114 protein-coding genes and 1 pseudogene (1 of these 115 only partly in view) are annotated in these 114,372 nt (G+C 62.4%); 89 read left to right on the forward strand and 26 right to left on the reverse strand.

Annotated features, from left to right (window positions below; translation table 11 throughout):
* Positions 1-176: 176 nt before the first annotated feature.
* From IEG05_RS00005 to IEG05_RS23610, 3 genes are read left to right on the forward strand one after another with little or no spacing between them, the layout of a single operon-like run.
* The gene (locus IEG05_RS00005; protein ID WP_336509754.1) at positions 177-1,100 is read left to right on the forward strand and encodes a DNA-methyltransferase; all 924 of its coding nucleotides are present in this window, start codon (positions 177-179) and stop codon (positions 1,098-1,100) included.
* Positions 1,087-2,379 (forward strand): DNA modification methylase, encoded by a 1,293-nt coding sequence (locus IEG05_RS00010; RefSeq protein WP_191121377.1) that lies wholly within the window; start codon positions 1,087-1,089, stop codon positions 2,377-2,379. The genes IEG05_RS00005 and IEG05_RS00010 overlap by 14 nt, the downstream gene beginning before the upstream one ends.
* A complete protein-coding gene (locus IEG05_RS23610; RefSeq protein ID WP_473774366.1) occupies positions 2,376-2,678 on the forward strand; it encodes a DUF7220 family protein in 303 nt (100 codons plus the stop codon). The genes IEG05_RS00010 and IEG05_RS23610 overlap by 4 nt, the downstream gene beginning before the upstream one ends.
* Here the strand turns inward: IEG05_RS23610 and IEG05_RS00015 are convergent.
* The 6 genes from IEG05_RS00015 to IEG05_RS00040 all read right to left on the reverse strand — a co-directional run bounded on the left by IEG05_RS00015 (position 2,584) and on the right by IEG05_RS00040 (position 4,728).
* Positions 2,584-2,844 (reverse strand): hypothetical protein, encoded by a 261-nt coding sequence (locus tag IEG05_RS00015; RefSeq protein ID WP_191121378.1) that lies wholly within the window; start codon positions 2,842-2,844, stop codon positions 2,584-2,586. The genes IEG05_RS23610 and IEG05_RS00015 overlap by 95 nt on opposite strands.
* Before the next feature lie 3 nt (positions 2,845-2,847).
* On the reverse strand, positions 2,848-3,216 hold the full coding sequence (locus IEG05_RS00020; RefSeq protein WP_191121379.1) for a hypothetical protein: 369 nt from the start codon (positions 3,214-3,216) through the stop codon (positions 2,848-2,850).
* Between the two features lie 105 nt (positions 3,217-3,321).
* Complete coding sequence (locus tag IEG05_RS00025) at positions 3,322-3,591, reverse strand: hypothetical protein (protein WP_191121380.1); 270 nt, start codon at positions 3,589-3,591, stop codon at positions 3,322-3,324.
* Between the two features lie 69 nt (positions 3,592-3,660).
* The gene (locus IEG05_RS00030) at positions 3,661-3,858 is read right to left on the reverse strand and encodes a hypothetical protein (protein ID WP_191121381.1); all 198 of its coding nucleotides are present in this window, start codon (positions 3,856-3,858) and stop codon (positions 3,661-3,663) included.
* Positions 3,855-4,460, reverse strand: coding sequence for a DUF3489 domain-containing protein (locus tag IEG05_RS00035; protein ID WP_191121382.1), 606 nt, complete (start codon positions 4,458-4,460; stop codon positions 3,855-3,857). The genes IEG05_RS00030 and IEG05_RS00035 overlap by 4 nt, the downstream gene beginning before the upstream one ends.
* A gap of 28 nt (positions 4,461-4,488) precedes the next feature.
* Positions 4,489-4,728, reverse strand: a complete 240-nt coding sequence (locus IEG05_RS00040; protein ID WP_191121383.1) for a DUF6900 domain-containing protein — start codon at positions 4,726-4,728, stop codon at positions 4,489-4,491.
* Between the two features lie 101 nt (positions 4,729-4,829).
* Between IEG05_RS00040 and IEG05_RS00045 the strand changes: the two genes are divergently transcribed.
* From IEG05_RS00045 to IEG05_RS00085, 9 genes are read left to right on the forward strand one after another with little or no spacing between them, the layout of a single operon-like run.
* Entirely contained in the window at positions 4,830-6,686 is a 1,857-nt protein-coding gene (locus IEG05_RS00045; protein ID WP_336509755.1) for a phage terminase large subunit family protein, read from the forward strand.
* 35 nt (positions 6,687-6,721) lie between these two features.
* Complete coding sequence (locus IEG05_RS00050) at positions 6,722-6,934, forward strand: phage head-tail joining protein (RefSeq protein WP_191121384.1); 213 nt, start codon at positions 6,722-6,724, stop codon at positions 6,932-6,934.
* A complete protein-coding gene (locus IEG05_RS00055; RefSeq protein WP_224742606.1) occupies positions 6,934-8,352 on the forward strand; it encodes a phage portal protein in 1,419 nt (472 codons plus the stop codon). The genes IEG05_RS00050 and IEG05_RS00055 overlap by 1 nt, the downstream gene beginning before the upstream one ends.
* Positions 8,353-8,361: 9 nt before the next feature.
* Positions 8,362-9,678, forward strand: a complete 1,317-nt coding sequence (locus IEG05_RS00060) for a S49 family peptidase (RefSeq protein WP_191121385.1) — start codon at positions 8,362-8,364, stop codon at positions 9,676-9,678.
* Positions 9,675-10,067, forward strand: coding sequence for a head decoration protein (locus IEG05_RS00065; protein WP_191121386.1), 393 nt, complete (start codon positions 9,675-9,677; stop codon positions 10,065-10,067). The genes IEG05_RS00060 and IEG05_RS00065 overlap by 4 nt, the downstream gene beginning before the upstream one ends.
* 23 nt (positions 10,068-10,090) lie before the next feature.
* Positions 10,091-11,119, forward strand: a complete 1,029-nt coding sequence (locus IEG05_RS00070; RefSeq protein WP_191121387.1) for a major capsid protein — start codon at positions 10,091-10,093, stop codon at positions 11,117-11,119.
* 5 nt (positions 11,120-11,124) lie between these two features.
* The gene (locus IEG05_RS00075; protein WP_191121388.1) at positions 11,125-11,454 is read left to right on the forward strand and encodes a head-tail joining protein; all 330 of its coding nucleotides are present in this window, start codon (positions 11,125-11,127) and stop codon (positions 11,452-11,454) included.
* Positions 11,451-12,005, forward strand: coding sequence for a hypothetical protein (locus tag IEG05_RS00080; protein ID WP_191121389.1), 555 nt, complete (start codon positions 11,451-11,453; stop codon positions 12,003-12,005). Before IEG05_RS00075 ends, IEG05_RS00080 begins: the two co-directional genes overlap by 4 nt.
* Entirely contained in the window at positions 12,002-12,664 is a 663-nt protein-coding gene (locus tag IEG05_RS00085; RefSeq protein WP_191121390.1) for a phage baseplate assembly protein V, read from the forward strand. The genes IEG05_RS00080 and IEG05_RS00085 overlap by 4 nt, the downstream gene beginning before the upstream one ends.
* A gap of 30 nt (positions 12,665-12,694) precedes the next feature.
* Here the strand turns inward: IEG05_RS00085 and IEG05_RS00090 are convergent, their stop codons facing one another.
* The gene (locus IEG05_RS00090) at positions 12,695-13,108 is read right to left on the reverse strand and encodes a helix-turn-helix domain-containing protein (protein WP_191121391.1); all 414 of its coding nucleotides are present in this window, start codon (positions 13,106-13,108) and stop codon (positions 12,695-12,697) included.
* A complete protein-coding gene (locus tag IEG05_RS00095; protein WP_191121392.1) occupies positions 13,105-13,392 on the reverse strand; it encodes a type II toxin-antitoxin system HigB family toxin in 288 nt (95 codons plus the stop codon). Before IEG05_RS00095 ends, IEG05_RS00090 begins: the two co-directional genes overlap by 4 nt.
* Before the next feature lie 58 nt (positions 13,393-13,450).
* On the opposite strand from IEG05_RS00095, the gene IEG05_RS00100 reads away from it, so the two are divergent.
* The 21 genes from IEG05_RS00100 (at position 13,451) to IEG05_RS00200 (ending at position 33,662) form a co-directional block, all read left to right on the forward strand.
* On the forward strand, positions 13,451-13,786 hold the full coding sequence (locus tag IEG05_RS00100) for a GPW/gp25 family protein (protein WP_191121393.1): 336 nt from the start codon (positions 13,451-13,453) through the stop codon (positions 13,784-13,786).
* Entirely contained in the window at positions 13,787-14,629 is an 843-nt protein-coding gene (locus IEG05_RS00105; protein WP_191121394.1) for a baseplate assembly protein, read from the forward strand.
* A gap of 27 nt (positions 14,630-14,656) precedes the next feature.
* Positions 14,657-16,231 (forward strand): phage tail protein, encoded by a 1,575-nt coding sequence (locus IEG05_RS00110; RefSeq protein ID WP_191121395.1) that lies wholly within the window; start codon positions 14,657-14,659, stop codon positions 16,229-16,231.
* 63 nt (positions 16,232-16,294) lie between these two features.
* Complete coding sequence (locus IEG05_RS00115; RefSeq protein WP_191121396.1) at positions 16,295-16,999, forward strand: hypothetical protein; 705 nt, start codon at positions 16,295-16,297, stop codon at positions 16,997-16,999.
* Positions 17,000-17,014: 15 nt separating this feature from the next.
* Positions 17,015-20,176, forward strand: a complete 3,162-nt coding sequence (locus IEG05_RS00120) for a DUF4815 domain-containing protein (protein ID WP_191121397.1) — start codon at positions 17,015-17,017, stop codon at positions 20,174-20,176.
* 12 nt (positions 20,177-20,188) lie between these two features.
* The gene (locus IEG05_RS00125; protein WP_191121398.1) at positions 20,189-20,479 is read left to right on the forward strand and encodes a hypothetical protein; all 291 of its coding nucleotides are present in this window, start codon (positions 20,189-20,191) and stop codon (positions 20,477-20,479) included.
* A gap of 13 nt (positions 20,480-20,492) precedes the next feature.
* Positions 20,493-22,496, forward strand: a complete 2,004-nt coding sequence (locus IEG05_RS00130; protein WP_191121399.1) for a beta propeller repeat protein — start codon at positions 20,493-20,495, stop codon at positions 22,494-22,496.
* On the forward strand, positions 22,496-23,137 hold the full coding sequence (locus IEG05_RS00135) for a DUF4376 domain-containing protein (RefSeq protein ID WP_191121400.1): 642 nt from the start codon (positions 22,496-22,498) through the stop codon (positions 23,135-23,137). The genes IEG05_RS00130 and IEG05_RS00135 overlap by 1 nt, the downstream gene beginning before the upstream one ends.
* Complete coding sequence (locus IEG05_RS00140) at positions 23,134-23,454, forward strand: hypothetical protein (RefSeq protein ID WP_224742608.1); 321 nt, start codon at positions 23,134-23,136, stop codon at positions 23,452-23,454. Before IEG05_RS00135 ends, IEG05_RS00140 begins: the two co-directional genes overlap by 4 nt.
* Before the next feature lie 69 nt (positions 23,455-23,523).
* Positions 23,524-24,714, forward strand: a complete 1,191-nt coding sequence (locus tag IEG05_RS00145; RefSeq protein ID WP_191121401.1) for a phage tail sheath protein — start codon at positions 23,524-23,526, stop codon at positions 24,712-24,714.
* A complete protein-coding gene (locus IEG05_RS00150) occupies positions 24,714-25,226 on the forward strand; it encodes a phage major tail tube protein (protein ID WP_145770244.1) in 513 nt (170 codons plus the stop codon). Before IEG05_RS00145 ends, IEG05_RS00150 begins: the two co-directional genes overlap by 1 nt.
* Before the next feature lie 22 nt (positions 25,227-25,248).
* Positions 25,249-25,497 carry a phage tail assembly protein gene (locus IEG05_RS00155; protein WP_191121402.1) on the forward strand — a complete coding sequence of 83 codons (249 nt, stop codon included), beginning with the start codon at positions 25,249-25,251 and terminating at the stop codon, positions 25,495-25,497.
* A 151-nt stretch (positions 25,498-25,648) separates the two neighbouring features.
* Complete coding sequence (locus tag IEG05_RS00160) at positions 25,649-28,453, forward strand: phage tail tape measure protein (protein WP_191121403.1); 2,805 nt, start codon at positions 25,649-25,651, stop codon at positions 28,451-28,453.
* Between the two features lie 28 nt (positions 28,454-28,481).
* Positions 28,482-28,880: a phage tail protein gene (locus tag IEG05_RS00165; RefSeq protein ID WP_191121404.1), complete on the forward strand. Its 399-nt coding sequence runs from the start codon at positions 28,482-28,484 to the stop codon at positions 28,878-28,880.
* Positions 28,877-29,095, forward strand: coding sequence for a tail protein X (locus tag IEG05_RS00170; protein WP_191121405.1), 219 nt, complete (start codon positions 28,877-28,879; stop codon positions 29,093-29,095). Before IEG05_RS00165 ends, IEG05_RS00170 begins: the two co-directional genes overlap by 4 nt.
* 10 nt (positions 29,096-29,105) lie before the next feature.
* Positions 29,106-30,179 carry a phage late control D family protein gene (locus IEG05_RS00175; protein ID WP_191121406.1) on the forward strand — a complete coding sequence of 358 codons (1,074 nt, stop codon included), beginning with the start codon at positions 29,106-29,108 and terminating at the stop codon, positions 30,177-30,179.
* Between the two features lie 13 nt (positions 30,180-30,192).
* Positions 30,193-30,513: a phage holin family protein gene (locus IEG05_RS00180; RefSeq protein WP_191121407.1), complete on the forward strand. Its 321-nt coding sequence runs from the start codon at positions 30,193-30,195 to the stop codon at positions 30,511-30,513.
* Positions 30,510-31,028, forward strand: coding sequence for a glycoside hydrolase family 108 protein (locus IEG05_RS00185; protein WP_191121408.1), 519 nt, complete (start codon positions 30,510-30,512; stop codon positions 31,026-31,028). The genes IEG05_RS00180 and IEG05_RS00185 overlap by 4 nt, the downstream gene beginning before the upstream one ends.
* Positions 31,025-31,453, forward strand: a complete 429-nt coding sequence (locus tag IEG05_RS00190; RefSeq protein WP_191121409.1) for a holin family protein — start codon at positions 31,025-31,027, stop codon at positions 31,451-31,453. Before IEG05_RS00185 ends, IEG05_RS00190 begins: the two co-directional genes overlap by 4 nt.
* Before the next feature lie 191 nt (positions 31,454-31,644).
* Positions 31,645-32,886 (forward strand): ATP-binding protein, encoded by a 1,242-nt coding sequence (locus tag IEG05_RS00195; protein WP_191121410.1) that lies wholly within the window; start codon positions 31,645-31,647, stop codon positions 32,884-32,886.
* 35 nt (positions 32,887-32,921) lie between these two features.
* Entirely contained in the window at positions 32,922-33,662 is a 741-nt protein-coding gene (locus tag IEG05_RS00200) for a hypothetical protein (protein ID WP_191121411.1), read from the forward strand.
* A 79-nt stretch (positions 33,663-33,741) separates the two neighbouring features.
* Here IEG05_RS00200 and IEG05_RS00205 read toward each other — a convergent pair whose 3' ends face one another.
* Entirely contained in the window at positions 33,742-34,968 is a 1,227-nt protein-coding gene (locus IEG05_RS00205; RefSeq protein WP_191121412.1) for a site-specific integrase, read from the reverse strand.
* 124 nt (positions 34,969-35,092) lie between these two features.
* Between IEG05_RS00205 and IEG05_RS00210 the strand changes: the two genes are divergently transcribed.
* From IEG05_RS00210 to IEG05_RS23455, 4 genes are all read left to right on the forward strand, one after another.
* Positions 35,093-35,347, forward strand: a complete 255-nt coding sequence (locus IEG05_RS00210) for a helix-turn-helix domain-containing protein (protein ID WP_191121413.1) — start codon at positions 35,093-35,095, stop codon at positions 35,345-35,347.
* A 44-nt stretch (positions 35,348-35,391) separates the two neighbouring features.
* Entirely contained in the window at positions 35,392-36,594 is a 1,203-nt protein-coding gene (locus tag IEG05_RS00215; protein WP_191121414.1) for a trypsin-like serine protease, read from the forward strand.
* Between the two features lie 330 nt (positions 36,595-36,924).
* Complete coding sequence (locus IEG05_RS00220) at positions 36,925-39,573, forward strand: beta strand repeat-containing protein (protein ID WP_191121415.1); 2,649 nt, start codon at positions 36,925-36,927, stop codon at positions 39,571-39,573.
* Positions 39,574-39,785: 212 nt separating this feature from the next.
* Positions 39,786-39,911 carry a hypothetical protein gene (locus IEG05_RS23455; RefSeq protein WP_263481081.1) on the forward strand — a complete coding sequence of 42 codons (126 nt, stop codon included), beginning with the start codon at positions 39,786-39,788 and terminating at the stop codon, positions 39,909-39,911.
* A 223-nt stretch (positions 39,912-40,134) separates the two neighbouring features.
* On the opposite strand, the gene IEG05_RS00225 is transcribed toward IEG05_RS23455, so the two are convergent.
* Positions 40,135-41,217, reverse strand: coding sequence for an integrase core domain-containing protein (locus tag IEG05_RS00225; protein WP_191121416.1), 1,083 nt, complete (start codon positions 41,215-41,217; stop codon positions 40,135-40,137).
* 98 nt (positions 41,218-41,315) lie between these two features.
* Here IEG05_RS00225 and IEG05_RS00230 point away from each other — a divergent pair, with 98 nt between their 5' ends.
* The 10 genes from IEG05_RS00230 to IEG05_RS00275 all read left to right on the forward strand — a co-directional run bounded on the left by IEG05_RS00230 (position 41,316) and on the right by IEG05_RS00275 (position 48,539).
* Positions 41,316-42,281 (forward strand): restriction endonuclease, encoded by a 966-nt coding sequence (locus tag IEG05_RS00230; protein WP_191121417.1) that lies wholly within the window; start codon positions 41,316-41,318, stop codon positions 42,279-42,281.
* A gap of 132 nt (positions 42,282-42,413) precedes the next feature.
* Positions 42,414-43,154, forward strand: coding sequence for an HNH endonuclease (locus tag IEG05_RS00235; RefSeq protein WP_191121418.1), 741 nt, complete (start codon positions 42,414-42,416; stop codon positions 43,152-43,154).
* A 34-nt stretch (positions 43,155-43,188) separates the two neighbouring features.
* Entirely contained in the window at positions 43,189-44,037 is an 849-nt protein-coding gene (locus tag IEG05_RS00240; RefSeq protein ID WP_191121419.1) for a hypothetical protein, read from the forward strand.
* A gap of 116 nt (positions 44,038-44,153) precedes the next feature.
* Positions 44,154-44,372: a helix-turn-helix transcriptional regulator gene (locus IEG05_RS00245; protein WP_191121420.1), complete on the forward strand. Its 219-nt coding sequence runs from the start codon at positions 44,154-44,156 to the stop codon at positions 44,370-44,372.
* A complete protein-coding gene (locus IEG05_RS00250) occupies positions 44,372-44,677 on the forward strand; it encodes a hypothetical protein (RefSeq protein ID WP_191121421.1) in 306 nt (101 codons plus the stop codon). The genes IEG05_RS00245 and IEG05_RS00250 overlap by 1 nt, the downstream gene beginning before the upstream one ends.
* 2 nt (positions 44,678-44,679) lie before the next feature.
* On the forward strand, positions 44,680-44,832 hold the full coding sequence (locus tag IEG05_RS00255; RefSeq protein WP_191121422.1) for a hypothetical protein: 153 nt from the start codon (positions 44,680-44,682) through the stop codon (positions 44,830-44,832).
* Positions 44,829-45,068, forward strand: coding sequence for a hypothetical protein (locus IEG05_RS00260; protein WP_191121423.1), 240 nt, complete (start codon positions 44,829-44,831; stop codon positions 45,066-45,068). The genes IEG05_RS00255 and IEG05_RS00260 overlap by 4 nt, the downstream gene beginning before the upstream one ends.
* The gene (locus IEG05_RS00265) at positions 45,068-46,057 is read left to right on the forward strand and encodes a toprim domain-containing protein (protein WP_224742609.1); all 990 of its coding nucleotides are present in this window, start codon (positions 45,068-45,070) and stop codon (positions 46,055-46,057) included. The genes IEG05_RS00260 and IEG05_RS00265 overlap by 1 nt, the downstream gene beginning before the upstream one ends.
* Positions 46,054-47,739, forward strand: coding sequence for a DUF3987 domain-containing protein (locus IEG05_RS00270; protein WP_191121424.1), 1,686 nt, complete (start codon positions 46,054-46,056; stop codon positions 47,737-47,739). The genes IEG05_RS00265 and IEG05_RS00270 overlap by 4 nt, the downstream gene beginning before the upstream one ends.
* Positions 47,736-48,539 carry a hypothetical protein gene (locus tag IEG05_RS00275; RefSeq protein WP_191121425.1) on the forward strand — a complete coding sequence of 268 codons (804 nt, stop codon included), beginning with the start codon at positions 47,736-47,738 and terminating at the stop codon, positions 48,537-48,539. Before IEG05_RS00270 ends, IEG05_RS00275 begins: the two co-directional genes overlap by 4 nt.
* Positions 48,540-48,683: 144 nt before the next feature.
* Here the strand turns inward: IEG05_RS00275 and IEG05_RS00280 are convergent, their stop codons facing one another.
* A complete protein-coding gene (locus IEG05_RS00280) occupies positions 48,684-49,076 on the reverse strand; it encodes a hypothetical protein (RefSeq protein WP_191121426.1) in 393 nt (130 codons plus the stop codon).
* Between the two features lie 306 nt (positions 49,077-49,382).
* Between IEG05_RS00280 and IEG05_RS00285 the strand changes: the two genes are divergently transcribed.
* The 5 genes from IEG05_RS00285 (at position 49,383) to IEG05_RS00305 (ending at position 52,742) form a co-directional block, all read left to right on the forward strand.
* Complete coding sequence (locus tag IEG05_RS00285) at positions 49,383-49,697, forward strand: hypothetical protein (protein ID WP_224742611.1); 315 nt, start codon at positions 49,383-49,385, stop codon at positions 49,695-49,697.
* A gap of 83 nt (positions 49,698-49,780) precedes the next feature.
* Positions 49,781-50,368, forward strand: coding sequence for a hypothetical protein (locus IEG05_RS00290; RefSeq protein WP_191121427.1), 588 nt, complete (start codon positions 49,781-49,783; stop codon positions 50,366-50,368).
* A gap of 111 nt (positions 50,369-50,479) precedes the next feature.
* Entirely contained in the window at positions 50,480-50,764 is a 285-nt protein-coding gene (locus tag IEG05_RS00295) for a type II toxin-antitoxin system HigB family toxin (protein WP_042919453.1), read from the forward strand.
* Positions 50,761-51,177, forward strand: a complete 417-nt coding sequence (locus IEG05_RS00300; RefSeq protein WP_224742613.1) for a helix-turn-helix domain-containing protein — start codon at positions 50,761-50,763, stop codon at positions 51,175-51,177. Before IEG05_RS00295 ends, IEG05_RS00300 begins: the two co-directional genes overlap by 4 nt.
* Positions 51,178-51,758: 581 nt before the next feature.
* The gene (locus IEG05_RS00305) at positions 51,759-52,742 is read left to right on the forward strand and encodes an Rpn family recombination-promoting nuclease/putative transposase (protein ID WP_042919452.1); all 984 of its coding nucleotides are present in this window, start codon (positions 51,759-51,761) and stop codon (positions 52,740-52,742) included.
* A gap of 167 nt (positions 52,743-52,909) precedes the next feature.
* Here the strand turns inward: IEG05_RS00305 and IEG05_RS00310 are convergent, their stop codons facing one another.
* Positions 52,910-54,037, reverse strand: a complete 1,128-nt coding sequence (locus IEG05_RS00310; RefSeq protein ID WP_191121428.1) for a tyrosine-type recombinase/integrase — start codon at positions 54,035-54,037, stop codon at positions 52,910-52,912.
* A gap of 42 nt (positions 54,038-54,079) precedes the next feature.
* Here IEG05_RS00310 and IEG05_RS00315 point away from each other — a divergent pair, with 42 nt between their 5' ends.
* The 17 genes from IEG05_RS00315 (at position 54,080) to IEG05_RS00390 (ending at position 75,541) form a co-directional block, all read left to right on the forward strand.
* A complete protein-coding gene (locus IEG05_RS00315; RefSeq protein WP_191121429.1) occupies positions 54,080-54,421 on the forward strand; it encodes a helix-turn-helix domain-containing protein in 342 nt (113 codons plus the stop codon).
* A 167-nt stretch (positions 54,422-54,588) separates the two neighbouring features.
* Entirely contained in the window at positions 54,589-58,011 is a 3,423-nt protein-coding gene (locus IEG05_RS00320) for a beta strand repeat-containing protein (RefSeq protein ID WP_191121430.1), read from the forward strand.
* A gap of 143 nt (positions 58,012-58,154) precedes the next feature.
* A complete protein-coding gene (locus IEG05_RS00325; protein WP_042919450.1) occupies positions 58,155-59,690 on the forward strand; it encodes a class I SAM-dependent methyltransferase in 1,536 nt (511 codons plus the stop codon).
* An 84-nt stretch (positions 59,691-59,774) separates the two neighbouring features.
* Positions 59,775-61,892, forward strand: coding sequence for a hypothetical protein (locus IEG05_RS00330; protein ID WP_042919449.1), 2,118 nt, complete (start codon positions 59,775-59,777; stop codon positions 61,890-61,892).
* A 7-nt stretch (positions 61,893-61,899) separates the two neighbouring features.
* Positions 61,900-62,406 (forward strand): DUF6165 family protein, encoded by a 507-nt coding sequence (locus IEG05_RS00335; RefSeq protein ID WP_224742614.1) that lies wholly within the window; start codon positions 61,900-61,902, stop codon positions 62,404-62,406.
* A 65-nt stretch (positions 62,407-62,471) separates the two neighbouring features.
* Positions 62,472-62,945: a hypothetical protein gene (locus IEG05_RS00340; protein WP_224742615.1), complete on the forward strand. Its 474-nt coding sequence runs from the start codon at positions 62,472-62,474 to the stop codon at positions 62,943-62,945.
* Between the two features lie 308 nt (positions 62,946-63,253).
* Positions 63,254-63,502, forward strand: coding sequence for a hypothetical protein (locus IEG05_RS00345; protein ID WP_191121431.1), 249 nt, complete (start codon positions 63,254-63,256; stop codon positions 63,500-63,502).
* A gap of 169 nt (positions 63,503-63,671) precedes the next feature.
* Positions 63,672-63,938, forward strand: a complete 267-nt coding sequence (locus tag IEG05_RS00350; RefSeq protein ID WP_191121432.1) for a hypothetical protein — start codon at positions 63,672-63,674, stop codon at positions 63,936-63,938.
* A 351-nt stretch (positions 63,939-64,289) separates the two neighbouring features.
* Positions 64,290-64,445, forward strand: coding sequence for a hypothetical protein (locus IEG05_RS00355; protein WP_191121433.1), 156 nt, complete (start codon positions 64,290-64,292; stop codon positions 64,443-64,445).
* Between the two features lie 228 nt (positions 64,446-64,673).
* Positions 64,674-65,198 (forward strand): adenylyl-sulfate kinase, encoded by a 525-nt coding sequence (gene cysC / locus IEG05_RS00360; protein ID WP_191121434.1) that lies wholly within the window; start codon positions 64,674-64,676, stop codon positions 65,196-65,198.
* Positions 65,195-66,430, forward strand: a complete 1,236-nt coding sequence (locus IEG05_RS00365) for a TIGR03032 family protein (RefSeq protein ID WP_191121435.1) — start codon at positions 65,195-65,197, stop codon at positions 66,428-66,430. Before cysC ends, IEG05_RS00365 begins: the two co-directional genes overlap by 4 nt.
* A 32-nt stretch (positions 66,431-66,462) precedes the next feature.
* Entirely contained in the window at positions 66,463-67,908 is a 1,446-nt protein-coding gene (locus IEG05_RS00370; protein ID WP_191121436.1) for a DUF4347 domain-containing protein, read from the forward strand.
* Positions 67,909-67,989: 81 nt separating this feature from the next.
* Positions 67,990-72,426, forward strand: a complete 4,437-nt coding sequence (locus tag IEG05_RS00375; RefSeq protein WP_191121437.1) for a DUF4214 domain-containing protein — start codon at positions 67,990-67,992, stop codon at positions 72,424-72,426.
* A gap of 205 nt (positions 72,427-72,631) precedes the next feature.
* Positions 72,632-73,981 (forward strand): DUF4214 domain-containing protein, encoded by a 1,350-nt coding sequence (locus IEG05_RS00380; RefSeq protein ID WP_191121438.1) that lies wholly within the window; start codon positions 72,632-72,634, stop codon positions 73,979-73,981.
* 221 nt (positions 73,982-74,202) lie between these two features.
* Complete coding sequence (locus IEG05_RS23160) at positions 74,203-74,385, forward strand: hypothetical protein (RefSeq protein WP_224742616.1); 183 nt, start codon at positions 74,203-74,205, stop codon at positions 74,383-74,385.
* A 4-nt stretch (positions 74,386-74,389) separates the two neighbouring features.
* Complete coding sequence (locus tag IEG05_RS00385) at positions 74,390-74,884, forward strand: hypothetical protein (RefSeq protein WP_224742617.1); 495 nt, start codon at positions 74,390-74,392, stop codon at positions 74,882-74,884.
* A gap of 150 nt (positions 74,885-75,034) precedes the next feature.
* Positions 75,035-75,541, forward strand: a complete 507-nt coding sequence (locus IEG05_RS00390) for a hypothetical protein (RefSeq protein WP_042919447.1) — start codon at positions 75,035-75,037, stop codon at positions 75,539-75,541.
* A gap of 148 nt (positions 75,542-75,689) precedes the next feature.
* Here IEG05_RS00390 and IEG05_RS00395 read toward each other — a convergent pair.
* Positions 75,690-76,008: pseudogene (locus IEG05_RS00395) on the reverse strand (transposase); the annotation flags it as partial.
* A gap of 72 nt (positions 76,009-76,080) precedes the next feature.
* Here IEG05_RS00395 and IEG05_RS00400 point away from each other — a divergent pair.
* Positions 76,081-76,317, forward strand: coding sequence for a hypothetical protein (locus IEG05_RS00400; RefSeq protein ID WP_191121562.1), 237 nt, complete (start codon positions 76,081-76,083; stop codon positions 76,315-76,317).
* Positions 76,314-77,522, forward strand: a complete 1,209-nt coding sequence (locus tag IEG05_RS23165; RefSeq protein ID WP_224742618.1) for a DUF6447 family protein — start codon at positions 76,314-76,316, stop codon at positions 77,520-77,522. The genes IEG05_RS00400 and IEG05_RS23165 overlap by 4 nt, the downstream gene beginning before the upstream one ends.
* A 768-nt stretch (positions 77,523-78,290) precedes the next feature.
* Here IEG05_RS23165 and IEG05_RS00410 read toward each other — a convergent pair.
* From IEG05_RS00410 to IEG05_RS00420, 3 genes are all read right to left on the reverse strand, one after another.
* Positions 78,291-79,067, reverse strand: coding sequence for a SapC family protein (locus tag IEG05_RS00410; RefSeq protein WP_191121439.1), 777 nt, complete (start codon positions 79,065-79,067; stop codon positions 78,291-78,293).
* Positions 79,068-79,608: 541 nt separating this feature from the next.
* Entirely contained in the window at positions 79,609-80,781 is a 1,173-nt protein-coding gene (locus IEG05_RS00415) for a glycosyltransferase family 4 protein (protein ID WP_042921072.1), read from the reverse strand.
* Between the two features lie 272 nt (positions 80,782-81,053).
* Positions 81,054-82,013: a GDP-mannose 4,6-dehydratase gene (locus IEG05_RS00420; protein WP_042921074.1), complete on the reverse strand. Its 960-nt coding sequence runs from the start codon at positions 82,011-82,013 to the stop codon at positions 81,054-81,056.
* 418 nt (positions 82,014-82,431) lie between these two features.
* Here IEG05_RS00420 and IEG05_RS00425 point away from each other — a divergent pair, with 418 nt between their 5' ends.
* Entirely contained in the window at positions 82,432-83,850 is a 1,419-nt protein-coding gene (locus IEG05_RS00425; protein ID WP_191121440.1) for a mannose-1-phosphate guanylyltransferase/mannose-6-phosphate isomerase, read from the forward strand.
* Positions 83,851-83,916: 66 nt separating this feature from the next.
* Here the strand turns inward: IEG05_RS00425 and IEG05_RS00430 are convergent, their stop codons facing one another.
* Positions 83,917-84,231: a hypothetical protein gene (locus IEG05_RS00430; protein WP_042921066.1), complete on the reverse strand. Its 315-nt coding sequence runs from the start codon at positions 84,229-84,231 to the stop codon at positions 83,917-83,919.
* A gap of 246 nt (positions 84,232-84,477) precedes the next feature.
* On the opposite strand from IEG05_RS00430, the gene IEG05_RS00435 reads away from it, so the two are divergent.
* The 3 genes from IEG05_RS00435 to IEG05_RS00445 all read left to right on the forward strand — a co-directional run bounded on the left by IEG05_RS00435 (position 84,478) and on the right by IEG05_RS00445 (position 88,534).
* The gene (locus tag IEG05_RS00435; RefSeq protein ID WP_080583086.1) at positions 84,478-85,443 is read left to right on the forward strand and encodes an NAD-dependent epimerase/dehydratase family protein; all 966 of its coding nucleotides are present in this window, start codon (positions 84,478-84,480) and stop codon (positions 85,441-85,443) included.
* Positions 85,440-86,471 carry an MraY family glycosyltransferase gene (locus tag IEG05_RS00440; RefSeq protein ID WP_191121441.1) on the forward strand — a complete coding sequence of 344 codons (1,032 nt, stop codon included), beginning with the start codon at positions 85,440-85,442 and terminating at the stop codon, positions 86,469-86,471. Before IEG05_RS00435 ends, IEG05_RS00440 begins: the two co-directional genes overlap by 4 nt.
* 74 nt (positions 86,472-86,545) lie before the next feature.
* Positions 86,546-88,534, forward strand: a complete 1,989-nt coding sequence (locus IEG05_RS00445; RefSeq protein ID WP_014818921.1) for a polysaccharide biosynthesis protein — start codon at positions 86,546-86,548, stop codon at positions 88,532-88,534.
* A gap of 7 nt (positions 88,535-88,541) precedes the next feature.
* On the opposite strand, the gene IEG05_RS00450 is transcribed toward IEG05_RS00445, so the two are convergent.
* On the reverse strand, positions 88,542-89,279 hold the full coding sequence (locus tag IEG05_RS00450; RefSeq protein WP_023444888.1) for an RsiV family protein: 738 nt from the start codon (positions 89,277-89,279) through the stop codon (positions 88,542-88,544).
* A 216-nt stretch (positions 89,280-89,495) separates the two neighbouring features.
* Here IEG05_RS00450 and IEG05_RS00455 point away from each other — a divergent pair, with 216 nt between their 5' ends.
* The 10 genes from IEG05_RS00455 to IEG05_RS00500 all read left to right on the forward strand — a co-directional run bounded on the left by IEG05_RS00455 (position 89,496) and on the right by IEG05_RS00500 (position 99,336).
* Complete coding sequence (locus IEG05_RS00455) at positions 89,496-90,113, forward strand: NUDIX domain-containing protein (protein WP_191121442.1); 618 nt, start codon at positions 89,496-89,498, stop codon at positions 90,111-90,113.
* Positions 90,110-90,556 carry a DUF1249 domain-containing protein gene (locus tag IEG05_RS00460; RefSeq protein ID WP_191121443.1) on the forward strand — a complete coding sequence of 149 codons (447 nt, stop codon included), beginning with the start codon at positions 90,110-90,112 and terminating at the stop codon, positions 90,554-90,556. The genes IEG05_RS00455 and IEG05_RS00460 overlap by 4 nt, the downstream gene beginning before the upstream one ends.
* 152 nt (positions 90,557-90,708) lie before the next feature.
* Positions 90,709-91,521, forward strand: coding sequence for a 3',5'-cyclic-AMP phosphodiesterase (cpdA, locus tag IEG05_RS00465; RefSeq protein ID WP_191121444.1), 813 nt, complete (start codon positions 90,709-90,711; stop codon positions 91,519-91,521).
* A 137-nt stretch (positions 91,522-91,658) separates the two neighbouring features.
* Entirely contained in the window at positions 91,659-92,264 is a 606-nt protein-coding gene (locus tag IEG05_RS00470; RefSeq protein ID WP_191121445.1) for a YqiA/YcfP family alpha/beta fold hydrolase, read from the forward strand.
* A 152-nt stretch (positions 92,265-92,416) separates the two neighbouring features.
* A complete protein-coding gene (gene parE, locus IEG05_RS00475; RefSeq protein WP_191121446.1) occupies positions 92,417-94,303 on the forward strand; it encodes a DNA topoisomerase IV subunit B in 1,887 nt (628 codons plus the stop codon).
* On the forward strand, positions 94,300-95,283 hold the full coding sequence (locus IEG05_RS00480; protein WP_191121447.1) for an esterase-like activity of phytase family protein: 984 nt from the start codon (positions 94,300-94,302) through the stop codon (positions 95,281-95,283). The genes parE and IEG05_RS00480 overlap by 4 nt, the downstream gene beginning before the upstream one ends.
* Positions 95,280-95,813 carry a TIGR02281 family clan AA aspartic protease gene (locus IEG05_RS00485; RefSeq protein ID WP_191121448.1) on the forward strand — a complete coding sequence of 178 codons (534 nt, stop codon included), beginning with the start codon at positions 95,280-95,282 and terminating at the stop codon, positions 95,811-95,813. Before IEG05_RS00480 ends, IEG05_RS00485 begins: the two co-directional genes overlap by 4 nt.
* On the forward strand, positions 95,810-96,193 hold the full coding sequence (locus IEG05_RS00490; RefSeq protein WP_191121449.1) for a bleomycin resistance protein: 384 nt from the start codon (positions 95,810-95,812) through the stop codon (positions 96,191-96,193). Before IEG05_RS00485 ends, IEG05_RS00490 begins: the two co-directional genes overlap by 4 nt.
* Positions 96,193-98,445, forward strand: coding sequence for a DNA topoisomerase IV subunit A (gene parC, locus IEG05_RS00495; RefSeq protein WP_045667037.1), 2,253 nt, complete (start codon positions 96,193-96,195; stop codon positions 98,443-98,445). Before IEG05_RS00490 ends, parC begins: the two co-directional genes overlap by 1 nt.
* A gap of 183 nt (positions 98,446-98,628) precedes the next feature.
* Positions 98,629-99,336 carry a PqiC family protein gene (locus IEG05_RS00500; RefSeq protein WP_023444897.1) on the forward strand — a complete coding sequence of 236 codons (708 nt, stop codon included), beginning with the start codon at positions 98,629-98,631 and terminating at the stop codon, positions 99,334-99,336.
* Positions 99,337-99,485: 149 nt separating this feature from the next.
* On the opposite strand, the gene IEG05_RS00505 is transcribed toward IEG05_RS00500, so the two are convergent.
* A complete protein-coding gene (locus tag IEG05_RS00505) occupies positions 99,486-101,015 on the reverse strand; it encodes an AhpA/YtjB family protein (protein ID WP_125860053.1) in 1,530 nt (509 codons plus the stop codon).
* A 202-nt stretch (positions 101,016-101,217) separates the two neighbouring features.
* On the opposite strand from IEG05_RS00505, the gene serB reads away from it, so the two are divergent.
* Positions 101,218-102,432, forward strand: a complete 1,215-nt coding sequence (gene serB, locus IEG05_RS00510) for a phosphoserine phosphatase SerB (RefSeq protein ID WP_023444899.1) — start codon at positions 101,218-101,220, stop codon at positions 102,430-102,432.
* Between the two features lie 85 nt (positions 102,433-102,517).
* Here serB and IEG05_RS00515 read toward each other — a convergent pair whose 3' ends face one another.
* The 6 genes from IEG05_RS00515 to IEG05_RS00540 form a co-directional block, all read right to left on the reverse strand.
* Complete coding sequence (locus IEG05_RS00515; protein WP_041015879.1) at positions 102,518-103,591, reverse strand: NAD(P)-dependent alcohol dehydrogenase; 1,074 nt, start codon at positions 103,589-103,591, stop codon at positions 102,518-102,520.
* A gap of 136 nt (positions 103,592-103,727) precedes the next feature.
* Positions 103,728-105,794 (reverse strand): GGDEF/EAL domain-containing response regulator, encoded by a 2,067-nt coding sequence (locus tag IEG05_RS00520; protein WP_044316002.1) that lies wholly within the window; start codon positions 105,792-105,794, stop codon positions 103,728-103,730.
* A 61-nt stretch (positions 105,795-105,855) separates the two neighbouring features.
* On the reverse strand, positions 105,856-107,694 hold the full coding sequence (locus IEG05_RS00525) for a molecular chaperone (RefSeq protein ID WP_191121450.1): 1,839 nt from the start codon (positions 107,692-107,694) through the stop codon (positions 105,856-105,858).
* Positions 107,695-107,835: 141 nt separating this feature from the next.
* On the reverse strand, positions 107,836-108,729 hold the full coding sequence (gene asd, locus IEG05_RS00530) for an archaetidylserine decarboxylase (protein WP_191121451.1): 894 nt from the start codon (positions 108,727-108,729) through the stop codon (positions 107,836-107,838).
* A gap of 11 nt (positions 108,730-108,740) precedes the next feature.
* Entirely contained in the window at positions 108,741-109,556 is an 816-nt protein-coding gene (locus IEG05_RS00535; RefSeq protein WP_191121452.1) for a rhodanese-like domain-containing protein, read from the reverse strand.
* Between the two features lie 47 nt (positions 109,557-109,603).
* Positions 109,604-111,118, reverse strand: coding sequence for an HDOD domain-containing protein (locus IEG05_RS00540; protein WP_191121453.1), 1,515 nt, complete (start codon positions 111,116-111,118; stop codon positions 109,604-109,606).
* A 167-nt stretch (positions 111,119-111,285) separates the two neighbouring features.
* On the opposite strand from IEG05_RS00540, the gene motA reads away from it, so the two are divergent.
* Both motA and motB read left to right on the forward strand, forming a co-directional pair.
* Positions 111,286-112,137 (forward strand): flagellar motor stator protein MotA, encoded by an 852-nt coding sequence (gene motA / locus IEG05_RS00545; RefSeq protein ID WP_102832191.1) that lies wholly within the window; start codon positions 111,286-111,288, stop codon positions 112,135-112,137.
* 9 nt (positions 112,138-112,146) lie between these two features.
* Positions 112,147-113,148, forward strand: a complete 1,002-nt coding sequence (motB, locus tag IEG05_RS00550; RefSeq protein WP_191121454.1) for a flagellar motor protein MotB — start codon at positions 112,147-112,149, stop codon at positions 113,146-113,148.
* Between the two features lie 8 nt (positions 113,149-113,156).
* On the opposite strand, the gene rsgA is transcribed toward motB, so the two are convergent.
* A complete protein-coding gene (gene rsgA / locus IEG05_RS00555; protein ID WP_014818941.1) occupies positions 113,157-114,188 on the reverse strand; it encodes a small ribosomal subunit biogenesis GTPase RsgA in 1,032 nt (343 codons plus the stop codon).
* A 123-nt stretch (positions 114,189-114,311) separates the two neighbouring features.
* On the opposite strand from rsgA, the gene IEG05_RS00560 reads away from it, so the two are divergent.
* Positions 114,312-114,372: the 5' portion of a class I SAM-dependent methyltransferase gene (locus IEG05_RS00560; RefSeq protein WP_191121455.1), read on the forward strand. Its footprint extends 746 nt past the window's final position; the window shows 61 of its 807 coding nt (coding positions 1-61); the start codon lies at positions 114,312-114,314; the stop codon falls past the right edge of the window.

The following is a 114,372-nucleotide window of genomic DNA, read 5'->3' on the forward strand; positions in this document are numbered from 1 at the left end:
TGCCCGTCGGTTGATCGAGCTGTTGGGGTAAATCCCGCTTTCCATTTCCAAGCATCAAAAACACCAACGCCCCGAACCAGTCGGGGCGTTGGATTTTTCTGGCGTCAGTGCGTTTTCACACGCTCTGAATTGGCGGATTTACCGAAGACGCCGACGAGGACATCCCATATGCGCCGGTGACTCCGGTCAGCCAACCGGGCGACATCTGGCAACTGGGTGCCCACCGCCTGATCTGCGGTGACTCGACCGACCTGGCCGTGGTCGCTGCGCTGATGGCCGGCGACCAGGCGGGCCTGTGCTTCACCAGCCCGCCCTACGGCCAGCAGCGCAACTACACGCAAGGCATCGCCGACTGGGATGCGCTGATGCGCGGCGTCTTCGCCCACCTGCCGATGGCAACTGATGGCCAAGTGCTGGTGAATCTGGGCCTGATCCACCGCGACAACGAAGTGATCCCGTACTGGGATGGCTGGATTGCCTGGATGCGCACGCAAGGCTGGCGCCGCTTTGGCTGGTACATCTGGGACCAGGGGCCAGGGATGCCCGGTGACTGGGCCGGGCGTCTGGCGCCGAGTTTCGAGTTTGTCTTCCACTTCAACCGCGAAAGCCGCAAACCCAACAAGATCGTGCCGTGCAAGCACGCCGGACAGGAATCGCACGTGCGCGCCGATGGCAGTTCCACGGCGATGCGCGGCAAGGATGGCGAGGTCGGGGGCTGGACCCATGCCGGGCAGCCCACGCAGGAGTACCGCATCCCGGACAGCGTGATCCGGATGATGCGCCACAAGGGCAAGATCGGTCAGGGCATCGACCATCCGGCGGTGTTTCCGGTGGCCCTGCCCGAGCACATCTTGCTCGCGTACTCGGACACGAGTGACGTCGTCTTCGAGCCCTTCGGCGGCTCTGGCACCACGATCCTGGCCGCGCAAAGAACTGGCCGTCAGGCCCGCGCCATCGAACTGGCCCCGTCCTACACCGACGTGGCGGTCAAGCGCTTCCAACAAAACCACCCCGATATCCCGGTGACCTTGCTGGCCACCGGACAGACCTTTGCCGAGGTCGAGGCAGAACGACTGGAGACGACACATGCAACTGAGTGACCTCAAACTCGAACACTGGCCAACCAGTCGGCTGATCCCCTACGCAAGAAACCCCAGGAAGAACGACCACGCCGTCGAGCAGATGGCCAGCGCCATCAGCGAGTTTGGCTTTCGCTTGCCCATTGTCGCCAAGAGCACGGGCGAAATTTGTGATGGCCATCTTCGCTATAAGGCTGCGCTGCATCTGGGCCTTGAGCAGGTGCCGGTGATTCTCGCGGACGACCTGACCGAGACGCAGATCAAAGCCTTCCGCATTCTGGTCAACCGCTCGGCCACCTGGGCGGACTGGGATGACGATCTGCTACGGCTGGAGTTGGAAGAGCTGCAGCTCGGCGACTTTGATCTGTCGCTCACCGGTTTTGATGACGACGAGTTGCTGGAAATCATGGCCGGCGAAGAAACCACCAGCGAGGGCAATACCGACGAGGATGCCGCCCCGGAGGTGCCGGTCACGCCGGTGTCCAAACCCGGCGATGTCTGGATCATGGGTCAGCACCGACTGCTCTGCGGGGACAGTACCGATGTCGCGAGCTACGACACGCTGCTCGGCAACGAGCGGGTGGCGATGATCTTCCAAGATCCGCCGTACAACGTGGACTATGCCAACACGGCCAAGGACAAGCAGCGCGGCACCAATCGTCCCATCCTGAACGACAACCTCGGGGACGGATTCCAGGACTTTCTGCTCGCGGCGTTCAAGCCAGCGCTAGCCCGATGCAATGGCGCGGTCTACGTGGCGATGTCCTCATCGGAACTCGACACCCTGCAAGCAGCCTTCCGCGCCGCCGGTGGCAAGTGGTCAACCTTCATCATCTGGGCCAAGAACACCTTTACGCTGGGGCGCTCGGACTACCAGCGCCAGTACGAGCCCATCCTCTACGGCTGGCCCGAAGGTGCCAGTCGACACTGGTGCGGCGACCGTGATCAGAGTGATGTCTGGCAGATCAAGAAGCCGCACAAGAATGATCTCCATCCGACTATGAAGCCCGTGGAGCTGGTGGAACGGGCGCTCCGCAATTCCAGCCGCCCGGGTGATGTGGTGCTCGATCCCTTCGGTGGCTCCGGCACGACGCTGATCGCCGCCGAGAAATCGGGTCGCCAGGCGCGGCTGATCGAACTCGATCCGAAGTACGTGGACACCATCGTTCGCCGCTGGCAGGAATACGCCGGCGGACAAGCGGTGCGTGAGGCTGATGGTGTTCGATTCGATGACCTGGTCGGCCAGCAGGTGGATGCCGCCGACGCCAGCGATGTGATGAATGCCGAGGATGTGCTGTGAAGCAGTCGCGCTGGATGTCGCTGCTGGAAGCCGTGACCAATGTGCTGGTCGGGTATGGCGTGGCGGTGGCGACCCAGTGGGCGGTGTTTCCGCTGCTTGGCCTGCACGCCACGCTGCAGGAGAACTTGGCTATTGGCCTAATCTTCACAGCCGTGTCGCTGGTCAGGAGCTATCTGCTACGCCGGGCCTTCGAGGCCTGGCGGGTCAGAGCGCCAGCGGCTGCTGCTCCCACAGTGCTGAGCCATCGGTGCTCAACCACAGACGTTCCACAAAATAGTCCCGCGCCATCATTTCGATGACTGGCTCGCCCGTGGGGCGGGTGGCCGTTCGGCCGGTGGGCAGGTAACGACGTTCCTGGTGGGTCACGGCCAAGATGGTGCGACCGCGCCACTCCAGGCCGATCAGGCACTGGCCGCGTGGCCGCTGGTTGGCGTCAAAACGCCGGGCGCGCACCGTGCGGCTCATGGCTCAAGCCGCCAGGGACTCTTCGATGATCTCGCAGTGGATCACAAAGCCGGTGAGGTAAGGCAGACCCTTGGGGATGCCGTACTGTTTGCTGGTGCTGCGGCCAATCGTCCAACCCGTCCAACGCTGCGTGGCGGCGTTGATCGCGTCGGCCAGGGTGGCACTCGTGTAGAGACCGTTTTGCACATCGTCAGCAAAGTGTCGGCCGTGGCGGCTGTCGAGGAAGGTGCGAACCGATTCGAGAGGCTGGCAGGTGGCGTCCGAGATGGCAGTCATGGCCAGGGGCCAGGCGGCTTCGGCCTGCTCGTTCATCGTGCCGTAAAAGCCCCACGACTCGTTCTGGGTGACGGGGATCTGGGTGGTGGTGTTCATCTCTGGCTCCTGCTGGTTGATCGTGTGCGACACCCGTAGTAACGCGCTGTTCGAGATGGAAGCCAAGCGCCTGTTCGATCTTTTTGCGCTTGGCTCCGAAGCCCCTTATTCGGCCATCGTGTCGGCGCGCACCAGTTCCGCCTGGGCGCTGGCGATCAGGTCCAGGCGCACGTTGTTGGGCACGTAGGTGGCCAGATGGTTCAGCGTCCAGTTGAGGACGTTGGCCTTGTCTTTGAGCGACTCGGCTTCGTCGTAGCGGGCGATGTAGCGGTCAAGTTCTTCCAGGGCGCGCTGCATCGTGGCGCGGGCGTTGGCAAGCGCATCACGGCCATTGGTTTCGGCATAGTGGGTTTGAAATTCGCGGGCGGTGTTCATGGTGTGCGCTCCTTGTGGTTGATCGTTGCGACACCTGTATGAACGCGCTTGTCGCCCTTGAAGCCAAGCTCAATCTGCATCGCGATGGGCATCAAGGGCTTCAATCGCCAGCACCAGATCAGCGATGCGGTCGGCCTCGAAACCAAAGCCCCGGTGGCGCAGCAGGTGCTCGATGCTCGGATGCTTCATCCGGGCGATCTCCCGGCAGGCCTGCAGCAATGCTGGCAACAGGTCTGCCGGGATCGCGGCGTTGGGCTGCGTGCTCACGCGGTCGCTTCCTCGGCGATGCGGTAGAGGCGCTGTCCTGCGCCCGGCGTGCCGGCGGGGCCTTCGATCTTCTCGGAGACGATATTCAGGCCCAACTTCTTCTTGAGTGCGCCGGCAAAGGTCCCTCTGATCGTGTGGTGTTGCCACCCCGTCGCCTCACTGATCTGCGCGATGGTGGCGCCCTCGGGGCGTTTGAGCATCTCGATAACCAGCGCCTGCTTGCTGTTGCCCGGGCCGCGCTTCGGGACGGTATCGGGCTGTTCCTGTTGCCAGCTGGCTTCGGCGGCGGCGACTGCTGCTTCCAGTTCTGGGTCGTCGGCAAGGGGCGGCTGGGCAGGCGTGGCAACACGTGTTGCACTCGTCGGCGGCAGTACATCTTCGGGCTGGGCTTCGCCCTTGATGATGGCGATGGCGGCACCCGTGATGCGCCACTGGCCATCCATCTGCTCGATCAACCCGCGCTGCGCGAGGCTGGCGATCATCTTGAGCTTGGCGCCGCCCTTGAGCTCGAGCAGTGGCTCGACCAAGCCACTGGCGTCGCAATGCGCACGGGTGATGAGATCCAGTTGGCGTTCGGTGATGGGGGTGGTTTGTGTGGACATGGTGGTTCTCCTTGGGGTGATGTGAGGGTCAGGCGGCTTGCTGCTGGGTCACTTGATCAGCGGCTTTTGCGGCGGTGCTTTGGCCAGCGGCCAGGCCTGCTTGGTAGGCCGCCATCAGGGCACTCTTGACGCCCCAGACGCTGACGTCGTGGAAGTCCAGGCTGTCGCTGTTGCGCGTGGCCAGGGTCTCGATGAAGAGGTGGTCAAGGGCGATCCGGGCGAGCAGCTTGTCCAGTTGCTGGGCGGCTTTGGTGGTGGTTTTGCGCATCGTGGTTCTCCTTCGTGTGCGTTGTTGCGATGTCTGTATGAACGCGCTGTTGCCGATTGAAGCCAAGCGTTCGGTCTATCTATTTCGCATCGGAGTGGCTTGTGTTCGACACTGCTGAATCGGCGGTCGAATCCGCCTGGAAACGGGGCCTCGCGCCCGATCCGATCCTCACCGTCGATGACTGGGCAAACCGCCACCGGATGCTCTCGTCGGTGGCCTCTGCTGAGCCAGGGCGCTGGTCGACCAGCCGCACCCCGTACCTGAAGGCCGTGATGGAAACGCTGTCAGCCACCTCGCGTGTGGAGCGCGTGGTGCTGATGGCCGGGGCTCAGATCGGCAAAACTGAAGCCGGATTGAACTGGCTGGGCTATGTGATTCACCACGCCCCGGGGCCGATGCTGCTGGTGCAACCCACGGTGGAAGGCGCCAAGCGCGTCTCCAAGCAGCGCGTCGATGCACTGATTGAAGCCAGTGCCGAACTCGCCAGTCGGGTGAAGGACCCGAGAAGCCGGGATTCCGGCAACACCCAGTTGATGAAGGAATTCCCCGGTGGCGTGCTGATCATGACCGGTGCCAACTCGGCGGTGGGTCTGCGCTCGATGCCGGTGCGATACCTTTTTCTGGATGAGGTCGACGGCTATCCAGGGGATGCCGATGGCGAAGGCGATCCAGTGGCGCTCGCCGTGCAGCGGGCCGCCACCTTCGTCAATCGCAAGGTCTATCTGTGCTCGACCCCGACGCTGAAAGGTTTCTCGCGCATCGAGGCGGCCTACCTGGAGTCGGACCAGCGAGTCTTCGAAGTGCCTTGCGATCACTGCGGGGCGCACAGCCCGATCCACTGGCGCGACATCAAGTGGCCAACCGGCAAGATGAGCGAGGCTGCCTGGCACTGTCCGTACTGCGAAGGTAGCCATCCCGAGTATCGCAAGCCGGCACTGCTGGCCAACGGTCGCTGGATGGCCAAGGCAGAGGGCGATGGCAAGACGGTGGGCTTCCACCTCTCCAGCCTCTACAGCCCGTGGCTGACCTGGGGCGAGATCGCCCAAGAGCATCACGCCGCCAAGGACGACCCCGTCAGATTGAAGGTCTGGGTGAACACCAAACTGGCCGAGACCTGGGAAGACCGGGAGGGAGAGACCTTGGATGCCGAAGGCCTGATGGAACGCCGCGAAGCCTACGGGCCGGCGATTCCTGCCGAGGTGGCACTGCTGACCTGCGGCATCGATGTGCAGGACGACCGGCTGGAAATCGAAGTGGTCGGCTGGGGCCGGGACGAGGAGTCCTGGTCGGTGGACTACAAGGTGCTGTGGGGTGACCCATCCGCGCCGGACACCTGGGCGCAGCTCGATGCCTACCTCGGCAACCGCTTCGAGCACGAGACCCTGGCCAACGGCCTGACCATCGAAGCCGCGTGTCTCGACACCGGCGGCCACCACACTTTGGCGGCCTACGCCTTCTGCAAGGGCCGGGAGCGCAAGCGCATCTGGGCGATCAAGGGGGGGTCGGGCAAACGGCCGATCTGGCCCAAGCGTCCGAGCAAGGCCAACAAGGGCAAGGTCAATCTGTTCACGGTCGGCGTCGATGCCGCCAAGGAAGCGATCTACGCCCGCCTCAAGAAGTCCGAGGCTGGCGCTGGTGCGATGCATTTCCCGCTGGACCGGGATGCGCAGTATTTCGAGCAACTCACTGCCGAGCGGATTCGCACCCGGTATGTGAAGGGCTTCCCGCAGCGCTTCTGGTGGAAGCCGGATGGCCGGCGCAACGAAGCCCTGGACTGCCGTGTGTACGCCTACGCCGCGCTGCACGGCCTGCTGTCAATGGGCTTGAACCTGAACAAACGGGTCGAGGCGCTGCCGCCGGTGCCGACCAGTCGCCAAGGCAAGAGCACACCTGTTTCGGCCCCGATGACCGCCAGCCCGCGTCGTCGGCGCATGGCCATTTCCTCCACCTACCTCTGATACCGCCAGCCTCCCGCTGGCCGGGAGTGCTGTCCATGACCCTCGAACAACTCAAGGCCCAGCGCGAGGCGCTGCAGGCCGCCCGCTTCAATGGGGTGCTCACCGTGAAGGCTGGCGACAAGTGGGTGACCTACAAGTCGGATGCCGAACTGCAGTCCGCCCTGCATGACCTCGACCGTGAGATCGCCAAGGCAGAAGGTCGCCCGCGCGCCCGGCGCATCCGTATCTACGCCGGGAAGGGATTGTGATGAAGGCATTCCAGAACCTGCGCCGCAAGGTCGGCGCGATGATTGGCGGCTTTGAGGGTGGTCTCTCTGCCCGGCGTCTCAAGACCTTCGCCGCCAGCCGCGCGCACGTCAACACGCTGATCCAGGCCGCTGGCGCCGACATGACCGCGCGTGCCCGCTACCTCATCCGCAACAACGGCTACGCCGCCAATGCGGTCGAGTCCTGGGCCGGCAATGCGGTGGGCACGGGCATCAAGCCCTCATCGGGCATTGCCGATGCGGTGCTCAAGGACCGGGTGCAACGGCTGTGGCTACGTTGGACCGATGAGTCCGATGCCGAAGGGCTGACGGACTTCTATGGTCAGCAGCGGCGGGCCGCCCGGGAACTGTTCATCGCCGGGGAAGTGTTCTTTCGCATCCGGCCACGTCGGCCCGAGGATGGTTTGAGCGTGCCGCTGCAGTTGCAGATGCTCCCGGCTGAGATGCTGCCGCTCAATCACAACCAGCTGCTGGAGAACGGTCACCGCATCCGCCAGGGCATCGAGTTCGACCGCATCGGTCGGCGTGTGGCCTACCACTTCCTGCGCCGCCACCCGGGCGACATCACCGATCCGGGGTTGGCCGGGGAGACGGTACGGGTACCGGCCGAGTCGGTGCTGCACATTGTCGATCCGGTGGACGCCGGGCAACTGCGCGGCGTGTCGCGCTTCTCGCCGGCGCTGGTGAAGCTCTTTCTGCTCGATCAGTACGACGATGCCGAACTCGACCGGAAGAAGGTCGCGGCGATGTTCGTCGGCTTCGTGCGCCGACCGGAGCGGGATTTCGACAACGGTGGCGAGACCGATGACCGGGGCGAGCCGCTGCTGCCACTCGAACCTGGGCAACTCCAGATCCTGGATGACGGCGAGGACATCACCTTCTCGACCCCGGCCGATGTCGGGGGCAACTACGAGTCCTTCCAGTACCGCACGCTCCTGCAGGTGGCGGCAGCGCTGGGCTTGCCCTACGCGAACCTGTCGGCCGATATGTTGAAGGCCAACTACTCGAACACCCGAGCGGCGCTCTTGGAGTTTCGCCGCCGCATCGAAGCCTTCCAGCACTCGGTGCTGGTGTTTCAACTGTGCCGGGCAGTGTGGGCGCGCTGGATGGACACGGCGGTGCTCTCTGGCCAGCTGGACTTGCCCGATTACGAACGCAAGCGCGCCGACTACCTGGACTGCAGCTGGCTGCCGCCCCGTTGGGATTGGGTCGATCCGCTCAAAGACATCCGCGCCGAGATCAATGCCATCGAGGCGGGGCTCAAGTCGCGCACCCAGGCGATTGCCGAGCGCGGTTTCGATGCCGCGATGGTCGATGCCGAAATCGCTGGCGACCACCGGCGTGAAGACAGCCTGGGGCTCTCCTTTGGGCGTGAGCCTGTGCCACCGCCCTCGAATTGAGGAATTCCCATGACCGATTTGCCTTACCTGGCGTCCCGCCTCTATGGGACGCCGCTCCTCATTGCGCGCCCCAAACTCGAAGTGATCCTCGGGGTGGTCGCCAGAAAGCTCGCGGGCGACACCCTGCCCACGCCACCGCCCAGCCGCACTGATAGAGAACTGGGGGGTGACCTCCAAATTCAAGACGGCATCGCTGTCCTCCCGGTCCTCGGCACCCTGGTTCGTCGCGCTTCGTATATCGGTGCTGCCAGTGGCCTCACCAGCTACCACGACATCGAGGCCATGGCTGAAGCAGCCTTTGCCGACCCAGAGGTCCGCGCTGTGCTGCTGGAAATCGACTCCAGCGGTGGCGAGGCGGGTGGCGTGTTCGATCTGGCGCAGCGATTGCGGCAGCTGGCCCATACCTCCGGCAAACCCTTATGGGCCATCGCCGATGAGGCAGCACTCTCAGCGGCCTATGCGATTGCCGCTGCCGCTGACCGTCTCTGGGTCACCCGCACTGCCGAGGTGGGCTCGATTGGCGTGGTGGCGGTGCACGTCGACGAGTCGGTGGCCGATGCGAAGGCGGGGCTCAACTACACCTTCCTGCACGCTGGTGCCCACAAGGTCGATGGTCACCCGCACGCACCGCTGCCAGTGCCAGTGGCCGCTGATATCCAGGCGGACATCGAGCAGCTGCACGACCAGTTCATCGCCTTGGTCGCTGGATTCCGCCGAGTCACGGTTGATGCCATCCGCGACACCGAAGCCCGTGTCTATCGCGGTGAGGCAGCCATCCAGGCAGGCCTGGCCGATCAGATCGGCACCCGTGCCGAGGCGATCACGGCCCTGCAACGCCAGCTGGCCATGAGTGCCGGCCGCAGCCTGCGCAACAAAGCCGCCGCGCTGTCGGCCGCCCACACCACATCCCGATCCCAACCCTCCCCGAAGGAGATCTCCATGAATGATCACAACCTCGTCACGCCGGTGGATGACGCCCAAGAGAACACAGCCCCGACCTCGGCGCAGCCACCGCAAACCCCGCCGCCGCTCGATGAAGCGGCCATCACGGCCCAAGTTGAGCAGCGACTGCGCCGTCAGCTCGCCGAACTGACCGAGGTCGCCGCCCTGGCCAAACGCCTCGGGGTCACCGTCGATCCGGCCCAGGCGCTGGCGCGCGGTGTCACCCCGGATGCACTGCGTCAGTCGGTACTGAAGCAGGCCGCTGAGCGCGATGTGGCGCAGGACATCGTCGCCGAGGCTCCGCAGCAACCTCAAACCAAACCCCAATCCGTCGCTGACAGCCCCTTGGTCAAAGCGGCCCAAGCCTATGGAGGTCGTAAATGAGCACACCTTTGATTTCCCCTGCGACCCTCGGTGAGCTGGTCAAGCGCGAGTCCGACCCGGACTACACCCGCGAGACCGTGACCCTGAAAGCCGGTGCCGCCTATCCCCTGGGCGCCGTGCTCGGTCGCATCACCGCCACCGGCGTCTATGCCTTCTCACCTGCGGCCTCCACCACAGGGCTGGAAGGCGCTGAGATTGCCTCGGCCGTGCTGCTGCACCCGGTCGCTGCCAGCGACACCGATACCCAGGCAGTAATCCTGGCCCGAGGCCGGGTGATCGTCGCCGACCGTGCGTTGGCCTTCGACGCCTCCGTGGCGGACGCCGCTGCCCAATCCCTCAAACACCAGCAACTGGCTGCCCACGGCATCGTCGTGCGTCCGGTCGCTTGATCTCACTTCCCAGGAGTCTTGATATGACCGTGATCGTCAATCCGTTCGACGCCGGCGGCTTCACGCTGGCCGAGATGTCGGCCGCCATCCAGATGCTGCCCAACCCCTATGGCCGGGTCGGCCAGCTGGGGCTGTTTGCCCCCGAGCCGATTTCCCAGCGCAACGTCACCATCGAGTCCATCGAAGGCGAGCTGCGCTTGCTGCCGGCGGTCGCCCCAGGCGCGCCGGCCACCTTAGACACCACCGATAAACGCTCGGTACGCTCCTTCGCCGTGCCGCACATCCCTCACAACGACGTGGTGCTGCCCGAGGAAATCCAGGGCATTCGTGGCCTAGGTCTGGCCGCTGGCGAAGACCCGCTCGTGACCGTGATGACCCGCAAGCTCGCCCGGATGCGCGCCAAGCATGCGCAGACGCTCGAGTACATGCGCGTCAATGCACTGCTGGGCATCACCAAGGACGGGGCGGGCAACACCCTCTATGACTGGCACGACGAGTTCGGCATCCAGAAGCCGGAGGTGGATTTTGTGTTCGGTGGCACCGAAGACATGGTCATCCACTGCACCCAGGTCGCCCGCCACATCGAGGAGAACTTGAAGGGCGAGATGATGACCACCATCCACGCCCTGGTCAGTCCCGAGTTCTTCGATGCCCTGGTCAAGCACAAGACCGTCAAGGAGGCCTACACCTTCTACCAGGGCACCGCCGGCACCAACCCACTGCGCGACGATGTGCGCCGGGGCTTCCGTTTCGGCTCCATCCTGTTTGAAGAGTATTTCGGCACGGTGACGCTCGCCAACGGCACCAGCGTGCGCCTGATCCCGCCGCGCGAAGGTGTGGCGTTCCCGCTGGGCACGCTGGATACCTTCCGCACCTACTTCGCGCCCGCGAACCTGATGGAAGCGGTCGGTACCTACGGCCAGGAGCTCTATGCCCATCAGTTGGCACGTCCCAATGGCACTGGCGTGGACATCTACACCCAGTCCAACCCGCTGCCCATCGTGAAACGTCCGGCGCTGACCGTGCGGCTCTTCTCGAGCAATGGCTGGTGATCGTCATGACGGTCTTCGGTGATTTGACACGGGCCATGTCATCCATCGTGCTCACCACCTTCGGTGAGCCGGTGGTGTTTCACCTCGAAGGGCAGGCCGAGGCGCTGCCGGGCCGGGGCGTGTTCTCAGCGGCGCACCAAGAGGTGGATGCCAGCACGGGCGTGCCGGTGTCCATGGTCCAGCCGGTGCTGGAGGTGCGGCAGGCCGATCTGCCGGCCACCCCGACTGAAGGTGATGCCGTCACGGTGCAAGGTGTGCTCTACCTGATCGTCGAGGTGCGACCCGATGGGCACGGCTTTCTGAAACTGATGCTACACAAAGGGGGGCGGCCATGAAGCACCCACGCACCCTGATCCGTGAGGCGGTGGCCGCGCGACTCATCGAGTCTTTGCCCAAGGTGGATGCGCGCATCACCGCTTCGCGCATCAGTATCCACCGCAGCACGCCGCTCTTTGCTGGCAAGTTGCCGGCCGTCCTGATCTACACGAGGGACGAGCGCATCGAGGAGCAGCCCAATGCCGATCCGGGGCTGCGCTATCGCAAACTTGAGTTGTCGGTCGAGATCATCGCCAGTGGCGACGCCGCCGCCGAAGAGGCCGATGTGCTGGCGCAGGTGGTGGAGGCCACCCTCGATGCCGACGAAACCCTGGGCCTGCTGGTCGAAGGTACGCGGCTGACCCGCACCGAGGTCGATCAGGGCGGAGAGGGCGACACACCGGTGCTGGCCGCTCGCCTGTCGTTCGAGGTCAGCTACTGGACCAAGCCTGTGATCGATGACGGGGTGTTGCCGCTGCAGGTGCTGGTCAGCTGGGTGCCGGAGATTGGCACTGGCCATGAGCACAGCTATCAGCCGGTTGGCACGCACTACCGGGAGCCAGGTTCATGACCGAGCGCAACCTACACCAGGACATGACCGAGGCCGAGCGGCGCATCAGCAATGTGGCGCTGATGGGCCAGGTAGTGGCGCTCGATACAACTCGTGCTCGTGTGCGGGTGCAGGCTGGTCCCATCACCACCGGCTGGTTGCCCTTCGCGACGGTTCGTGCTGGCCTCGACCGGACCTGGCATCCGCCAGAGCCCGGTGAGCAGGTGTTGCTGGTCGCGCCCGGTGGCGATCTCAACCAGGGCGTGGTGGTCGGCTCGATCTACCGCAGCGAGCATCCTGCTCCGGCCGATTCAGCAGATATCTCGCGCACCCTGTTCAAGGACGGGGCGGTGATGGAGTACGACCGGGCACAGCATCACTGGCGCCTGGCCGTGCCAGCAGGTGGAAGGATCGTCATGGAGATCGGTTCCACTACCTTGGAACTGCGCGATGATGGCACGACGCTCGCCACTCCCAAGTTCTTGGTCGATGCCGCTGAGAGCACCTTCACCGGCACCGTGCTGGTCAAAAAGCTATTCACCTACCTCAAGGGATTGGTCGGCAAAGGTGGTGGCGGGGCGGGAGCGAGTATCGAAGGGGATATTCAGGTCAACGGCAACGTCTCAGCCACCGGCTCCATCATGGACGTCGACGGCAACTCGAATCACCACTCGCATTGAGTGTGAGGATGCGCTTGGCGCTGCGGGTTTTTACACGAAAGTTGCGGCCGACACCCCGAAACGCTCGCTCAGCGCCCGCACTTGCCGAATGTTGAGCTCGCGCTTGCCGGTCAAGACTTCAGAGACAACGCCCTGGCTACCGATCTCGGAGAGATCGCTTTGCTTCAAGCCGTGCTGCTCCATCAGGAACTTCAGGGCTTGCACGCCGGTGGTCTCGGGCAGCGGGTGATGCTCGGTTTCGTAGTCCTCGATCAGATCACCCACGATGTCGACCAAGCCCATGGCGGGATGGCTTTCATCGCCCTGGGTCTCGTCCAGCAAGGCTTCGAGCATTTCAGTCATCCGCGCGTAGTGGGCCTCGTCCCGGATGGGGGCGATGTCGGTGGCGGCACGGAACTGTTCCCAGACTGGGAGCAGGTGCTTCACGTCGATGGCTGCATTCATGATTTCCATGCTCCTTTGTCGTAATCCCGGTGGGTGAGCACCGCCTTGATGTACACGATTTGCTTCTCGAATCGGATGTAAGCGATCAGCCGGTACTTGTTGCCGCCGATATCGAACACCACCAACTCGCCAACCTTGTCCGCCGCGTTGAAGGCGGCTTTGAGCTCGGCCCAGTTGGCAAACCGGTTCTTTTCAATCACCCGCCGCCATCCCTGCAAGGGGGCTTCGGCCTGAGGATGATCGGCAGCGAAGGCCCGCAGGGCGCTGTTGCTGATGATTTTCATGGGGTCAGTATATCTCAAAGTGAGATATGCGCAAGCAGGCCAACCAGGGAGATCGCAGATGCTCGGAATCAACGCCCAAACCGGCCAGCCCCTGGCTGGCATCGACCACCTGCGCCAGAGTATCCGCGACATCCTGACCACCCGCATCGGCACCCGCGTGATGCGACGTGACTATGGCTCACGCCTGCCGACGCTGGTCGACAACCCCATGACCCCGAGGCTTGCCATGGATCTGTACTCGGCCACCGCCGAGGCCCTGGCGCGCTGGGAGCCGCGTTTCAAACTCACCCGCGTGCGCATCGCCAAAGCAGAAGTTGGGCAAGTCGTGCTCGATCTGGAAGGGATCTATCTGCCCGATGGCCAGGCCACGGTGCTCACCGCAGTGGAGGTGTGAATGACGACGCTCAGTGATCTGGCCAGTTTGCCGACCCCGGCGGTGATCGAGCCGCTTTCCTTCGAGACGATCTTCTCGGAACTGCAGACCGAGTTTCAATCCCGCTACCCGGACTACTCGGCCCTCTTGGCCTCGGACCCGGCCGTGAAGCTCCTGGAGGTCGCGGCTTATCGTGAAGTCCTGCTCAGAAACCGAATCAACGCCGCTGCCAAGGCCTCCCTCCTGGCCTTCGCCACTGGCAACGATCTCGACCACCTGGCGGCTTTCTACGGTGTGACGCGCTTAATAGATGAGACCGACGAGGCACTGCGCCTGCGCACCCGCCAACGCATCATCGGCTTTGCCAATGCCGGTGGGGCTGCGCACTACCGCTACTGGGCGCTCTCGGCATCTCCCGAGGTCGCCGATGTCGAGGTCGACAGCCCGGTACCCGGGCGTGTCCGCATCAGCGTGCTCGCCAATGGTGAAGCAGACACCGTCCCGGATGCGGTGCTCGATGCCGTGCGCGCCGTGGTGTTGCGCGACGACATCCGGGTGCTGACCGACACCGTCGAGGTGGTGCCGGCCGAGTTGATCCCCGTCACCGTGATCGCCCGGATCTGGCTCTATCCCGACACACCGATGGCCGCCTTCAACGCCATCGGGGCACGGTTCAAGGAAGCATTGGCTGCGCAGTCGGGCCTGGGCTGGGATCTGACGCCCTCCTGGGTGATCGGCGAGTTGCAGCGCCCCGGCGTGCACAAGGTCGAGTTGCTCGCGCCGACGACCGACATTCGCGCCAACGCCAACCAAGCGGTGCGGCTGATGAATCTGAATCTGGAATTTACGGGGCGGGATCGATAACGCTTCCCATCCTGCGCTGGAGGGCACATGACCGCTGACCATCTGCTGCCCGCCAATGCCACGCCGCTGGAGCAGGCGCTATCTCTGACTACCGACCCGCTGTCCCGGCTGGCACTGCCGGCAGATGCCATCCGCCAGTTCAAGACCGATCCGTCTGAACCGCTGCTGCCCTGGCTGATCTGGGAATACGGCCTGGGTGAATTGTTGCCTTATTTGCCGGAGCCGCGCCGCGCCATCGCCGAGGGCATCCTCTGGCAGCGGCTGCGTGGCACACCGGCCGCACTGGCGACCGCCTTGTCCTGGATCGGGATGCGCGCCACGGTCGAGCAGGAACCGCCCGGTGTTCACTTCGCCGAGTTTCAACTCGATCCGGGACAAGTGCTCGACAGCGACACGGCGATTGCCAACCTGATCGCCATCGCCCGCCTGTCGGCACCGGCCCGCAGTCGGCTCTCACGCATCTATCACGGCCATGACCTGCGTCGCGTCGTGTTGGATGAGAGTCGGCTGGGCGAGGCGCTGCTGTCGGATCACAGCGGCGTCTTCTGGCGAGACGGGCAGACCAAGCTGTCGTTTGGGCGAGGCTTCGCGCAGCACGCGCTGGCATCCGGACAACAGATCGCGCCGAACCGTGAGGCCGTGCGCTTTGCTGTGGCCCGCTTGATCGACCGGTATTTGCTCGATTTCTCGGCGCTGGGCGATCCTGGCCACACGCCCAACGAGGAGATCCTGCACTCGCATCTGTTCACGCTGGCCAATGCGCTGGGTGTGCCAGATGCGACCACCTTGCTGCCCGAACGCCGATTTGCACGGGCGATGGTGGTGCTGTCTGACAGCACGCCCCTGGGCGACCTCAATACCAACCTGCCGCGCTTTGCCTGGCAAGAGGTGGGGCAGGCGATCACCCTGGGGGGCAGTGACAAGCTGTCCGCGACGCCGCACCGGCTGATTCGTGTCGAAGTCCTGGAGCGATTTGCTCGGGGCCATCCGGGCGACCTGGTCGTGCCGATCTTGAGTCTGCAGGCCCACCGCGACCATCTTGCCGTCCACCGGGTCCAGGCCCGCGCCGATCAGTCGCTGGGGATGTGGGCCTTGGGCGAGTCCGTACCCAGCCTCGACCGGGGTTTTGTGCGGCGTGATCACGCCCGGAGCAATCCAGCTCTACCCGATGCGGCCGGCTGGCGGCCACGCCTGTACCAACGGGCGCAGGTGGTGCTCAGTGAGGGCATTCTGGGCGAGGTCAATACCCGCACGCCCCGGCGAGCACTGTTGCGCACCCGGCCGCTGCCCACCCTGGGCGATCTCACCTTGGGGGATGTGGCCGAGGTCGAGTGGCGAACGCTGACCGAGATGCACATCGTCGTCTCGGGCTTCACCGATGTGGCGCCTTACGGGTTTGAGGAAACACCCTCCAACCTGCAGCGCCTGCTCACCCGCGCCACCGAGCGCAACACCGGAGCACTCGTCGCGCCATCGCGTGTTGCCGTGGCCAGTCACCAAGCCGGCTGGCAGGGCCAGACCTGGACCGGTGTGCGCTGGCCGACCTCGAACTGGACCGACACCCGCGAGCTGATCGGCGCGACCCATCAGACGCTGAACTGATTCGGCGGCGCACCGAGCGCTGCTGCTTTGCATTTCTCCCTCATTCATTTTCTGGAGCACCCGATGGCCATCCTGACTGCCAGCGGTCGCGCCGCGCTTGCCGCCGCGATCAAAGAACAAACCCTGCACCTCGCCCTGGGCGAGGGCGACTCCTTGTGGGACACCACCAAGGCGATCAGCACATCTTTTGCTCAGTTGCCAGACTCTGCGGGTGTGATCGAGCTGGGCTTTACGCACCTGGCCGACATCCGCGTTACCTCGCTGGATGATCAGACCGAGTACGCGCTCGACATCGACTACAGCGCCAATGCCCGTGAGGGCGTGATCCGCCGCCTGCCAGCGAGCACGATTCCCGAAGGCGGTGACGTCACGGTCCACTTCAAGGTTTCGCACCCGCCCGAGTCGATTGGCCAGACGGTGCTGCTGCGCGAAGTTGGCCGCCGGGTGGTGGACGAGGTGCATTTCGTTACCGCCGACCCCGAGGGTGAGATCGTGGTGCCGACTGGGCGCTACCGGCTGGTCACCGAGCCCACGAACCACCTTTTCATTCGAGTGCGGTTTGACTTCGAGGATGCCGCGACCTCCATCGTGCGCGAGCAAGGCCTCTTCGTCGGCACCCACACCGATCCTCAATTGCCCATCGGGCAGAAGTTCTTCGTGCCGAGCCAAGTCGTTGAGCCCGGCATCCTCCTCGTGCTTCAGAACTCGGTGCCCATTGTGCGCCAGCCCAGCACGCGCGAGACCTTCGAATTCGTTGTCACTTTCTAATCCGCGAGGCCACCCATGATCGAGCGTTACTACAACCTGTTTGACCCGGCCAAGCACTACACCCAGCTCTTGTTTCGCGCCGGCGATGGCCTGCAATCGCGGGAATTGAACGAGATCCAGACCACCCTGATCCACCGCCTGCAGGGCGTGGCCGATGCCTTGCTCAAGGACGGCGATATCGTCAGCGGCGCCAATCTGCAGATCGATGCCGACACGGGGCTCGTGGCCCTGGAAGCCGGCCGCGTCTATCTGCGCGGCGCGGTGCGGGACGTCCCGGCCGCCACCTTCACCGTCCCCACCACCGGCCGTATTGCGGTCGGCGTGCGCTTCACCACCCGCACGGTCACCGAACTCGAAGATCCCAACCTGCGCGAACCCGCCGTCGGCGTGCGCAACTACCAGGAGCCGGGGGCCGGACGTCTGCAGGAGACCCTCGCTTGGGGCTGGGAAGGTGCGGGCACCAGTGACGGTCAGCCCGGAGATTTCCACGCCGTCTATGCCCTGGACAACGGCATCCTCGAGAACCGCCGCCAGCCGCCCGTGCTCGATGGCGTGATTTCGAGCCTGGCGCGCTACGACTATGACGCCAACGGCCACTATGTGACCGAAGGGCTGGGGGTGCGCTATCTCTCCTTGGACAGCGACAGCCAAGAGCACATCTTTTCTGTGGCGGAGGGGCGCGCCAACATCGACGGCTTCAAGGTCGAGCGCACCCAGTCCCAGCGCCTGCGGCTGCCCATCGACCCGGATCTACAGCGCGTCTCCAGCGAACCGCAGGTGTTCAATGCCAGCGGCGATGGCGCCATGGTCGTCACCATCAACCGGCCACCGCTGGCGCAGGTGCTCGACATCAAGGTCACCCAACAGAAGACCGAGACGGTGGCGCACGGTGCCTTTACGGGTAGCCGCGATGTGCTGACCGAGCCGACAGTTGTCGCCGTGCTGGAGGTCAACCAAGGCGGCACCACCTACACCCAAGGCACCGACTACAAGGTCGTGGGGGATGAGATCGACTGGAGCCCGGGTGGTGCCGAGCCGGCACCCGGATCGAGCTACCAGGTCACTTACCAGTACATCGCCAGCCTCACCCCGACCGACTTGACCGATACCGGCTTCAAGGTGGCGGGCGTCGTCCAGGGTTCCACGATGTACATCGACTACCAGTGGAAGCTGCCGCGCGTCGATGTGCTGGCCCTCACCGCTGACGGTCAGGTGGAACGTATCAAGGGGATTTCGCAAGTGAGGAACCCCATCGCGCCCACGGTGCCGGCCTCGCGCCTGGCGCTGGCGGAGATTGCCTACGACTGGAAGCAGGACAGCACTCCCGAAGTGCGCAACATCGCCATTCGCACTATCAAGGTCTCGGAACTCACGGCCATGCAGCGCCAGATTGCCGACCTGTTTGATCTGATGGCGCTGGAGCGCCTGCGGGTCGATGCCAACATCCGTGAGCCCGCCGCCAAGAAGGGCCTGTTCGTGGACAACTTCCTCGATGATGACCTGCGTGACCAAGGCGTGGCGCAGACCGGCGCGGTGGTGGCCAGTGTCCTTACCTTACCGATCACCGCCAGTGCCCAGCACGCCAAGGAGAACGGCAACGCACTGCTGACGCTGGACTACACGCTCACGCCAGTGGTCGAACAGTTGGCGCGTACCGGGTCGATGAAGATCAATCCCTACCAGGCCTTTGATCCGGTGCCGGCTCGGGTGACGCTCAATCCAGCCGTCGACCAGTTCACGGTCATCAACACCACCTGGGCTTCGGACGTGACCGAGCGCCTGATCACCGGCAGCGGTGTGCTTGAACAGGTGGTGGAGACGCGTCGTTCGGAGCAGGTGCTGGCCTCCTCCAGTGAGGAAGCGCAGTTCCTGCGCAGCCTCAACGTCGCCTATCGGGTGGACGGGTTTGGACCGAGCGAGACACTGGCTGCTTTGCGCTTTGACGGTATCGGGATTTCCCAGCCTGCGGGCACGGCGGCCAATGCTTCCGGCCTGCTCACCGGCAGCTTCCAGATCCCGCAAGCCATCCCGGCGGGCGCCAAACTGGTGGAATTCCTCGGGGCGGGCGGCAGCTACGGCTCAGCCACCTACGTCGGGCGCGGCCAGATCGTCACCGAGACCCGTCGTCGCATCCTGACCACCGTGGTCAACCGCTGGGACCCGCTGGCGCAGACCTTTACCTTGCCCGAGCGGCGGATCATTGGCGCTCTGGAGCTGTGGTTCACCACCAAAGGGGGTTCGGCACCCGTCATCGTGCAGATCCGCGAAACGCAAGTGGGCATCCCCACCACCACGGTGCTGACCGAGGGGCGCTTGGCTGCAGTCGACATCAAGACCGATGGCAACGCGACCCGGGTGCTGCTCGACCCCGTCGCCCTCGAGGCCAACCGCGAGTACGCCCTTGTCGTGCTCACGGACGATGCCAACCACGCCGTATCGGTGGCCGAACTCGGTAAGTACGACCCGCGCACCGGCTGGGTCACGGCGCAGCCCTACCAGATCGGCGTGTTGCTCTCGTCCTCTAACGGCATCACCTGGACAGCGCACCAGACCCAGGACCTGACGTTTCGATTGCTGGGGTGCCGCTTCACGCAGCAGTCCAAGACGGTCTCGCTGGGCCAGTACACGGTGACCCATCTGTCGGACGTGATGGCGCTCGCGGGTGTTGAGCGTCCAGCGGCCGGCACCGACGTGCAGTTCCTGGCGACCGATGCGCAGGGGCGAACCTACACCCTGTCGGAAGACCAGGGGTTGGCGCTGGCCGAGAAGCTCTCGGGCAACCTGGCGGTGTCGGCCAGGCTGACGGGTACCGAAGTCTCCAGCCCGATCCTCTACCCGGGCACCCAGCTGGTGTTCGGCACCCTGGAAGCCGCAGGCGACTACCTGTCGCGCGCCATTCCCGCCGCCGCCACTTTCAATGTCTCGGTCACTTTCGACGCGCTCACCCCCGGCACGTCCAGTGTCACGGTGCAGGCTGAGTCCGGCACGCCAGGCAGTTTTACCGATCTGGCGCTGGACAAGGGCGTGGAAGTGGGCAACGGCTGGGTTGAGCGCACCTACAAGGCCACGGGCCTGGTGGGAGTCGGTGCCGACCGCACCACGCGGGTGAAGTTGTCGTTATTGGGCTCACCCCAGTACCGACCCTTCGTGCGCCGCCTGCGCGTGATCGTCACTTGAGGGAGGTAAGCCATGGATGACCAACGCACCCCCGTGCTGCGCTTGCCCTTGCCGCACCCCGACCACCTGCTCTCTAACGATGTGCTGCGCCTGCGCGAGGCCTTGGTGGCCGTTGACGCCGGCTTCGGTGCGCAACGCGCCGAGGTGCAGGCCGCCATGGTTCAGACGCGCAGCGAGGTGAGCGCTGTGCTGGAAGCCACCACCACGGCGGTGGCTGATGCGCTCGATGAAGTCAGTGCTGATCTCACCGGCCAGCTGCGCCGCCTGCGCCTGAATCAGCTTCTCCACTTAAACCTCTATTGAACCAGGAGGCCTTATGGCTGTGACCCCTGCCTTACAAACCCAGATCGCCGCCTTGCAAGCCCGTATCGATGCGGTCGCCGCGAATGCCAGCCCCGAAGATGTCGTGATGCTGGCCAAGGCCATCGAAGCGATTGCCGGCCAGGCGACGGTGTTCGATGTGATCGCCTATGGCGATACGCAAAAGAGCGCGCTCGCCCACGCCTTGACCCAGGCGCTGGCAGCGCTGGAGGCCCAGCTCGCGACCGCCAGCAGCCAACTGGGCGACACCGCCCAGGTGCAACTCGCACAGATCGTCGCCCAGGCGCAAGCCCTGCGCGCCGAGTTCGACGCCGCCCTGCAAACCTTCGCGGCCTTCGAGGGCGCCACCGCCGCCACGCCGGGCAGTCTCGGTATGGTGCCCGCACCGCCCGCGAGCCTCTCGCGCCAGTTCCTGCGCAACGACGGCCAGTGGGCCGACACGCCCAACCTGCCGGTGGGCGCTTTTGCCTTCGTGCAACCGCAGCTTCTGGGCACCGACTGGCTTCTGGCCGATGGCGGCGTGGCCAAGATCGTGGATTTTCCGGTGCTGGCTGCGACCCAGCAGCAACAGCGCAACACCGTGCACCTGGTCCATGCCACCGGCGCCACGGTGGTGACGGCGGACTACGCAGGGACCGGGCTGAACCAGCTCCACTACGATCCGGACACCGGCCACGTCGTGACCCTGGGCTCAGCGGGCATCGCCTACAGCCTGGACCGGGTCAACTTCACGCTGATCGCCCGCGCGATGCCCTCGGGCTACGCCAACCCAGTGCTGCGCAATGGCGTGCTGGCGTTTCACGGGCAGACGACGTCGGGCAACTACGGCTGGCACATTGGACGCATCAATGGCGCCACCTTCACGCCGATGGGCAACGCGGGGCCGGCGACGAACACCTCCCAGAGCTACCGCAGCTGTGCCGTGGCTGGTGACCAGATTTTGTTGAACGTGCATCGCAGTAGCGACTCGCGCTCGGAACTGCACCGGGTCGATACCGTCAGCCAGACCATCCAGCGCGTCAGCCTGCCGGAGGTCGGGGAGGTCGACTATGTCTATCCCACCTCGCGTTTTCTGCGCATCGGGGGCACGACCTTCTTTGCTGCCTACCTGGCCAACCCGAGTCGCTACCGCCTGTTCTACTCCGAGGACAACGGTCGCACCTGGGCCATCGCCACCGATGCAGCCACCGGCCAGCCCCTGGACGCAAGCGGCATCGCTTCCGACAACGTCGATGAGGGCTGTCACAACGCCCGCCATGGCGAGCGCCGCTGCGATGTGCTGGCAGATCGGGCCATCTTGCTGCGCAGCAACGGCGACGGCGGCTGGACTTCGCTCAATGGCAAGCAATGGACGGCCTTCTCGTATCTGCCGGCCGAGTACCCGCTGGGCATCACCCATGAGAACGGGGCCTGGTACTTGGGCCACCGCCGGGGCCTGATCAAGACCGAAGACTTTGTCAGCTTCACGGCGGTTGCCACCCCCTTGTCGGTATTTGGCAGCAGCAGCTACAGCGAATTCATGGCGGCCTGGGCCACCCCGGGGTGTCTGGTCGTGGCCACCCAGCAACTGTCCTACAGCACCAGTTCGGGCACGATGCGGGTGCGCTACAGCCGCGATGGCGGCGCCACCTGGACCGTCGCCTACGACTACACCTCCTCGGTCAGCGGTGCGCAGATCCGCTTCAACCGGGCGCTGAACTACATCCCCTTTCGGTGCATCGAGAGCGCGACCGAGATCTACCGCTACATCAGTACCGAGCCGGGCTTGGTGGGGCATGGCGTGGCCCAAGGGTTCTCCACCAACAACGGCATCTGGGAAGTGGGCCGGGGCGATGCCTTTGTCACGCTCACCCACAACACCAGCGGGGTACGGCTGTCAGCGGCCCGCAACTATGACCCGGCCACCGAGTTTCGGCTGCCCACGGCGCCAACCTTGGCGGGCTTCACCCTCAACCACGCGTCAGGGCAGACCCTGCGCTATGCCATCAGGGGGCGCTGATGAACGAGACCAGACACGCATTTGAGATTCAAGCGGACCAGACGCTGGGCCGGGCGATCACACTGGCGGCGGGAGAGCCGGCGCCGCCCGACTACACCTTTCTGGCGCCGCCTGAGCAGGACCCGGGCAGCGTGGTGCTGTGGACGGGCAATGGCTGGCAGGTCGTCAGCTCCGAGAGCACCGTGCAGACGCTGCAAACGCAAAGCCGGTACGAAACCGCTCAGCAATTGGCCAGCGCCCTGATCGGCCGTGTGGATGACGAACGCGATACCCGCATTGCCCAAGGCAAGCCGCACACCTTCCCCGATGGGCTGAGCGGCACGGTGCAACTGCGCAATGAGCGCGACACCGGCAACGTCAATGCCGTGGCGACCTCGGGCACCGCGCTGGTCATTGCCGGGGATGCGCAGGCGCGTGTGGTGTTTCGGGATGCCCAGGATGTCAGCCACCTCTTGAGTGGCGAGGAGGCGGTGGCCTTTGGCTTGGCGGTGATGGCTTGGGTGTCGGCGCATTACGCTGCGGCCTGGGCGCACAAGGATGCGATCCGCTTGCTGGCCGAGGGTGCCGATCTTGCCGCCTTGGCCGACTACGACATCCAGACTGGCTGGCCGCACGCGCAGGATGAGGAGGTCACGCCATGAGGGCCGCCCTCCTGCACCGCCTGTCGATGCTCGGGCTGTGGGCGATGTGCCAAGTCGCGGCCGTGATCGCGTCCCTCTGGATGCTCATCGCCGCCCTGGCCGGCAGTCGCCGCGCCTGGACGATTGCCGTCGCGCACGACCAGCTGGCCAATGCGGCCTTTGGCGGGCACGAGGACGAAACGCTCTCCAGCCGCGCCGGCAAAGCTGCACGTGAGGGCAAGTGCTGGGCCTGCGTCTTCTGTCGGCTGCTGGATCGGCTCGATCCGAACCATTGCGAGAAGGCCATCGAACCCGATGAGGGCAAGCCCATCGCTTGAGCCTGCCGCACTGCAACCACCCATTTACCCGATCCGCCGCTGGCGGATTTTTACTTCTGGAGCCTACCCATGGCAGATCACTTTCTTCACGGGGTCGAGGTCGTTGAAATCGACAACGGCCCACGTCCCATTCGCACGGTCCGATCCTCCGTGATCGGGCTTGTCGGCACCGCACCGGATGCCGATGAGCACAGCTTTCCCCTGAACACGCCGGTGCTGATTGCCGGCTCTCGCCTGGAGGCGGCCAAGCTGGGCGCCACTGGGACCTTGCCGATGGCCATTGACGGCATCTTCGATCAGGCCGGTGCGCTGGTGGTCGTGATCCGGGTGGCCGAAGGGGCGACCGAGGCCGAGACACAGACCCACGTGCTCGGTGGCGTTGATGAGGCCGGTCAGTACCTTGGCCTGCAGGCGCTCTTGGCTGCCCAGTCGGTGGCCAAGGTCACGCCACGCATCCTCATCGCACCGGGTTTTACGCACCAGCGCCCCATTGATCCCGATGACGACACCCGCCAACTGGCGAACCCGGTGGTGGCGGAACTGCTGGGCATTGCCGAACGCCTGCGCGCGGTGATCATCGCCGATGGCCCCAACACCACGGACGCTGCCGCCATCGACTACCGCGAGGACTGGGGCTCGCCGCGCATCTACGTGGTCGATCCGCACGTCAAGGTGATGAAGAGCGGCGCAGTCGTGACCGAACCGGTGTCGGCGCGCGTCGCTGGCCTGATTGCCAAGATCGACAACGACCGGGGTTTTTGGTGGTCGCCGTCGAACAACGTCATCAACGGCATCGTCGGCAGCCACCGTCCGGTGGACTTCGCGCTGGGCGATCCGAATGCCCGGGCCAACCTGCTCAACGAGAACGAGGTGGCCACCATCATTCAGGAGGATGGCTACCGCCTGTGGGGCAACCGCACCTGTTCTTCGGACCCCAAGTGGGCCTTCCTTTCGGTGCGGCGCACCGCCGACATGATCAACGAGTCGCTGCTCAGAGCACACCTCTGGGCGGTGGATCGCAACATCACCAAGACCTATGTCGAGGAAGTCACCGAAGGCGTCAACGCCTACCTGCGCCAACTCAAAGCCCAGGGCGCGATTCTCGGAGGCAAGTGCTGGGCCGATCCGGACCTCAATTCGCCCCAGTCCATCCAGGACGGGAAGATCTACTTCAACTTCGACTTCACCCCGCCGTACCCGGCTGAGCACATTATTTTCCGCTCGCACCTGGTCGATGACTATCTCGAGGAGATTCTGTAATGGCCATCGAACTGCCCCGTGTGCTGAAAAACATGAATCTCTTTGTCGATGGTCGCGGCTACGCCGGGCGCATCGACGAGATCCAACTGCCAAAACTCACCTTGAAGACCGAGGAGCATCGCGCCGGTGGCATGGATCTGCCGGTCGAGATCGATCTCGGTATGGAAAAGCTCGAAGCCGAGCTGACCATCGCCGACCACGATCCGGAAGTCTTCAAGCTGTTTGGCCTGCTCGACAACGCTGCGACGCAAATCACCATCCGGGGCGCCATCCAGGCGCAGGGGGCAGAAGCCAAGCCCGTCATCGTCAATCTGCGCGGTGGCTGGAAAGAGCTCGACGCCGGCACCTGGAAGCCGGGCGACAAAAGCACCCTCAAGGTCTCGGTGGCCGCCAGCTACTACAAGCTGACCATTGATGACGAAGAGTTGATCGAGATCGATGCCATCAACCTGGTCCGAAAGGTCGGCGGTACCGATCAGATGGAAGCCATTCGTGCGGCGATTGGTTTGTGATGAACGATAAGGAGAACATCGAATGAGCACTGCCGAACGCATCAAACTCAACTTTCCCATCGAGCACGACGGCGTCCCCATTGCCGATATTGCCCTGCGCCGTCCCACCGTGGGCGACCACCTGGCGGCGCAGAAGTCGGCCGGCACCGACGCTGAACGCGAAATCCGGCTGATCGCCAACCTGGCTGAACTGCCACCCGCCGCGATCCATCAGCTCGATATGAAGGACTACGCCCAACTGCAGAAGGTGCTGGGCGGTTTTTTGCAGTGAATCCGGGTGAGCTTTCCGCCCTCGTGGTGGAGCTCGCCCTTTACACCCACTGGCCTCGATCCGAGTTGCTTGCACTGGAGGTGAGCGAGTTGGTCGAGGCATTGTCATTGGCGCGGCGCTTGTCGGCCACGCCGTCTTCCTGAGGTACGTCATGGCCACAGCGCATCCCGTTCAGATCAGCATCGGTGCCACGCTGGCGGCCTCGCTCGGCTCGGCGGTGCGCGGTGCCCAGGCGCAGTTGAACCAGTTGGGCTCCACAATGGCCGAACTGGGTAACAAGCAGTCCGGTATCAAGCAGCTGGAGACCTTGCGCACCCAGGCCAAGGATGCGGCGCTGGCCATGCGTGCTGCCCAGCAGAAAGTCTATGGCCTGGAAGCGAACATTGCTGGCCAGGATGGTGGTGCCACAACCAAGCAGGCCCGCGAACTCGAGCGTGCCCGCGCAGCAGCGGCTCGGGCTGAGCATGCCTACCGTCGCCAGCGCTCGGCCGTTGATGAACTGAGCACATCTTTGGAGCGTGCCGGCGTGAACACCCGGGCGATGGGTGCGGAGTCCACTAGGCTCGGCAGCCAGCTCGAAACCCTGCGCGCCCGCACCGAAGCCCTGACCCGTGCCCAGCAAGCGCAGGCCAGGAATCTGGAGAACCGTAGCGCCTACCGCGCCCAGATGATGGATGCGGTCGCCTTGGGTGGCGCGCTCTATGGCCTGGTGCAACCGGCGGTCCAGTTTGAGTCGGTGATGGCCGACGTCAAGAAGGTGGTCAACTTCGACACGCCGGAGCAGTTCGGGCAGATGAGCAAAGATGTGCTCTTGCTGTCGACGCGCATTCCGATGGCTGCTGACGGCATTGGGGCCATCGTCGCCGCCGCCGGTCAGGCCGGTATCGCCCGCGAGGAGTTGCTGCGCTTTGCCGAGGACGCCGCCAAGATGGGCGTGGCCTTCGACTTGTCAGGTCAGCAGGCTGGTGCCGCGATGACCGGCCTGCGCTCGATCTTCGGGCTGACCCAGGACGAGGTGGTCAATCTCGGCAACGCCATCAACCACTTGTCCAACAACATGGATGCCAAAGCGTCCGATCTGTTGAACATCGCCAACCGGGCGGGCTCGACGGCGAAGCTGTTTGGTCTATCCGGCGCGCAGCTGAACGCTCTGGGGGCTACCTTCCTGGCGCTCAAGACGCCCCCGGAGGTGGCGGCTACCGGCATCAATGCCTTGCTGATGAAGTTGGCCACCGCCGACAAGCAAAACGAGAAATTCCAGCAGGGGCTGCAGGACATCGGGTTGTCCGCTGAGGTCATGAAGAAGATGATCCAGCGCGATGCCCAAGGGGCGCTGACGACTTTCCTACGGCAGGTAAAAAACGCCCCCGACCTGATGGGTACGCTGTCGGACCTCTTCGGTATGGAGTACGCCGACGACATCGCCAAGCTGGTGGGCTCGATGGAGACCTACGAGAAGGCGGTGGGCCTGGTGGCCGATCAGACCGCCTACGCCGGCTCGATGCAGAAGGAGTACGAGGCGCGCTCGGCCACCACAGCCAACAATCTGCAGCTCTTGAGGAACCAGATGAGCCGCTTGGGCATCACGGTGGGCAATGCGCTGCTGCCGGCCTTGAACAACCTGGTGGGCGTGTTGATGACGCCCATCGACAGCCTAGCCAATCTGGCCGAACGGTTTCCTGTCGTCACCCAGGTGGTGGTCGGCACTGTCGGTGCCGTGCTGGCGCTGAAGGTGGCGACGATTGCGCTGGGTTACGCCTGGACCTTTGTGAAGGGGCCGATTCTGGGAGCGCAGGTGGCGTTTCAGTCGGCACGGGCGGGCTTGGCACTGCTGCAAGTGCAGGCTGCCACGACTGGGGCGAGCGCCGGCATTCTGTCGGTCGCCTGGAGCCGCATTCAGACCGGTGCCCTCGGTTTGATTGCACCGATCAAGTCGGCGGTACTGGCCTTCTGGTCGATGCTGCCGGCGATTGGTGCAACGACGGCCGCGCTGCTCGCCAACCCGATCACCTGGATCGTAGCGGGCATTGGCGTGGCGGTCGCTGGCCTCACGCTGGTGATCCGCAAATACTGGGACCCCATCGCCGTATACGTCGGCGGTGTGTTCGAGGGCATTCGTTCGGCCATGCAGCCGGCCATCACCAGTCTCTCCACAGCACTGGCACCGGTGGCGCCGATTGGGCAGGCGGTGGCTTCCGTGTTCGGTTTCATCGCCGATGGCGTGAGCCGGGTGGTGGGCTGGGTCGGGGCTTTGCTCGCGCCAGTGACACTCTCCACGGAGGAGTTCAACAGCCTGTCCGCCTCCGGCCAGTCTCTCGGGTCGGTGATCGGCAGTGTGTTGAGCACAGCTTTCACGGTGCTGACCTTGCCGATCCGCGCGGTGGGCACGCTGGTGAGGTGGGTGATTGAGGGTTTTACGGCCCTGGTGTCCTTCTCCCCATTGGCTCTCATCAGTGCGGCCTGGCAACCGGTGGCGGATTTCATGACCGGTCTCTGGTCCGGCATCACCGCCACCGTCGGTCAAGCCATCGACTGGATCGCCGGCAAGATTGGCTGGGTGATGAATGCCGGCAAGCATGTCGGCGACTGGTTCGGTTCGCTCTTCGGTAGCGATAAGCCGGCGTCGCCCACTGCCACGGCTCCGGCTACTGCGCGTCCGGCAGCGGTCGGTGGCACTGCTGCGCTGGTCGCGCCACGCCCCTCCGTCGGTACCGCACCCGTTGGCATCGCGCCGATGTCGGCGGGCAGTCCGTCAGTGGCGAGTGCCAGACCGGTGACGATGCCGGCGCAACCTCTGGCTGCGCGTGGCAACACCAGTGTCTCGCTGTCCGCCCCGATCACGGTCAATGCTCCGCCCGGAATGGATGCGCGCGAGATTGCCGCACTCATCGAGTCGCGCCTGCGTGCGCTTGTGCGCGAGACCACCCGCAGTCCGGCGGCAGCGATGTACGACTGATTTCCTCTTTTCTCTTTGGAGGTGTGCCATGGCCGAACGGGTGATGTTGGGCCTGGGCGAGTTTCGTTTTGAAATCGCCACGCTCGCCTACCAGAAGTTTTCCCTCAACCAGTCCTGGCGCTGGCAGGAGCAGGCGCGGATTAACCGCGATCCGGCCCTGCAGTTCGTCGGGCGCAACGTCGGTGAGATCGAACTCGATGGGGTTGTCTACCCGAGCTTTAAGGGCGGCCTCGGCCAAGTCGAGGCGATGCGTGCGCTGGCGGACGCCGGCAAACCGCTGCAGCTGGTCGATGGCCTGGGCCGCATCTGGGGTGCCTGGGTGATCACGGAGATCGGCGACACCCGCACGGTGTTCGCCGATGACGGTCAGCCCAGGAAGCTGGAGTTCCGAATCAAGCTCAAGGCCTATGGGGAGGATCAGTCATGACCCGACCGATCTTCAAACGGGTGATCACCCGTGATGGCGATGAGCTCGACGATCTGGTCTGGCGGCACTACGGACGCATTGATGTGCTTGCCGCCGTGCTCGAAGCCAATCCGCAGCTGGCCCAGTTGCCTCCTGTCCTTGTGGCTGGCCTGATGATTGAATTGCCCGATCTTCCGCTGCCGACTGAAGCGCCGGTGATCCGGCTGTGGTCGTAAGGAGGCAAGGATGCAGCCCATCTTCCGCATCTACGCCGGCAGCCAAGAGATTACCGCCGCCATCCGCGACCGGTTGATCGAACTGGTCGTTACCGACGAGGCTGGCATCCAGTCCGATGAGCTGAAGCTGACCCTCGATGATCGCCGCCGTGAGGATGGCGCGATTGCCGAACTGCCGAGCATCGGCACGGTGCTGACCGTGTCACTGGGCTATGCCGAAACCCGGCTGGTGTCCTTGGGGCGTTTCATCGTCGATGAGCTCGAAATTCGCTCGCCGCCCGCGACGCTGACCGTGTCGGCCAAAGCCGCCGATATGGTGGGGCCGTTTCGCAGTCCCAAGACCCGCTCCTGGGATGCGACGACGCTGGGCCAACTGGTCGAGACCATCGCTGCCGAGCACCGCTATCAGGCCAAGATCGACCCGGAGCTGGGCGCCATCGCGATCCCGCATCTGGATCAGACCGCCGAGTCGGACATGGCTCTGCTCACGCGCCTGGCGGCCAAACACGATGCCGTGGCCAAGCCCGTGGCGGGGTTTCTGGTACTGGCCAGGCAAGGCGCGATCAAGACCATCACCGGCCAGGTGATGCCGACGATCAAACTCACAGCGAGTGATCTGGCGGAGTGGCGCTACCGGCACTCGGCGCGCAAACCTGGCGGCAGCGGCTCGACCAGCGATGGCGATACGCAAAAACCACCGACGACAGCCACCGGCGGCACCAAGGCTTATTGGTGGGACTTCGAGAAAGGCGAGCGCCGGGAAGTGACCACTGGATCGCCGCCCTTCGAGGAAATCCGCTACGTCCACGCCACCGAAGCCGAGGCCAAGGCCGCAGCTGCCACGCGCAAGAACACCGGTGAACGTGGGCAGGGCGAACTTTCGTTCAGTCTGCCGGGCGATCCGCGACTCGCTGCTGAAGGAAGGCTCTCGCTCTCTCTGCGTCCAGGCATCCCGACCGACTGGCGCATCAAGCGCGTCGAGCATCGTCTGGGTGCTCAGGGCTACACGACGCAGGTCGAGTGCGAGCGCTTCACTGCCTCACCAGCTCAGGTGACCGACGCCGCCACCGAACCCAACAAATAAGGAGACAAGCACTGTGACCCCTGACAAAGATCCTTCGACCTACGGCCTGATCACCTACCTGTGGGTGACGGGCCTGGCCGCCTGGGGTGGCCTGGTCAATTTCTATCGCAAGGTGAAGTTGGGCGAGACCCGTGCCTTCAACGTGGTCGAGCTCATCGGTGAGATCGCCACCTCGGCGTTCGCCGGGCTCATCACCTTCTGGCTGTGCGAGGCCGCGCAGTTCAATCCCCTGGTGACCGCAGCCTTGGTCGGTATCTCCGGCCACATGGGCAGCCAGGCTATCTACCAACTGGAGCGCTGGGCGCAGACGCGTCTGGGCAAGGAGCGGCCATGAACCCTATCGACACCATCCTCGATGACATCCTGCGCCGCGAGGGCGGCTACGTGAATCATCCGGCCGACCGGGGCGGGCCGACAAACTTCGGCATCACCGCGCAGACGCTGGGCAGCTGGCGCAAGCTCGGTCGCCCCGCCACCGCAACTGAAGTGCAGGCGCTGATGGAAGCGGAAGCCCGTGCCATCTACCGCCAGCAGTACATCACCGGCCCCGGGTTCGAGGCCATCACGCATCCGGCACTGCTGCACTTGCTGGTTGATGCCGGTGTGCATTCCGGGCCGAAGCGGGCGGTGCAGTGGTTGCAGAGCTCGCTGGGCGTGACCGCTGATGGCGTCATCGGCCCCAAGACCCGCGCGGCACTCGCACAAGCTGACCAAGGTGTGCTCTACGGCAAGGTGCTGGGGCAGCGCCTGCGTCACCTCGGTCGGCTGATCACCAACGACCCCAAGCAGTCGGCGTTTGCCGCCGGCTGGATGAATCGGATGGCTGAATTCGTGGAGGGCACGGCATGACCCCAATTCTCGCCACCTTGGCCCCGGGCCTGCTGGAAGCTGGCAGCCGACTCATCGACCGCCTGGTGCCCGATCCTGCCGAGCGCGAAAAAGCCAAGCTCGCCTTACTGCAAGCCGAAGGGCAGCTGGCGCTGCAGGAGATGCAGACCAGCCTGTCGGCGATCCTGGCTGAGGCCAATTCGGCCGACCCCTGGACCAGCCGGGCACGGCCGACCTTCCTGTACGTGATCTACGGCGTGATCCTGCTGTGCGTGATGGGTGCCATCATCGGCATCTGGTGGCCAACGCACGTCTTCCAGGCGGCGGAGAACTTGAACAAGCTGCTGGGCGCGGTGCCCGAGAGCCTGTGGTGGCTGTTCGGAGCTGGCTACCTGGGCTACACCGGCGCGCGCAGCTTCGACAAGTGGCGTGGGCCGGTTCGGTAGCGCACGACAACCTGAAATGACGATCCCCCGATCTCACTGCCTTTGCCGGCGGTGGGGTCGGGGGATTTTTGCGTTTGGAGCTGGTGAAATCCATACAACTCCGTGATTCACGTCCTTTGGTTCCGATATTTACGCCGATTGATTCCGTAATTTACGTTGTAGCGATCCGAGATTTACGATACCATGGACGCATGAACATCGCATCCCTTTTCCCGCGCCGGATCGAACCGCGCATTGCTGAAGCCCTGCTGGACACGCCTGTCGTGTTGCTGGCGGGTCCTCGTCAGGCCGGCAAGACAACGCTGGTACGGCAAATCGCAGAGCAACAGGGCTTGCGCTACCTGACCATGGATGATGAACTGACTTTGCTGTCGGCACGAGAAGATCCGGTCGGGATGATTCGCAGCCTGGATCGCGCCGTGATCGATGAAATCCAGCGCGCACCGCAGTTGCTGCTGGCAATCAAGAAGAGCGTGGACGAAGACCGGCGCCCTGGCCGTTTCCTGCTCACTGGATCGGCCAACTTGATGGCGTTGCCCACGGCTGCCGACTCACTCGCTGGCCGGATGGAAACGCTGTCGCTGCTGCCTTTGTCGCAGAGCGAAATCGAGCTGCGCTCGGCGAACTGGATCGATGGCGCCTTCGCGGGCCGGATACTTAAGGTGGTTCAGCCCGCACTGGGCAATGATCTGATCGAGCGCGTTCTACGTGGAGGCTACCCTGAAGCGATTTCGCGCGCCTCGGCCAGGCGCCGTGTGGCGTGGGCGCGTCAGTACATCGACGCGATCATCCAACGCGATGTCCGTGACGTGGCGGGCATTGAGAAGCTCGACCAGCTGCCGCGATTCCTTCGAGCCCTGGCACAGACAGCCGGTCAGATGTGCAATTACACCCAACTCGGTGGCCAGGTCGGCCTGGACGGCAAGACCGCCTCTCGTTACGTCGGCGTATTCGAGCAGATGTACCTGCTCAAGCGCATCGATGTCTGGGCACGCAACCGCCTGAACCGCGTCGTGAAAACATCAAAGCTGCAGTTCGTCGATTCCGGGTTGCTGGCGGCGTTGCTGGATTTGACCGTCGAGGAAGTGCATCAGGACCGCACGCGGTTTGGCAATGTGCTGGAGACCTTTGTATTTGGGGAATTGCTCAAGCACACGACCACGGCAGAGGGCGACTATCGCCTGATGTACTACCGGGATGCTGACAAGTTCGAGGTCGATGTCGTGATTGAGAACGCTGCCGGACAGCTGGTGGGGGTTGAGGTCAAAGCAGCCGCCACTGTTAAGGAAAGCGATCTTCGTGGGCTGAAGAAACTGGCGAGCCTCGCGGGCAGCCAATTCAAGATGGGCGTATTGCTGTACGACGGTACCGAGACAATGCCTTTGGGGGATGGAATCTGGGCGGCGCCGCTATCCACATTGTGGGGCACGTAAGGTCGCGTCCGAGTGATTTCTCAGAGAGGCCAACTTTGCATGACGAACATTTGATTCCTGTGTTTCGTTTGATTCCAGGTTCAAAGAAGAACAAGCATCCCGTGTATGTGATGAGCAATGGCCCGGGATTATTGTCAGGGCTCTATTTGCGACTCTTTCGTATTGAGCTTGGCAGTGATGGCAGCCTGTACACCGGCGCAGAGACCAACGCAACCGAAATTTCTCGTGGAGAGGGTGTAGCGTGCGCTGATGGGTCTGTGCGATTCAGTTATGCCGACGAAGTTGTGCTGCCCTTGGATGCTGCGAAAAAGCATGAGTACGTGTCATTCCACTCATCTGGAAAGATCAATCATCCAGCCAAAAATCAAATTCCGATGGCAGAGATGGTGTTCAAGTTGGATGATTCTCTTGTCGGCACTCAGATGCTTTGCCACCATTTGATTGGCCCCCCTGGTATCTACCAACCCTCTGCTCCTCCTCGTTCTGCCGCAGATATGTTTTTTGCGGGGCTGTATGGGGCATATCCGAATGCAGAAAGAATCCCGTATTTTTCTGTAGACGTCAGCCGCTATGACGGAGATCCCGAACCAATCCTTCGAGAGTGCGGAAAGGATGAATGCATATCGTTTGGTCTTTTGACTGATCCGATTACGCCTTTTGGACGCCGTGGCGTGGAGTGTCAGTTTTTTGTCCGCGTCAAGTTATTGACTTCTCCGAGCGCTGATGCCAATGCATGGCCTGATGGTCACAGGATCATTCATGCCCAAAAGACATAATCAAAAGTACCAGTCGAATGATGGCTGCCGTCACCTTGTCCGGGCTGAACCGAAAGAAGTGCTTGATGCGTAACTCTGATCACACCATCTCAGTCACCACAACGACTTGCCCCTGATTCGCCACCACCGGCCGGCTCGCCCTGGCACCGGTGACGACATTCCCCACCACATTGACCGCCTCGAGCATCGCCTGCGGTGAGAGGTGCGCATAGCGCATCGTCACCTTCGGATCGTGGTGGCCCAGGAGCTTTTGCACCTCGTACAGCGACCGTCCGGCGTTGACCAGGAAACTCGCGTAGCTGTGCCGCAGGTCGTGCAGCCGCACTTCGCCCAAGCCCACCTTCTTCCTGATCGAGTCCCAGGCGTAGAAGATCGACACGGGCGGCTTCTTGGTTTTCGGGTTGAAAAACACCCAGGGGATGTCGTCCTGCCGAGGCAGGGACAGCAGCAATTCCACCGCCGCATCCGACAGGGGAATGTGACGCGGCTTCTTCGATTTCGAGCGCGCTGCCGGCACCGTCAGCATCCGGCGGTTGAAGTCGATCTCGTCCCACCGGGCGTCCAAGACTTCGCGCTTGCGAGCACCGGTGTAGAGCAGCAGCCGGATCACCTGGCCCACCTGCACATTGCGGTTGGTGTCCAGCTCATCAAACAGTCGCTGCACCTCCTCGGTGGTCAGGTACCGCTCCCGCGCACCGTGGTCCTCAAAGGGCTCCACGCCATCACAGGGATTGCCTTTGGGCGGCAGGATGTCCCAGCGGATCGCGCAGTTGTAGATGAACTTCATCAGCACGATCATCCGGTTGCAGGTGCCCGCTGCGTAGCCCTTCTCGAACACCGCGTGGTGGAAGGCCACCACATCGGAGCGGGTGATCCGGTTCATCCGGAAATCGGCAAACACCGGCAGCAGGTGATTGCGCAGCATCGTCTCATCCGTCTCCCAGCTGCGCTTCCTCGTCTTGGCGTAGGGCAGATAGCGCTCGGCCACGAAATCCCCGAAGGTCGGTACATCCTTGAAGCGATGGCTCTCCACCTTCGGGTCGCCACCCTCGGTGACCATCTGCTTCATCTTGTGCGCCTTGGCCCGGGCGTCCGACACCGAAAGCTCATCGGCCCGGCCAATCCGGTTCAGTCGCACCTTGCCGGCCGCATCGCGGTAGCGGAAGTAGAAGGTTGCTCCGCCGCTGGCGCGATGCTCCAGCAAGAAGCCCTTGATCTCCGTATCGAAGTAACTCACAGCCCCGGAGGCAGGCTCGCGACCTGGCAGCGTGGCCAGGAATTCGGTCGTCAACGCTTGTGCTGGCATCGTCGTGCTCCTCTATCTATTGAGGGTCATGCTACGATACAATGCGCCTGAAAGGACATAAAAAGCGTCTAATCAAACAGAAATATTCACCTACCAAGACCGAGCAAAAAAGAAGGAGTCGACCATGATCGACGGAAGACAGATCCGCGCCGCACGCGCGATGCTGGGCTGGAGCCGGGAGGACCTGCTCAAGGCCTCGGGCATCTCGATGTCGGCGCTGCTGCGCATGGAAGGGGCGCTGGCCGACAGCCGCAGCTCCACGCTCAACAAGGTGGCCAAGGCCCTGACCCTGGCCGGCATTGAATTCGTCACCCGCGATGACGGAGCGATTGGGGTGATCCTGAAGACCGAACAGGCGAAAGCGTCGCAAGGAAACTGAGCGTTTGAGACAATGTGCACTTATCCGCAGCTAACTTATCTCCGATGGTAACCACGACCACCTACTACACCGATTCCCGCTACCGTACCTATCCGGGTGACGGTTACGATGGTGTAGTTCGTGTGAGCTTTGGTGGCTACTACGGCACGGGGACTTTGCTTTTTGACGGCCGAGCCATTCTGACGGCTGCTCACCTGTTCGAAGGACGGACGGGATCTGCCAGCGTCACCTTCGAAACGGGGAGTGGGACGCAAACTCTGACCGCGACCGAAATCCTCCAGCACCCAGGGTACGACGTAGACAGCAACAACGACTTGGCGATTGTCTGGTTGTCAGGGAGCGCGCCTTTAGCAGCCAATCGTTACGACATTTACCGAGATAGCGACGAGATTGGACAGGCCTTCACACTTTCGGGATATGGCCGAACCGGCATGGGAAGTGCGGGCGCCACCAGTACAGATACCAGCAGTCCGATTCGCCTCAAGGCGGCCAACCAGTTCGATGCCGATGCAGCAACGCTGAAGAGCTACCTCGGTTCTGGGATGGCCTGGACACCGCTCGCCGGAACACAACTGATTGCCGACTTCGACAATGGCACTTCCACCAACGATGCGCTGGGCCGCCTGATTTATCGCAACGACCTGGGTCGAGGTCTGGATGAAGGGTTTATTGCCCAAGGCGACAGTGGTGGTCCCGCGTTCCTGCAGAACAAGCTCGCCGGAGTTGCCAGCTATACCGCCAGCCTGACTCGGGGCAGCATCGATCCGGATATCGATAGCAGCACGATCAGCAGTTTCGGTGAAATCGCCGCCTGGCAGCGGGTGAGCGCCTACCAGCAATGGATTGACCAAAGCCTGCGGGCCAATTATCCGAACGCGCCGACCAAGCCGGAGGAGGTCAAAAAGGAAGTCGCCGAGGGCAACAGCGGTACCAGCTACGTCTACTTCCTGCTGCAGTTCACCGGCGTGCGCAGCGATCCCAATGAGATCCTTAGCGTGGACTACGCCACGCGAGATGGCTCAGCCTTGGGTGGAAGCGACTATCTTGCCGTCAGTGGCACCCTGAACCTGTATCCCGGTGAGAACCAGGCTGTGATCCCGGTGGAGATCATCGGCGACAGCGCGCCCGAGCCCAGCGAATATTTCTACCTCGACGTCTTCAACCCCGTGGGTGGTAGTTTTGGTGAGGGGGTAGTCAAGCTTACGGCGGTGCGCACCATCCTCGATGATGATGGTTGGTTCGGGTAAAGTGGAAGCACAAAACCTGCCCAAGCCGCCACAATAGACAGACCAGCATACCCAGCCCAAAAGCAACAAAAGCCACCCAAGGAGCAACAAAGGGTGGCTTTATGCCTGATGGATTGGCTCTGGTAGGAAGTTGGTACGTCGGATTGGCTGTAAATTGCGTCTACATAGGTAGGAAGTTCGGCTAAGTCTTTGAAAAGACAAATGAAATATCCGATCAGACTGAAAATATGCCTTTTGCGGTAGGAAAGTGGTCGGAAGCGGGCGCTTCGAGGGCTTCAAAATGCGCGTAAGTCTTTGATGTGTAAAGGGATTGCAGAGTGGCTGGCTATTATGCTCACTACTGGTGCTGATAGCTTCACCGGTACCAGCGGTAACGATACTTTTGTAGCCGCTGACGTTGCCGCTGGCCGCGTTTTGACAGTTGGCGATACGCTGAATGGCGGTATGGGCAGCGACACCCTGAACCTGACCACAGCTGGTGCCGTTACTGCTCCTGTTGGCGCAACTATCTCCAACATTGAGACCGTCAACGTGCTGACCAACAGCACCGTTGATTTGAACACCACTTCCTGGGCTGGTTTGACTGCTCTGAACGTGACTGGGGTCAACGGTGCCGCTGCAGCGGGCTTGACTGCCGCAGCTACTACCGCTGTTACCGTTACTGATAGCGCCTTGGGCGCCGGCAACGTGCTGGTTAATGGTGGTTCGAACGTTACTGTTACCGCAACTGATGCTAGCGCTACTGCTGGCTCTGTTAATGTTGGTGGTACCACTGCTGCATCGGGCGATGTGAATGTCACCACCAATACCAGTCTGACTGATGGCGCTCTTGCGACTACAGGTGCTGGTGACGACGTCACGGTTACCGGTGGTAAGACAGTAACCGTCACTCAGAACCTGACTTCCGCTTCTTCTAATAATGCTGGCGATACTCTGACCGGCGGCGCAATTATCGTGAACGGCAACGCCACCACTACGGGCGTTACCGTTAACCAAACTGCTGCCAAGGCTCAGGTAACTACCGCGACCGGAGTTATTGGTAGCGCAGCTATTGTAAATGGCGCGGTCACAGTTAACGATGCTAACCAAGCTACCGCGACTGCCGACACCATTACTTCCGTCAGCCTCAATGGCTACGGGACTGGTTCGGCCGTCAACTCTGACGCACTGGCTACCCTGAACCTGTCGCGCACTGGCGGTACTCTGAGCGTTAACGGCGGCGCAGCTGATGCTACCCAGACCGCGACTACTCTGGCGATGAATGTGAACGGTCTGACTGGCGCAGCGATCGGCCTGTCTACCCCGTACACCACGCTTAACATCGACAGCAAAACCGCCGCTTCTACCATTGCAAACGTGACAGCTGCTGGCGTGACCACCCTGAACGTTTCGGGCGACGCTGCTGTTACCCTGACTAATAACACATTCGGCGCGCTCACCAGCGTAGTGTCCACTAACACTGCAGGTGTCACTCTGGGTACTACTGCTCTGGGTGCTAACGTATCGTTCACCGGTGGTGCTGGTAACGACAGCATTATTTTGTCAAACGCCTTCACTAAAGCCATCACCATGGGCGACGGCAATGACACCGTAACTTACGGCGGTGCTGCTTCTACTGCTGCTGGTCTTGTAGGATCGGTCGCTGCTGGTAATGGCACCGACACCATCAAGATGACTGCTGCTGAGGCTGACGCTGCAGATGGTTCTGCGGCTTTCAACACAGCCTTCACTGGCTTTGAGGTCTTGGATGTTGCTACTGGAGCAACTGACACTACCATCAACTTGGCTGGCATCAACGGTGTCAATAGCGTTGTGACTCGTGGCGTGACTGCTGCTAACACGTTGACTCTGAACGGATTTACTACTGGCGGTAGCTTGACATTGGACGGCGCTGTTGCTGGCACCATCGCTGCCAACGTTAATAATGCTGTTCTGAACGCCGGCGATACGTTCAACATCAAGTTAAGCAACAATGGCGCAGCCGCTAACTTCGGTACCGTTACGGCTGCTGGCGTTGAGACCCTCAACATTTCCACGGTCGATGCCGGCACCACTACCGCACTGAAGGCCGCTACCCAAGATTCGCTGACTCTTGGTGCTAATGCTCAGGCTACCAAGGTTGTAGTTTCGGGTAACAATGGCTTGGCGATCACCAACAATACAGCCAACACTGCCATTACTTCGTTCGACGCGAGCGGTGTTAAGGGTGATGACGCCAGCACTATCGATACTTCCGCTAACCTGGGCGTGACTTTTGCTTCCGTGAACGCCACTGCAACTGCAGCAGTCTCCATCATTGGTGGTGCGGGTAACGATACCTTGACCGGTAACGCTGCTATCGACACTATCACCGGTGGCGCTGGTAACGATATCGTTTCGGGTGGCTTGGGTGCTGACATCATCAATGTTGGCGTTGGTCGCGATGTAATCAGCATTGCTTCCACTGCGGGCACTTCGTCTGACTCCAGCACCGCTGCTTCAGACACCGTCAAGGGCTTTAACCTGTCCTCGGCCATCACCACTGCGGCCGATCTGGTTGGTGCGGGCGGTGCTGCTAACGTGGCTACAGCGTTCCAGGGCTCCACCGCTGGCGGCGCTAACTTCAGCCTGTTGAGCCTGGACATTGATGGCGCCTCCGCTGACCTTCCGCTGAACGTAGAAGGTAATGCTACAGCTCAGGCTGGCCAAGCTGCCGGTGTGACTTACACTGTCAAGGACGGCATTCTGACTCTGGGTGGCGCTGGCGCCGCTACTGTTGACACTCTTGGTGAGTGGCTGGCAGAGGCTCAGGCTGTTGCTGCAACTGCGGGCGACATCCTTGCCTTCCAGTTCGGTAGCAACACCTATGTGTTCGCTGAGAATGGCGCGCAGGACGTTCTTGTCAACCTCGAAGGTGTCACTGGCGCTACCAGCCTGATCGAGATCACAGGTGCAACCACCGCAGCCGCAGGTAGCATCCTGTTTGCTGACATTGCTTAACGATAGAAGAAGGGAGCGTACCTAGTACGTGTCCCCTGATTCTTGAAGCTGTAACGCTATAAACAAGAACCCCGCTTCTCACAAGGAGGTGGGGTTTTTGCGTTTAAGGGGGTAATTGAAACAGATCCCTAAGCTGCACACATGAATCACCCAACCGACGCCCTTGGAATCATCCTTGGGCGTTTTTTTTTGTCCTCAGAAAAGGAAATTCCATGCAGATACTGCAAGACGCAACATCGATCCAGACTGCGCTGGCTACCCAAGCAGAACTGGCCCGATTAATCACGATCCACGTCGAAGTGCTCAGTGAATATCAAGGGTATGAGCTGAGCCTGTAGGGTGCAAAAATCCATCGAAGCCGTTCTCGCGGTCTAGCCCTGCTCAAAAAACGAGCATCCAAGCTCGCCGCTGAGACGATCTGGCGTCCCATGACCAGCCGTTTCTGGTTCTCCTTCCCGGTGCAGCTCCCTTGATTCGCCACATCCGCCAGTTTCCACGCACAGCGACGCCTCGGCTGTAGGCGCCGAAGGCCTGGAAAGGGTGTGCTCGTGTGTTAGGCGGTCAGGCGGCGCGGCGATAGCTGTGATGTAGCCCGCCGAGCCAAGGCACCGTTTCTGCACGCAACGTCCCCGGAACGAAGGAAGCATCGTTCGCCGCGGCTGCTTGTTCCGGAGCCTGACCCTGGTTGGCTTGGTGCGGCCGAGCCGTGTTGTAGAAAGCCTGGTACTCGGTCAACAATCGGTTCAGGTGCGTCTCGTCCAGGGGAACGACGTGGTCGAGCAATTCCTCGGTCAGCGTGCGATTGAATCGCTCCACCGTTCCGTTCTGCCTTGGGCAACCTACCGCAGTGCGTACAACCTGGACACCCATCGCCGGCAGGGTGTGCTTGATGATGGGTAAGAAGATGCTGTCGTGGTCCATCAGCATCATGGCCGGTGCCTCGTCGAAGGGAAACGCTTCGCGCATCTGCTGCGCGACCCAATCGCTGGTCGGGTGCCGTGTGCTGCAGCACCGCACCAGACGCCGCCGCTGGTGATCGATGACCGACAGGATGTATAGCGGACGTGCGCGCCAATCGAAGGTGACTTTGAAGTCCATCGAGGCAAGCAGGTGGCGGTGGTTGGCCAGGAAAGTCGCCCACGATTGACCTGACGGTTTCCGGCTGGAGGGGTTTCGCTTGAGTACGTTGCGCACCGTGCTTTCCGACACGGGCACGCCCAGCTGCTCCGTCACGAGCGCGGCGATGCGCTCGGCGCCGTAAGAAGGGTTCTCCGCCTTGATGTGCAAGATGATCTGCTCGATCGACTTGTCGATTCGAGGACGCCCGACCCGTCTGCCGCTAGGCTTGCCGGAGATCAGCCACCAGTATTTTTTGACGTAGCGGCGATGCCATCCGAGAAGCGTCTGCGGATGAAAGAGCGTGTAGCGGCTCAGCGTTGGCGAAAGCCAGTGGAGCAAGCCCAGCAGCCATTTCTGCGAAGGGCGTAGAGACGGCCGCCTGCCCTTGCGGCGAAGTCCGAGGTTCTCGTTGCGTTCGGCAATGAGCTGGATTTTGCGGGCGAGCGAGACGTAGCGGTCACGCCGCCATCGGCGGTTCTGGAGCCTGCCCAGCAAGTAGCCAAGCAGCAGAGCGAGGAGCAGCAAGGGATTAATCCTTCGCAAAAGATGCGGAGAATATCGCACTGCTGGCGATCTGCGATCACTGCTGACTATCATTAGCTTTACTACGGATAGGTGCCGCAATGCAGGCTTTTGTACTTCGAATCGCTCCAAGCGGAATTGATCGCCTTCACGAGGCGCTAGAAACTGACGAGGTGATGATTGGGTGGTGTCGCTGTGCAGCCTTGATCGACCCGGCGCTCCGTCGTTCGGGCTTCCGCTCGGCTCTAAAACAACAGTATTACCCTACCGATGCGACGCAGCACCGAGCCGGCTCGGCGGCCGGTCATCTCTGGCGGTTCCTTCGTGAGATGAACGTCGGTGATCTCGTTGTGGTGCCTCATGGCACCAGGTTCTTCGTTGGGAGAATTGCCGGGGATGCGTTCTACTCAGAAGAAGGCGTAGCTCGTGATGCGGCCTTCCGACGCGCCGTCACATGGCTGAATAGCAAGAGGGCGATTCCGCGCGAATTTGCCAAGGCTCCGTTAATTTCGCGGATGAAAGTCTATGGCGCTACGGCAGAAGCTACTGATTTGATCGCTGAAATCGAGGATGTCTTGAGCCGGGCTGCGCAGGGCGAAAAGCCCTCATTCGCAGAGGAACTACAGAAGAAGCTGGCGAACGTAGCCGTCGAAGAGCTTCGCAAAGGCCACATGGACTCGTTCGCCTTCGAGCACCTTATCAAAGGTTTGCTGAAATCAATGGGAGCCCAGACAGCCGAGGTTGTCGCCCGCCGCCTTGATAAAGGTGCTGATGTCGTCGCGACTTTCCGCATTGCGGAAACGTTCTCGTACAAGCTAGCTGTCCAGGCGAAGCACTGGGACGAGCGAGCGCCTGTAGGTACTGCGGTTGTTCAGCAGCTGATCGAGGGCATCGAGGACGTAGGGGCTGACCTCGGCATGGTGATCACTTCAGGCACTATCAGCGATAAAGCCTACGACTGCGCGTCGGCCTACACGGCCGAAAGCGGCGTGCGTATCGAATTGGTGGATGGCGAGCAGTTCGCCAAGTTGCTAATCGAGCAGGGAGTCGGTGGGGTCACCGTGTGAATGGATGACTCATTGCACCGCTCTGCAAAACAAGCGGTTTCGTTTGAAGTCCTGCGCTCATCCGAAGAAGAACACGTTGCGTTGCTTCTTGGATGGTAAGCGCCATAACTTAACTTGGATTTGGATTGAAATATGGACGTTGTTGCTTCGGTTGCGGAAATCAAAGAGAACCTTGAGCTTTTCGAGAGATATCTTTGCGAGGGTTCGAGTGAAGAGCAAGCCTTCTGTGTCGGTTTAATACAGAAGGGACGCTGCTTTGTCGCCTATCAAGCCGGTGCCGAAACTCGCTTCGCTCCGAGCCGCTACATTGGCTACGCACACAATTCGATGGTTGTGCATAAGCGGGAGAAGGAAGGCATAGATGGGAGAAAAACCGACCCGGCTATAAACAAGCTACTCGGCAAACTGGCGCAAGATGACCGGCTGGAACGTGAATACCTAAAATATTGCCGCAACCTGGGTGTCCAGCCTTACGAGAACAAGAGGAAATTTTGGTTTCTCGAGCTCGGCGATCGTGACTTTGACGAAAATGAAAGGACGGGAGAGGGCTTTCCAGAAGGGAAGATCATCGAGCGAAAACACACTGCTCGGGAGCGAAGCTCGGTTCTGGTGACTCAAGCGAAGGCGCAGTTCAAAAAAATGAATAAGCGGCTGTTCTGCGAGGCGTGCGGTTTTGATTTTGAGGCTGTTTATGGGAACAGAGGAGCTGATTTCATCGAGGCTCATCACCAGATCCCCGTTAGCGAAATGGAGGCCTCGCAGAAAACTAAGATTTCTGATTTGGCGATGGTGTGCTCGAACTGTCATCGGATATTGCATCGCTCAAGGCCCTGGCTGACTGTTCTGCAGCTGAAGCGGCTGCTCACCACGTAACCCGTCCTGGTATGAGGTAACGCTAGCAATGAGCATGAGCGATCCGACCGATAACAAGTTGCTGCCTAGCAATGGTTCGTCTCCAGCGCCGTCAGCGCAGAAATCGGACCTAACGCCCACCGAGCTTCACGACGGTCATGTCTTGGCTCGCTTCCGACATCTTCCTCCTCTCGAAGCCGACGCCAGCCTGTACATCATGGCCAGGGACAGCCAGAAGGCACACCTCGAGCTGCTGGAACGGTTCCTCTTGTTCTGCCGGCGTGGCTCCGTCTTGCCTGCAGCCGATGCGGCCCATGCAGTGCAAACGCTCACTGAGCTGGCCGAACAGAAGCGCAAAGGGTTTCGTCAGTGGAAAGCTCGGCAGGCCAGTCGCAAGAGCAATGCCGGCCGTCCTTCCCCGCATGCAAACGGCGAGGATTACGCTCTGGCTTTGGAGGCGTTGGCCGCAGACGTCGCCACCAGTCCAAAGATTGATGTCACTGCACATCGGCTCGCCTTTGAAATGCTGGAAGCTGAACGTCAGAAGCATGCACTTCAGCTGAAAGCCTGTCGGGAAAAGGCCCTACCTCCGCCGCGTCGTACTCGCGGTCGACGTACCAATAACGCCCAGAAATTCAACATGGCCATGGACGTCCAGGTCGAGCTTGAAGCTCATCCGGATTGCTCCGAGAACAGTGCGATTCATAAGGTAGCCAAAACCTGGCATGAAAAACATGACGACGCAGATCACTCGGCGCGCGATGCGAATTATCGGGAGAATATGATCGAGCGTTGGCACAAAAAAATTGAAGCCAGCTACTACGAACGCAAGCCCTATCTGCGGAGTACAAAAGAACCTCGTCTCGGTGGGATGATCCCGTTGGAGCTAGTGCTCGATGACTGAACGCATTTTGAATTTCGGGCGTATTTATTCGGGGTGCCGGATTAAGTACCAAATCAATATTCTAGATCCCAAGCGTGCTGCAGCCCGCTCCATTTGTACCTTCTTGGAGTGAGAACATGCTTGATACCCAAACACCGACCGGGCAATCCGGTTTTGATGAGTTATTCGATACGGCAAAGGCTGCAGACTATCTGCACCTCTCGGCTGCGACCTTAATGTCTTGGCGCTCTCGCCATATGGGGCCGCGTTTCGTGCGTATGGGCCGCGCCGTGCGCTATCGCCGTGTGGATCTTGATGCCTTCGTAGTCAGCGGCCTCCAGAAAGGGGGTGCGTAATGGGCACCGACTTTTTCGACGGCTACCAATCGGCTGTATTGGCTGTAGCGAGGATTGCCTCGATGGTTGATCGCCAAGCCCGGCAGACGCTGTTGGCCGAGGCGCTGGGCGACCTGATTGATGTGCCGCTGAACTGGAGCAACCTGCAGGCGACCGACGAGCGCCTGCGCGGCTTTGTGGCCGTGTTCGCTGATGTGCTGGCGGAGCGCGGGGTCCCTGAGCTGCCGGCTGCCATGGCTTTGTTCTCTGGCTCCGTTGCGGTGATCTACCCGACGGCTGTCGCCTCCATCCAACCCGGAGCCTAACCATGCAAGCAAAGAAAAACTGCCAACCGGCGGTTCGGGCATCGCTCGGCCTGAAAAAAGTCTTCACCGATCCGGTGTTCTGGGAGTGCGTGCTGACCCTCGCGCCGCTGCAGGTGCTTGCGTTTATTGGCCTGATGGAGCTGATCCAGCCATGAGCATTTATTCAGGACACCGCATCCAGGACCATGAGGCGTTCGTCCTCTGCGAATTATTTCCGCTGATCATGGGCTACGCCCGAACGTCCGGCACGCCAAACGAAATCGTCTTGGTGGCGGCGTTCATGCACTTGGGGGCCATGTTGAAAAACATGGGGTTGAGCGGCGGCACGTTGCTTGAGTGCATCGATGTCGCGTCGCTGGCGATGTACAACGCGCCGAAGGGGTTGCACTGATGGCTCTGCATCTTGTGATTCAGCGCGTCGCCGAAGCCGCGCTGCTGGCAGCCGATACCCTGCTGGCTGACTGGCTGCCGGACGGCCAACGCAAAGGCGAGGAATACTGGCCAACCAACCCGGTGCGCCGCGACCGCAAGCCTGGGTCGTTCAGTATCAACCTGACCACCGGCGTCTGGCATGATTTTGCGAGCGGCGACGGCGGCGGCGACCTGGTGTCACTGCTGGCTTATCTGCAGGGCTGCCGCCAAGGAGAGGCGTCTCAATTGATCGCCGAGCGTCTGGGCATCTGCATGGGTAAACAGCCAAAGCGAGATTTCCTGCAAGAGGAGGCGGATCGTCAGCGCATTGCCGGCATGCGCGAGCAGCGCCAGCAGCAGGCCGCCGCTGAGCAACAAGCCGAGTGGAGCAAAGCGGCCACCCGAGCGCTGTGCCTGTGGCGCAAGGGGCGACCGGCTGATCCGGCGTTTCCTTACCTGGTCCGTAAGGGCATCGGGCCGTATCACCTGCGCCAGCTTGGGCAATTGCTGCTGGTCCCGATCTATTGGCGCGGCGAATTGGTGTCTCTCCAATTCATCACCCCTGACGGTAACAAGCGCAACCAGAAGGGCGCGCGCATGGCCGGATGCTACTGCCCGTTTGGGCGTATCGAGGCTGCACGCGAGCTCTACATCGTCGAAGGCGTTGCCACTGCCGCGACGCTTCACGAGGAGACGGGGATGCCGGTGGCCGCTGCCATGAGCGCCCGCAACCTGCTGCCGCTCGGTCAGGAATTGCAGCGCCGCTACCCGCAAGCCGTGCTGATCATAGGCGCGGACGATGATCGCCAGGCTGAAGCTGAGGGCAGGCCGAACACGGGCAAGAGTTCGGCCATTGACGCGGCGGCCGCTCTTGGCTGCCAGTACGTCCTGCCGGCTTGGCCAGAGGGAGCGCCTTTACACCTGTCTGACTTCAATGATCTGCGTCAGTGGCGGGAGGTGCGAGCATGAAGCCGCCGCTTATGACCGAAGCTCAGACGCCGTGCATTGAATGGCGAATGCCTGATCCACTGCCGACCCAGCCGCCACCTAAGCCGTACCCAACCGACAGCCTGCCGTTGATCATGCGCAATGCCGTGCGCGCTATTGCGCATCACGTCGCTGCGCCGGAGGTGCTAGCCGGCCAGTGCACGATTGCGGCTGCCGCGTACCTTGCCCAAACGAGGATTAACGCGCCGCATCTTCATAATCCAGACGGCATGCCGTGTTCGTTGTTTCAGTTGGCGCTGGCTGACTCGGGCGACCGTAAGAGCGAGTGCTACCGGCTGGCCTTCAGAATTGTTGAGGAAACCGAGCGCACCGCGCGGGACGAATACGCCACGGCCATGAGCGCGTTCCGGAGCATGCAGGCCGGATTGAGCGGCAAGGCACTGGAGGAATTCAAGGAACAGACCGTTGCGCCGAGCGATCCGCGCACCCTGTATACCGACGCCACGTTTGAGCGCATCGCCGGGGATTTCATCAAGGGCATGGCCTCGGCCATGTGGGCAACGGACGAGGGTGGCCGCATTCTGGGTGGGCACAGCATGAAATCCGACACCATAGCGGCCACGCTCGGCGGTCTTGTGAAGCTCTTCGACAGCGGCAGGGCCGAGCGCGACCGGGTCGGCGAGTTTGGCAATGGCATTGCCTACGATCGCCGCTTTAGCGTGCATATGCTGGCTCAGGAAGTGACGGTGCGCCAAGCGCTCAACGATCCGCTGCTGCAAGGCCAGGGCTTTCTGCCACGCTTTTTACTGGCTGCTGCGCCCTCGTTGGCCGGGACTCGTCTGTTGACCGTTGAAAGCATCAAGGCCAGCGCCTACTACGACCCGGCCGTACAGCGCTACTGGGATCGTTGTAAGGAGATCGCTCGCCTCGAGTCGTTCGTGGGTTCAGACGGCGCCGTTAAGCCACCCGTCATCAGCCTGGAGCCTGACGCGGTTCTCACCTGGCTGGCGTTCTACAACCGCGTCGAGGCGGAGCAAGGCGGCCTCGGGGAGTACGGCGGGCCGCTGAAGCCTTTTGCGAGCCGTAGCGGCGAACTGGCGCGTCGCCTCGCTGCTGTGTTCGCCCTGTTCGAGGGGGAACCGGCTATCAGCGAGCAGACCATGGCGGCCGCCTGCGAGGTTGTTGAGCATTCTCTGTTGGAGTGGTCGCGGTATCTCGGCCACAACGCAGCTGAATCGAACGGCAACCGCGATGCGTTGGAATTATTGGGCTGGCTGAAAACGCATCCTAACGTGCGAACCGTGACTGACTTGATCAAGACGGGGCCGCGCAAGTTTCGCTCAGCCCGCAAAGCGCGGTCCATGTTGACGACCCTGACCTCAACAGGGTGGTTGGCCTTTCCGGGCGGTGGCAACCAGGCATTCGAGCTCAATCCGCACGAGCTGTCCGCAGATGCGGCGAAAGCGGCGAACGTGGCGAAAACCCGCATGCTTACGGGTGCGACTGATGGCGAACCCTTGGCGAACGATGGCGAATCGCACAGAGCGGGTTGGCTCAACCGAATTGAAATTCGCCAGGATTCGCCACCCGTTCGCCATGCCGACAACCCCGAACGCCGGGCCTTTTCGCCACATTCGCCACATTCGCCACTGCCTGCAAGCGAAAACTCCGATGCCATTGGCCAATGGAGCATGACGCTATGAACGCCTTTGATTTGATTGGTCGCGCTATCGAGGCTGGGGTGAAGATGACGCTTGGCGAGTCCGGCCTACAACTCCAGTCGGATCGCCCGCCATGCGCTGCGCTGCTGGCAGAGTTGGTCGCACACAAGGTCGAAATCGTCGAAGCGCTGAGCGCGGCCAACGATCCACTCCAGTCTCGCGTCTGGCTTCATTTGCTGGTCCTCAATAACGGCCGTGTGATACAGCGCGCCGGCAACCAGCCCACCGCCAGCGTTGAGCTGGCAGCAAAGCAGCGGTATGGCCGCTCTGTACTGGCTGTGGTGGCTGTTCCGGGCTTTGAGCGCGTGCTGTGTGATGCCGAGATCACCAAGGCGCTCGCCGGCTCCCTTGAGGCGCCTGGGGCGAATACTGCTGGCTCTGAGCCGTCGGCCAGGTTGTTGACTCGTGTTGCGCGTCTGCTGGGTACCCGGCCTGCCGAGCTGCTGGAGGGTGGGTTTGTGGATCAACATGACTTGATCGAGCAGGCTGGCATGGATGCAAGGCTCATCGCCGACGCGATCGGTTGCAACCCGGCGTGGATCGACAGGCCTCGCCGTGCCGAGGGGATGCAGCTCAACCCCGAGCCGAGTGATAGCGGGCCACAACACGTCGTTCATACCGCCGCGACTGCGCCGCAGGCGTGGCGAGACGCCCGTGACCGGTACGTCAGTCACCGTATGGTCTGCATGCGGTGTCGCTCGCCGTCAGGCTTGCCCTGTGCGGTAGGAGATGAGCTCCGAAGCCGCTACGTCTTGGCGGATTTTGCAGAGGAGGGGCATTGAAGTGAGCCGCTTCGCCTGCTCCGCGGCTCGTCGTCCATGGGCTATGGCCTGCGTTAGTGCTATACGCTTGGCCTCATGGTTCGGCGCTGCTGCGAAGCGGGCAAGGTGGCGCGAGCACGACGCGACCATTGTTAATGCCTAACGCTAGAAGAGCCAGTCGCCGCCTGCCATTGCTGATTTCCAGCTGCCCCAGTCGATATCGGCAGCATCGGCCTGGCGGTGCTCTAGCGCTTCGTAGACGTGATCATGGAAGCTGAGGTGTACGCCCAGTGGGTAAAGCATATGCCATGGGTACTGATCGAGCAGTTGAAGGGCTTCTTCCCAGGTGTCTACCCAGGGCTGTTCTGCTGTTTCGGTATCCAATTCGTCGTGCAGCGCCGCCTCGTTGGTGGCCAGCCGGTACTTCCAGACGCCATCGGTGTTGACACCCAGTAACGTGATCGAGCCTCCCTCGCTTCCGACCTTCAAAATAGGCTGTTCGCCGCCGGCGTTTAGCCGTCCGGCGGCTTCGCCCGGCTCTTTGATTCCGTGTTTCATGTTTGCCTTCCTCAGCTGGCGTCTATCACCTTGCGGGCTGCTGCCCGGCTTGATGGCAGACTGCCTGAAGGCTCCCTTGAAGCCAAGCACAGTCGAGCCGGAGCCGTTTACCTCGGAGGTCTGGCAATTGATGAGAGGTCTGTGCTGCAAATGAATGGCATGACCGATATCGATCCGGATATGGCAGCCAGTCAGCCGGCCTACCCGCAGCCGCCTGGGTAAAACCCGGTTAGGGTTTTCCTAACGACGCTGAATACGCGCTGGCTGAAACTATACTTGCGACCGTGAAGATAAAGGAGCCGCAACATGGCAGACGCGCCTACGGTCAAGGTTGTTGGTACCAATGGTGAAATCTCGCTGGACAAGCGATTCGCTGGCCGACATGTGCTGGTGGAAGAGCATGAGCCTGGCGTCTGGATCGTCCGTACTGCGACGGTCATCCCTGACAATGAGCGCTGGTTGCATGAGCCACAAGCTACGGCCGATCTGCAAGCAGCCATCGGGTGGTCTGCCACCCATGCGGCTCCGGCGCCGATGCGGAAACACCCTGAATCGTCCTGGCCCTGGCGAGCATTGGGCCGCTACCCGGCCGAAGGCAAACCGCCAGAAGGCCCGTCTTAAGCCAAGGTAAGTCGGTCCCGCTTAACTTAAGTTAACGCGTCGTGACATTAACCTGATCTCACTATGGATTTCGGGGGAAAACAATGGGCGCCTTGGGTAGCGGACGTTGGCTGCGTGATGATCGTCATCGTCGTGTGCATGAGGTAGAGCAGCTGGATGTACGGCAGATGCGCCGGGACGGATGGCTGGAACCGGGGACGTTGGTGCGGATCGCCAGCGGCCGGTTGCCTCGGGAATACCTGATTGAGCGCGAGTCCATCATCGTGAGCGAAGGCCTTGATGTACAGGAAATAGCCCTGCGATGGCGTTCTTGCCGCCTCGGTGGCGAGCGCCCGGCCTTCGTTTGCCCTTACTGCCCACACGCCGTCTACCTGCTCTATCGCCGCCAAGGGCGCTGGTGCTGCCGCCGCTGCGCTCGCCTGCGTTATGAAAGCCAGCTGATGCCGCCTCTGTTGCGTGACATCGAGCGTGCTAACCGCTTGCGTCGGCGCCTTGATCCACATTCGTGCCTGATGCTGCCGTTACCTGAGCGGCCGGCGGGGATGCATGGGCATACCTATCAGCGCCTGGTTGCACAGATTGTCGCTCTGGAAAGCGGACTCAAAAGCGATGTACAAGCACAGGGGGAGGCGGCGCGGGAGTATCTACAGGCCGTAGTTGGCGGTTTGTGACTTACGTAGCGTCCTTCCATCCTAGCCAACCAGGCCAGTATCCGATCGATTCGGGATCACTGATTCCCTCTTTCGGCTTGTTTAAATCTCAAACTGAGATATTCTAGTTACATGAAGATCATCAGTAACAGCGCGTTAAGAGCCTTCGCGGCGCAACACCAAGGCGCTGAAGGCCCTTTACAAGGCTGGCGCCGGGTGATCGAAAGAAACCGATTCTCCAATTGGGCTGAGCTCAAAGCCGCATTCAATACCGTCGATAAGGTCGGCGAGCTGGTGGTTTTCGATATCGGTGGCAACAAGTACCGGTTGATCTCTTACATCCGCTTTGAAAAACAAATCGTTTATATCAAGGCGGTCCTCACACACCGGGACTACGACAAAGGAGCATGGAAATGATGAGTGCGCATATCGATATGAATCGCCTGCTCCCAGCTTGGGAGCAATTTCGAAGTGAAACTGACATCGCTCCGATTCGAGACGAGTCTCACTACGAGCGTATGACGGTCATGCTGGAAGCTTTGCTTGATGAGGCGGCCAGCGATGAGCAGCACCCTGCTATGGGCTTGGTTGATATTATCGGAGATCTGATCGAGGACTATGAAACCGAGCATCACCTGGTGCCGGAAGGCACTGGGGTGCAAGCCCTGAAATTCCTGATGGAGCAGCACGGGTTAAAGCAGGGTGATTTATCCGAAATTGGAAGCCAAGGCGTTATCTCCGAAATCATAGCTGGCAAACGGGAAATGAACATTCGGCAGATACGTAAGCTCAGCGAGCGGTTTGGCGTGTCGCCGGCCACCTTTATCTGACAAGCAAAGGTGAGCGCGCCCGCGGCCGTGTTGCCAAGATTCGCTCGGCATCGTCTGCCGACTGGAAGCTGTGGTGCAGGGTGATTGATGGAACACTCCCCGCAACTCGTAGGACTTCTGATATACGCCTCGGCTGCTGAGCGCATTACAGATCTGCTTGTGAAACTCAGGATGGACGTCCAGCGGGTAAAGATGTTGCCACGGGTACTCATCCAGTAGCGCCAACGCAGCTTCCCAGCTGCTCACCCAAGGGCTACCGGTTGCCGGATCGGCGTCTTCTTCCAGACTTTCAATGAGCGTCGTTTCGTTGGTCGTGAGTCGAAAGCGCCAGGCTCCGTCTGCTTGGTGGCCCCGCAGCTCAATAGAGCCGCCTTCGCTGCCGACCTTGAGAATGGTTTGCTCGGTAGTGGGCATGGTGTCTTCTCCTTGAAAGCCAAGCCGGAACACGCACGATGCCCGAGCCTCGCCCTAAAAGCCAAGCGCGGTGTTCGTCTGCCGCAGTATCGGCCACCGAACGATCAATCTTCGTCTTTAAGCGCCTGAGCGTTACAGTATCGGGCTATCTATGCAGATGGTTGCTCATGACCCACGACAACGATGCCTCGTACAAGCTGCTGTTCTCCGCGCCTGAGCTGGTGCGGGATCTGGTGATGGGCTTCATCCCTGACGAATGGCTGCATAGCCTGGACTACAGCACCCTGGAGAAAGTCCCCGGCAGCTATGTTACCGACGACCTGCGCCACCGGGCCGATGATGTGGTCTGGCGGGTTCGCGCCGAGGGTGAATGGGTCTACCTGTACATCCTGATCGAGTTCCAGAGCACTGTTGATCCGTTTATGGCGGTGCGGATGATGACCTACGTCGGTCTGCTGTATCAGGATCTGATCCGCGCTAAAGATATCCTGCCGCATCGCAAACTGCCGCCGGTGCTGCCGATCGTGCTCTACAATGGCGATGCGAAGTGGACGGCCGCTACCGATGTGGGCGCGTTGATTCCCAAGGTGCCAGGCTTGGTATCCAAGTACATGCCCAGGCTGGAATACCTGCTGATCGACCAGAGTCAGTACACCGAGGCGGATCTGTCAGAGCTGAAGAACCTGGTTGCGGCGGTGATCCGCTTTGAACATTCTGAAAACGCAACGGTGCTGCTGCGCCTGATCGACCTGTTAAGCAACTGGTTAGAGGATAATCCGGAGCTCAAGCGCACTTTTGCCATCTGGATTCGTGCGGTACTGTTAAGACAAAGCAAGAACACTTTGGTATTGCCTCAGGTGCAAGACCTGAAGGAGTTGAAGATGACACTGGCAAAGAGCTTTGACGCTTGGGCCCAGCAGCATGAGCAAAAGGGCCTTGAGCAAGGTATCGAGAAGGGTATCGAGAAGGGGATCGAGAGGGGTATTGCCCAAGGTGAAGCGATGCTCCTGCAGCGCCAGCTCGCACGTCGTTTCGGCCCCCTGCCGGCGGAGGTCACAGCACAGATCTCGGGCGCTTCGGCAAGCGAGCTTGAGCTGTGGGGCGATCGCGTGCTCGATGCATCCAGCCTGGACGATGTCTTTCAGGCCTAAGTGAGAGAGGCGGACCTTCTACACTGGCGAGCCCCCGCCAAGCGAGGGCAACGGCTTCGTTACTGAGCTGGTAAGGCTGCGACCGGCGCGGGCAGAAGGGTACTCGCCGGCGAGAAAGCCTGTCCTAGCGCTTCAACGGCAGTATTGGCTGCGGCCAGCAGGGTTTCCTACGAGAGGTGGCTATAGCGCTGGGTGGTCTTGATCTGCGTGTGACCCAGGATTTTCTGCACCTCGTAGATCGAGCGTCCAGCGTTGATCAGGAAGCTGGCAAAGCTATGGCGCAGGTCATGGATACGCACATCAGGCAAGCCTGCCCGTTTACGGGCCGTATTCCAGGCGTAGAAGATCGATACAAAGGGCTTGCCGGTGTCCGGGTTTGGAAACACCCAAGGGCAGTTCTGCAAGGCCAAAGGCCAGCTGGCCTGTTCAGCATGCACCGCCCCCAACAGGTTCAATACCCCATCTGAAAGCGGTACGTGCCGGGCCTTGCCAGACTTGCTGATTGGGATTCGCCACCGCCGTGTGCTTTGATCAAAGTCGGACCAGCGCGCATCCAGTACCTCACGCTTGCGAGCGCCGGTCATGATAAGCATCGGGATGATGTACTGCAGCATCCTCGATTCGCTGGTCTGAAGGGCGGCATACAGGCGTTGTGCTTCGTCCTGGGATAGGTAGCGCTCCCGTTTGTTGTTCTCTTCAAACAGGGGAATGCCGGCCGTGGGATTCTTGCTCACGCCTGGGGTTTCCCACTTCAACGCAAGGTTGAAAATGTATCGCATCAGGATCAGCAGGCGATTGGCGGAGCCAGGCGCAGCACCGCTCGCACGCCGCCCGTGGTGCAAAGCGACTATGTCGTCCTTCTTGATCTGGTCCAGATAGCAATTGCCGAAGGCGGGCAGCAAGTGGTTACGCAGCAACGACTCATCGGTATCCCAGGAGCGCTTGTAGCCCTTTATAAAGGGTATGTACCGCTCTTGAACGAACGCGGCCAAGGTCGGAACCTGTCTGAGCACCGCCTTCTCTTCGAACGGGTCTTTGCCCAGCGCGATCTGACCGCGTAGCTCGTCGGTGCGTTTACGGGCTTGTTCGAGGGAGACCACGTTGGCATCGCCAATGCGCAGCTGGCGCTGTTTGCCTCGCGCATCGACATAGCGGACGTACCAGGTACGTCCGCCGCTTTCCCGAAGCTCCAGCATCAGCCCTTTGCACTGAGCATCCCAGACATTTTCCTTTGTTTTGCCTGACGGGCAAGAAAGCTCACGGAGCCTCTTTGCCGAAAGCGCGATGACACTCATAATGGTCTCCAGACTTTTAAAAACTACTAAAGGATATGAATCGTGTCTAAAGATACATTAAACAATCCTGCACAGGAAGAGATGTTGATCGTTTCGATGATCCGTGCAGCCCGTGGCGTGCTCGGTTGGAGCCAGCCAACCCTGGCCAAGCGCTCGGGGGTTTCCCTCATCGCCTTAGCGCGGCTGGAGTCCAATGCGGTCAGTCCACGCCTGTCGACGGTATCGCGCCTAAAGGCCGCAATTGAGGAGGCGGGGATTCAGGTGATCGAGGGTCAGCCATCGGGTGGCTTTACCTTGCAGGTAGGCGCCCGTGCGATTGGCCATGCGGCGGAAAACGCCAGTCGGAACCAGGTGGGACGGGAAGAGGACGGGGGATACGAATAAAGCTGTTGTAAATCAGTTAGTTATCGAGATGATGGGGCGTTTTGTAGTGGTCCCATCGGTTTCCTCCCACTGGCGGCAAGTAGGAAGACGGTAGGAAACGCCGAAAAAGATATTTAAAATGTCTCTAAGTGATTGATTCGACTCGCCCAAATCTTCAGTAAAGCTTGGTGGCTCACCGGGGTCTGGATAACTTCGCCGGCACCTCGGGCAACGACACGATCATTGGTTCGATTTCCACAACTGGTACTGATCTTGACACCCTCAGCACCCTGGATATCGTCAACGGTGGTGCAGGTATCGACACGCTGAAGATCGCATCCTCCCTACCAGCCATCGTTCTGCCGAACATGACCAACGACGAAGTGGTTGAAGTCGAAGGCACCGCTGGCGTGACCGTCGACACCTCCGCTGTCGCTGGCGTGACCGACCTGAACGTCCTCAAGCACGGCAGCGCTGCTGTTGGCGCTACGGCCGCTGCTACGACCAACGTCGCTGTTACCCTCAAGGAAGCTGGTGCTGCTGGTGCCCCGCTGACTCATGCCGTCAATGGTGGCAACAACGTCACCGTGACTGCTGCTGATGCGGGTGCTGCTACCGCCGATGTCGATACCATCACCATTGGCGGCACCACCGCTGCCAAGGGCGATGTGGTCGTCAATGTGACCGGCAAGGCCTACGACGCAGCCGCTGCTCAGATCGACCTGGGCGCCGTCACCGTCACCGGCGGCAAGACCGTTTCCGTGACCCAGAAGGCCTCTAGCGACACCAGCAAGGCTGCCGCCGATACGACTGCCAACAAGGTTGTTCAAGGCGCTGTCACCGTCAACGCCAACACCGAAACCACCACCGTTACCGTCAAGCAGGACGCTACTGTGGCGGCCAAGAACGCGGCCAACACCACCGGCGGCGTGACCGAGACAGCTACCATCAAGTTTGGCGCGCTCAAGGGTGGCGATGCGCTGGCCATCAATGGTCTGACCTTCACTGCCAAGGCGGGTGTTGACCTCACCGCTGCGGAAGTGGCTGCTGCCTTCTCCAACATGGTGAGCGGTCTGGCCAATCCCAACACCGATACCCAAGGTTCGCAAGTGACGGCCAAGGGCGTCTTCACCGGCGCTTTCAATACTGGTGCAGTTCTTCAAGCTGGCACTCCTGCTAAGGGCACTGGCTACACCGCTGCTGCCGCTTCTGGCGACACCGTGGTCTTCACCGCTGCGCGTGCCAACCAAGACGCTACCGACCTGACCGCCACCCTGACCAACACCTCCGGTAACTCTGTTGCCCCCACTGTCACCGTCGTGCAGGGCCAAGCTCACAACGCAACGCCTGCTGGCGGCGTGATGGGTGTGGATGCAGGCAAAGTGACCATCACTGGTACCAATGCTGGTGCTGACGCCACAGCCGTCAAGACCATCACCGTGGATGGTTACTCGGCAACTCTTTCCGCAAGCACTGGCAACACCACTGCCCTTGAAACCCTGAACCTGTCCAACGGTGGCGACTTCGCCCTGACGCAGGCTGCTGCCACCCTGGCACTGAACCTGACCAACGTCGGTACTGCTGCTAAGTCCGAAACGCTGACCAGCGCTTCCGCGCTTGAGGCGCGTGCTGCCATCAATCTGGATGCTGCCAGCGCCATCAAAACCCTGAACGTCAAGAGCGAAGGCACGAATACCGTGTCTCTGGACTTGGCAGCTGGTACGACTGCCCTGAACGTCAGCGGTACTGGCCTGCTGGATGCCAAGACGGGTTCCGACCTGGGTGGCGTGACGACCATCAAGGTGACTGAGACCGCCGGCCTGAACCTGGTGACGAATGCTACTACCGCTATCGCTACCACCAACGTGACTTCGGTGGACACCACGGGCACGACGGGAGCTGTGACCATTGCCATCGATGGCACCAAGGCCACCTATACCGGCGGCGCCGGTGTGGACAAGGTGACCATCACCAACGCCAACACCGCCATTGCCAAGGCCATCGACCTGGGCGCCGGTGACGACACCCTGACGCTGAACGTCGTGGGCGCCACCACCGTGGCCGTCCCGACGGTTGACCTGAAGGGCGGCGACGGCGTTGACACCATCGCCCTGTCCGCTGCGGACGCTGTAGCCCTCTCGGCCAACGGCACCTTCGCTGGCAAGATCGACGGCTTCGAGAAGCTGAGCATTGGCAACGCAGCGGCTGCCGGCACAGTCAATCTGGCCAACCTCGACAACATCAACTACGTGGTCAGTGCCAACTCTGACTCGGTTGTGGAAGTTGCCACGAAGGAAGTCATCACGGTTGATTTCAGCGTTCCTAACTCTGGTGCTGTTACTGGTGCCGATACCATCGAATTTGCTGGCACGACGCTGACGCTGAATGGTGGTGAAACTGCTGCTCAGATTGCGACTGCTTTCTACGGCAAGACCTTCACTGGCTGGGATGTCACAAGCGTTGGCGGCACCGTGGTGACGCTGACGCGCACAACCGGCGGTGATCTTGCTGATATCGGCACAGGTGACTTCACTATTACCGATGCAGGCGGTGGTGATCTGCCGGCAGTTACGGTCAAGACGACCACCCAAGGTGCTGCTGCTCCCGCAACCGCTGCAGCCCTGACCATCGACAAGATGGCCAGCGGCGGTACGCTGGAGCTGACGGCAGTTGGTGCTGGTGCCATTGTGAACGTGACCGATGCCATCAAGGGCACTAAGGGTCTGAACGTTGTTGTGAACGCTGCAAATACAGTTGTTGGGGGTGTTACAACTACCTTGGGCACCGTCAAGGCTGCTGAAGTTGAAACCATCAACGTGAGCGTGGCCAACAAGACGACCACCTTCTCGACCGTGTATGGCGATGTAAAGGTTGCAGATCCTGCTTCTGTCAGCACCCTGGCTCTGGACGCTAACGCCGCCAAGGCTGTTACAGTGACTGGTGCTGGCAATCTGACGTTGTCTCTGTCCGACAGCAGCACTTTGGTGGGTGGTGTGACTACTTGGAGCAGCTTGGCTGCCAAGGTCGCGACCGTGGACGCCAGCGCCGCAACTGGTGCCCTGACGCTGGATCTGACGAACCACAACGGTGTGGCCGTGACAGTGACTGGCGGCGCTGGTAACGACGTGCTGTCGGCTTCTGTAGGTACCAACGCCAAGGCCGACGTGCTGGTGGGCGGCGCAGGTAACGACACCCTGAACGCTGGCTCCAACGGTGCCAAGCTGACCGGTGGTGCAGGCAACGACCTGTTCGTGCTGACCGCTGGCACCAAGGAATCCAACACCTACAGCAGCATCTTGGACTTCCAGGCGGGTGATGTGCTTGAGTTGATCGACATTGGTGACCACAACGTCTCCATTTTCGCCAAGCTGAGCGCGGTGCTGAACGAAAACACCGCTACCTTCGCCAACTATGTCGATGATGCCATCGCACAAGCTGGTGTGGGTGAGGCTGTCTGGTTCAACTACAAGGGCAATGCCTATGTAGCGGTCGACAACACGAACCAGAGCACGGTGTTCGAGAATGGTGTGGACGCGATCATTGAGCTGGTCGGCATCGACCTGGCCAACGCTTCGTTCAACAGCAACCATGGCACTGTGGCCCTGATCTAATCTCGCAAGAGACAAGCCCTGCAACATGGGGCTTGAGGTCTAAAGCCTTCCCAACCCCATCCTTCGCAAGAGGGGTGGGGTTTTTTCTGAGTGCATCGATTTGCCATGCCTTCAGAAAAAACCCCAGCATAAAAGGACATGAAATGAGCGACTGGACCGCCGGCTACGTCGCCGATATTGGCTACACCTACGGCTACTACACCGAACTCAATCCACTGCGCGTGCGCCTGGCGTTTCTGAATGCGGGCCTGGTGCCGCCGGAAGTGGGCAGCGCTTGCGAGCTCGGCTTTGGCCAGGGCATGAGCGCCAACCTGCACGCAGCCGCCAGCGCTGTGCAGTGGGCGGGCACCGACTTCAACCCCGCCCAGGCGGGCTTTGCGCAGGAGTTGGCCCGCGTGGCGGACTCTGGCGCCCAGCTGTTTGACGACGCGTTCGACGCGTTCTGCGAGCGCACCGACCTGCCCGAGTTCGACTACATCGGCCTGCACGGCATCTGGAGCTGGATCAGCGACGAGAACCGCGCCGTCATCGTCGATTTCGTGCGTCGCAAGCTCAAGGTGGGCGGGGTGCTCTACATTAGCTACAACACCCAGCCCGGCTGGGCCGCCATGGTGCCCATGCGCGACCTGCTCACCGAGCATGCCGAAGTGCTGGGTTCGGACGGTGCCGGCATTGTCAGTCGCATCGACAGCGCGCTGGCCTTTGCCGATCAGTTGCTGGCTACCAACCCGGCGTATGCCCGTGCCAACCCGCAGATTGCCGAGCGCATCAAGATGATCAAAGGGCAAGACCGCCACTATGTCGCCCACGAGTACTTCAACCGCGACTGGCAGCCCATGGCCTTTGCCAGGATGGCGCAATGGCTGGCCCCGGCCAAGCTGCAGTGGGCCTGTTCGGCCAATTACCTGGATGCGATCGACGCGGTTAACCTCAGTGCCGAGCAGAAGATGCTGCTGGCCGGCATTCCCGACCCGATGTTCCGCCAGACCACCCGCGACTTCTGCGTGAACCAGCAGTTTCGCAAGGACTACTGGGTCAAGGGTGCGCGCCAGCTCTCCGCGCTGGAGCAGGCCGAAGCGCTGCGTGCCCAGCGCATTTTGCTGGTGCAGCCGCGCGCCGACGTCAGCCTCAAAGTTACTGGCAGCTTGGGCGAAGCCAATCTTCAGCAAGCCGTCTACGGCCCCATCCTCGACCAGCTCGCCGACCACAAGTCCAAGTCGCTCGGCGACCTGGAAAAGGCACTGCAGCCTGGCGGCATCCGTTTCGTGCAGATCAACGAAGCCGTGATGGTGCTTGCCAGCGCCGGGGTCGTGCTGGCCGTTCAGGACGATGCTGCCACCGCCAAAGCAAAAAAGCGCACTGACCGCTTGAACCTCCACTTGATGCTGAAGGCTCGCAGCAGCGACGAACTGAACTACCTCGCCAGCCCGGTCACCGGCGGTGGCGTTACCGTGCCACGCTTTCAGCAGCTGTTTCTGCTGGCCAGACAGCAGGGCCACAAACAACCCCAGGACTGGGCTGGCTTCGTGTGGAATATCCTTGACGCGCAAAACCAGCGCCTGATCAAGGACGGCAAGACGCTGGATACTCCAGAAGACAATCTTGCCGAACTCACCACTCAGGCCTCCGAGTTTGCTGAGAAACACTTGCTTATCTTGAAGGCCTTGCAGGTTGCGTGAGGGTAGCCTACGAGCCCTGTCCTTCTGACGAGGGGCAGGGTGTCTGGGAGCATCTTCCCCAACACCAGAACCCAGGATTTTTCCATGCGTTTCTTTGCGCTGGCGCAGGATGTGGCGCTCGATACCAATCGCATCCACCGCATGTATTGGGGCGTGGACAACCCGCATGCCCTGACGCTGGAGCGCCTGTATCTGGACGTGGGGGTTGAGGTTCAACTGGTTGCGAACCAGTTGAAACAACTCCCAGAAACAGCCTTGCAGGCACAGCCGGATGAGACCGCCCAAGCGGACTCAGATCTGTTGCCGCTCGGGCTCAATCTGGTCAATGAAGATGCCTTGCTGGGCTGGCCGCATTTCCCTGCCCGGCTGGGCCGCATTTCTTCACGGCCCGCCGAAGGCGGCCTGCGCTTTCACCTGGAAGATCAGCCCTTACCTGCGCAGCTCTTGGCTTTGCGCGCACGCAAGTTCGACAAGCACCATTGGCGCTTTGCCGTGGTCAACGGCTTTGGCGCCGCTCTGGGCGATTGCACCATTGGCATCACTGCGTTCCGGGTGGTGCTGCGCTGCCTGCAGCGACACTTCCCTTCACTGAGCCGCGACATTTTGTTAGGCCCGGGTAGCAGCGCCGCCACGGCAGACATTCTAGGCCATGCACCTGGTGTAGAGCGCGTATTGTTTCAACCACTGACTGCTGCCGAGTTTGCCCAGTACGACGGCTATTTCGATTTCTCCAATCTGACCAGCCGCCCTGGATTCAGCGAAATGCCAATTGTGGATTGGGTACTCTGGTGGTGCGGCCTGGCGCCACAAGATGTGCCCCCCACGCAAAAGCGTAATCAGGGCCATATCCACCAGGATGCTTGGCAGGCCGTGCAAGTCCTGCTGCGCCAGCGGTCCGGTAAAAAAGTGCTGTTCAACCCTAAAGCCTCGGTGGCCCTGCGCTCCATGCCCGAGGATGTGGCGCGACGCTTTGTTCAGCGCCTGCTAGAACTGAGCCCGGATATCCAATGGGTCATCGACCAACCCCTCGCCTTCAAGCACAAACGCCTGACGGATCTCTCCGGCAAGATCACCACGCCCGAGATGTTCAAGGCCCTGGTCGGGCATATGGATGGGGTGATCACTGTGGATACGTTTGCCCTGCACCAGGCCGACATCAGCGCCACGCCCTGCGTCACGCTGTGCAGCAGCATTGCGCCTAGCTTCTATCCCTATTACCCCCACAACACTGCCATCGGTATTCCTGGTTACGACACCTTGCCCGCCTACAGGCGCCCCAAAGTGAATGACTCTGAGTGGGAGGCGTACAAAAGCGCCTACCACGCCGCCTGGGCCAGCCTGGACCCGGTAGAAGTGCTGAACCTGCTGCGCACCAAAATCGACGAAAAAATGGCGGATGCCTTGGCCCCGAAAGCGGCTCAGCCCCAGGCCCATCCACAAGCATCGCCCAGTCTCACCATCGGGTCGCCGCTCCCACCCGCTAGCTGCGAGGTGCAGCAAGGCAGGGTGCCCCGTCTCAAGCGCCAGCGCTTGGCCCCAGAACACGCTTGGGCCAGCCAGCGTTTTGCGGTGCTAACCGAGCAGCTTGTGCAGCCCGGCTCCATCGCTGTCATGGCCTGCGCGCCTGATGCCTCACTGGTACTCACCCTGGCCGAGCGCATCGCCCCACACGGCGAGTTGATCGTGCTGGAGGCGCGTGCGCCACTGGCACGCAATGTGGAGACTGCCCTGCATCTGGCAGGCTCGCCTTGCGCCGCGCGGGTACTGCAGGCCGTGAGTCTGGGCGGTGCGCAGCACGCCAACATCAATGTGCTGCAGCCTTGGTCCGAGAGCCATTCCACCGAATGGGGCAACCTGCCCGCTGTGACCACCGTGCCCAGCCAGCCGTTGGACTCACTGGCGCTGGCGCACTGTAACGCCTTGCTGGTTCAGGCGCCCATGCACTTTGAGCTTTTCGTCCACGGCGCACTGGAAACCTTGCAGCGCTGTCGCCCCTTTGTATTGATGACGCCTGTCAGCCGCGAGGAAGCTACGGCCGTGCTCCAAGCGGCGCAGGCGGCCCATTACGACTTCTGGGTGGAAGCCGCCTTGCCGGACACGGAGCCTGCTACCGCCGCATCTGCATCCGCCTGGCTGCTGGTCGGCGTGCCGCGCGAGCGGCCCGTCCGTGTATCGGGCTTTACCCCACTGAGCCTGGAGTGAGCGCAAGATGCCCGAAACCTGTACACGCCTATCGCCTGCTTCCGTACCCGCCACCAACGCCACCAGCCCAGCCTGGCCCGCCATGCCCCTCTTGCCTGTTGCATGGGGCGAGGTGTTTGACAAGCTGACCATCCTGCAGATCAAGGCAGGCAAGCTGCAGGACGCCGTCAAGCTGGCCAATGTGCAAAGGGAGCGCCTGGCCATTGAGAACGTGGTGGGTGAGATCTCGCGCTTTCCCGCTGGCCTGCCCGCGCTGGTGCAGGCGCTCAAGGACATCAACACCCAGCTGTGGGACGTGGAAGATGCCAAGCGCGATTGCGAACGGCGCCAGTGCTTTGACGACAGCTTTGTGCAACTGGCCCGCAAGGTGTACTTCGGCAACGACCAGCGGGCGGTGATCAAGCGCCAGATCAACGAGCTGCTGGGCAGCGCGCTGGTGGAGGAGAAGTCTTACCGGGCTTACCAATTCCTAACAACAAACACAACAAAAGGACACCCGCTTTGTTCTTGCTGAACTAGCCTTCTGCGCTACGCTTGGTTTTCCGTCCGCACCCAGCGGGCCCGGCAGGGATCGCCGTCATGACACAACCTCGCTCCACCCTTGTGAGCCTTGACGACGCCGCCTGGTATCACTGCGTTTGCCGCTGCGTGCGGCGCGCCTTCCTGTGTGGCGAAGACCGCCTGACCGGCCAGAACTACGATCATCGCCGCGGCTGGATAGCCGAACGTACCAAGGAGTTGGCGCAGGTGTTCGCCATCGACATCGCGGCCTGCGCGGTGATGAGCAATCACTACCACCTGGTCGCCCATACCTCGATCCGGGAACGCCTGGCGGACGCCAAATCCGCGCCTGCGCCGGGCTCACCGCCAGCAGAGGCCGAACCGGCGACAGCGCTGATGCCTTTCGATGCGACCAGCCGGGCGCCGTGGGCGATCCCATTCGACTTCGCGGATTATGTTGAGCTGGTCGAATGCACTGGCCGGGCTCAGCATCCGACAAAGAAGGTCGCATCGACGGACGCCAGCCGCAGATCCTGGTGCGGCTGGGCCTGAACGCCGAAGCGTTCATGGCGTATTCCAGCCGTTTCCTGAAGGCCTTCGGCAGCGCAGCCGGAGTGCCTGCCCAGCTGGTTGCGCTGTGCGACCGGCGTCAGACAAAGTACCCGCGCGGCATGCAGGCGGCGCGACAGGTATTCGGTGGGGAAGGGGTGAGGCGGGCAGGCTAACCCCCTGGCGAACGATGGCCGTCACAGCCTCCCGCCTCACCTCGATATCATCCTCATGGTCCCTGGCGACCAAGCCACGCACCATGTCGGCCTAGCCGCACTGCGCGTACCCACGCCCAACCATCGAGGATTCTCATGTGCTTCCTGCCCTGTTGCCCAACGCCCTTCTGGCTGCTCTGGCCTGCGTTCCGCGAACACTGGCTGGCCCAGGTGGGCGAAGACATCCTCTATCCGGTGCCGGGCGATGCGAAGGCTGAGGATCATGACGCAAGCGGCGAGACGGGCGAGGAGGGTGACGCGCTCATCGCGACGGCCCCAAGCAGAAAATCCGCGAAGCTCAAGAAGGCCCGCGAGGCCGAGGCGGAGCAAGCTTCAAGGAGATAAGGCTTCTGCTGCTGTCGATGACGACCAACCCGACGAGGCTCGCCTGGTTCAGGCCAGCGAGACCCACGATGCAAGTCTTGCGTGACCGTGCGTCCGTTGCGCGTCTAGCCGATTCGGACTTGCGCGATCTAATCGAAAAACGGATTCGGCGGATCGAGGAATCCATGCCTTGGGATGCGGCGCGCTCGGTCTGTTCATCGTCGCCGAGCGGCGCGACACCATCGACACGCTTGTAGCCGCGACGGGCATCGCCAGCGTGACCGGCTTCGAGTTCTCCAACGAACACGCCCACTACTACGAGGCCGTCTGGATCGTCAGCTACGACTGCTACGGCGTCGACCTGTTCATCCCCAAACGAGCCGACATCGATCCGACGCTGCTGGCGCTGTGCGCCGCCTTCGCCACGCCAGCGTTGCCCGCCGAGCCTGCAACCTGATCATCCGCGACACATCCGCCTGGTTACTTCTTTTCTCTTCATCACGATCTGACGCAGACTCCGGCATCGCCTGGAACGGCGATGCCGCATCTTGCCGTGGAGACTCACATGCGCTTTTCCCGGACCGATCAACTACCTTTTCTCGACTGGCCAGGTCGTCGCCACGCCTGATGTGCTGAACCTGTTGGCCTAGGCTCTGTACGAAAAGTGCCTGCGCTCGGTGATGCTTCAACGGGTTCGGAATGCTCATTTACAGCACGTAAACTCCGCTTCCTCACCCGTTTTTGCCTCGCCTGACCTTCGCTCGACGACTTTTCGTACAGAACCTAACACCGCGTCGAGGCTTTCACCTTGATCCTGCGCCACCAGGCCGGCGACTGGGGTGACGCGCTGTGCGCCGAGGACGCCGCGCGCAACGACGAGGCGCTGCGCAGCGCCACCACCACCTGCGCCCGGACGACTACTGACCGGCGTGCAATCGCTCCCGTCTCGCCCAGCCGGAATTGACTCGCCTTCACGATCCACGTCTCCCGCAGTTGGAGACGCCATGTTCAGCTTAGTCTGTTGCAACAACTAACTCGGACATAGCCTTACTTTCGGCGTAATCCGAACAGCAAGCTTTCACCTTCGTTATATTTAATTGATCCAGGTTAATTCCTGCGCTACTTTCGGCCCCATAGCCAGCAGTGATGAGCCTCCTCTTTGCCGGTCCCATAACACCACCGTAGCCTCATCATGACTCTATTCAGTCCTCATACCTGGTGGCTCACGGGACTTCCCAGCGCCGGCAAGACCACATTGGCGAACGCCCTCGTAGTCCGCCTGCGTGCCGATGCCATTCCGGCCTGCGTCATCGACGGCGACGAAATCAGACAGGGCCTGTGCCGCGACCTCGGTTTCAGCGCTGCCGACCGTGCCGAAAACATGCGGCGGGTCGCAGAGCTCGCCAGACTCATCAACCAGTCTGGCATCCATGCCGTGATCGCGCTGGTGTCGCCCACCCGGCAGGGGCGGGCCCGGGCGCGGGAGATTATCGGTGGTGACAGGTTCATCGAGGTACATGTCGCCACCCCTCTAGCCGTCTGCGAAGAACGTGATCCCAAAGGCCTCTACCGTCGCGCCAGAAATGGGGAGCTCGCTGACCTGACCGGCATCTCGGCGGCTTATGAAGCACCGGCCGCGCCGGATATCCGCATCGACACCAGTCGATGCGACGTAGCCAAGGCCATCGATCAACTCCTGAACCGGGCAATCAAGTGAGCGAAGAAATCCCCCAGCCAAAAAAACTCAACGACTGGACTGTCGCCGACTACGCGCGCAGCGGTTTTGATACGGGCGGCAAGGCCACACCTGAACTGCGCCAGGCCGCCGGCAAGCCGCAGCTGATGCCCTCGCCCGGCCTCGCCGCCTGGCTGGCCGAGCACAACGGCTCGCTGGTTTTCTCCACCTACCAGACCGGCCGCCTGTTCTTTCTCGGCAGCAACCCGGATGGCTCGCTCTATGCCCAGGAACGCGTGGTCGGCACTGCCATGGGCCTGGCCATCGACCATGACAAGCTGTGGATTGGCAATCGCGAGCAGATCTGGCGCTTTGCCAATGCCGGCGCTGACGAGATCAATGGCGAAGTCTACGACGCCATTTACATGCCCAGAAAAGGCTATCTGGTCGGAAACAGCAACACCCACGACGTCTTGGCCGATGTGAGCTTCCGCGGCGAGCATTTCGACTTTCTCTACGCCAACACGCAGTTCAGCTGCGTCGCCTCCGTCGATGAGCACTACACCTTCCGCCCGGTTTGGGTCCCGGATTTCATTTCGGTGCTGGCGCCGGAAGACCGCTGCCACCTGAATGGCATCTGTGCCCGCGACGGCGAACTCGCCTACGCCACCATTTGCGGCCGCTTTGACAGCAAACTGGGCTGGAAGGGCGTCAAGAGCCACGGCGGTTTCGTGGTCGATGTGCAAAGCGGCGAGACGGTGTGTACCGGCCTCTCGATGCCACATTCGCCGCGCTGGCACGATGGCCGGCTGTGGCTCATCAATTCCGGCGAAGCCCAGCTCGGCTACGTCGATTTCGAAAGCAAAAGTTTCGTGCCCGTGGTGCTGTGCCAGGGTTTCGCGCGCGGCATCGCCTTCGTTGGCGATTACGCCGTGGTGGCCCTTTCCCGCCTGCGCCCGGACAAGGACGGCCTCGTCGGCCAGATCAACCTCGCCGAGCGCCTGGAGGCGCAAGGCCATTACCAGCGCTGCGGTCTTCTCGTCTTCAACCTCAAGACCGGCCGGCTCGCCCACTGGCTGACCATCGAAGGCCAGGTTACCGAGCTCTACGACGTCGTCTTCCTGCCCGGCCTCCGCCGCCCCTACACCCCCGGCTTCCGCGAGCCGGAACAGCACCAGTGGCGCATGCATCTGCCGCCCGGACCGTGGGCGGCGGAACCGAAGCCCGCGAAGGATTTCCCCGGCTGGCAGCCGCAACCCGCAAGAATTGAATAAAACCACCAAAGTAACGCGCAGGGAGCCCGAACATGAGCCAGACCCCGATCACCCCCACCGAGGTCATCGTCATCGACGCCGGCGTCAGCGACTGGAAAACCCTGGTCGCCGGCCTCTCTCCCGACATTCCGGTGATCCTGCTGCCGGCGGGCAGCGACGGCGTCGCAGCGCTCGCGGCAGGGCTCGCGGGCTATGGGGAACTGTCCGCCCTGCACCTGGTGAGTCACGGCGGCAGCGGCTATCTGCAGCTGGGCGACACCCGTTTCGACGCGGCCGCGCTCGCCACGCATGGCGACGAACTCGCGGCCATCGGCGCCCACCTCGCGCCGGGTGCCGACCTGCTGGTTTACGGTTGCTCGGTGGCGGCGGGCGAGGCGGGGGCAGCTTTCGTCGCCGACCTCGCTGCCGCGCTCGGCGGCGCCGACATCGCCGCCTCGACCGACCGCACCGGGCCGCTGGCGCTGGGCGGCGACTGGGACCTGGAATACGCGGCGGGGGAAATCGAGACCGTGCTGCCGTTTACGGTGCAGGGGATGCAGGGGATTGATCAATGTTTGGGTTGTACGTCAGTGGGTCTGCCAACCTCTACCAACAATAACTGTGGCGGCGACACCACGCCGCCCAGCGTCTCGTCGATCAACCGGAGCGGCAGTTCGCTCACCAACGCCAGCAGCGTCAGTTTCACGGTCACCTTTTCCGAAAACGTCAGCGGGGTCGATAGCAGTGACTTTCAGCTGACCACCACGGACACAGCGTCTGGCTCCATCGCCTCGGTCAGCGGCAGCGGCAGCAGCTACACCGTGACGGTCAACAGCGTCAGCGGCGATGGCATGCTCAGGCTTGATTTGAAGAACGCCGGCACCGGCATTGCCGATACGCCCGGCAACGCAATCACCACCGGCTTCACGTTGGGCCAGACCTACACCATCGATAACACCGCGCCCCGGGTCACATCGGTAGGCGTCCCGGCCAACGCCACCTACGACATCGGCCAGAATCTCGACTTCACCGTCAATTTCGACGGGGCTGTCACCGTCAACACCGGTGGCGGCACGCCCTACATCCCCGTCACGCTGGACACTGGCGGCATCGTCCAGGCGGCCTATCTTTCCGGCAGCGGCGCCAGCGCCCTCGTTTTCCGCTACACCGTCGTCGGCGGCAACCTCGACAGCAACGGCATTGCCGTCGGCGTCGCCATCAACGCCAATGACGGCACCCTCAGGGATGCCGCCGGCAATGACGCCACCCTTACGCTGAACTCGGTCGGCGCCACCGCGGGGGTGCTGGTTTCGACCAACGCAGCACCTGCCTTCAGTGCGCTCAATGGCGGCGCCTCCTTCATCGAAGGCAGCAGCGCCGTTGTCGTCGACAGCGACGTCACGGTCGCCGATACCGAACTGGACGCGCTTGCTTCGGGTGCAGGCAATTACAACGGCGCCTCCCTGACCATCGCCCGCAGCGGCGGCGCCAACAGCTAGGACCTGTTCGCTAACAGCGGCCTGCTGGGTACGCTGACCGAAGGCCAGAGCTTCACCTACAACGGCAGCGGCGTCGGCACGGTGACCACCAGTTCCGGCGGCACGCTGGTACTTACCTTCAACAGTAGCGCCACCTCGGCGATCGTCGATTCCGTGCTGCAGGCCATCACCTACAGCAACGGGTCCGACGCACCACCGGCCAGCGTCACCCTCGACTGGGTCTTCAACGACGGCACGACCAACTCCAGCGGCACTAATCAGGCGATAGTGAATATCACCGGCGTGAACGACGCGCCGACCGCCATCTCTCCCACCACCGGCAGCGTCAGCACCTACGACAGCGCCAACAGTACCGTGGCGACGCTGGCGGCGACCGACCTCGATAACACCACCTGGACCTACTCCATCCAGTCGGTTTCGCACAACACGCTGGGGTCGGTCACCAACACCAATGGCGCGGTGTTCGACCTCGGCACTGGCGGCTCATCCAGCACGGCGGGCGCCACCGCCAGCGCATCGCTGCGCACCGTCAAACCCAGCACACTCACCGCCGGCACCTACACCGTGACGGTTCGTGCCGACGACGGCGCCGGCGGTATCTTCGATCAGGCGGTGACGGTGACGGCATCCGATACGCTGGTGGTGACGACGGCCAACGACACGTCAGAGGACGCTGCCGACGCTTTCAACAACCGCGGCTACGCGGCGGAGCTGGCCGACGGCGGTGGGCTGTCCTTACGCGAGGCGTTGGCTCTGGCCGTGGCCGGCGGCAAGACCATCGGTTTCGCAGCTGGGCTGAACGGCGGGAACATCTCGCTCGATTCCACGGCCATAGTGGCGGCGAACACCACGTTCCAGCTCGCCAACGGCACCAGCTTCACGATCAGCGGCAACAGCCTGATTTTGACCGGCGGGCTGACCATCGACAATGCGTCGAGCAACAACCTCACCCTTTCGGCCAGCCTGACCGATGATGGCGAGAACGAATCGGCGCTGACCAAGACCGGGGCGGGCACGCTGACTCTGGGCGGCACCAACAATACCGCCGACACCGGCCTCAACACGATCACGGCCACGGATGGCAGGCTGCAGATCAGCGCCGCCACCAATCTCGGCACCGACGGCGTGACCTTGAGCGGCGGCGTCACCTTCGCCACCGCCGGCAACATACTGACCGTCAACAATACTTTTGCAATCGAGACCGGCGGCGCCACCTTTAACCAGACCGGCAGCGGACATCTGACCCTCTCCAATCAGGTTTCCGGCGATGGGCTGCTGACCAAGGCCGGCGGCGGCAGCATGACCCTATCCGCCAACAGCGATAGCTTTGGTGGCGGCGTGGCGATCAACAACGGCACGCTCAACGCCGCAGCGTCGATCGAAAGCCTCGGTTACGGGTCGGTGACGCTGAACGGCGGCACGCTCGCCATCACCGACGCCGGGGCGATCAAAAACGACATCGCAGTCAATGCCGATGCGACCATTTCCGACAGCGATTCCGTCACCTTGTCCGGAAGGATCTCCGGCACGGGCGCGCTGACCAAGGCGGGTGGCGGTGCCCTTACGCTTGCCGGCGACAACAGCAGTTTCGCCGGCGCGATCAACCTCGACAGCGGCGTGATCATCGCCAGCACCAGCAACGCGCTGGGCACGGCAGCGGGCGGGACTACGTTGGCGAACGGCACGACGCTGCGGCTCGGCAACGGCGTGACCATCGCCGATGCATTGACCCTGGGCGGCGTCGGGATCAATGCCATTTATGGCGCGCTCAAGGTCAATGAGGGATCGGCCACCGTCAACGGCAACATCAGCCTGGCAGCGGACACCAACATTGGCGCCTTCAACGCTGGCGATTTGCTGACGCTGAACGGGGTGATTTCCGGCGACCATAACCTGACCAAGGTCGGCAGCGGTTCGCTGGTGCTCTCGGGCAGCAGCACCTACTCGGGCACCACCACCGTCAACGCCGGCACGCTGCGTATTGCCACCGACGCCAACCTCGGCGCCGGCCAGGTGGTGCTGGCGGAAGGTACGACGCTGGACCTCACCGGCGCCACCACTATCGACAACACCGTCGCTCTCTCCGGCGCGGCGACCGTCAGCCATGCCCAGGCCGTCACGCTGTCCGGCGTCATTTCCGGTGCCAACGGCCTGAGCAAGAGCGGCGCCGGCACGCTGACGCTGTCTGCCGTCAATACCTACAGTGGCACCACCGATGTTGCCTCCGGTACCCTCGCCGTCACTGGCAGCCTCGCTGGCGGCGCCTGGATCAATAGCGGTGCCGCGCTCACCGGTACCGGCACCTTGGGCGGTGCCGTGATCCTGGAGCAAAATAGCACGCTTGCCGCTGGCAACGCCGGCGCCGGCGCCCTGACGCTCGGCGGGCTGGCCAACGCGCAAGGGGGCGCCATCCTGGCTGTCGACCTGCATGGCACCACCGCCGGCAGCGGTTATGACCAACTGGTGGTCAATGGTACGGTCGATGTCAGCGGCTCCAATCTCAGCCTCGATCTCGGCAGCTTCACCCCCAGCGTCGGCAACAGCTTTACACTGATCGACAACGACAGCACGGATGCCATCATCGGCACCATCAAGGTCGGCGGCAGCAGCATCACCGAGGGCGGCACCTTCAGCCAGGGCGACAAGATATTTCAGGTTAGTTACATTGGCGGCACCGGCAACGATCTAGTGCTCAGCGTCATCAACAACGCCCCAGTGCTCAATGCCGCCGCCTCGCCCGCCTTCACCGCCATTGCCCAGGACGTGGCCGATGCGAGCAACCCCGGCCAGACCGTCGCCGCGCTCGTGGTCGATGGTTCGATCAGCGATGTCGACGGCACAGCGCTGGAAGCCATTGCCGTCAACGCCGTGGACAATACCCATGGCACCTGGCAGTACAAGGTGGATGCCGGCGCCTGGACGGCCTTCGATTTTTCCGGCGGCAACAGCGGCAAGACGCTCCTGCTCGCCAGCACGGACAGCATCCGCTTCGTGCCGAATGCTGGCTGGAGCGGCAGCGCCAATCTCACCTTCCACGCCTGGGACCAGTCGGGCGGCAGCGCCGGCGTCTACCTAACGGTCGGCGGCGCCACCGGCGGCAGCGGCCCTCTGTCGGCAGCAAGCGATACGGCCGCGATCACGGTCATCGCCCCGCCCAGCGATCCAGCCCCCACTATACCGGACGACGGCGACAACATTCCCGCCAGCACCGAGCAGGCGGTGCCGAGCCTGCCGCCCGCCACCGGCGCCACGGCGGTGGCGGGCGACGGCAACGGCGACGGCAAGGCCGACAGCCAGCAGGCCAACGTCACGTCGGCGGCCTTCCTGAAGACCGCTACTGCGCAGAGCGCCCCGGGCGATGCGAAACCCGTCTATGTGACGCTGGTCGCCGATTCGGTCGCCGGCAAGACCGACACGGCGCAAGCGAACACGACGGTCCTGAAGGCGGTCGCGCAGCTCGATGCGCCGGCCAACAAGCCAGCCGACGTCGACATGCCGCTCGGCCAGATCAGCTTCACGGCCGACGTCGTCAGCGCCGGCGCGGCCAAGGACTTCAGCCTCTATGTCGATGATGCTGTCTTGATCAACGGCTACTGGAAGCAGGATGCCGCCGGCACTTGGGTCAATCTGGCCAGCAGCACCTATGGCGGCAAGGTCGTTTCTGAGGGCGGCAAGACCCGACTCGACTTCACCCTTGTCGATGGAGGCGCCTTCGATGACGACGGGGTGGCCGACGGGGTGATCACCGATCCCGGCGCGCCGGGCTACCGTGCTACCGCCGGCGGCGATGCCGACAGCGATCAGTTCCCGGATGCGCTTGAGGCCGCTTATGGTCTGACGGTTGGCACCAAGGACAATGATGTCTTTCAGCGCACCGAATTCTTGGTACTGCAGCTCTACCGTGATTTCCTGTTCCGCGAGGCTGAGGCCGACGGCCTGACTTACTGGATGCAGCAGATCGACGCCGGCCTGATGACGCGCTCCGAGGTTGCCGTGAGCTTCCTCGACAGTGTCGAGTTCCAGGCTGGCGTCGCGCCGCTGGCACGGCTTTATCTGGGCGCCTTCGGCCGCCTGCCTGACGAAGCTGGCATGAATAACTGGATAGCGGCGCGCCTAGCCGGCCAGAGCCTGCACGACATCGCCGCTGAGTTCGCCGGCAGCGCCGAGTTCGCCGGCCGCTTTGGCGGCCTCGACGATACAGCCCTGGTGGCGCAGCTCTATCAGGCCGTGCTCGGCCGTGCGCCGGAGGCGACGGGCACCGCCTACTGGGAGGCGCAGCGCGCCGCCGGCCTAAGCACCGGCGACCTGCTGCTCGCCTTCACCGAGTCCACCGAATATGCCGCGCTGAGCGACCGCGACGTCACCGTCACGCTCGACTATATCGGCCTGCTCGGCCGCAGCCCTGAGCAGCAAGGCTTCGATTACTGGGTCGACCGCCTCGATGCTGGCATGTCTGAAATCGCCGTCATAGGAGCGTTCATCGATACTGCCGAGTACCATGACCGATTTCTGCTGTGAGGCATTCAGGTAATAGAAGGGTGTGTTGGTTCAGCAGAAGCTACCGTTTCGCAATTCCGGCGAGACGGAAAAAGAACAGCATACGGACGCGCAGCCACGTCGCACCGCATGCAGATCGCCGATCTGGTGGCCAAGGCTGTAGGGTGCGATGGCCGAACGGCGCTAACCGAGCTGGGGTCCTCATCCCACTAAAACGGAGTTGATGATGGTTGTTCGCGATTACACCGCCCTGCTCAGCGGTACTGCATGGAATGCCGGTCAAGGCGAAGCGCCTCGTGGAGCACCGGTTTTCCTCACTTATTCATTCGCGGGCACGGCCTTCGATGATCCGCCGGACAATGCGAGCAATTTCCGGCCGCTCGATTCCGGTCAGCAGGCGATCTTCCGGCAGGGTATCGAGGCCTGGGGCGCGGTGAGTGGCGTTACCTTTCTCGAAGCCGCGCCCGGCCTCGGTGATATCGAGGTGGCAGGCTACGACCTGAGCCCGTCCTGGGTGATTGGCCAGGCGGGTTACCCTTGGGCCGGCTGGTTTGTCGAGGCGGGAAATGCGCGCCTAGCCAGGGTTGAAGTGCCGGGCGCCGGCCGGGTGTGTCTCGATGGCGGCGGAATGAACCTTCCGGTGATTTTGCACGAGCTTGGTCACGCCCTCGGTCTCAAGCACCCCCATGATGGTGAGCCCATCCTGCATCGGGATCTGGACCATTCCCGCTATACGGCCTTGAGTTACGTGAACGGTGGCGCGAGCGGACCTGGCGTACTCGGCGAGCTGGATATCGCCGCGATCCAGGTGCTGTATGGCCGTCCTGAGCAGAAGGGGCAGCAGGTCAGCAACTGGTCCTGGGATGCGGCACAGAATCGGTTGACCCAGGTCGGCTGGGCCCGTGACGACGTGCTGACCGGCACCGCTGCCCACGACGTCATCGTCGGCGCCGGGGGCAACGACCTCATCGTCGCGCGTGGCGGCAATGACCTGATCAGTGTCTCGGGCTTCGCTTTTCAGGTCGATGGCGGCGATGGCCTGGATATCCTCACGCTGGATTTTGCCTCTGCCGAAACGCCGCACCTGTTGAGATACGATGATCAGTATTCCTATCTGGCGCGCCCGGGCGGGCGCTATGAAGATATGCAGGTCTTCAATGTCGAGCGGCTGGCGTTTACCGATGGCACCCTTGCGCTGGATATCGAGGGCGTGGCGGGGCAGGCTTATCGCCTCTATCAGGCCGCCTTTGCCCGCGCGCCAGACGCCGAAGGTCTGTCGTTTTGGATTTCGGTCATGGATGCCGGCGAGAGCCTGCACGGCGTGGCTGAGCATTTCCTCGCCTCGGCGGAGTTCGCCAGCCGCTACGGCGCCTCCAGCAACGACGAGCAGTTGGTGGGGCTGCTGTACCAGAACGTGCTTGGCCGCGCAGGCGATGCCGAAGGGGTGGCGTTCTGGCAGTCACAGCTGGGCTCGGGCGCTAATGACCGCGCCGGGGTGCTGGTCGGCTTTTCAGAAAGCGCAGAGAACGTGGCGTTGGTCGGTACCGTGATCGACAACGGCATCTGGCTGGCGTAGGAGGGCGCAGGAAAAGCGGATAGAGCTTTCCTTGCCCAACAAACAGAAGGACACCAACAACAAAAGGACACCCACTTTGTTCTTGCTGAACTAGCCTTCCGCGTCACGCTTGATTGACCGCCCGCACCGATCGGGCACGGCAAGGATCGCCGTCATGACATAGCCTCGCTCCACCCGTCAGCCTTGATGACGCCGCCTGGTATCACTGCGTTTGCCGCTGCGTGCGGCGTGCCTTTCTTTGTGGCGAAGACCGCCTGACCGGCCAGAACTACGATCATCGCCGCGGCTGGATAGCCGAACGTATGAAGGGGTTGGCGCAGGTGTTCGCCATCGACATCGTGGCCTACGCGGTGATGAGCAATCACTACCACCTGGCCGCCCATATCGAGTGCTCGCCTGCATGATCTGTTGCTGGCTGCGATGGCCTATGTGGACCTCAACCCGATCCACGCCGGCATCGCCGAGACGCCGGAAGATTCCGACTACACCTCGATCCGGGAACGCCTGGCGGACGCCAAATCCGCGCCTGCGCCGGGCTCATCGCCAGCAGAGGCCGAACCGGCGACAGCGCTGATGCCTTTCGATGCGACCAGCCGGGCGCCGTGGGCGATCCCATTCGACTTCGCGGATTATGTTGAGCTGGTCGAATGCACTGGCCGGGCTCAGCATCCGACAAAGAAGGGTCGCATCGACGGACGCCAGCCGCAGATCCTGGTGCGGCTGGGCCTGAACGCCGAAGCGTTCATGGCCTATTCCAGCCGCTTCCTGAAGGCCTTCGGCAGCGCAGTCGGAGTGCCTGCCCAGCTGGTTGCGCTGTGCGACCGGCGTCAGACGAAGTACCTGCGCGGCATGCAGGCGGCGCGACAGGTGTTCGGTGGGGAAGGGGTGAGACGGGCAGGCTAGGTGCGGGCCGCCAGGAGACCAATCCAACCGCCTCGGTCTTCTTGGTATCCTTCATGCCCCTGGCGTCCACGCCGCGCCTATGTCGGCCTGGCTGCGGATTCCACGCTGACAATACGAGAGGACGGGCATTTTGTTCCGGGCACCGCTTATATGAGTACCGCGCTACAACGCATCACTACCGAGTACGTCGAGCACGAGGATCGGCTGCGCATGACCGGCGAGCTTGCTGGCGGCGAAGCGAAGGTGCTGTGGCTTACCCAGCGGCTGATGAACCGCTTGGTGGCGCACCTGTGCCAGACCCTCGAGCGCCCCGCATCCGATGCCCGCTCGGCAAGCATCCAGCGAACGTTCGAGCAGCAAGCGGCCGCTGCCGCGCTGATGCCGCAAGCGCCCGTGCAGCCGAGCGCTAACGTGCCGCAAGCACTGGTCCAAAGCGTGGACCTGACCGTTTCGCCATCGGCGGTGACGCTGGTGTTCAAGGACGAGGCTGGCGAGGTGCTGGCGCAGTTGACCCTGGCGCCGCTGCTCCTGCGCCAGTGGCTCAGCGTCGTGCATGGGCAGTATCAAAAAGGCGAGTGGCCGACGAGTGCCTGGCCCCTCTGGCTGGAAGAAGCTCAGGCAGCTCCTTCAGCGACCGCTGCTACGGTGTGGCATTAATCGCGTGAACATCGGTAACCGTCCGCCGAACCCATCTTCTTGCCCTTTCCAGACTACGGCATGGTGTCCACCTAGTTTTGGTGGACACCATTTCAAGCCACTTTCTGGAGGGTTTCGTGTCTCGACAGCGCTTTACATTCCCCAAGGCCAGCAGCCACATCACCTCGATATTGCGTTGGCACTCGGCTTCCAGCTGGCGGGAAGAACGAATGCGCTGGAAGTAACCGTAGATAGAGCTTGAGCAGGTCCGCCGGATCATAGCCTGGGCGTCCGGTCTTGATTGGCTAGGCCTTGCTGAAACCCAGGGCCAGCAGATCCAGGCGAGTGACATAGGCCTCCATCACCCGCACGACATGATCCTCCGGTACCGGCTCCTCCAACGTGGCTGGAAACAAGCTGCTTTGCAGACGACCTTCGGCCTGGATGTATCCATAAACGACAATGCCCCCATCGACGGATGGAGGCATTGTCTTCAGCTTGCACTCAGCCTGTTAGGTTTTCACACAGCCTGTATTGCCTGCTTTGCGACACTCAGCGGCATGACTTCCGTACCCAATCTCAACGAGTTGACACCTGAACAGCTGCGCGCCTTGGCCGCGCAGTTGCTGTCGCAAGTCGACACGATGGGCAAAAAGATCCTCCGCGATGAAGTCGTCATCGAACAACTCGCCCACTGCGTGGGCCCCCCTGGCACTTCGCTTGCGGAACGTTTTTTTGCACAGCGCATTCGGCTAAAGTGCCTTCATAAAATCACAAGTCTTTTACCTATCGCATGAGCAGCCCCATCGCTCCAGGCGCGGTTGGCGAGCTTGGTGCCGGGCTCCACGCCGGCATTTGGTCCGCGCCGCTGCTACCTAATGAACCCCGTATTTGTCAGCCTGCCGCCCAGGCGCTGCTGACGGAGCGGTACTTGCTGCCCGTCCTTGCCGAGCTGGAAGCCTGCTTGCTGGCCATTCGCTTGCAACTGGACCCTGAGCTTGAGCGCATGCAGCCGGTGAAGTTGGGCAAGCCCTATCCGCTGGGGCAGTGCCTGGAAATCGCCGAAGCCGTGCAGAAACGGCTGCGCACGGTGGATGAAACCAGCCTGCCGGCGAATGCGGCCATTGGCTTGCGGGCTTTACGAGCGTTCCTGCGTGCGGGCGGTGCCCTCCGGCAGGTCTGGGGCGACCTGCGTGGCCAGTATTTCCAGAATGCATTTCAGCTGGGCACGCTGTACGTCGATGTGGCCAACGACACGGTAACGACCAGCAAGCCCAAGGTGGAAATCCTGCCCTTTGACCAGGCGCAGTTCATCCCCATTCGGGACTTCCGGCACTTCGGCGAGATTGCCCGTCGCTATTGGGGCGATACCGTCTACCCCAACCACGTGCTGCCCGTGCTGGCACCCCATTGTCCGCTGATCCTCGTCAGCAGGACCGGGCGCATCCAGCTGCATGAGGCTACCCAGTACATGCTTGCGATGACGCGTGCGAAGGCCTTCGCGCCCAGCGAAGAGGTGTTGCGCGATGCGCCGATGCCGGCGGCGTTGTTCGAGCGCGTTTGCGTTGCCTTGCAAGGCGCCGGGCATACCCTGCCTCGCAGCTCCGACCACGGGCGCAAGCTCGCACTGCAGCACTGCCGCCAACAGCGCGCCAAGCGCTGGCATCATGAGCCCGGGCGGGTGGCTCACGTTATCCAGGACGTAACACAGGTGAACCGGCATCTTGTGCGCGGGCACCGTGAAAATTTCTCTGAAAAGCCATCGGAACAGGACGGATCCATGCCCATCATCAAGATCGACAATATTGACTATGATCTCGACAGCCTGTCGGACGAAGCCCGGGCGCAACTGCAGAGCATTCAGTTCGTGGATCAGGAGCTTGCCCGTTTGCAGGCGCATGTGGCTGCGCTGCAGACAGCGAGGAATGCCTATGTGAGTGCGCTAAGGGCTGCGCTTCCGGTGGCAGGGGCTGGCAACGGGGAGCTCATCAAATCCTCATGATGACAGAGTGCGCTTGCATTCCCTCGAGCAGGCGGCTGAATTGGATTGGACAGATATCATTCGGTTCACCTCGGCGACCTCAACGATACTCTTGAGGGCTGAGTTATTGGATTGATACCGAGGAGGTTCGCATCGTTGTAGCTGACGGATCGTAGAACTCTACGGCACGCTAGCGGCTGCGCAGTTCGAGGCTGTAGGGCACATCTGCCGGCTTGGTCGGCACTGCAGGTGCCGGAGCGTTCGTCTACGACAACGGTGTTGCTGAGGGAAACTCACCCAGTGGCCACTTCAGCCCTTTGGCTAGAAGGTGACAGATCTCCACGAAACCATGACGAAAGCACGTCTGGCGCCTTTCTGATCCGAAGTAGAACAACAGCAAACGACGCTCGCTTTGCCGTCCGAGCGCAGTCCTCCCGGCCGCTTCATCGGCCGCTGTTCCCATGCGGCAGGCACGGCCAGCGATCCCAATAGCGACGATCCACCTTGGTCAGCCTTGTTGATGCTGCCTTGTATCGCTGCGTATGCGGTGGCGCGCGTGCTCCGAGATGCCTGAATGGCCAACGCTTTGACTGCAGATCGGCTGGATAACCGAGCGCATCAAGGCGTCGGCCTAGCTTTTTACTGTCGAGGTCGGCAGAAGGCTCGTCGACCTGATTAGCTGCCAGGCTGCTTATGGCCTTACTTGTACGGGGCGCGTCGACAAAGTGCCTGTGTCGCTCCGCGTGGCAGTATCAGGTGCGAACCTTCAGAGGTGCCGTGTGGCGCGATTCAGCTCAGATTGCCAAAGCTGAAGGTTTCGCTCTGGCTTCCGAAGTTGGCGCCATTATCCGGAGCGGTAGGCGCTGCAGTACTACGAGCCGTTACCAGGTTGGCGAGTTCGCCAAGGTGCTGCATGGACAGCAGCTGGCAGTAGGCAACAACCAGCGCGCCGGCGTTCCGCAATTCGGCAAGGGCTTCCGCCGGCAGGGCATTCAAGGCGCCTTCGTCGACCTGAAAAAGCCCTTCCACGCGTTGCTCGCCCGACTCGCTTTGGATGGTTAGGGGCCACGGGCGGATCAGGTCGAATTTCTGCAGCGCCGCAGTTGGTGTTTCGGCGGCCTGCTTGCTCACATGGGTTTGTTGGAGAAAGGACAGGACTTCGCTGATCGCCTCGCTGGGTTGACCTTCATCGTCGAAAAAACGCTCTCCGACGGCGTCATCGCTGATCAGACCGCTACTCTCATCCACGCACATGACCAGTTGGTCATCTTCTGCCTTTAGCAGCTGGAAGGGGTAGCTGCGATAGGCGGCCGGGACATAGCGCCCCAACCATTGCCCGGTGGGCGATACCAGCAGATTCTGACCCGTCTGCAGGCCCATCAGGGCTGCCGGAACGAAGCGGTCATGCTGCGCGATGAAGGTGATCGGTAGCGCCATGGCCGCTTTGGGGAGTTCTGCCAGCGCCAGAAGGGCCAGCGCATCTGTTGCGGCAAACGCGTAGGACGAGTACCGCTGCCAGTATCGGTTGCCGTGGTGCTGTCTCGAGACAGGTAAGTGAGAAGACATCTGGAACTCTCCATTGGTGCGAGTGACAGGCGCTCAGGCTGGCCGGAGCGAACGCCGGGTGGCGCCCCGCCTATGCTAGGGTTTGATTCGTCGCTTGGCCAACTTGGTGTTGGGGCTTCGCCTGCTCGGCACTCATGAATCGGCCCCGGTCCCCATGTGACTGTGCGAGATTGCGCCAACCCGGCAAGCCTCCGGTTTGTCGGGCAATAAGTAGGCGTCGATAAAGAGGGCGTCGCAGTTCAGCAAGCGGTGAAGTTCAGTGCCTTGGCCGAATGCGGAACCGTGAAGGTTGGGGCCTGATACTCAGTGCTGCCAAGGACTTGACCGCTGCTGAACTAGTCTTGGCCTTCGCCAATGTTGCCAAGGGCATTGCTTTCATTTTTAGACGGTAACGATCAGCAAGCTTCCGGCGTTGACCCACTGGCTTGCGTTCCGAAGATATCGTTGTCCTTGATGTTGACGCCGCTGCCCATGGCCATTTCGATGGCATCAGGATCTGGCCCTGGTCCGCACCGGTGCGGAACACCTGACGCTTTCCCCCTCAGGCGCTGATATGACGGTAAACACGCAAGGTCTGCTCGGTGCAGCGCGCCCAGGAAAAGGACCGCGCCCGCTCAAGTCCCGCCGCAGCAAGTGCATCGCGGGCGTCGTTGTGTTCCAGCAGCCATTGCAGGTGCGTAGCGAGTTGCTCCACGGATCCGCGCTCGACAAGCAAGGCGCTGTCGCCGGTTATTTCGTTCATGGAGGTGTTCTGGGTGCAGATCACCGGTACACCGCTGCTCATGGCTTCCAGCACGGGTAGGCCAAAGCCTTCGTAATGTGATGGGTAGACGAACGCCTGCGCGCCGGCATATAGGGCCGGAAGGATATTGGCCGGCACGAAGTTCAGGTGGCGCAGGCCGCGTGTCTGCTGCAAGTGGGCGATACGTGCCAATATATCGGCGTTGCCCCATCCGGGAGCCCCGGCAAGTACCAGAGGGAAAGCTTCGGTAAGCGCCGACGGCAGGCTGCTCCAGGCGTCAAGGAGTGTATCGAGACCTTTGCGAGGCTCCAGCGTACCAACGAACAGGAGGTACTGCCCGTGGTGTAGTTTGAGACCGCTCAGTGCTTCCCATGTCTGCTGCGCATCCGATGGGGCGTAACAGGGCGCGGCTCCCAGATGAATAGTGTGTACGCGCTGCTCATCCACACCATATAAGTTGATCAGTTCCTTGCGGATGTATTCGGAGTCGGTAATCAGCGCATCCGCCCGCGCCAGCGTTTTCGGCAATTCTCGGCTTAGCCATTCGACGCGTTTGGCCGGGTGAAACTGAGGATAGTGGATAAAGGACAAGTCGTGAATGGTGGCGACACATGGCCCTTTATGGGCCCGCAGAATGAAGCTCGGTTCGTGATAAGTGAAGTCTCGTAGTCGGGCTGACTGTAGTCGTAGCAGATTGTTTCGTAGCGCTTCGCGCGCTCGATAGGCCAGTCCCGAATTACGTAGCAGGCGAAGCAGGCGGCTTTGCGGAGGGTGTGATTGCGCGCTATCCGATCTCGTGTGGGCATGGCACTCCTGCAGCGTTTGTGTGGCCGAGGCGAAGTGGTGTCCGGAAAAGCACTCGATACTTTCAAGCGCCTGGGTCTCGACGAGCTGCTCCAGAAGGTTTTTTGTATAGGTGCCAATACCCGTGAGGGGGGGCAGCAGCGATTCGGTGTTGATCAGGAGCTTCATTAGTGACCTTATTTGGGGCCGTGTCGTATAGCGAGGCCTGCGAAGGTTGGGCGGCAGGTGTTCTGTCTGCATAAGCCTGAATCGCAGGCATGCCTACATGCGATATCCGTGGGATGACCTGCGCCTGCAGGATGCAACGTCCGTAGGAGCAGCTCTTGGCCGCGAACGGGGCCGTCCTGATGGTCGGGCATTGGTGCGTTTGAAATGTCGCCGTTTTAAGGCTGAATACTGTCTGTCGAGGTGGATAGCGAATGGGCTTGCGTGAGCAGGAATCATTGGGCAGCGGCTGTCTCGGCTCGCCAGTAGTCGAGCAGTTCCTTCAGGGTTTCAGTTAGCCCTTTAGTGGGTTTCCAACCCAGAGCCTGGCGCAGGCGTTGGCTATCCCCCGCTGCGTATGGGATGTCCGAAGCGCGCATCCGCGCCGGGTCCTGTTCGAGCCTGATTCTGGCGCTGCTCATTTGAAGCATAATCTCCAGCACTTGGGCGATCTTGTGGGTTTGGCCTGAAGAAATATTGAAGCAGCGTTGATGCTCGCTGGCGCTATCGGCAAATGTCAGCAGCAGTTCGTATGCCCGGCAGACATCGCTCACGTCAAGAAAATCACGGCTGGCTTGCAGGTTGCCTACTTTCAACACCGGCTCCTGCTTGCCCGCTTCGATCAGGGCGATCTGGCGAGCGAACGAGGCTGTCACGAACTCAGGCGACTGATGTGCGCCGATATGATTGAACGGTCGCGCCACCACTCCACGGGTTCCGCGGCGGAAATATTCATTGAAGGCCGTTTCGGCGGCGAGCTTGCTTGCGGCATACGGGTTCTGCGGCAGGCAGGGGACGTTCTCGTCAAGCGGGATGTTCTGCTTGAAGGCCGCGCCGTAAACGTCTGCCGAACTGACAAATAGAATGAAGCACTCTGGAGCGAATTTGCGCATGGCTTCTAGCACGTTGATGCTTCCCATCACGTTGGTCTGCCATGTGAGTTGTGGCGCCTCGAAACTTTTTGGAATATAGGTGATTGCTGCGAGGTGCACGATTCGGGTCGGGGAGGTGTCACGGATGACCTGGGCAACGTGCTCGGCTTCGCGAATGTCGCAGCTGACCGTTTCGTTGGCAAAGGGGGCGGGCTGGTCCGTCTTCGACGAAACGGCAATGACATGCTGCCCGGAGTGTTGGAGCGTTCTGCAGAGCTGTCGCCCAACGAAACCGTTGGCGCCTGTAATTAACGTGCGTTGCATGATTTTCTCTCCCGGCTCTTGAACGCGGAAAACTAGTTTACAGAGCGTGTAGAAGGGGTGCGAGGAGGTGAGCTCTCTACCTTGTTGGCTGAAGAATAGCCCGCGAACTCTAATGGCCGTCACGGGCATGGCCCGTTCCTACAAAGAGCAGGCAGGCCGCGCGCCCCGTCGGAGCGGGCCGTGGCCGCGAACAAATGCCCGTTCAATGTCGCGGTTCCGTTCGTGGCCGGGACTTGCTTACGGATATTGGATCTGCCTTGCACACCAGAGCGGTCCACTCCTGCGAACAAAGTCCGCATCGGATCGCGCCCTTGAAGGACATAGCCCGTTCCCACAAAAGCAAGCAGGCAGCGTTGCATCATCGCGGGAGCGATTCGATAATGCTTGGCTTTGCCATTGATGGCTTCAGGGAGTTTTTATGTTCACGCCCGTCATCCTCGCTGGCGGCAGCGGCTCACGCCTTTGGCCATTGTCGCGCCAGCGTTTTCCCAAGCAGTTTCTGGAGCTTGACAGCCAGGCGAAAGGGACTATGTTCCAGCGTACGTTAGCCAGGCTGGACGGATTGGAATACGCATTGCCACTGGTGGTGAGCAATGAAGAACTCCGTTTTGTCGTGGCTGAACAGTTGCGTTTGGCCAAGCGCGCTAGCCGGCGCATTGTCCTCGAACCCGTGGCGCGCAATACGGCCCCGGCCATCGCGCTGGCGGCGCTCGATGCGTGCCGCGACGGGGATGATCCGGTGCTGCTGGTGCTGGCGGCTGACCATTACATCCGTGATGAGGACACTTTCCGTGAAGCCGTGCGGATTGCGGAGACCCAGGCCCGCGATGGGCGTCTGGTGACTTTCGGCATCAGGCCGACTCAGGCGGAAACCGGATTCGGCTATATCCAGTGCGGTGACACGCTGGGGGTCGGTGGTTTTGCCATTTCCAGTTTCAAGGAAAAGCCATCTGCCGAGCTGGCGCAGGAATATCTGACCGCGGGCAACTACCTTTGGAACAGCGGCATGTTCATGTTTCGTGCTTCGCGCTTTCTGGCGGAACTGGAGCGCTTTCGCCCTGACATTGTGACTGCCTGCCGTGATGCGCTGGCGGCCTCCGAGGAAGACAGTCATTTCCTGCATATCCCCGCCGAGCAGTTCGCGCGCTGTGATGACGAGTCGGTGGATTATGCGGTGATGGAGCATACCGATGCTGGTGTAGTGGTACCGCTGGACGCCGGCTGGAACGATCTGGGCAGCTGGGCGGCAATCTGGGATGTCAGCGGGCGCAACGCCGATGGCAATGGCTTGCTGGGCGATGTGTTGACGTTCGACACGCGCAATTCGTTGCTGCAGTCGCATCACCGGCTGGTTGCAGCCGTGGGTGTCGAGGATCTGATAGTCGTCGAAACCAAGGATGCCGTGCTGGTGGCGCATCGCGACAACTGTCAGCAGGTCAAGCAGGTGGTTCAGAAGCTCCAGGCTGAGGGGCGCGAGGAGTTCGCCGGCCATCCACTGGTAAGCCGTCCGTGGGGCCATTACGACACGGTCGACAAGGGTGAGCGCTATCAGGTCAAGCGCATCACCGTGCTGCCCGGTGAGTGCCTGTCATTACAGTTGCATTATCACCGCGCCGAGCACTGGATCGTCGTATCCGGAACTGCCAAGGTCGTATGTGGCGACAAGGAAATGATTCTTTCGGAGAATCAGTCGACCTATATCCCACTGGGTATCAAGCACTCGTTGTCGAATCCAGGCAAGGTGCCGCTGGAGCTTATCGAGGTGCAGTCCGGCGCGTATCTGGGTGAGGATGACATCGTTCGCTTCGAGGACCGCTACGGGCGTGCGCGGTCCTAACTGGCAGGTGCCTGCAACGCTGGCGATGCGCTGACCCCCAGCGTTACCTAACGCATCATTTCAAGCTCAGGCTTCGTCACTATTCCAGAGTCGTAAGCTCAACTCCGTTTGGTCGATGGCCTGCGACAGATGGTGAAGGCACAGCTCGATTGCCTGGTTGCGTTGCTGCTCGTTATCCCACTCGATCTTCGACAGGGTTTCGATAGCGTCGAGGTCGTCGTTTTCGCTGACCAGCATGCCATGGCGAACCAGAAAGGTCTGGCCGTTGAGAGAGAGGCGAACCGGGTCCCGTCCTTCCAGCGATGCGCCTGCGGCGAGTAACGCGTCGATGTGCGCGCGAAGCGAGTGGAGGTGGCGTCTGTCGGCAGAGTCATCAGTCATGGGCATTCTTCCGGTAAGGAGTGCGCTGGAACGATCTCGGTTTGCTCAAGTGGCGCAATGATATCAGTTTGGCGCGTGATTTCGTCGCATCTCGCCGCGGCGCGCGACAGACGGACTCGCCGTCTTGGAGGGTGATCTGCCGGCCGTTCGATGTTTCGCGGCTTTGCCCGACACGTGCGAGCGAGAGTGCGTAGAATTGCCGCCTGGCAGTCAGGGATGGCTGCGTATGGCAGAGAGACGCTGAGCTTGAAGAGAAAGATTCTAGTAACCGGAGGAACCGGCTTCGTGGGGGGCGCGCTGCTGCAGCGCCTGGTCGCCTGTCCGGACGTGCAGGCTCTCGCCTGGGCGCGCCGTGTGGATTCGCTATGGCCTGCTGGCGTGGTTCCCGTGCCCGTTTCGTTCAGCCGCACCTTTGCCGCGGGTTCGCCGGTCGAAAATGTCGATACGGTCATTCACTGCGCGGCGCGGGTCCATGTCATGCAGGACGAGGCCGCGGATCCGCTGGCGGAGTTTCGCAAGATCAATGTGGACGCCACGCTCGAGCTGGCACGCAGCGCCGTGGCGGCGGGCGCGCGGCGGTTCATCTTCATCAGTTCGATCAAGGTCAACGGCGAGTCGACGCCGGCTGGCAGGCCCTTCACGGCCGATGACCTGCCGCAGGCGGCCGATCCCTATGCGCTATCCAAGCTCGAGGCCGAGCAGGGGTTGCGGGCGCTCGCCCGGGAGACGGGGCTGGAGATCGTTATCGTTCGCGCGCCGCTGGTGTATGGCCCCGGCGTGAAGGGCAATTTCCGCAGCATGATGGACTGGCTGATGAGGGGCATCCCGTTGCCGCTCGGTGCCGTTGAGAACAAGCGAAGCCTGGTCGCCCTGGACAACCTCGTCGACCTCCTGTGCACCTGCATCGATCACCCGGCCGCTGCCGGCGAGACCTTGCTCGCCAGTGACGGCGAGGACCTCGCGACCCCGGATCTGCTTCGGCGTCTGGGTGCGGCGCTGGATACGCCGGTGCGCTTGCTGCCGGTCCCCGGGGGGCAACTGGAGTTCCTCGCCCGGATGCTCGGCAAGCGCGCCGCCTTCGACCGGCTGTGTGGTTCACTTCAGGTCGACATCGGCAAGACCCGCTCACTGCTGAGTTGGGCGCCGCCCGTCGGTGTGGATGATGCGCTGCGCGCAACTGCGGCGGACTATATCCGGCGGCGGCAAGTATGAGCTGGGCGCTCTTCCTGCTCGCGACCTTGGCCGCTTTCGGTCTGACCGGGCTGTTGCGCCGCTATGCCTTGCAGCGCAGCCTGCTGGATAAGCCCAATGCACGCAGCTCGCATACGGTTGCAACCCCTCGCGGGGGAGGCATGGCGTTTGTCCTGGTGTTTCTTTCGCTGCTGCTGGCGCTGTGGCTTTGCGCCGGGCTCGAAAGTGACCTGATGATCGCCCTGCTGGGGGCCGGTGGTGGCGTCGCCGCCCTCGGCTTTGCCGACGACCATGGCCATATCGCAGCACGCTGGCGCTTGCTGGGTCATTTCGTGGCGGCCGCCTGGTCACTGTTCTGGCTGGGCGGGCTACCGCCAGTGGTTCTGTTTGGGGTGCCGTTCGACCTAGGTTGGGTGGGGCACGTGCTGGCCGCTGTTTTCCTGGTCTGGTTGCTCAATCTCTACAACTTCATGGATGGCATCGATGGCATAGCGGCGGTGCAGGCCATCTGTGCCGGTGGCGGGGCCGTGCTCTGCTACGCTGCCGTGGATGCGGGTGCGTTCACCCTGATGGCTGGGGGCGCGAGCGAGCTGCTGTTGACCTGCGCGGTGCTGGGGTTTCTGTTCTGGAACTTCCCGCGGGCGCGCATATTCATGGGCGATGTGGGAAGCGGCTTTCTCGGCATCGTGATCGGCATTCTTGTGCTGCAGGCCACCTGGCAGCATCCGCAGCTGCTGTGGAGCTGGCTGATTTTGCTCGGCGTGTTCATCGTCGACGCAACTTTCACCTTGCTCCGTCGTCTTTTGCGGGGCGAAGCTGTCTATCAGGCTCATCGCAGCCATGCGTATCAGGCTGCGGCGCGGCGCTTTAGCCGCCATGCGCCGGTGACGATTGCGGTTGGACTGATCAACCTGGGTTGGCTTCTGCCCTGGGCGGCGGGGGTGGCCTTGGGCGGAGTCGACGGTGCGACGGCCATGCTGATCGCCTATGTGCCCTTGTTGTGCCTCTGCCTTTGGCTTGGCGCCGGTGCGGCTGAGACGGCCAGATGATGGCGTTGCGAGGTGGCGATTTGCACATGCGCGGTTTTGGGACGAATGACGTTGACGGTAGGGGAATGAAATGAATGTTGCGTGATCGCCTACTGGGCCTGCCCCGACGGTACAAGCGCCTGCTGCAGGTGCTGGCCGATGTCATCTTGGTATGGATCTCGTTGTGGCTGGCGTTCGTGGTGCGGCTGGGCTCGTTCGGCCCGATCGAGCCGCTCGGAGGGCATGCCTGGTTGTTCGCCCTGGCCCCGGTGCTGGCTATTCCGCTGTTCATCCGCATCGGCATGTACCGAGCGGTGATGCGCTATCTCGGCAACGATGCGCTGATCACCATTGCCAAGGCGGTGACGTTTTCTTCGCTGCTGCTGGCGCTGGCGATCTACTGGTATCGCGATGCGCCAGCGCTGGTGCCGCGCTCGCTGGTATTCAACTACTGGTGGATCAGCCTGATGCTGCTCGGCGGGCTGCGCCTGTTGTTGCGACAGTACGTGCTGGGTGACTGGTACGCCGGCATGCTGGCCGTCCCGTTCGGACGTGACGACGGCCTGACGCGTGTAGCCATCTACGGCGCGGGCGCGGCCGGCAATCAGCTGGCGGCGGCGTTACGAATGGGGCGTGCCATGCGTCCGGTTGCCTTCATCGACGACGATGGCGACTTGGCCAATCGGGTCATTGCCGGGCTCAAGGTGTACAAGCCCAGGCATATCGATCAGATGATCGGAGACACGGGGGCTAGCGAAGTGTTGCTGGCGATTCCATCCGCCAGCCGGGCGCGGCGTCGGGAGATTCTTGCCGATCTGGAGCGATATCCGCTGCACGTCCGGTCGGTACCCGGGTTCATGGATCTCGCAAGCGGCCGGGTGAAGGTGGAAGATCTCCAAGAGGTCGATATCGCCGACCTGCTTGGGCGCGACAGCGTCGCCCCGGACGAGAGGCTGCTGGCACACTGCATACAGGGCAAGGTCGTGCTGGTCACTGGCGCGGGGGGGTCGATCGGCTCCGAGCTCAGTCGCCAGATCCTGCGGCTGTCGCCAACGGTGCTGCTTCTGCTTGACCACAGTGAATACAACCTGTACGCCATCCACGCCGAGCTCGAGCAGCAGGTCGGTGAGCGGGCGCTTCAGCTGGAGCTGATCCCCATCCTGGGCTCGGTCGGCAATGCCGATCGGCTGCTCGACGTGATGCGCACCTGGGGCGTCGATAGCGTCTATCACGCTGCGGCCTACAAGCATGTGCCAATGGTCGAGCACAACGTCGCCGAAGGCGTGATGAACAACGTGATCGGCACGCTCAACTGTGCGCAGGCGGCGATTCAGGCGGGTGTTTCTCACTTCGTATTGATTTCGACCGACAAGGCGGTGCGCCCGACGAATGTCATGGGCAGCACCAAGCGCCTCGCGGAAATGGCCCTGCAGGCCCTGAGCAGCGAAACGGCGCCAGTGCTGTATGGGCAGGCGGGCGTCAACCATGTGAACCGGACACGCTTCACCATGGTCAGGTTCGGCAATGTGCTGGGGTCGTCCGGCTCGGTGATACCGCTGTTTCGCGAACAAATTCGCCGGGGTGGGCCTGTCACTGTCACCCATCCCAAGATCACCCGTTATTTCATGACCATCCCCGAGGCTGCCCAGCTGGTGCTACAGGCAGGCTCAATGGGGCAGGGCGGGGACGTGTTCGTGCTCGACATGGGCTCTCCGGTGCAAATCGTCGAGCTTGCCGAGAAGATGATTCACCTGTCGGGACTATCCGTGCGCTCCGAAAGCAATCCTGCCGGCGACATTGCCATACAGTTCACCGGCCTGCGGCCGGGCGAGAAGCTTTACGAGGAGTTGCTGATTGGCGACAACGTCACCCCGACCCAGCATCCGATGATCATGTCGGCGAACGAAGCCTGCCTGCCATGGGCCGAGTTCTGCGATGTGCTGGACAGACTCCTGCAGGGGCTGGACCGTGACGACTTCGAGCAGGTTAGGCTGGTCATGCGTGCCACGGTCGATGGCTACTCGCCACGCGAGGAGATCGTCGATTGGATCCACCGGCGGCGGGCACGAGTGCCGCCGACGTAGGGCTCGGTCAGAGATATTTCGCTTTTAAGATGCCTTCGAGTTGTTCATGGGGAATGAACAGTTCAGGGTGCCCGCTCGAGTACGGCGCGATGCTATACACGTCGTACTTGAGCAACACGCTGTCTTTCAGCAGTGCAATGTTGGCGGTCTGCTGGAAGGGCCAGAAGTCGAGGAACTCGGCGTCCTGGGCGTGGCCGTTCTCCACCAGCCAGCGTTGATGGGCCTGGCGCGCGACGCGCCAGAAGCTGCCTTCCTGTCCCGGAATCAGCAGGTCTTCCAGGCGCAGCTCGCGGTTCTGCTCGCGATCATAGTTGATGAAGCCACGCCCGGGCATGCCGTGGGCGCCGCCGACGTACAGATAGCTGGACAGCTCGACGATCAGGATGTCGCCGTGCTGCTCGCGCAGCTTGGCTTGCAGGTAGCTGCTCCAGCCCGGCTCGGCAGCGCGCAGAAACTGTTGCTGGTAACGCTCGAGCGAATCGGGCAGGCGATCATCCGGACCATTGATGGTCATCCGACGCAGGCGCGCGTCGATCAGGCTGTTCAGTTCGGGTTCATCGGCGAAGGTCAGGGTGTCGATGTTCACCAGCGGGCAGTCTTCGCCCTGGCAGCCCTGCGGGCGCTGCTCGGTGAGGTTCTGGCGCACCTCCACCGGACGTTCGGAGGAGAGGTGCTGGCAGCCGCTCAGCAGCACGACAAGGCTGCCCAAGAGGATCAGAGTGCGGATGGAGGCGGTTCGATTCATGGTTGGTCCAGACATGGCAGTGCGCTTTCGATTGCCGAAGACAGCTGAAGTTCGTGCGGCGCTGCAGGTGGAGCTTTCTTCGGCTACGGTGGTCTGCAAAGGGCTGCGCCAGCGACGATGCCGCGTTAGGATGGCGACGAAGCCGCTCACGTTGTGACGGTTGCAGTCGCCCGCCGTCACTTACGGCGCGGTTCAAACCGATATGAGTAGTACCCGATGAGCGAAACCTTCAAGCCCGGTCCGGATGATGTCCAGATCCTCCGACGAGAGCAATGCTTCAGCGGTTTTTACCGGCTGGAGCGCCTGCACCTGCGTCACCGCCAGTTCAGCGGCGCCATGGGCGCGGAGTTGAGTCGCGAGCTGTTCGTGCGGCATGACGCCGTGTGCGTGCTGCCCTATGATCCGCGGCGCGATCGGGTGGTGCTGATCGAGCAGTTTCGCGTCGGGGCGCTGGGCAAGGTCGACAATCCCTGGCTGATCGAACTGGTCGCCGGGCTGATCGACAAGGACGAGGCGCCCGACGCGGTGGCCCGGCGCGAGGCGATCGAAGAAGCCGGGCTGGAGCTGGGCGAGCTGTGGTCGATCACGCGGTACTTTCCGTCTCCGGGCGGCAGCGATGAACAGGTGCATCTCTACATCGGCCGCTGCGACAGCGAAGGCGCGCAAGGCGTCTTCGGTCTGGCCGAGGAAGGCGAGGATATTCGCGTGCATGTCTGGCCGCTACAGCAGGCACTCCGCGCGGTCAACGAGGGTCGTATCGACAACGCGGCCAGCATCATTGCACTGCAGTGGCTGGCCTTGAATCGCGAGCAGGTGCGGGGGGCGTGGACATGAGAAAGACGCGCGAGCGATACCGAGTCGACCTGCTCGAACTGCAGTCGGCCTGCGAGGCCAATTACCTGCGCCTGATGCGGCTGCTGCCGGGCATGCGCAACGGCTGCGAAGCGCGCCGCATCGCAATCAGTCAGGGCGACATGCTGCTCGGTGTGCTGGTGCTCGAGGTGCTGGAGAGCTGCCCTTACACCACGACCTTGCAGGTCAGTCAGGAGAACTGTCTGACCTGGTTGCCGGTGCCGAAGATGGAGGTGCGGGTATACCACGATGTGCGAATGGCCGAAGTCATCCGCGCCGAGAATGCGCGGCGTTTCCGCGGCATCTATCACTACCCCAACGCGCAGATGCACCAGCCGGACGAGAAGAACCAGCTCAATCTGTTCCTCGGCGAATGGCTGGGCCACTGCCTGGCCTGCGGACACGAGCTGGAGCCGGTGCTCTGACCCCTTGCGTCCAGTCTTGATGGGCTGATACTGCGTGTGATTCGCCCTGGATGCGCTGCGCCGTTCTGTGACCCAAGCCCGCATCCTGAGGTTTACCCCCCCGCCGGGCACCTACCATAATTCCGTTGCGATTTAGCTCAAGGAGAAGGGCATTGCCTGGTGCGTCCCTGACTGTTGAAGATTCGGTTCTGCTGGTGCAGCTCACCGACAGCCATCTGTTTGCCGAAGCGGACGGCAAGCTGCTGGGTATGAATACCTGTGACAGCTTGGAACGGGTGGTCGAGCTGGCCATCGACGAGCAGCCACGCATCGACCTGATCCTCGCCACCGGCGATCTCTCGCAGGACGGCTCGGTGGCATCCTATCAGCGGTTCCGGCGGCTCGCCGAGCGCATCGAAGCGCCGGCGCGCTGGTGCCCGGGGAACCACGACGAGCTGGCCGCGATGCGTGAGGCCTGTCGTGGCAGTGCGCTGATGGAACCGGTGCTGGAGATCGCTGGCTGGCGGGTAGTCATGCTCGATACGCTGGTGGCGGGCTCGGTGTTCGGCATGCTGCGCAACGATCAGCTGGAGCTGCTTGAGCGTGCGCTGAGCGAGGCGCCGGACCATCACCACCTGATCTGCCTGCACCATCATCCGGTATCCATCGGCAGCCGCTGGATGGACACCATCGGGCTGCGCAATCCTGACGCTCTGTTTGAGGTGTTGGATCGTCATAGCAACGTGCGTGCACTGCTCTGGGGCCATATCCACCAGGAGTTCGATAGCTGGCGCAACGACGTACGCCTGCTGGCGTCGCCATCGACCGGCGTGCAGTTCGCCCCGCAGAGCGAAGACTTTCAGGTCGACAGCGTGGCGCCGGGTTATCGCTGGCTGCGGCTGTACACCGATGGACAGCTGGAGACGGGCGTTTCCCGGGTCAGCGGTATCGAGTTCGAGATCGACTACAGCGTCAAGGGCTATTGACGCGGCCCGGCGCCCAGTGACACGCGCTGGCGGCAGTTGGCAGGAGATACCCCAAGCCCGCCCCATCATGCCGCCAGTCTGCTTGCAGACGGCGGCATGTGCCTTGTAGCCTTGCGGTTTTCCTACGAACTGTATCCATGTCCAGCTATTCGCCTTCGATTCTCTATATCCACGGTCTCAACAGCTCGCCGGTCTCGCAGAAGGCCAGCCAGTTGTCGGCTGCGCTGGAGACGCTGGGTATGGCCGAACGCTTGCGGGTCCCCGCGTTGCATCATCATCCGCGTCAGGCCATCGCTCAGCTCGAAGCTTGCTTGGGCGAGCTCGGCCGACCGCTGCTGGTCGGCAGCTCGCTTGGCGGCTACTATGCGACGCACCTCGCCGAGCGCCATGGCCTCAAGGCATTGCTCATCAATCCGGCCGTGACACCGCACCGCCGGTTCGACGGTTATCTCGGGCCGCAGACCAACCTGTACAGCGGGGAAGTCTGGGACCTCACCGAAGATCATGTGACCGCCTTGGCGGAACTGGAAACCTCGCCACCGCAGGATGCCGAGCGCTATCAGGTCTGGCTGCAGACAGGCGATGAAACGCTGGATTACCGTGACGCCGCACAGTTCTACCGTGGCTGTGCACTGCGCATTCAGGACGGTGGCGACCATGGCTTCCAGGGGTTTGCCGAGCGTCTGCCGGCGCTGCTGGCCTTTGCCGGCTTCGAGCCGCAGGCATGGCTTGATCGGCTCTGAAAGGTTGCTGATGCGCGGCGCAACGTTCGTGCGGCCGGTCAGCGGCAGGGTGGTTTCGCGAACCCGGACTGGCCATTTCATTCCGGCGTTGCGCAGACTTTCGCTGCCCGCAAGGGCTGATTCATTCAGAACATAAGGACAGTGCCAGACAGATGTCTTATACCGCAGAAGCCATCGAGGTTCTTTCCGGCCTCGACCCGGTGCGCAAGCGCCCGGGCATGTACACCGACACCTCGCGGCCCAACCACTTGGCCCAGGAAGTCATCGACAACAGCGTCGACGAAGCCCTCGCCGGCCATGCCCGCTCGGTTCAGGTGATCCTGCATCAAGACAATTCGCTGGAAGTGATCGACGACGGCCGTGGCATGCCGGTGGATATTCACCCGGAAGAGGGCGTGCCGGGCGTCGAGCTGATCCTCACCAAGCTCCACGCCGGCGGCAAGTTCTCCAACAAGAACTACCAATTCTCCGGCGGTCTGCACGGGGTCGGCATCTCGGTGGTCAATGCCTTGTCGACTCGGGTCGAGGTGACCGTCAAGCGCGACGGCAACGAATACCGCATGAGCTTCGCCGACGGCTTCAAGGCCACCGACCTGGAAGTCATCGGCAGCGTCGGCAAGCGCAACACCGGTACCAGCGTGCGTTTCTGGGCCGATCCGAAATACTTCGATTCCCCCAAATTCTCCATCAGCCGCCTCAAGCATGTGCTCAAGGCGAAGGCCGTGCTCTGTCCGGGGCTGAGCGTCAGCTTCGAAGACAAGGGCAGCGGCGAGAAAGTCGAGTGGCACTACGAGGACGGCCTGCGTTCGTATCTGGTCGACTCGGTCAGCGATTACCTGCGCCTGCCCGACGAGCCCTTTGTCGGAGCCCTGGCTGGCAACACCGAGGCGGTGGACTGGGCGCTGCTGTGGTTGCCGGAAGGTGGCGAGAGTGTCCAGGAGAGCTACGTCAATCTGATTCCAACGGCCCAGGGCGGTACCCATGTCAACGGTCTGCGGCAGGGCCTGCTGGATGCCATGCGCGAGTTCTGCGAGTTCCGCAACCTGCTGCCGCGCGGGCTGAAGCTGGCGCCGGAAGACATCTGGGAGCGCATCGCCTTCGTCCTCTCGATGAAGATGCAGGAGCCACAGTTCTCCGGGCAGACCAAGGAGCGCCTGTCGTCCCGCGAAGCCGCCGCCTTCGTCTCCGGTGTGGTCAAGGATGCCTTCAGCCTCTGGCTCAATGCCCACCCGGAGCTGGGCATGCAACTGGCCGAGCTGGCGATCAGCAACGCCGGGCGCCGCCTCAAGGCCGGCAAGAAGGTCGAACGCAAGAAGATCACTCAGGGCCCGGCGCTGCCGGGCAAGCTGGCCGACTGCGCCGGGCAGGATCCGATGCGCGCCGAGCTGTTCCTGGTCGAGGGTGACTCGGCCGGCGGCTCGGCCAAGCAGGCGCGGGACAAGGAGTTCCAGGCGATCATGCCGCTGCGCGGCAAGATACTTAACACTTGGGAGGTCGACGGCGGCGAAGTGCTGGCCAGCCAGGAAGTACACGACATCGCCGTCGCCATCGGCGTCGATCCGGGCGCGGCCGATCTGGGCCAGCTGCGTTACGGCAAAATCTGCATCCTCGCCGACGCCGACTCCGACGGCCTGCACATCGCCACGTTGCTCTGCGCCCTGTTCGTTCAGCATTTCCGCCCTTTGGTCGAGGCCGGCCATGTCTATGTCGCCATGCCGCCGCTGTATCGCATTGACCTGGGCAAGGACATCTTCTACGCGCTGGACGAGGCCGAGCGCGACGGCATCCTCGAGCGCCTGGTCGCCGAGAAGCGCCGCGGCAAGCCTCAGGTCACCCGCTTCAAGGGCCTCGGTGAGATGAATCCGCCGCAACTGCGCGAGACCACCATGGACCCCAACACGCGTCGACTGGTACAGCTGACCCTGGATGATTTCGAGGGCACCCGCGAGATCATGGACATGCTGCTGGCCAAGAAGCGCGCCGGCGACCGCAAGAGCTGGCTCGAGTCCAAGGGCAATCTCGCCGAGGTGCTGGTTTGATTCGCCGTTGGCTGGCTGCGCTGAGTCTGGCTTCGGCACCGCTCTGGGCCAGCGAGCCGGCGCCCGAACTGAAACTGCTCGGAGAGCACCCTGTGGCCGGAATGGCCGGTGGCAACCTGTCTGGAATGGCCTGGTGCGGCGATGCCTTGTGGGCCGTTTCCGATCGCGAGGACGATGTTCTCTATCGTCTGGATACCAGCGTCTCGCCCTGGCAGGCCGAGCCTGAGCGTTTCGAGGCGGGCCCACCGCCGGACAGCAGCTTGCCCTGGGGCATGCGCATGCGCGCCTGGGCCAGCGGCCAGGTGCGGGGTGGTCAGCTGGATTTCGAAGGCCTGAGCTGTGACAGCCTGGGTAATCGCTATGTGGTCAGCGAGGCTCATGCCGGTGTGCTGCGGGTCAGCCCGGCGGGTACGGCGGAATGGCTGCGCCTGCCCGATACGTTGGTACGACAGGCGCGGGCCAGCGGCATGCTCTGGCACTTCAACGCGCTGTTCGAAGGGATCGCGGTCGATCCGAAGGCTGAGCGCATGTGGCTGGCGGCCGAACGCGAGCGCCGCGGTCTTCTGGTGCTGCATCGCCAGCAGAGCAGCTGGCAGTGCACGGGCGGCTGCGTGCTGATGGCCGAGGGGGGCGATCAGCTGCCGCCCGCTGCGCTGGGCGATGCGCCGCTGCCAAAGAGCTTCTCGGCGGTGGCGTTCTTCGCCGACAAGCTTTTCGTGCTCGAGCCCTCGGCCTACCGCGTCTGTCGTCGCAGCCCCGCCACTGGCGCGGTGGAGCGTTGCTGGTCATTCGCCGAGGAGGCCTTGACCGAGGAACGCCGCTACGCTGAGCCCTTTGGCAACGCCGAGGCGCTGTGGGTCGATGCCGAAGGTGCGTGGATCGGGGTCGACAATAACGGCAAGGCCCGTAGTGATGGCGAAAAGCACCCGATTGTATGGCGTTTTGCCGCGCCTGATGGCGGCTGGGGTGCGAAGCCGTGAGCCAGACCGCCGGGCGGCGCGCCGGGCGCGTGATGCTGGTGCTCGCCTGGGGCGTCGGGCTGTTCCTGGCCACCCGTTTTTTCGCTGCTTGGGAAGAGGACCGGTTCAACCCCAATCGGCAGCCGGTTTCCCAGCTGCAGGGCGAGCAGATCGAAGTGCAGCTGGCCGGCAACGTGCAAGGCCATTTCGTTGCCAGCGGGCGGATCAATGGTGAGCCGGTCACCTTTCTGCTCGATACCGGTGCCACCGATGTCGCGGTGCCGGCCGAGCTGGCCGAACGGCTGAGACTGGAGCGTGGCGCACCGGTGATGCTGCATACCGCCAATGGCCAGACCACCGGCTATCGCACCGTGCTGTCGAGCCTTGATCTTGGTGACATCCGCCTGCACGACGTGCGTGCCATCGTCGCCCCCGGCTTTCGCAGCGAACAGGTGCTGCTCGGTATGAGCGCACTGAAACAGCTTGAATTCACCCAGCGTGCTGGCACCCTGGTGCTGCGTCAGCAACTGCCTCGGGGGCAAGGCCGATGAGGGCGCTCATACAGTCCACGGTACCTGTCCTGGCTTCGTTGAATCTCGATGAAAGCCGCGGCTTCTACACGACCTATCTGAGTTTCCAGGTCGTGCTGCAGGCCACTGACTACCTGATCGTGGAGCGCGACGGTGCGCAGCTGCATTTCTGGCTTTGCACGGAGCGCCACGTTGCCGAGAACACCTCCTGCTACATACGTACCGGCGATTGCCAGGCGCTGTACCGGGAGTTCTGTCAGCGTGGCCTGGTCCTGGACGCGCCCGTTATGCAGCCCTGGGGCATGCAAGAACTTTATGTCATCGACGCCCACGGCAACTTGCTCAAGTTCGGCGAGCAAGCAGTCGTGAGTCATCCATCCTTTGCTGAAGAAAACTGCTGATGAGCGAATCCCTCGACCTGAGCCTGGACGGCGTGGAGCGTCGCTCCCTCGCCGATTTCACCGAGCAGGCCTACCTCAACTACTCCATGTACGTGATCATGGATCGCGCACTGCCGCATATTGGCGACGGCCTGAAGCCGGTGCAGCGGCGCATCATCTATGCCATGAGCGAACTCGGCCTGGGCGCCGACGCCAAGCACAAGAAGTCCGCACGTACCGTCGGTGACGTGCTCGGCAAGTTTCATCCGCATGGCGACAGTGCCTGCTACGAAGCCATGGTGCTGATGGCGCAGCCGTTCAGCTATCGCTACACGCTGGTCGATGGTCAGGGCAACTGGGGCGCGCCGGATGATCCCAAGTCCTTCGCCGCCATGCGTTACACCGAGGCCCGGCTGTCGCGTTATTCCGAGGTGCTGCTCAGCGAGCTGGGGCAGGGTACGGTGGAGTGGGTGCCGAACTTCGATGGCACCCTCGACGAGCCGGCGACGCTACCGGCGCGCCTGCCCAACCTTTTGCTCAACGGCACCACCGGCATCGCCGTGGGCATGGCCACCGATGTGCCGCCGCACAACCTGCGTGAAGTGGCGAGCGCCTGCATACGTCTGCTCGACGAGCCGAGCGCCAGTGTCGAGCAGCTCTGCGAGCATGTGCTGGGGCCGGATTTTCCGACCGAGGCGGAGATCATCACGCCGCGTGCGGACCTGCTGAAGATCTATGAGACAGGTCGAGGTTCCGTTCGCATGCGGGCCGTCTACCGTGTCGAAGACGGCGATGTCGTGGTCACCGCGCTGCCGCACCAGGTGTCCGGCTCCAAGGTGCTCGAGCAGATCGCCGGGCAGATGCAGGCCAAGAAGCTGCCGATGGTCGCCGACCTGCGCGATGAGTCGGATCATGAGAACCCCTGTCGCATCGTCATCATCCCGCGCTCCAACCGGGTCGATGTCGAAGCGCTGATGCAGCACCTGTTCGCCACCACCGATCTGGAGTCCAGCTACCGGGTCAACACCAACGTGATCGGGCTCGATGGTCGCCCACAGGTGAAGAACCTGCGCACTCTGCTCAGCGAGTGGTTGACCTATCGCATCGGCACCGTGCGCCGTCGCCTGCAGTTCCGCCTGGACAAGGTCGAGAGGCGTCTGCACCTGTTGGAAGGCTTGCTGGTGGCCTTCCTCAATCTGGATGAAGTGATCCACATCATCCGTACCGAAGATCAGCCCAAACCGGTGCTGATGGCGCGCTTCGAGCTCTCCGAGCTGCAGGCCGACTACATCCTCGACACCCGCCTGCGTCAGCTGGCGCGGCTGGAAGAGATGAAGATCCGCGGCGAGCAGGACGAGCTGGCCAAGGAGCGCGAGAAGCTGCTGGCGCTGCTGGGTAGTGAAACCAAGCTGAAGAAACTGGTTCGCAAGGAGCTGATCGAGGACGCGGAAACCTACGGCGACGATCGCCGCTCGCCGATCGTCGAGCGTGCCGAGGCGCGGGCGTTGTCGGAAAACGAGCTGCTGCCGTCCGAGCCGGTGACCGTGGTGATCTCCGATAAAGGCTGGGCGCGCTGCGCCAAGGGCCACGATGTCGATGCCAGCGGGCTGTCCTACAAGGCCGGGGATGGCTTCAAGGCAGCTGCGGCCGGGCGCTCGAACCAATATGCGGTGTTCATCGACTCAACTGGGCGCAGCTATTCGCTGGCGGCGCACTCGCTGCCTTCGGCGCGAGGCCAGGGCGAGCCGCTCACCGGCCGGCTGACGCCACCGCCGGGCGCGAGTTTCGAATGCGTGATGCTGCCCGATGATGAGGCGCTCTACGTGATTGCCTCGGACGCAGGCTACGGTTTCGTGGTCAAGGGCGAAGATCTGCAGGCCAAGAACAAGGCGGGCAAGGCGCTGCTCTCGTTGCCGAAAGGCGCCAAGGTCGTCGCGCCGCGGCCGCTGGCCAGTCGCGAGGAGGATTGGCTGGCTGCAGTGACGACCGAGGGCCGTCTACTGGTGTTCCCGGTGCGGGATCTGCCGCAGCTGGGCAAGGGCAAGGGCAACAAGATCATCGGCATCCCCGGCGAGCGGGTCGCGAGCCGCGAGGAGTATCTGGTCGATCTCGCTGTGTTGCCGACCGGAGCGACACTGGTGTTGCAGGCGGGCAAGCGCACGCTGTCGCTCAAGGCCGAGGATCTGGAGCACTACAAAGGCGAGCGTGGCAGGCGCGGCAACAAGCTGCCACGAGGCTTCCAACGCGTCGAAGGCTTGCTGGTCGAAGCATGACCAAACGTATTGGCGCTGGAATCGAAGGCCGCTTTCACGGAAGATAGCGGCCTTTCCAGCCTGCGGCATGTTGCCCGGTGCTTTCTTTCGCGTCGGCGGAGTCGATTGTCCGACGAGACATATGCACGAGGCATTGGCGATCTGATGATCGCGAGCGGCCTGAACTCTGGTGTTATGACGGTAATGAAGAATTTGCTGCGTGTTCCGACTGTTTTGTTGCTGGCCAGCATGGGGCTGACAGGCTGCATCGGCCTGCAGCCTGCGCCAATGTACCGACTGGACAGCGGTACGACTGAAGTGCCTGAGCGAACCGATGGCGCCGCCGTGCTGCTGGCACCGGTGACGCTTGCCGATTATCTGCAGCGTGACGCCTTGCTTCAGCGTCTGGCTGACGGCAGCCTGGCCGTCGACGGCCAGCGCGCCCACTGGGCGGGCAGCCTGAAGGCCGACGTCGAGCAGGTGTTGCTGCGCCAGCTGGCCTGGCGTCTGGATACGCAGAGCCTGGTGCTTGGCCCGGCCGACGAAGGCTTTACGCCAGAAGTGCAGATCGAGCTGTCCATCACGCGTCTTGATTCCGGCCCCGAATTCCCGGCGGTACTCGAGGCGCAATGGCGTCTGCGCGACAAGGCGGGCAAGCACCTGGGCAGTCGACTGGTGCGCCTGCAGGAGGAGCACCAGGGCAGCGCGAGCGACCAGGTGCGGGCGCAGAGCGTTCTGCTGCAGCGCCTGAGCGAGATGGTCGCCGATGCGGTCGAACCTACCCTGGTAGCCAAGACCGCACCCAAGGTTGCCCCTGCCAAGCCACAGGTAAGCAAGTCTGCCGAGGCACCGGCACCGCGCATCCCGGCCGCCGAACCCATTCGTACGGATATGGAAGTGTTCCGCTTCTGACCCTGTCGCGGCTGCTGTTGCAGCCAGCGCATTGAAAAGCCCGGCCAGTGATCTGGTCGGGCTTTTTCATTTTCTCGGGCTGGTTGCGACTGCGGGCTCGACCAAAGGTCAAAGGTCAACGGTCGTTTGTTACGACCGTATGGCTTGCGTCAGTGGGTGCGGCTGCGTAGTTCGTGCATGCGCGTCAGCTGGCGTTCCAGCAGCGAGGGGTATGGGTCCAGCAGGCGCTCGACGCAGCAGGCGCCTTCCGGACTGGCAATCGGGCGGATACGCGCGCGCTGCTGAATCAGCCGGTCCTCGCTGATGCTGCCCTCTACCAGCAGCAGGTTGCGGCTGTGCAGCGACATATCCAGCGCGGCCTGCGCCGGCTGGCTGAGCAGCAGGTCGCCCTGGCTCAGGTCGAACAGGCCATCGCCCTGGGTCAGGGCGAGCTGCAGTTGCAGCGTGATGCCGCTGTCGGCGACGTCGATCTGCAAGGCATGGCCCAGCGCACGCATCAGTTCGCCGCAGCAGATCGCGTGGGTGAGGTAGTTCTGCTCGTCGTCCTGGCTATGAAACAACATCAGGCTGCTGCCATCGTTGAGCGTGTGCAGCTCGGCCTGGTAAAGCGTCGCGGCTTGTTGCAGGCAGTCTCGATAGCGTTGCAGCAGTTCGGTCAGGCGCGGCCGCGGCAAGCGGCGCAATTGTTCCTGCCCGCCGAGCTGGATGGCCAGCACGGCGCTGCGCGTAGGTTGGGGCGGGGTAGGAGGCTGTACGCTCGGGGTACCCAGTGACGGGAGCTCGAACGGGACGTCATCGTCCAGCTGCTGCACGTCGTCATCAGCGTTCGCGGAAAAGCCGCGTGGGCGATGTGACTCGTCGTCCAGCTCGATATCGAAGCGCTCCGGTTGCGCTGCGGGGGATCGTGAGTCAATGCTGTGGTCGTCACCCTGGTCGAAATAGTCGTCGTCCAGTGCATCGCTCAGGTCAAGCTCCGCCTCGGGCTTCTCCGGCACCAGGCGTGCCTGCAGCTGGCGCGCAAGGTCGCCAATCTCGTCCTGCCGTCCGGCACCCGGGGCGGGGTCGTCCGGGTCGCGCAGCCACAGGCGCAGCTGCATCAAGGGCGTCGCCAATTGCCGGCCCAGGCGCAGGCTCAGCATCAGCGTCAACGCCAGCAGGATCAGGCTGAGCAGTCCCATGCTCTGCAGGCTGATGGTCATCGGCTGCTGAAACTGCTGCATGTCCAGGCTCACGCGCAGATGCCCGGCAATCACTTCTTGAAAGCTGATTGGTGTTGAATAAAGCCCGTTATCGTCCCCGAGCAGGCCCTGCTGAGGCCGGGTTCCGGACTCGGCGAGCACGCGATTGTCCACGCTGTAGATCGCTGCGTGAGCGACCAGTGGATTCTTCACCAGATTGCTCAGCAGTACGTTGAGGCTGAGGATGTCGTTGGCCACCAGCAGATCGGTGGCCGAGGCGGCCGTCTGGGTGACCAGGCTCTGGCCGAGGGCATCGGCCTGCTGCTCCATGGCATGCTTGAACTGCATGCCGATCACCCACGCGTAGATGATCAGCGCCAGCGCCACCAGCAGCAGCGTATGGCTGGCAATACGCAGCACCAGCGGCACGCGATGCTGGCGTACTGCGCGATAGAGCATGAGGAAGAAGTTGTCTGGCTTTACGGATGCGGGCCGGTTCACAGAGCGCGGCTCTTCTCGTCGGGAAATTGCCGAGCAGTATACGGAAAGCACGGGGGGCGCTGAAGGTCTGCGACGGTAAGCTGACGAATTGCGTCCAGGGTCATCGTGGTGGAGCGCGATGTGCCTGCCGCGGGGCTTGTCCAGCGCGCTGGTCAGCTGATGTAGAATGCCCGCCTTCGTTGCCTGCCATGGGAGCTGCGCCTTGCGCGAAATCGTCCTGATCAATATCACCGGTGAAGATCGACCGGGCCTCACCGCGGCCATCACCGGCGTGCTCGCCCAGGGTGGCGTGAACATTCTCGACATCGGCCAGGCGGTGATCCATGACACGCTGTCGTTCGGCATTCTGATCGAGATTCCGGATAACGAGCGCGCCTCGTCGGTACTCAAGGACGTCCTGTTCATGGGCTACAAGCATGACCAGCAGGTGCGCTTCACCCCGGTGGCCGAGGCCGACTACCAGCACTGGGTGGCCGGGCAGGGCAAGTCCCGGCACATCGTCACCCTGCTGACGCGCAAGGTCACCGCCGAGCAATTGCAGCGGGTCAGCTCGATCACGGCGAAGTACGGGCTCAACATCGACCATATCGACCGCCTGTCTGGACGCATGCCGCTGGACATGCCTGAAGAACTGGGCAAAGGCTGCATCGAGTTTTCGGTGCGCGGCGAGCCGGCCGATACCGCGGCGCTGCGCGCCGAATTTCTCAGCGTGGCGCAGGAGCTCAATGTCGATATCGCCTTCCAGCGCGATTCGGTCTACCGGCGCAACCGCCGGCTGGCTGTGTTCGACATGGACTCGACGCTGATCGAGGCCGAGGTCATCGACGAGCTAGCCAAGGCCGCCGGTGTTGGCGAGCAGGTGTCGGAGATCACCGAGCGGGCGATGCGCGGCGAGCTGGATTTCCGCGCCAGCTTCAAGGAGCGCCTGGCGCTGCTGGAAGGCTTGTCGGAAGACGTGCTGGCGGACATCGGTGCCAGCCTGCGCTTGACCGAGGGTGCCGAAGTGCTGTTCGCCGAACTCAAGCGCCTGGGCTACAAGACAGCGATCCTGTCCGGCGGCTTCAGCTATTTCGCCAAGCAGCTGCAGGCCAAGTTGGGCATCGACTACGTATTCGCCAACGAGCTGCAGATCGAAAACGGCAAGGTCACCGGCGTGGCGGTCGAGCCGATCGTCGATGCCCAGCGCAAGGCCGATCTGCTGCGCCAGCTGGCCGAGCAGGAAGGGCTGTGTCTGGAGCAGACCATCGCCGTGGGTGATGGCGCCAACGACCTGCCGATGCTTGGTCTGGCCGGCCTGGGCGTTGCCTTCCGCGCCAAGCCGCTGGTCAAGCAGTCGGCCAAGCAGGCGATTTCAACCCTGGGTCTGGACGGGATTCTCTACCTGCTGGGTTTCCGCGATCGCGACGGCACGGAATAAAGCGCGCCTGCAGGCTCGAACAACGCAAAGCCCCGGATCAATCGATCCGGGGCTCTAGTTTTGTCACTCATGCCTTGCAGTGCCTTCAGGGTTTGATCGCCACCTTCAGCACGCCATCGCGCTGATTGGCAAACAGGTCGTAGGCGTCGGTGATGTCGTCCAGCGCATATTGATGGGTGACCAGCGGGCCGAGATCGACCCGGCCCGAGGCGACCACATTGAGCAGTCGGCGCATGCGCTCCTTGCCGCCCGGGCAGAGCGAGGTGACGATCTTGTTGTCGCCAAGCCCCGCATGGAAAGCGCCGAGCGGAATGGTCAGGTCACTGGAATAGACGCCCAGGCTGGACAGCGTTCCGCCCGGTTTGAGTACTCGCAATGCGCTCTCGAACGTCGATTGCAGGCCCAGCGCCTCGATGGAGGCGTCGACGCCGCGGCCGCCGGTTAGCTTGAGAACCTCTTCCACCACATCGACATTGCGGAAGTTGAGCGTCACGTCCGCTCCCATCTTCCGGGCGATATCCAGCCGCGCATCCACACCGTCCACGGCGATGATGGTGCCCGCACCGCGGAGCCTGGCGCCAGCGGTGGCACAGAGGCCGATGGGCCCCTGGGCGAAGATCACCACGATGTCGCCGATCTTGATATTGGCCGCCTCGGCGCCGGCGAACCCTGTGGACATGATGTCCGGGCACATCAGCACCTGTTCGTCGGTCAGGCCGTCCGGTACGGGCGCCAGGTTGGCCATGGCGTCGGGTACCAGTACGTACTCGGCCTGGGTGCCGTCGATGCTGTTGCCGAAACGCCAGCCGCCCATGGGCTTGTAGCCATGGCAGGAGCAGCCGCCGTCCTGCGAGGGGAGGCCGTCCTGACAGGCGTAGGAGGTGAAGCTCGGGCAGATGGCCCCGGCGATGACGCGCTGACCTTCCTGGTAGCCCTTGACGTTGCTGCCCAGCTTTTCGATGACGCCTACCGGCTCGTGGCCGATCGTCAGGCCGGGCGCGACCGGATACTCACCCTTGAGAATGTGCACGTCGGTGCCGCAGATCGTGGTTGTGGTGATGCGTAGCAGGGCATCGTTGGGGCCGATCTCGGGGATGGGCTTGTCCTGCAGTTCGATGCGGCCCGGTTCGACGAACACGGCAGCTTTCATCATGACCATGGTGCGGCTCCTCTTCGAGTTGAAGGCTTCCGGACACTCTAGCTCAGCGCTGCGGCTGGCCAGTGATCGTAGTCAAGCTGAGGTGGATTGTCTGGTGGCGCTGGGGCCGACGGGAGGCTGCCGGCCCGGCGGCGCATCACTCCTCGTCGGAGGCGAAGTCGTAGTCCATCGACTGGCTCGGGCCCTGCAGATAATGGCCCTGGATGTAGCTGACGCCGGCTTGCCACAGCGTAGCGAGTACGGTCGCGCTTTCGACGAACGGCACGATGCTCTGCTTCTGCTGCTCATGCAGTTCGGCGAGCAGGGCCTTGAGCGCTTCCTGGTTTTCCTGGCGGGTCAGATCCTGGGTGTAGGAGCCATCGACCTTGATGAACTCGGCATCCAGATGCTTGAGCGTATTGAATGGGTTGAGCACGCAGCCGAACTGGGCGAGCGCGGTGCGGCATCCGAGGCCGTTGAGTCCCTGGGCCAGCGCCTTGGCCGGTTTGAGATAGGCCACGGCATCGGCTTCACCGAACTCGAAGGCCAGCGAATCGCCTGGCAGGCGCGAAGCCTTGAGCACGACGCCGAGCCAGGGCAGCAGGCTGGGGTCCTGGATACTGGCGGCGGACAGGTGCAGGAACAGTCGCGTGCGATGGCCCTTGGCGCGGTGCTCGGCGAGCAGTTTGATGGAATTGAGAATGACCCAGCGGTCGATCTTGGCAGCCAGGCCGGCGTCGGCCGCGGTACTGAGGAACTCGTTCGGTGGGACTTCCACACCCTGCGGATCGAGTAGCCGCAGCAGCACTTCGTAGTGCTCGAAGCTGTCGCCGCGCAGGCTGATGATCGGCTGGAACAGCAGGCGGAAGCTGTTGCTTTCCAGCGCCTGCTTGAGCATCGCGACGATGTCGCCGCGGTTGGCTGCTGCCGCCAGTTCGTCGGCCGGGTTGTAGAGCTTCAGCGCATTGCCGTCGCTCAGCTCATCGGCACAGCGGTGCGCGCGCTCGATCGCGTCTTGAGCCTTGGCGGTTTTCTCGTCGAGGCCGGCTACGCCGATGCTGAGGGTGGTTTGCACCGTGCGACCGCCGACATCGAGCAGCTGGCCTTCGACCTTGGTCAGCAGTTTGCGCAGCTCCGGCTCGGCCTGCTGCGGAATGACCCCGGGTTGCAGGACCGCAAAGACATCATCGGCGAAGCGAGCCAGCTGGGCTTCGCCGGGGAAGTGACCGCGCAACAGGGTGGCGAGCTGGTTGAGCAACTGGTCGGAGTCGGTCAGGCCGATGTCTGCCTGCAGCGCGGCGAACCGATCGACGCGGATGTAGGCGAGGCTGGCGGGCTGGCTGGCATTGACCGCGCGCTCTACCGCGGTGTCCAGCACTTCGAGGAAACTGTTGCGGTTGAGCAGGCCGGTTACCGGATCCTGGCTGCTGATCTCGCGCAGCTTCTGCAGTTCGGCACTGTCGTTCTCGGCGCGGATCACCACCTGAATGCAGGGCTCGCCGTCATAGGCCGCCGGCGAAAAGTGCATGCGTGTCTTCAGCGTGTCGCCATCGGCGCGCACGCCCCCACAGGCCAGCTCGGCGCTGCCTTCCATGCTCTGGTAGTTCTTCAGGAAGGTCTTGAAACGGCTCTGGTCGGCGCTGCTGATCAGATCGATCATCGGCATGCCTTCCAGGTCCTCCACGTCGTCGTAGCCGAACAGTTCGAGGTAGGCGCGGTTGGCGTAGATGTGCATGCCGTCGTGCACGTAGGCAATGGCGTCCACCGAACTGTCGAGCAAGAGCTGGCAGCGTTTTTCCGCTTCACGCAGCGCCACTTCCGCTGAACGGCGCGCGCGGCGCTCTTCGAGATTGGCCAGTTCGCGATTGGCCACCAGCAGCAGCCATTCGTCCTCGCCCTGCGGCAGAGCATCCTGGGCGCCGAGCATCAGCGCTTCGGTGATCGCTTCGGCGTCGTTGCCCGCTGTGAGCTGGATGATGGGGATGTCCTTGGCCTGCCGGCGAATGGCGTTGATGGCCTCGCTGGGGTCGAGGTTCTCGCTCTGCGGTGCATTGATCAGCAGGTCCCAGGTCTGTTTCAGGGCTTCGGCCAGATCGTCGCTGGAGGTGAGTCGATGCACCCGGGTCGCCTGTCCGGCATTGCGGAAGAGGCTGACCAGGCGCTCGGCCTCGTTCTGCGAGTCTTCGAGAATCAGCAGGCGGATGGTTTTCTTTTGCAGGGCCATGGCAACAGCTTAAGTGCGCGCCAAAGCGGCGCGGGCAGGCAGGAGTGCGAGACTCGGCAATCTACAGCGACTTCCAGAGTGAGTCAAAATCTTCATCCCCGCCCGCAGTGTGGGTTTTCCAGCCTGTGACAGGCGTCTCTCGCTCCGGTGCGACCTGGCCCAGGGAGCGGTATTCGAACTGATTGTAGTTGCCGGTAGCCGCACGGCGTTGGTTCAGCACGGCGCGCTCTTCCTCGCCGTTACGGTTGATCTGAACCTTGTGCCCCTCCTGGAAAGGCAGGCGTGGCGCGATCAGGGTTGCCGGCTGGGAGATCGCGGCGATCTCCGGCAACAGAAGGGCGCGCAGGTACTCACTGCCCTGGTCGACCTTGCGCAGCAGGCGCAGACCACAGGGCTTGGCCTGCGGTGCGATCAGTTCGATGCCCAGCTGCGTGCCGCCGCCGCGTACCTGGCGAATCCAGCGCACCACGGCGACGCTCCAGGTTTGCCCGGTGTCTTCGCGCAGTCCCAACAGCTCGCCGGTCTGCAGCAGGCTGGGCACCTCGCCTTCCCAGGCCAGGCAGTAACCGCCGGGGCTATGGTCCACCAGCTGGACCTGATAGATCGGATGATCTTCGCTGCTGGTGGACTTACCTTTCGTCGATGCAGATGCGGCTGCTCTGGTCGCCGGCGTTGCGCGTGAAACATCGGGTCTGACGAACTCGATATGGTCGCTGTCCGGCAGGCGTTCGATGCTGTTGCTCTGTGCATCGAATGCGTTGGCCCAGACATCCGCGGCGCCGTTGTGCAGCTTGAACACGGCTCGATTCGAGGTGCCGGGCAGTTCGAGCACTTCGTTGAAGGCGCGCTGACCGGCGAGTTGATAGTGCAGCGCGGTCATGCCGATACACAGCGCCAGCGTGCCCTTTGCCGGCGTGCGCTGGAAGGTTCGTTCGGAGATGGCGCCCCAGGCCGAGTTCAGGTGGCGCAGCAGATCGTCGTCCAGTCCTGCGGCGGCTGGCAGACGGCTCAGCCGGCGGTTGTCGGGCGCCAGGCGCAGGTGCTCATCGATCATGCCGACCAGCATCCGGGTATCAATGCCGAGCAGGTTCTGCTGATTTCTGTCGGGAAACAGCGAACGGTAGCGCGGCGGCCCGTCCACCAGCGGAGACAGGAGGAAAAGGCTGCTGGCGGCGCTGGCCGCCTGGATCTGCGCCATGGCGCCCCAGGCCTCCAGTGCTGCGGCCAGCTTGACGATGCTCTGCTGACGCAACTGATTGCAGCGCGCGCAACCGAGCAGCAGCGCTGCGAGGTAGCTCTGCTCAGCGGTGAGATCCTTGGAGTATCGCGCCAGCGGATCGCGCAGCAGCAGGCGCTCGGTGCCATGCTCGACTGCCAGCTGATAGAGCTGGTGCAGCTCGAGCCACAACCCGGCAGCAGCCGGGCTGTAGAGCTGGGTGGAGCGGATCAGCAAGGCGCCGAGGCTGTGAATGGCGCGTTGCAGGGCGATCGATAGCAGCTGATGTCGGTCGCGCTCGGGCTGGGATACCACGCGCACCACGATCAACTTGTAGCCGACCGCCAGGTGATTCTGCAGCGCCTGACAGAGACCGGCGACCTTGCGCGGTCGCTCGCTGAGCACGATGGGCTGGTTGACGAAGTGCTTTTCCAGCTGGGTGCAGACGAACTGCACGTCCGGCCGCAGCAGTTCCAGCATCTGCAGGCGGGTTTCCGTGGCGATTCGCAGTTGATTGAGTTCGATCAGCGCCTGGTAGAGCTGGCGAGCGGTTTCGCCGATGTTGGCTTTCGGCAAGCCGGCAAGCCAGCCGGTTACGCCGCGCACGCTGGCGTCGCAGAAGGACAGGGTCTGCCGGGTGGGCGCTGGTGCGCGCAACAGCAGATGATGGCTCTGTCTATCCAAACGGTTGGCTCCGCGGCGGTCAGGGCATGATTAATGAGAACTCTATCAATATCTGCCGCAGCGGGCAGGACTGAATGATGGCTTCATGATATTAGCCGACGTTCGGCAGTTATGGGCTGCCGAACGTCGCGGGGGCGGGAATCAGAGGGTTTCGAGCGGGTCGGCGACGGTTGGGCTGAGCGTCGCCTGGCCCAGCGCTTCGCCCATCCACACGGGGCTCAGCGGCCCCAGTTGTTCAGCCCAGCGCACCTGTTCCGGCCCGAACAGCAGAATCACCGTCGAACCCAGCTTGAAACGGCCCATCTCGGCGCCTTTCTCAAGGTGGATGGGCGCACGCGCCGCTTCGTCGTAACGGAAGGTCTTCAAGGTACGCTTGGGTGGTGTGACCAGACCGGCCCAGACGGTCTCGATGCTGGCGACGATCATCGCGCCGACCAGCACCATGGCCATCGGCCCGTGCTCGGTATCGAACAGGCAGACCACCCGCTCGTTGCGCGCGAACAGCTCCGGCACGCCCTGCGCCGTGACCGTGTTGACCGAGAAGATGCGCCCCGGCACGTAGACCATTTCCCGCAGCGTGCCGCTGACCGGCATATGCACGCGGTGATAATCCTTGGGCGAGAGGTAGACCGTGGCGAACGCGCCGCCCATGAACGGAGCAGCGCGTTCGTGATCGCCGCCAAGCAGCTCCATGGCGCTGTAACTGTGGCCCTTGGCCTGGAAGATACGGCCTTGTTCTATCCGGCCCAGCTGGCTGATGGCGCCGTCGCAGGGGTTGAGGATGGCGCCCGGAGTCTGATCCAGCGGGCGGGCACCGTCTCTCAATGCGCGGGTGAAGAAGGCATTGAAGTGCTCGTAGTCCGTGGGCTCCTCGACCTGGGCCTCGCGCATGTCGACCTGAAAATGCCGAACGAACCACTTGATGAAGGTGTTCTTCACCCACGGCAGCCGGCACTCGGCCAGGCAGCCAGCCAGGCGGGAGATGAGGTGATGGGGCAGCACGTACTGGCTGATGACGAACAGGCGATCTTTCATGTGGGTCCTTTTCATTGCTGCACCGGTGTATCAGGCAGGTTGCCCCATTCGGACCAGGAGCCGGCATAGCCCTTGACGCGTGGGTAGCCGAGTGCCTTGGCCAGGAGGTAGGTGAGGCCGGAGCGATGATGGGTGTGGCAGTGGGTTACGACTTCCTTTTCCGGGACGATGCCCAGTGCCTCCAATTGCTCGGCGATGTCCTCGCGGATTCGGAGGTCGCGAGCACGGTCCATGGCGGCGGTCCACTCGAAGTTGATTGCCCCGGGTATGTGGCCGCCCCGCGCGGCAAAGAGTTTTTCGCCACGGAATTCGGCCGGCGAGCGCGCGTCCCAGATCACCAGATCGTCTGCGCCGAGGCGGCTTTCGATGTAGCTGCGGGTCGCGATTGGGGCGGGGTCCAGCGTCAGGTTCGGCAGGCCGGGCGCCGCCTCGGGTACCTGCTGGGTCAGCGGTCGCGCCTCGCCGAGCCAGGCGTGCAGCCCGCCGTTGAGGTAGTGGTAGTGGTGATGGCCGATCACGTCGAGCAGCCAGATGAAACGACCGGCCCAGCCGCCGCCTTCGTCGTCATACACCACGTACACCGCGTCGTGCCGATGACCCAGTGCGCCGAACAATCGCTGCAGTTGCGCAATATCCGGAAGCAATCCCGGTGCTGGCGGCTGGCCGAGCTGGGTCTGTTTGGGATCGACGAAGCGAGCGCCCGGCAGGTGGCCTTCGGCATAACGGGCGGCGCTGGTCAGGTCGACCAGAATCAGCTCCGGCGCGTCCAGGCGTGCGGCCAGGTCGGCTGGCTCGATCACCAGCGGCAGGTTGGAAAAGGCAGACACGGCAGCCCTCATCTAGTCGTAGAAGGGGCGAAGTCTAGCGAAAAAGCTCAGACCCCGCGCCTGCTGAAGGTAGCCAATGCGCGCTCGATGCACTGCGTTGTTTTAGCGAATGTTTGCAGGGTAGTGTCGGAGAAGGGCGCGCCGTTCTGGTCGGAAACCACCAGCATCAGCACGCGCCCGTCGATGCCCAGCGAGCGCAACAGCAGATGTTCGCCGCTGAAAAGCGCTTTCAGGCTGCCGGGCAGCAAGGCCGAGAACTGTGCCATGTTGGCCGGCTGCAGGCGCAGCTGTGCCGGTTTTTCCAGCAGGCGGCGCACGATCTGGCTCTGCTCGGGGGTGAGGGTAAGTCGCGCAGCATCGCTTGGCAGGCCGGCCGATTGCTGGGCGACCAGGCGGTTCTGCTTTCGGTCGAACAGCAACACCAGTGCGCGCTGCATGCCTGCGCAGGCAAGGGCTTGGCTGGCGGTAGCGGTCAGCTGCAAGACGTTGCTGAACGGCGTCGGCTCGCTGAGCAGGCGGCGACAGTGCTCGCGCCATTCGGCCAGATCGGCGTCGCTTGCTACTGGCGCAGCACGCAACACCTGAAAGCGGGTACCGGTAGGCCACAGCAGGCCTTGAGCCGGATGCCAGAGATCGGTCCGGCCGATCTCCCGGGCGCTGGTCGCCGCCTGCTGGTGCACCATCTGCTCCAGATCGGCGAGCGACACCTGCAGATACAAACCGGCCAGGCGCTGCCAGCGCAGGCTGTGTACGCCGCTCCAGCTATGGTGCGAGGACAGTGCCAGGCCGTTGGCCAGCACGATGGTGTTGCTCGGCAGCGTCAGCCAGCGGCGCAGGTCGGGGTCGGCGTCGAGCATCTGCTGCTGATGCAGCGGGTGCTCGTTGTCGTGGGCAATATGCAGGGCCTTGATCAGGCGCCGCCGATCGGTGCCCAGCAGGCGATAACCCTGAATGATCCAGTCCGGCAGCCGCCAATGCTCAGCAAGCCTTAGGCACAGCTCCAGCAGGGATACGCCGAGCAGCTCGCGCTCGACCCTGCTGGCCGGCTCGCCCTTGACCAGTACCCGCTGCTCCCAACTGTCGAGCAGATGCGGATAGGCGCCTATCAGCGCCCAGGCGGGAGACAGGAACAGCAGGCTGCCCCAGTGGATGTCCTGCCACAGTCGTGCGAGGCGGGCGGCGAACAGTCCGTTGGCCTGCTGGCTGGCGTGGCGGCTGATTAATACCAGTTGCCGCAGCGGCTGCGGCATGTCGGCGGCCTCCATGGCCGGAATGCGCGCCAGCAGCGCTTCGGCGCGCTGCAGGCCGATGCGGCTGAGCGCGACCTCCAGGCTCTCGGCCGGCTGGCTGTCGCCGATGCCTCGATTGGCCTCCTGGATGAAACGCAGCGCCAGCACGGGGCTGTCCTGAATAAGTTCGGCGATCTGCCGCATCGACTTGCTGCTGTCGCGCAGCGCCAGTCGCACCTTGCCGTGAACCGAGGCAAACGCGGGCAGTGGGGCATCGTCGAGGGCTTTGATCCAGGCAGGTATCGTGCGTGGCAGCGGAGGTGTGGTGGTCATGGCCGAACTAGCTTTTCATCGGGATGGCCTTTAGTCTGGCGCAAAAGTTCCGATAACCAGAACAATTCTTCCAACATTCCTTTCGCAAGGTCGTCTGGTGGCGATTCTGGGCGTTTATTTGCCCTTGATCCGGACGGCTCGTAACCAGGTTTTAGACGTACCTCCTTATGGTCAAAATAATCGGGATTATCGTCGTGTTCGCCAGCGTGCTGGGCGGGTTCGTGCTCTCTGGCGGCAAGATCGGCGCGCTCATCCATCCGTTCGAGGTGATGATCATCGGTGGTGCGGCGCTGGGCGGTTTTCTGCAGGCCAACCCCGCCAGCACCACCATGCTGGTGTTCAAAAAATCGCTGAAGATGTTCAGCACCCGTTTTACCCATACCTATTATCTGGAAGTGCTCAGCCTGCTCTACTCGATCCTCAACAAGAGTCGTCGTGAAGGGATGATGGCCATTGAAGCTGACCTGGAAGATCCCGCCGCCAGTCCGCTGTTCAGCAAGTACCCGGGCTTCCTGCAGGACGAGCGTATGACCGCGTTCACCTGCGATTACCTGCGCATCATGTCGTCGGGCAACATGGCGCCCCATGAGCTCGAAGGCCTGTTCGACATGGAGCTGAACAGCCTGAAGGAAGAGCTCGAGCATCCCTCCCACGCAGTCAGCAAAATCGCCGACGGTTTGCCAGCAATGGGTATCGTTGCGGCGGTGCTGGGTATCGTGATCACCATGTCCATCCTGGCCGAAGCCGATAACGCGATGATCGGTTACAAGGTCGGCTCGGCGCTGGTAGGGACTTTCCTCGGAATCCTCGCTTCCTACGGCTTCTTCGGCCCGCTGGCCGCGGCGTTGGAGCACGATGCCAAGGAAGAGCTGAACGTTTACGAGGCGATCAAGGCGACGCTGGTTGCCTCGGCCTCCGGCATGCCGCCGACGCTGGCCGTCGAGTTCGGGCGCAAGGTTCTTTATCCCGCCCACCGCCCGAGCTTCGCCGAGCTCGAACAAGCCATGCGTGGCGCCTAAAGGTTCACCATGGACAACACCCAACCGATCATCGTCAAGCGGGTCAAGAAGGTCGCTGGCGGTCATCACGGCGGCGCCTGGAAGATCGCGTTTGCCGACTTCGCAACGGCGATGATGGCGTTCTTTCTGGTGATGTGGCTGATGAGCTCGGCCACGCCGGAGCAGAAGAAGCTTATCTCAGGCTACTTTCAGGACCCGATCGGCTTCACCGAGAGCGCCAGCCCGCATGTGATCGATCTGGGCGGCACGCCGACGCCATCGCCGGATCGCACCCTCAACCCGGAGCTGGAACCAGCCCAGAGCGAGGCGCAGATCGACGCCCAGCAGGCCGAGACCTTCGCTGAGCAGATCGAGCGCGAACGCCTCGAGCTGCTGCTCCAGGAGCTGCAGAACAAGGTTGATGAGAACCCCGAACTGCAGAAGTTCAAGGACCAGATCCTTTTCGAAATCACCCAGGACGGCCTGCGCATCCAGATCATGGATGCCGAGAACCGGCCCATGTTCGCCCTCGGTAGCGCCCAGTTGCAGCCCTACTTCGAAGACATCCTGCTGGCGCTGGTCGACACCATCGCCGCGGTGCCGAACAAAATCAGCGTTAGCGGCCACACCGATGCGAAGCCTTTCTCGGGGCGCAGCGACTTCGGCAACTGGGAGCTTTCTGCCGGGCGTGCCAACGCTGCACGCCGCACGCTGGTGATCGGTGGTTACCCGGAAGATCAGATCGCGCGGGTAGTGGGCTACGCCTCGTCCGCGCTGTTCGATCGCAAGGACCCGCTCAATCCGGTCAACCGACGCATCGATATTCTGGTGCTGACCAAGAAGGCGCAGCGTTCGATCGAGGATGAGCAGCCCGCTGCCACGGATTCGACCGGTGCTGCCGAAGGCGAAGTTGCGCCATCTGGCGGCGCGGCGCCGGCTGGGGAGGAGCCGTTACAGCCGGAGCAACTGCGGGAGAGGTTGAACATCTTCGAAGATGGCGTGCTGCAGTTCAGTCAGCCCGGCGAGGGCTGAGCGCCAGATCAGTAATCCGGTTCTGGCAGGCTGCTGAGAATGTGTCGGTAACTGCTCATGCGCTGCGGCTGGATGCGCCCGTCCTCCAGCGCCTGGAGCAGGGCGCAGCCGGGCTCGCGATCATGCTTGCAGTCGCGGAAGCGGCAGTGCCCGAGCAGATCCTGGAATTCGATGAAGCCCGCTTCGACGTCTGCGCGACTGACGTGGCCTAAGCCGAATTCGCGGATGCCGGGGGAGTCGATCAGCTCGCCGCCACCGGGAAAGTGGAACAGACGTGCCGTGGTGGTGGTGTGGGTACCCTTGCCGGTCATTTCCGACAGCGCCCCGACGCGGGTGTCGACGCCCGGCAACAGGCTGTTCACCAGCGAAGACTTGCCCACCCCGGATTGCCCGACGAAGACGCTGACGTGGCCGTCGAGCCGCGCCTTGAGCGCTTCCATGCCGCCACCACCGTGGGCCGAGACTTCCAGCAGCGGATAGTTCAGCTGCCGATAGACTTCCAGCAGGCGATTCAGCGCGGCTTCGTTCTGCTCGTCGATCAAGTCGACCTTGTTCAACAGCAGCAATGGCGTGATGCCGGCGTGCTCCGCGGCGACCAGATAGCGGTCGATCAGGTTGGCGTGGGGCTCCGGTAGCGGCGCGAAGACGATGACGATCAGGTCGACGTTCGCCGCCACCGGCTTGAGCTGGCCACGGGTATCCGGGCGGCAGAGTTCCGAATGTCGCGGCAGCTGCGCAACGATGACACCGATGCCCTGATTGCCCGGGCGCCAGACCACACGATCGCCGGTGACCAGTGCCGGCAGGTTGGCGCGCAGGTGGCAGCGAAAGACCTGCCCGCTGTGTTCGCCTTCCAGCGCTTCCACCTCGACCTGCACGCCGAAATGCGCGATGACCAGTCCGGTCTGCTCCGGGCCAAGATCGCCGCCTTCGAGCTCTTCGAGTGCACGACTTTCGCGACGCGCGGCGCGGGCGGCGCGCTCTTCCTGGATTTTCTCGATACGCCAGTTCTGCCGGCGGTTGAGTTGGCGTTTGGCCATGAATTCGGGCGTCTCTGAGGTTGGTGAGCGAGTCTAGCATGCTGCAACCCGCCCACTTCGGCCTGTATCGCGCTGAAGCCGGAGGGTTAGACTGGCGCTCCTTCACCCGTTCGATTGTCGGTCATGCCTGCTACTGTCGTTACTCGCCTGCCCATCCTGCGTGCGCTGCTGGCCCAGCTGGTGG

The sequence above is a fragment of the Stutzerimonas kunmingensis genome (assembly GCF_014764705.1).
GTDB lineage: Bacteria > Pseudomonadota > Gammaproteobacteria > Pseudomonadales > Pseudomonadaceae > Stutzerimonas.

Coding starts and splice junctions, on each gene's coding strand:
- IEG05_RS00010 (WP_191121377.1), top strand. CDS start 1,087: ATGCAACTGAGTGACCTCAAACTCGAACACTGGCCAACCAGTCGGCTG.
- IEG05_RS00015 (WP_191121378.1), bottom strand. CDS start 2,844: ATGAGCCGCACGGTGCGCGCCCGGCGTTTTGACGCCAACCAGCGGCCA.
- IEG05_RS00020 (WP_191121379.1), bottom strand. CDS start 3,216: ATGAACACCACCACCCAGATCCCCGTCACCCAGAACGAGTCGTGGGGC.
- IEG05_RS00025 (WP_191121380.1), bottom strand. CDS start 3,591: ATGAACACCGCCCGCGAATTTCAAACCCACTATGCCGAAACCAATGGC.
- IEG05_RS00035 (WP_191121382.1), bottom strand. CDS start 4,460: ATGTCCACACAAACCACCCCCATCACCGAACGCCAACTGGATCTCATC.
- IEG05_RS00040 (WP_191121383.1), bottom strand. CDS start 4,728: ATGCGCAAAACCACCACCAAAGCCGCCCAGCAACTGGACAAGCTGCTC.
- IEG05_RS00050 (WP_191121384.1), top strand. CDS start 6,722: ATGACCCTCGAACAACTCAAGGCCCAGCGCGAGGCGCTGCAGGCCGCC.
- IEG05_RS00055 (WP_224742606.1), top strand. CDS start 6,934: ATGAAGGCATTCCAGAACCTGCGCCGCAAGGTCGGCGCGATGATTGGC.
- IEG05_RS00060 (WP_191121385.1), top strand. CDS start 8,362: ATGACCGATTTGCCTTACCTGGCGTCCCGCCTCTATGGGACGCCGCTC.
- IEG05_RS00065 (WP_191121386.1), top strand. CDS start 9,675: ATGAGCACACCTTTGATTTCCCCTGCGACCCTCGGTGAGCTGGTCAAG.
- IEG05_RS00070 (WP_191121387.1), top strand. CDS start 10,091: ATGACCGTGATCGTCAATCCGTTCGACGCCGGCGGCTTCACGCTGGCC.
- IEG05_RS00075 (WP_191121388.1), top strand. CDS start 11,125: ATGACGGTCTTCGGTGATTTGACACGGGCCATGTCATCCATCGTGCTC.
- IEG05_RS00080 (WP_191121389.1), top strand. CDS start 11,451: ATGAAGCACCCACGCACCCTGATCCGTGAGGCGGTGGCCGCGCGACTC.
- IEG05_RS00085 (WP_191121390.1), top strand. CDS start 12,002: ATGACCGAGCGCAACCTACACCAGGACATGACCGAGGCCGAGCGGCGC.
- IEG05_RS00090 (WP_191121391.1), bottom strand. CDS start 13,108: ATGAATGCAGCCATCGACGTGAAGCACCTGCTCCCAGTCTGGGAACAG.
- IEG05_RS00095 (WP_191121392.1), bottom strand. CDS start 13,392: ATGAAAATCATCAGCAACAGCGCCCTGCGGGCCTTCGCTGCCGATCAT.
- IEG05_RS00100 (WP_191121393.1), top strand. CDS start 13,451: ATGCTCGGAATCAACGCCCAAACCGGCCAGCCCCTGGCTGGCATCGAC.
- IEG05_RS00105 (WP_191121394.1), top strand. CDS start 13,787: ATGACGACGCTCAGTGATCTGGCCAGTTTGCCGACCCCGGCGGTGATC.
- IEG05_RS00110 (WP_191121395.1), top strand. CDS start 14,657: ATGACCGCTGACCATCTGCTGCCCGCCAATGCCACGCCGCTGGAGCAG.
- IEG05_RS00115 (WP_191121396.1), top strand. CDS start 16,295: ATGGCCATCCTGACTGCCAGCGGTCGCGCCGCGCTTGCCGCCGCGATC.
- IEG05_RS00120 (WP_191121397.1), top strand. CDS start 17,015: ATGATCGAGCGTTACTACAACCTGTTTGACCCGGCCAAGCACTACACC.
- IEG05_RS00125 (WP_191121398.1), top strand. CDS start 20,189: ATGGATGACCAACGCACCCCCGTGCTGCGCTTGCCCTTGCCGCACCCC.
- IEG05_RS00130 (WP_191121399.1), top strand. CDS start 20,493: ATGGCTGTGACCCCTGCCTTACAAACCCAGATCGCCGCCTTGCAAGCC.
- IEG05_RS00135 (WP_191121400.1), top strand. CDS start 22,496: ATGAACGAGACCAGACACGCATTTGAGATTCAAGCGGACCAGACGCTG.
- IEG05_RS00140 (WP_224742608.1), top strand. CDS start 23,134: ATGAGGGCCGCCCTCCTGCACCGCCTGTCGATGCTCGGGCTGTGGGCG.
- IEG05_RS00145 (WP_191121401.1), top strand. CDS start 23,524: ATGGCAGATCACTTTCTTCACGGGGTCGAGGTCGTTGAAATCGACAAC.
- IEG05_RS00150 (WP_145770244.1), top strand. CDS start 24,714: ATGGCCATCGAACTGCCCCGTGTGCTGAAAAACATGAATCTCTTTGTC.
- IEG05_RS00155 (WP_191121402.1), top strand. CDS start 25,249: ATGAGCACTGCCGAACGCATCAAACTCAACTTTCCCATCGAGCACGAC.
- IEG05_RS00160 (WP_191121403.1), top strand. CDS start 25,649: ATGGCCACAGCGCATCCCGTTCAGATCAGCATCGGTGCCACGCTGGCG.
- IEG05_RS00165 (WP_191121404.1), top strand. CDS start 28,482: ATGGCCGAACGGGTGATGTTGGGCCTGGGCGAGTTTCGTTTTGAAATC.
- IEG05_RS00170 (WP_191121405.1), top strand. CDS start 28,877: ATGACCCGACCGATCTTCAAACGGGTGATCACCCGTGATGGCGATGAG.
- IEG05_RS00175 (WP_191121406.1), top strand. CDS start 29,106: ATGCAGCCCATCTTCCGCATCTACGCCGGCAGCCAAGAGATTACCGCC.
- IEG05_RS00185 (WP_191121408.1), top strand. CDS start 30,510: ATGAACCCTATCGACACCATCCTCGATGACATCCTGCGCCGCGAGGGC.
- IEG05_RS00190 (WP_191121409.1), top strand. CDS start 31,025: ATGACCCCAATTCTCGCCACCTTGGCCCCGGGCCTGCTGGAAGCTGGC.
- IEG05_RS00195 (WP_191121410.1), top strand. CDS start 31,645: ATGAACATCGCATCCCTTTTCCCGCGCCGGATCGAACCGCGCATTGCT.
- IEG05_RS00205 (WP_191121412.1), bottom strand. CDS start 34,968: ATGCCAGCACAAGCGTTGACGACCGAATTCCTGGCCACGCTGCCAGGT.
- IEG05_RS00210 (WP_191121413.1), top strand. CDS start 35,093: ATGATCGACGGAAGACAGATCCGCGCCGCACGCGCGATGCTGGGCTGG.
- IEG05_RS00215 (WP_191121414.1), top strand. CDS start 35,392: ATGGTAACCACGACCACCTACTACACCGATTCCCGCTACCGTACCTAT.
- IEG05_RS00220 (WP_191121415.1), top strand. CDS start 36,925: ATGCTCACTACTGGTGCTGATAGCTTCACCGGTACCAGCGGTAACGAT.
- IEG05_RS23455 (WP_263481081.1), top strand. CDS start 39,786: ATGCAGATACTGCAAGACGCAACATCGATCCAGACTGCGCTGGCTACC.
- IEG05_RS00230 (WP_191121417.1), top strand. CDS start 41,316: ATGCAGGCTTTTGTACTTCGAATCGCTCCAAGCGGAATTGATCGCCTT.
- IEG05_RS00235 (WP_191121418.1), top strand. CDS start 42,414: ATGGACGTTGTTGCTTCGGTTGCGGAAATCAAAGAGAACCTTGAGCTT.
- IEG05_RS00240 (WP_191121419.1), top strand. CDS start 43,189: ATGAGCGATCCGACCGATAACAAGTTGCTGCCTAGCAATGGTTCGTCT.
- IEG05_RS00245 (WP_191121420.1), top strand. CDS start 44,154: ATGCTTGATACCCAAACACCGACCGGGCAATCCGGTTTTGATGAGTTA.
- IEG05_RS00250 (WP_191121421.1), top strand. CDS start 44,372: ATGGGCACCGACTTTTTCGACGGCTACCAATCGGCTGTATTGGCTGTA.
- IEG05_RS00255 (WP_191121422.1), top strand. CDS start 44,680: ATGCAAGCAAAGAAAAACTGCCAACCGGCGGTTCGGGCATCGCTCGGC.
- IEG05_RS00260 (WP_191121423.1), top strand. CDS start 44,829: ATGAGCATTTATTCAGGACACCGCATCCAGGACCATGAGGCGTTCGTC.
- IEG05_RS00265 (WP_224742609.1), top strand. CDS start 45,068: ATGGCTCTGCATCTTGTGATTCAGCGCGTCGCCGAAGCCGCGCTGCTG.
- IEG05_RS00270 (WP_191121424.1), top strand. CDS start 46,054: ATGAAGCCGCCGCTTATGACCGAAGCTCAGACGCCGTGCATTGAATGG.
- IEG05_RS00275 (WP_191121425.1), top strand. CDS start 47,736: ATGAACGCCTTTGATTTGATTGGTCGCGCTATCGAGGCTGGGGTGAAG.
- IEG05_RS00280 (WP_191121426.1), bottom strand. CDS start 49,076: ATGAAACACGGAATCAAAGAGCCGGGCGAAGCCGCCGGACGGCTAAAC.
- IEG05_RS00285 (WP_224742611.1), top strand. CDS start 49,383: ATGGCAGACGCGCCTACGGTCAAGGTTGTTGGTACCAATGGTGAAATC.
- IEG05_RS00290 (WP_191121427.1), top strand. CDS start 49,781: ATGGGCGCCTTGGGTAGCGGACGTTGGCTGCGTGATGATCGTCATCGT.
- IEG05_RS00295 (WP_042919453.1), top strand. CDS start 50,480: ATGAAGATCATCAGTAACAGCGCGTTAAGAGCCTTCGCGGCGCAACAC.
- IEG05_RS00300 (WP_224742613.1), top strand. CDS start 50,761: ATGATGAGTGCGCATATCGATATGAATCGCCTGCTCCCAGCTTGGGAG.
- IEG05_RS00305 (WP_042919452.1), top strand. CDS start 51,759: ATGACCCACGACAACGATGCCTCGTACAAGCTGCTGTTCTCCGCGCCT.
- IEG05_RS00310 (WP_191121428.1), bottom strand. CDS start 54,037: ATGAGTGTCATCGCGCTTTCGGCAAAGAGGCTCCGTGAGCTTTCTTGC.
- IEG05_RS00325 (WP_042919450.1), top strand. CDS start 58,155: ATGAGCGACTGGACCGCCGGCTACGTCGCCGATATTGGCTACACCTAC.
- IEG05_RS00330 (WP_042919449.1), top strand. CDS start 59,775: ATGCGTTTCTTTGCGCTGGCGCAGGATGTGGCGCTCGATACCAATCGC.
- IEG05_RS00335 (WP_224742614.1), top strand. CDS start 61,900: ATGCCCGAAACCTGTACACGCCTATCGCCTGCTTCCGTACCCGCCACC.
- IEG05_RS00340 (WP_224742615.1), top strand. CDS start 62,472: ATGACACAACCTCGCTCCACCCTTGTGAGCCTTGACGACGCCGCCTGG.
- IEG05_RS00345 (WP_191121431.1), top strand. CDS start 63,254: ATGTGCTTCCTGCCCTGTTGCCCAACGCCCTTCTGGCTGCTCTGGCCT.
- cysC (WP_191121434.1), top strand. CDS start 64,674: ATGACTCTATTCAGTCCTCATACCTGGTGGCTCACGGGACTTCCCAGC.
- IEG05_RS00370 (WP_191121436.1), top strand. CDS start 66,463: ATGAGCCAGACCCCGATCACCCCCACCGAGGTCATCGTCATCGACGCC.
- IEG05_RS00380 (WP_191121438.1), top strand. CDS start 72,632: ATGGTTGTTCGCGATTACACCGCCCTGCTCAGCGGTACTGCATGGAAT.
- IEG05_RS00390 (WP_042919447.1), top strand. CDS start 75,035: ATGAGTACCGCGCTACAACGCATCACTACCGAGTACGTCGAGCACGAG.
- IEG05_RS00400 (WP_191121562.1), top strand. CDS start 76,081: ATGACTTCCGTACCCAATCTCAACGAGTTGACACCTGAACAGCTGCGC.
- IEG05_RS23165 (WP_224742618.1), top strand. CDS start 76,314: ATGAGCAGCCCCATCGCTCCAGGCGCGGTTGGCGAGCTTGGTGCCGGG.
- IEG05_RS00410 (WP_191121439.1), bottom strand. CDS start 79,067: ATGTCTTCTCACTTACCTGTCTCGAGACAGCACCACGGCAACCGATAC.
- IEG05_RS00415 (WP_042921072.1), bottom strand. CDS start 80,781: ATGAAGCTCCTGATCAACACCGAATCGCTGCTGCCCCCCCTCACGGGT.
- IEG05_RS00420 (WP_042921074.1), bottom strand. CDS start 82,013: ATGCAACGCACGTTAATTACAGGCGCCAACGGTTTCGTTGGGCGACAG.
- IEG05_RS00425 (WP_191121440.1), top strand. CDS start 82,432: ATGTTCACGCCCGTCATCCTCGCTGGCGGCAGCGGCTCACGCCTTTGG.
- IEG05_RS00430 (WP_042921066.1), bottom strand. CDS start 84,231: ATGACTGATGACTCTGCCGACAGACGCCACCTCCACTCGCTTCGCGCG.
- IEG05_RS00440 (WP_191121441.1), top strand. CDS start 85,440: ATGAGCTGGGCGCTCTTCCTGCTCGCGACCTTGGCCGCTTTCGGTCTG.
- IEG05_RS00445 (WP_014818921.1), top strand. CDS start 86,546: ATGTTGCGTGATCGCCTACTGGGCCTGCCCCGACGGTACAAGCGCCTG.
- IEG05_RS00450 (WP_023444888.1), bottom strand. CDS start 89,279: ATGAATCGAACCGCCTCCATCCGCACTCTGATCCTCTTGGGCAGCCTT.
- IEG05_RS00455 (WP_191121442.1), top strand. CDS start 89,496: ATGAGCGAAACCTTCAAGCCCGGTCCGGATGATGTCCAGATCCTCCGA.
- IEG05_RS00460 (WP_191121443.1), top strand. CDS start 90,110: ATGAGAAAGACGCGCGAGCGATACCGAGTCGACCTGCTCGAACTGCAG.
- IEG05_RS00470 (WP_191121445.1), top strand. CDS start 91,659: ATGTCCAGCTATTCGCCTTCGATTCTCTATATCCACGGTCTCAACAGC.
- parE (WP_191121446.1), top strand. CDS start 92,417: ATGTCTTATACCGCAGAAGCCATCGAGGTTCTTTCCGGCCTCGACCCG.
- IEG05_RS00490 (WP_191121449.1), top strand. CDS start 95,810: ATGAGGGCGCTCATACAGTCCACGGTACCTGTCCTGGCTTCGTTGAAT.
- parC (WP_045667037.1), top strand. CDS start 96,193: ATGAGCGAATCCCTCGACCTGAGCCTGGACGGCGTGGAGCGTCGCTCC.
- IEG05_RS00500 (WP_023444897.1), top strand. CDS start 98,629: ATGAAGAATTTGCTGCGTGTTCCGACTGTTTTGTTGCTGGCCAGCATG.
- IEG05_RS00515 (WP_041015879.1), bottom strand. CDS start 103,591: ATGGTCATGATGAAAGCTGCCGTGTTCGTCGAACCGGGCCGCATCGAA.
- IEG05_RS00520 (WP_044316002.1), bottom strand. CDS start 105,794: ATGGCCCTGCAAAAGAAAACCATCCGCCTGCTGATTCTCGAAGACTCG.
- asd (WP_191121451.1), bottom strand. CDS start 108,729: ATGAAAGATCGCCTGTTCGTCATCAGCCAGTACGTGCTGCCCCATCAC.
- IEG05_RS00540 (WP_191121453.1), bottom strand. CDS start 111,118: ATGACCACCACACCTCCGCTGCCACGCACGATACCTGCCTGGATCAAA.
- motA (WP_102832191.1), top strand. CDS start 111,286: ATGGTCAAAATAATCGGGATTATCGTCGTGTTCGCCAGCGTGCTGGGC.
- motB (WP_191121454.1), top strand. CDS start 112,147: ATGGACAACACCCAACCGATCATCGTCAAGCGGGTCAAGAAGGTCGCT.
- rsgA (WP_014818941.1), bottom strand. CDS start 114,188: ATGGCCAAACGCCAACTCAACCGCCGGCAGAACTGGCGTATCGAGAAA.